This window comes from Bacillus sp. SD088, assembly GCF_017355205.1.
In the GTDB taxonomy this organism is placed as follows: Bacteria; Bacillota; Bacilli; order Bacillales; family Bacillaceae_C; genus Lederbergia.
Genome location: NZ_JADIJK010000004.1, coordinates 1 through 115,343, shown reverse-complemented (window position 1 = coordinate 115,343; position 115,343 = coordinate 1). Strand labels below are relative to the sequence as shown.

Genomic DNA, 115,343 nt, shown 5'->3' with positions numbered 1-115,343 from the left:
TTCATTTCGCTACCCTACTAAATGAATTGAAATATCTCCCGCAAAATATCAAACCATTTCAAAGAGTCATTACTCAGTTTTTTAAAAAAATTAAGATAAAGCAATTTGAATGGCGGACCACGATCGGACTTGGAGATGCTGCGGAGACAGGGACGGCTTCAGGGGCAATTTGGTCACTAAAAGGCACGGTTTTCTCATGGGCAAGAAATTACCTTTCTTTTGCTAAAAAGCCACTTATAGATGTACACCCCGATTATCAACGCATGACATTGGAGACAACCTGCCAATGTATGATGCAGATAAAAGTGGGAAATGCTATATGGACAGCCTATAAAATAGCTAGAGAATGGAAAAAACATAAAAAACGATCATTTTCACAGAGTGAAAAAGACAGGAGGACAATCAATGTCTGAACATCCAATTGAAGCTTTAATGACAACAGCCATGGAAAATCTGAAAGACATGATTGATGTGAATACCATTATAGGGGAACCTGTGGAAACCCCGGATGGTGGAGTGATTTTGACAGTTTCAAAAGTTGGTTTTGGCTTTGCAATGGGCGGAAGTGAATTTAAGGGAGGATCATCGGGAGGCTCTTCCGATGAAGAAGCAAGCGATCGTTCTCAATTACCATTTGGCGGTGGAAGCGGCGGGGGTGTATCGATTACACCAATTGCCTTTTTAGTTGTTAATAAGCATGGGGTCAATATGCTTCATCTGGAACAAAATACGCACTTATTGGAAAAAATGATTGATTGCGCTCCAGAAGCCATCGAAAAAATTCAAAAGATGATCAAGAAAAAGAATCAGCAGAATAATGACCATAACGGTCATGTTGAATTTGATATTTAGAATTAAGAAAAGCGCAAGCGCCTTGCTCAGCCCCGACAAGCAAATGTTCTGAGACAATAAAAGTCCGGTTTTGACTTATCGTAGGAAGAAGCTGAAAGTTTGCTAGTCGTTGGGCGCTGGAGCTGGATGTCAAGCTGCAAAAATAAACAGTTATCCACAAGCCAAGAATTTTATAGTTTCCTTAACAACAACAAAAGCGCAAGGCGCCTGCCTATCGGCGACAAGCAAATGTTCTGAGCCAAAGAAAGGCGCTTTTTGCCTTTCATTGGCTCAGGTTATTTGACCTCGAGCCGATGGCGCCTGGAGCTAGATCAAGCATTAGCCAAAATTTATACTTTTTTACCTTTTCAAAAAAAAGAGTGCCTCTTCATGAAAAGTTTAACATCATGAACAGGCACTTTTTGGTTTTATAGCCATAACCGAGATAAGCAGGAGCTTGCGTTTTTGTTCAAGCAATCATTAAGGAATTACCCTTTTTAGATAGATTTGTCGAGTGATGGCATAATAAATGGCCTGAAAAAGATAATAGACCGCGATCGCGATGAAGCCTTCTTTCCAAATCCCTTCCGCTCCTAAAGTGAGACTAGCACTTACATAAACGAAAACCGTGTGCAAAGAACCAACGAGGACCGGTAAGAAGAATAGAATGGCAATCTGAATGGAGGCCATTTTCCTCATTTCCACTTGTGTAAAACCAAGCTTTTTTAAGGCGATATACGATTTTCGCTCTTCCTCCATTTCTGTATACAGCTTGAAATAAATCAGACTGCTCGTAGTCAGAAAAAATAAACAAGCAATAAAGAGGCCAATTAATAATAAGAGGGTACTCCATTTATTGATTTCAAGATAATCGCTAAATCCATCCAACAGCATGACTGAATCATTAGCTGTTCTGTTAGATTGAATGTACTTTAGTAAATCAGGTGCATGGGCAAGATTGGCGAAATAATAATCGTGAAGAACCAACTGCTCGTTCCTATCCATACTTGCCTGTAAGTCCGTAAAAAGCGATTGATCAACCACTAGTAAATAAGGTGGCTGATAACCTCCTCCTCGAATGATTGTCACCGCAAAAAGATTTGCTTGAAGCTCTAATTGAAGCGGATCCAGATTAGCGAATTTCATCTCTACTTGATTTCCCGTGAATTTGGTGGCTCCCCACTCTTTTCCTTCAAATGGTTCAAATGGCGAAATAAAAACCGTTTTCCCTGCTTCTACATCTACAGCTTGTGCGGAACGTTGTATAGGTTTAATTCGGCGGTTGTAATCTTGATCAGATATGATCCAAGCCGTTTTTTCCTGCTGATTGATCAGAATGGATGTGGGCAACACAACGGTTTGTTCATATGCTTTGATATTAACCTGGTGCTTTTCAGCAAAAGCTTTTATCTTTTCTTCGGAAAAGAGAGAACTATCCTCTGTTTCCACACCTTTTTGAATCACCATAAGATCCTGGGGACCGCGAATTCCCACATCTGAGTATTGGGTAAACCAAAATAATAAGCCCATGCTAGACATGGCAATCGCACTAAGAATCGCCGCCACGCTCAATATTCTGGCATTATCCTTCATTTTAAAAATTAATGCACTAATTGTTGTCATATTTATATTTTTCCAGAAAAGCGGTGAATTTCGTAATCTTTGTAAAATGGCCGTTGTTCCCTGCATAAAAAGCAAATATGTCCCAGTAATGACAAGTAATAAAATTGGAATCATCGAAAAGAACAAGATGAATAAGTTTGAAAAGGCAGCGATTAAATAGCCAACAAGCAGAAGTACTACACTTAAGAACGTAAGCTTAGGTGAATAGATAGGCGGTTCTTTCGGTAATTTCTCCGCGTTAATAAGATGAATGATTTCACTTTTGTGAATCTCTCTTAACCCAATTAGCGTTACCCCTTCAAATAAAAAAAGGAAGAGACACAATGTTATGATAATCGCCAACGGAGGGACTGAAAATAATAAAGGTTCACCTTGTTGTAAAATCACATTGACAAACATGAAAAAAAGCCTTGACAATAAGATCCCAGTAAGGATGCCGATTATGATCGAAAGAAAGGAAATCGCTGTAAATTCAACAAAGGCCAGCCTAGCGATTTTTTTGTTGGTAAGACCGACCATCTTTAGCAAACCAAATTCCTTTTTTCGTGATTTCATCATGGCAGTATAAGAATAGACCGTAAAAAAAATGGTAAAAAAGATGATGGCTACATTACAACTTATAAATAAAACATAGATAATTGGATGGATGCCTTGATTAGCCAAATTTGGATGTAAGACAAATGCTAGAAACAAATAGAAAATAAATACTGTAAAGATGTTGCTAAGGATAAAAGATGCATAGGATTGCAAATTCCTTCGTAAATTTTTATATAGAAGTTGGCGGAAGGTCATCTTCATGTCCTCCCATCAATGATAATACATCGAGAATTTTTTGAAAAAAAGCTTGTCTTTGCCCACTGTGATAAATTTCCGTATACGGCTTTCCATCACGGATGAACACAACACGTTTGCAATAACTAGCAGCAAAGGGATCATGGGTGACCATGAGAATCGTACGACTTTGTTCTTGATTCAATTGCTGCAGGGAATCCATTAAGCTTTTAGCCGCTTTGGAATCAAGGTTTCCAGTCGGTTGGAGACGCATAATCTCCATACGTTCTTCGTAATACCCCCTTAACCTTGGCTAATAAAACTTCTAAATGAAAGGGCTTTGTAATATAATCATCGCCCCCATTTTCTATGGCAAAAACCTAAATCCATCTCCCCAGAACGTGCAGTTAAAAAGATAATCGGGACATGGGAGATACTGCGAATTTGCCTACACCAATAAAAACCATCAAAAGAGGGGAGATGGATATCCAAGATAACAAGATCTGGCCGATATTGGACAAACTCCTCTTTTATTGAGTCAAATTCCTCAGCAATTTGAACAGCATAGCCATATTTTTGCAAATAACGGCCAACAAGACCGGCCATCCTTGCATCATCCTCTACAATATATATTTGATACATTTTTTCAACCTCCAACAAGACATATGACTATTGTACAATAGAAACGCCATACTCGTGAGTGGGCATTTCTATATTCTTTTGGAGGTATTAATTGGTTTTTTTGATAGGAAAGACCTGCCAATAGGTGATATTTCTCCAAATCCATTCCAAAGGTCCAAAGCGGAACTTTTTCAACCAAAGCTGACTAAGGAATAGCTGCAGGATAAAGATGGCAATGGATATAAAGAGACCGGCAAAGGGATATACCTTTCCATATAGTCCAAGTCCGTAATGATAAAATATCGGAGTGCCGATAATGGATTGAAAAATATAATTTGAAAAAGCCGTTTTCCCAACTGCAGCAAAGGGAAGAAAGAAGCGCTTCGTCCTCTTGAATTGTGTCATACGAACCAAGGAAATCAGATAAAAGAGCATCAGCAAGGGAGCACCAATTAATAAAAGTCCTTCTTGATCCCAGACATGAAAGAGAATATTGCAAGGTAGTCCTACCACAAGCCCGAAGAACCAAAGGATCGATAATGTTTTCCGATGTTGCTGAGGGTGATGCAATATTTTTGCTTTCGCAAAGGCAGCCCCAAGTAAAAATAGGCTAAAATAAGGTAAATTGGAAAAAATATAAAGAATTGGATTAAGCGAAAGCATCCCATTCATTGACATATACATAAAACGATCATGGATTCTTTGTGTTGCGATATCTTTAAAGGTTCCATGTGCATAAATATCAAGCGCTTGTTCGGCCTCAGCTGTCATCTCAGCATTATATTGGCTTTGCCATTCCTGCATCCCCTCCTGTGCAGGTGAAAAGGATGATAAAAGTAAAGGTAAACTAAACAAGCAGTAGAGGACAATCGCCCAAATAAATAACGTTTTTGCTTTACGTTTTCGAAATAAAAATAACAATAAACCAAGTAGGGCATAATCCGTTAAGATGTCACCATCCCAAATGAAAAAGGCATGAATCGTGCCAAATAACAATAAGGCGAATAGGCGGCGCATATATTTACGACTAAATTTTTCTCCTTTTTGCAGAGAACGTTCAAACATGATTACCATGCCAAAGCCAAATAGAAAAGAGAACATCATGATAAATTTCATCTGCACAAATATATCAAGGAATGTGCGGATTCCATGATCCAGTGCTCCCCAAGAGCTGGTGAAAAAATTCTCACTCGCTAACTGACCTAAATATAAGTCAGGATAACTGAAATGTGCCATATTGACGAGCAGAATCCCAAAAATCGCGATCCCTCGTATCACATCAATATGGACAAGGCGTTCTTGCCCTAAAATTGGTTGAATCGTTTGTTTCAATGTGATCTTCCTCCTTTTTGAAAACATTCCTTTAAGCAAAATCATAAAGAAAAAAATAAGAGAGAAAAATGGATATAGGTGACAAATAGAAGGAACGATCTTACAAAATTGAAAGGTGTATCACTTGCAACATTGGAAATAATAGTCAATGATAGTGTTATACCTAGCTTAAGGAGGAATTATTTATGGCAGCGATTACGTTTAAAGACACACCTATGACATTGGTGGGAAGTGAGGTCAAGGTTGGCGATCAAGCCCCAGATTTCACAGTGCTTGCCAATGATTTATCTGAAGTGAAACTCAGTGATTTTGCTGGACAAGTTCGCTTGATCAGTGTTGTTCCCTCTGTTGATACAGGGGTGTGTGCGGCACAAACGAGGCGTTTTAATGAAGAGTTAGCGAAGCTCGACAATGTTCAGGTTCTAACTGTTTCTGCGGATCTTCCATTCGCACAAGCACGTTGGGCAGCTGAAAATAATCTGGGTGGCGCTAAAATTTACTCAGATCACCGTGATCTTTCTTTTGGAGAAGCATATGGAGTGGTGATGAAAGAATTGCGCCTTCTTGCACGCAGCGTGTTTATTATTGATAGCAATGATAAAGTAGTCTACACAGAATATGTCAGCGAGGGCACCAACCACCCTGATTATGATTCTGCGCTAGATGCGGCGAATGCAGCGAAATAAAGGATAGAAGAAACTCCGGGGAAACCCGGAGTTTTTTACTTATAAATATATAGTCTAACTCCCTTTAGAAAAATACTCCTGGATAGGAAAACCTTCGCATAATGTTGAATATTAAGTGGAGTAACGTGAGTTTTTTGATTTTACAAGGAGGAGATACTGTGGGGAAATCGGTTATTCGCTTTGGCTTGATTACGGATGTACACTATGATTTGATGTACCGGGCAAATGATAGATTGGAAGCCTTTATCAAAAGGGCTAATGATGAACAAGTGGATTTCATTATTCAACTGGGGGATTTTTGTTTTCCAAAACCGGAAAACAAAGAGTTTCTTCAAACTTGGGAGAAGTTTAAAGGGAAAAAGTATCATGTGCTTGGAAACCATGATATGGACCATTGTGATAAAAAAACAATCATGAATTTCCTGGGTATGGAACATAACTATTATTCGTTTGATCATGGTGATTACCATTTCGTCGTTCTTGATGCAAACTATTTAAATCTTGATGGTCAATACATTGATTACTCATATGGTAATTATTTTAAATATCGAGAAGAGGCGAAAAACAATATTACGGATGAACAGTACCAGTGGTTGAAGCAAGATTTGGCCTCAACTACAAAGCCTACTATGATCTTTAGTCATCAAAGTCTTGAGAATCCTTATATCGGAGTTAAAAGCAGTGATACCCTTCACAGACTTTTTAAAGACATAAATGAAGTAGCTGGGTGTAAAAAGGTATTCGCGTGCATGAATGGCCATGATCATTTGGATGGAGTCAAAGTCATTGAAGATATATACTTTATTCATATGAATAGCAGTTCTTATGTTTGGCTGGGAGCTGAGTATAATACCACTTCTTATACAGAGGAGATAAGAGATGAATTTCCAATTTTAAAACATTCTGTACCATACCAAGATCCACTTTATGCCATCATTACCTTGAGACCCAATGAATTGATAATAGAAGGAAAAGAAAGTGAGTTTGTTGAACCTGCGCCATTTGCATGTGGCCATAGTAATGTCTCGGCAGGACATGTTTTGGTCCCCAAAATATCAGATCGAAGATTAAAGTATTAAAAAAGTAGACTTAATTGGCAGAGTGGAAAGTCAAGAGGAATACAAGCTAGACTAAGGTTTGCTGCTAAAACACCTTGTTCTTTGAAGATGGGAGCAACGACATCAAACAAAGAAGAGGTGTTTTTTCCTGTCTATCATGATCAATCTATTGTCCGAATTATTCTGTCAGTTCCCTAGCTCAAGGCAGATGCTTCTGTCCTTCCTGTATGGCTAAACTGAAAGAAAAGGGATACAAAGAATCCCCTTTCATATGTTAAATATTTCACAAAAGTTCGAACTTCTTTAAATCCGTACTTTTTCCTTGTTTCCAAACCTTGTGAAAGCTAAACTAGAGATAAAGAATAGATCCATGTATAGAATGGTGAATATCTGCCAGAAACTATTACGTAGCATGATAGGGATGCATGGATGGGAGGTTTTATTTTGACTACTTCTTCAACTGAAAAGCTTTTTACCATCTTTGATCAATCATCAACGATTTTGCAAGATGAACTAGCTTGTACTTATTTAGAGGCGTTAGCTGAAACAGGTGATAATATATTCCAGGATAAAATTCTGCAGGAAGGCTTAAGTGAACTTAACAACAAAAGGTTGCAGAAAGAATATGCGGAGTTGAACCTTGTTTCTTATACATCTGAAGAAATTCGCAGAGCGTATCAATTAGCGATTTTAAAGGGCATGAAAGGCACAACTCAAACTAATCATCAAATGACACCTGATTCGATTGGTTTATTGATCGGTTATTTAATACAAAAGTTTATAAGCGATCGACAGCAATTATCCATCTTAGATCCTGCTGTTGGGACAGGTAACTTACTGTCCACGGTTTTAAATATGTATGAGCAAATTCCTACGATCGAATCGTTTGGTGTAGAGGTCGATGAAATTTTGATTCGCTTAGCTTACATTGGAGCCAACTTACAAAGACAGCAAACAGAATTTTTTCATCAGGATGCCTTGGCACCCCTATTCATAGACCCTGTAGATCTTGTGGTGGGTGATCTACCTGTTGGATATTACCCAAATGATATGCAAGCCTCCGAATATGAGTTGAAGTCAGCAAAAGGGCATGCCTATGCTCATCATTTATTTATTGAACAAGGCTTGCGGCATACAAAACCGGGAGGATATCTTTTTTTTCTCATCCCGAATGGATTATTTGAGTCAGAACAGGCAGAAAAACTGCAAAATTATTTAAAAGATACAGCTTATATACAAGCTGTTTTACAGTTGCCTTTTTCGATTTTTAAAAATGATCAAGCAGCGAAAAGCATATTTATTCTGCAAAAGAAAAGTCCGGAAACCAAAGCACCAAAAGAAGTTTTATTAGCATCCCTTCCAAGCCTTTCGAAAAAAGAAGCGGTTGATAAAATGCTTTGGAAAATGGAAAAATGGTTCAAGGATAATAAATAAAGAAAAGCGAAGGCGCCTGTTTAGTGACGTACAAACTTTTTAGGGGCCTGACGAGATAAAGGAAACACCATGAGCTTGAAAAGCGAATGGATGTTGACTTATCGTAGGAAGGCACCGAAAGTTTGCTAGTCGCTAGGCGCTGAAGCTAGACAGAGAAAAGCGGAGGCGCCTGTCCAGGTGTTCTGCACAAGACGAAGATATGATTAATACAAAGGATGCTGATGATATATGGCTAAAATTTTTGCGGTTAACGCGGGAAGCTCATCTTTGAAATTTCAACTTTTTGATATGCCAGAAGAAAAGGTCATCACAAAAGGATTGATTGAGCGTATTGGATTAAAGGATTCTGTGTTTACAATGAATGTAGGAACAGAGCGACATAAAGAAACACAGGATATTGCGAATCATGAAGAGGCAGTTGCCTTATTATTAGATCGATTAATTTCTCTTGGTGTGATACAGTCCCTTAATGAGATAGAGGGGGTGGGGCATCGGGTCGTACATGGTGGCGAAGTATTTAGCGATTCGTCCTTAATTGATCAAGATACATTGAAAAAAATTGAAGATTTATCTGAACTAGCACCACTTCACAATCCTGCTAATGCAACAGGGATAAAGGAATTCCAAAAGGCATTACCCAATGTACCTCAAGTAGCTGTCTTTGATACAGCTTTTCACCAAACCATGCCAGAGAATTCATTTTTGTATAGCCTCCCTTACGATTATTATAAGGAATATGGGATCCGAAAATATGGTTTCCATGGAACATCGCATAAATATGTCTCAGAAAGAGCTGCTGAATTATTAGAACGGCCTTTGAGTCAAATAAGACTGATCTCTTGTCACCTTGGAAATGGAGCAAGCATTGCCGCAATTAAAGGTGGTAAATCTTTAGATACATCAATGGGCTTTACTCCACTTGCAGGTGTTACAATGGGAACTCGGTCAGGAAATATTGACCCAGCTCTTATCCCATATGTAATGGAAAAAACAGGAAAGACAGCTGATGAAGTAATTGATGTTCTGAATAAGAAATCTGGCATGTTAGGTGTATCAGGTTTTTCCAGTGATTTACGCGATATTGAATTAGAGGCGAACAATGGAAATCATCGAGCGGAATTGGCATTAGATATTTTTGCGGATCGTATCCATAAATATCTAGGTTCTTATGCTGCAAGAATGTCCGGAGTAGACGCGATCATCTTTACAGCTGGTATCGGGGAAAATAGTGCGACGATTCGTGCGAAGGTTTTAAATGGCCTTGAATTTATGGGCGTATATTGGGATCCTAATTTAAATAATGTTAGAGGACAAGAGTTATTTGTGAATTATCCTCATTCTCCTGTAAAAGTCATTGTCATCCCAACCAATGAGGAAATTATGATTGCCAAGGATGTTGTACGTCTTTCATAAGAAACAAGGTGCCCGTCTATCGGCGACAAGCAAACTAAGAAGGGCATTTTTCCCTTCATAGGTTTCAGGTTATTTCGTGGAACATCGGCTAAGGTCGCCATGTCCTGTGGCAATGCCGATGGCTCCTGGAGCTAGATCCAGCATTAGTCATAATTCTATACCTTTCTATTTCAAAAAAAACTCTAAAAAAATTGAGGTGTTATAAATGCATGTAAGTAAGAGAGAGGAGCATCTATGGGAAGAACTTCATGAATGGCGTCAAAGTTTTTTTGAATATGAGGCAACGGATTTAGAGAACACGTACGATCAATGGCTTGATAAAGCATTTTCTTTACTACCGGAAAATGTACAAGATCAGTTTTTTTCTAAAGTGGATGACTGGCTTTTTCAATTAAATGCACTGCTTAGCGGAACAACACTGCAACAAGAGGCTGCAGAGCGCATTTTAGCAGTAGCGAGATCAATGGATGAGCCGATTCATTCGATGGAAGACATGAAAAGAATGCCAGTCGATCAATTAACCTTCCTAGCTGAACAACAAGCTAGTAAACATCGACTTTATTCCTTATTTCAGGGTGGAGTAACTGGTTCTGGACAAACTTTGGCTATGACAAGTGATTTTGTGGCGATGCTAGTGATCAACTTACGTGCTGTCCAGCTAACAGCCATGTCGTTTGGATACGAGGTTCAATCACCAAAGGGGCTATTAGAAACTTTGAAAGTATTCAATGTTGCCACGATGCCAGAACGAATGAAGATGTTTGGCTGGGAAGATTTAATGGAAGACCTTCAAAAGGATGATCAACAATTCTATTATGAGATACCTGATCGAATGACAGAACCTATTTGGATTGATGAACCATTAAAACAATTTGTAAAAACGGCCTTTATTTTGCTGTTTTCTAAACGAAAAATATCGGGTGTTCCGCTTATCTCCATCATGATTGGCGCTGGGGTTAATTATCAAACGACGAGGAAGATTACTCGATTTGCGATCAAGTACTATCAGTATAAACACTTGTATGAGAAGCATCATGGTAGTCTATAACATGAGCTTTCCTGCTTAAACAATATAGCTAGAAATGTTGAAAAGGCGTCTAGGTGATCTGACTGGACGTTTTTTTCTTGCTTTTAAATGATTTTTTATACATTTTTATGAATAACTATTGAAAAACATAGATCCATATGATAATATCCATAATAACAAATGATTAAAAATAAACTTTTATGTATAAGTATACAATGTATTCAGGAGGGTTTTTTTATGAAAAAGAAAGTCGTTATGGCTTATTCCGGTGGTTTAGATACCTCTGTTGCGATTAAATGGTTTTTGGATCAAGGTTATGATGTTGTGGCTTGTTGTTTAGATATTGGAGAAGGAAAGGATTTAGCTTTCATCCAATCTAAGGCTTTGGATATGGGAGCATCAAAAAGCATTGTGATTGATGCAAAAGAAGAATTTGCGAATGAGTATGCTCTACTAGCTCTGCAAGCACATGCCATGTATGAACAAAAATATCCACTTGTCTCAGCACTATCCAGACCTCTAATTGCCAAGAAACTTGTTGAAGTAGCAGAACAAGAAAAGGCGGATGCTGTAGCACATGGTTGCACAGGCAAAGGGAATGACCAAGTGCGTTTTGAAGTGTCGATTAAAGCGTTGAATCCGAATCTTGAAGTGCTTGCTCCTGTGAGAGATTGGAGCTGGTCTCGTGAAGAGGAAATTGAATATGCAAAAGAAAAAGGAGTACCTATTCCAATTGATTTAGACAGTCCTTTTTCCATTGATCAAAATTTGTGGGGAAGAAGCAATGAATGTGGAGTGCTAGAAGATCCATGGGCGGCACCTCCAGCAAATGCGTACGATTTAACAGCTGAATTAGAAGATACTCCGGATCAACCAGATGTGATAGAAATTGAATTTGTCGATGGTGTACCAGTTTCCTTAGATGGAAAGAAATATCCGTTAAGTGAACTTATTTTAACCCTAAATAAATTGGCTGGTAAACACGGTGTTGGCAGAATCGACCATGTGGAAAATAGATTAGTAGGGATTAAATCACGTGAGATTTACGAATGTCCTGGGGCAGTTACTCTGCTAACAGCACACAAGGAATTGGAAGATCTGACGCTTGTAAAAGAATTAGCGCATTTTAAGCCTAATATTGAAAAGAAGTTAACGGAAATGATTTATGAAGGTTTATGGTTCTCACCATTAAAACCTGCATTAGAAGCCTTCCTTAAAGAATCACAAAAATTTGTTAATGGGATTGCGAGAGTCAAGCTATTTAAAGGTCATGCAATTGTAGAAGGACGTAAATCCGCAAACTCTCTATACAATGAGAAATTAGCTACCTATACAGCTGACGATGAATTTGATCAATCAGCCTCAGTTGGTTTTATCAAGCTTTGGGGTCTGCCTACAGAAGTACACAGCATGATCCAGAATAAGAATAAGGTGAAAGCATGAAAAAAGCATGGGGTGGACGATTTTCAAAATCCCCTGAACAATGGATCGAGGAGTTTGGTGCCTCGATCTCATTTGATCAGGAGCTTGTTTTTGAAGACTTAGAAGGAAGCATTGCTCACGTCAGAATGTTAGGAAAAACGAATATTATTCCTCAAGAAGATAGTGAGAAAATTGTTCAAGGGCTTTTAACGTTACAGGAAAAAGCGAGTGCAGGTGAATTAGTCTATTCTGTTTCAGAAGAGGATATCCATCTTAATCTTGAAAAAATGCTTACGGAGGAAATTGGCCCAGTTGGCGGAAAGTTACATACGGGTAGAAGCCGTAATGATCAAGTTGCGACAGATATGCATTTGTATTTGAAAAAGCAAGTACTGGTGATTATAGACCATATTAAGGAACTGCAATCGGCTTTATTTGCACAAGCGGAAAAAAATGTGGAAACCATCTTCCCAGGATATACACATTTACAAAGAGCGCAACCTGTTTCCTTTGCTCATCATCTTCTCGCTTATTTTTGGATGCTAGAGCGCGATTATGAACGGTTTCAGGAAAGTTTAAAGCGGATTGATGTGTCCCCACTTGGAGCAAGTGCACTAGCAGGTACAACATTTCCGATTGATCGTCATTTTACAGCAGAACAGTTAGGGTTTTCTGATGTATACGAGAACAGCATGGATGCTGTCAGCGATCGCGATTTTATCGTTGAATTTCTAAGTAATGCTTCTTTAACAATTACCCATCTTTCGCGTTTGGCTGAAGAATTTATTCTCTGGTCAAGCAAGGAATTTGATTTTATTGAATTGGATGACACGTATGCGACAGGTAGTAGTATTATGCCCCAGAAGAAAAACCCGGATATGGCTGAGCTGATTCGCGGTAAATCTGGCAGAGTGATTGGTCATTTGATGGGAATGCTGACGACATTGAAGGGACTCCCGCTTACTTATAATAAAGATATGCAAGAGGATAAAGAAGGCATGCTTGATACCGTTCATACAATGATTGGGTCATTGAAAATCTTTGCAGGAATGGTGCGAACGATGACAGTCAAAACCGATGTCATGGAGACTTCTGTCCATCAAGATTTTTCTAATGCAACAGAGCTTGCTGATTATTTAGCGTCTAAAGGAATTCCTTTCCGTGAAGCACATGAAATAGTAGGGAAGTTAGTTCTGAGCTGTATTCAGAAGGGATGCTATTTATTAGACCTATCATTAGAGGAGTTGCAGGATGCATGTGCACAAATTGAGCAAGATATCTATGTCATCCTCTCACCTAAAAAGGCGGTAGAACGAAGAAATTCATATGGTGGGACTGGGTTTAACCAAGTACGTCATCAATTAGAAAAAGCACAAGCAAAATTGGAAAAGAGCTAATCTAAAAGGGATTAGCTCTTTTATCTTGCGGTTATACTTCTTTTTCCACTTCTTCTTCTGTGCGAACGACCAATACATCACATGTGGCTGAACGTGTAATATGTTCGGAAACACTGCCGATTAAAAGACGTTCGACAGCATTAAGGCCGGTTGCTCCGCAAATAATTAAGTCAGCCCCTATTTCTTTTGCTATTTTTTTCGGGATTACGGTTTTAGGAGATCCATACTCAATGATTGTGTCAATATTTTCGAGTCCAAGCTTCATTGCTTCTTCTTTATAACCTGATAACAGATTTTCGGCATATTTTCCAGCGCGGTCGGCCATTGTTCCGTTATAGGCATCAATTGCTACATATGCCCTTGTATCAATCACATGAACAAGTGTTAAACGGGCTTGGTTACGCTTTGAGATTTGTACAGCTTTTTTGAAGGCGCATTCTGCTGATTTTGAACCATCGACAGCAACTATGATATTCGAATATTGAAGAGTCATTCTCATTGCCTCCTTTTTCTTTATTATAACATTTTATCTCTTGTATATCTTCTAATTCCCCAACAAATAATAGACAAAACCTAAAAAGGCTACTTGGTTTATTTATCCCGCACTAACGAGTAGTAATCCCCCATGTAGAGAATACGGAGAAGCATAAGTGGGGATTCACTGCCTTAATCTAGGAAATTTACGGTTTCTGCTTGCGTGAGTCAACATCGATTCACATTTTGGGCTCAACGTGTTTCCTTTTTCACAGGCCAACAGGATGTTGTGATCTTAGTCTTTGGTCATCTTAAATCAGTGGGTATGAGGAAACAGAATAAGTTCGCGATGACAATCGCCACTTCTACACTAGCACATCCTTTGCAGCGAAAAATCCCACTGATTGAAGTTTCACTTTATGCAAAAAATGGTTAAAAAAAGCTGTCAAGTTAGGTCTAGAATGATATGATAAAATGTGTAGACTTCAACGGGAGGCATTGTAAATGAGAATTGGAATACCGAAAGAATTAATTAATCATGAAAATCGAGTCGCTATGACGCCAGCAGGTGTGGTTACACTTACTGCAGCTGGGCATGAAGTACATATTGAGAAAAGTGCTGGAGAAGGATCGGGATTTTCCGATCAAGCCTATTCTGAAGTTGGTGCGCGTATTGTTGATACAGCAGAAGAGGCATGGGCACAAGAATTGGTTTTGAAAGTCAAAGCACCGATTGAAGAGGAGTTTAGCTTTTTACGAGAAGACTTGATCTTATTTACCTATCTTCATTTAGCTAATGAAAAAGCATTAACAGATCATTTACTTGCTAAAAAGACTACCTCAATTGCTTATGAAACAGTTCAACTTCCAAACCGCTCTTTGCCACTTTTAACGCCGATGAGCGAAGTGGCTGGTAGAATGTCTGTTCAAATTGGTGCACAGTTTTTAGAGAAAAACTATGGAGGACAAGGAATACTTCTATCAGGAGTACCTGGTGTGAAACGTGGAAAGGTGACAATCATTGGTGGTGGAATTGTAGGAACGAATGCAGCGAAAATTGCTATTGGTTTTGGTGCTGAAGTGACAATTATTGATCTCAACGCCAATCGTCTTCGCGAATTGGAAGATATTTTTGGAAGACAGGTAACGACATTGGTCTCCAACCCGTTTAATATTGGGGAAGCAGTCAAAGATTCCGATCTTGTCGTAGGAGCGGTATTAATCCCAGGAGCTAAAGCGCCTAAGCTTGTAACTGAAGAGATGATTAAAACAATGAAACCTGGTGCAGTTGTTATTGATATTGCGATCGACCAAGGTGGAGTTTTTGAAACAAGTGATCGTGTCACCACACATGATAACCCAACCTATGTTAAACATGATGTTGTGCATTATGCAGTGGCAAATATGCCTGGGGCTGTTCCAAGAACTTCTACGATTGCCCTAACGAATGCGACCATTCCATATGCTTTACAAATTGCGAACAAAGGGTTCCAACAAGCTTGTCAAGAAGATGAAGCATTAAAGCAAGGCTTGAACACTTTGAAAGGCCATATCACGCATCAAGGCGTAGCAAAAGCCTTCCAATATAACCATGTAGATGCAAATACTTTATTATCATAGGAAATGGAGCTAATAACCATGAATAGCGGTTGTTAGCTCTTTTTTCGCGAGAATTCAGCCAAAGAGACTTGTGGCCGTCCCCGAAAGCATCAAGACACACCAAAACGGGGGAGAGCGAAGCGGTTGGCCGTCCCCGAAGCATCAAAACATTTCAAAAAGGGGGAGAGCGAAGAGGTTGGCCGTCCCCGAAAGCATCAAAACATTTCAAAAAGGGGGAGAGCGAAGAGGTTGGCCGTCCCCGAAAGCATCAAAACATTTCAAAAAGGGGGAGAGCGAAGCGCCTGGCCGTCCCCGAAAGCAGAAAAAACACCCCAAAAGAGGGGTGTGACCATTCATTTCGTTGGGCGTAGCTCATTCTATCCCTATATACATAATTTCCTAAACGATCTGTAAGGTTTTAGGATACTTGGTTAACGTTTTTGCCCCATTCTTTGTTACTAATAGATCGTCCTCTATTCGAACACCAGCAATATTTGGAACGTAAATACCTGGTTCAATGGTAAATACGATACCTTCAGTCATACGAAGAGGGTTTGTTGCAGTAATAGAAGGATATTCATGAATGCTGATACCTAGTCCATGACCAAGACGATGTGGAAAATACTCACCGTATCCAGCATCAGCAATATAATCCCTTGCAATCTTGTCTAATTGTTTCGCCAGTATACCAGGTTTCACTGCATTAACGGCAGCTTCTTGTGCTTCCAGTACGGTGTGATAGATTTTCTCCTGCTCAGCAGAAACCTCACCGAATGCAACAGTTCTTGTAATATCAGAACAATAGCCTTCATAGACTACCCCTAAATCGAAAAGGACAAGATCGCCTTTTTTGATTTTCGTCATCCCCGGTGTACCGTGGGGAGATGCTGCATTGGCTCCAGTTAACACCATTGTGTCAAAGGACATGCCGGAAACGCCTTTTTTCTTTACTTCATACTCAATCGCTGCGATGATATCTAATTCTGTTTTCCCCTCTGCAATTTCACTGACACCAACGTTAACAGCGAAGTCAGCTAATTCGCATGCTTTCTGAATGTATTCCAATTCTTGTTCGGTTTTCAACATTCTGAGCTCGTTCAAAATTGGCTCCGCATCTTGCAATAGGCTACCAGGAAAACGCGTAGTTAGCTCTTCATAGCGGCTAACAATTAAATGGTTTTTTTCAACAGCCCATTGATGGATGTTAGAAATTCTTGCTTTTACCGCTTGCTCAATAAAATCCCATGGTTGATCTGTATCTTGATAACCAATTACTTCGTGCTCCCATCCGGCAGCTCGAGCATCCGATTTTTCCATTGCTGGACAGACGATAAATGGTTCCTTTTCCTGAAAGACAACTAAACCTAATAAACGTTCATGCGGTTCACTACGGAATCCTGTTAAATAAAAAATATTATCTGGAGACGTAATGAATGCAGCCTCTATATTTTCTTTGTTTAACCATGTTGAAAGTTTCTTCAATCGATCCAACTTAGTTCATCTCCTAAAAAAGCTTTTCTAAAAAAATGTTATCAGTTTTTAAGGAATAAAGAAAGAAACATGCAGGAAATTCGGGAAAAAAATCGAAATGAATTAGAGAGACAGAATTATGTATAGGAGTGGTAAATATGAAAATCTCATATCATGGTCATTCCATTATCAAGATCGTTACAGATGGAAAAACAATTTTATTTGACCCTTTTATAACAGGAAATGAATTAACCGATTTAAAAGTGGAAAATGAACAGCCTGACGCAATTATTCTCACCCATGGACATAATGACCATGTTGGAGACACTGAAGCAATTGCGAACAAGAGTAATTCCTTAATTATTGCCCCTAATGAACTTGCTGTGTACCTTGGTTGGCAAGGGCTTAATACACATGGTATGAATATTGGTGGTGCTTATCAATTTGATTTTGGACAAGTGAAATATACGAAAGCTTTTCATAGTTCGGCAATTACGACAGATGACCAGCAGATTATTTATATGGGAATGCCTGCGGGTGTTTTGTTTACAGCAGAAGGTAAAACAGTCTATCATGCTGGAGATACGGGGCTATTCTCGGATATGAAACTAATCGGGGAGCGTCATTCAATCGACATCGCCTTTTTACCAATCGGAGACAATTTTACGATGGGACCTGAAGATGCGGCTGAGGCGGCAAAATATATTGGTGCGAAAATGGTTGTACCAGTACATTATGATACATTCCCGCCCATTCGGCAAAATCCACAAAAATTTATTGATTTATTAGACGAAGGTATACACGGAAAAATTATGAAGCCTGGTGATTCTTTAGAGTTTTAAGTGCGTGTTCAAGAAGGAGGATAAGAAGGAAGAAATTCGCAGTGTTATTTTTACCGGACTTTTTGAACATCTCTTTAAATATGAAAAATACTGGCGTCCCCTTTCTGATCAAGAGAGGCATGAGCATTTCTGATTCCCTCCTCGCATACAATAACAAAAAGGTGCTGGGAGGGAATTAGTTTGAAACGATATCGCTATTTGCTTTGTTTATTGCTGTGTGCTGCCATGATTTATTTTGCGCTTCCAAGATTGTCACCAACGGATTCAGGGGTGGGGGGCGCATTCACCATTGCTTGGCTTGTGTTTGCATTTTTGGTTTTAGCAGGAAATTTAACCGCTCTTTTATTTAATCACAATTTTGGTAACACTCCGGCCAATGAACCGGGACAGAATCATAAAAAAGGGAGAATTCGTGCTCGATCATGACAGAAAATTGTCGATCGTTACTTTACCCGTTATAATAAGAGATAGCAAAAAGAACGGGAAAAGAAAAGGGTGAAGAATTTGGCAACCAAACATGAGCAAATTATTCGCCATATTGATAGTCTTCCTGTAGGGGAAAAAATATCAGTTCGGCAAATCGCTAAAGAACTGAAGGTCAGTGAAGGAACAGCCTATCGAGCGATTAAAGATGCAGAAAACAAAGGATATGTCAGTACCATTGAAAGAGTGGGTACGATTCGTATTGAACGAAAGAAAAAAGAAAATATTGAAAAACTGACCTACGTTGAGGTCGTTAATATTATTGATGGACAAGTGCTTGGGGGAAAAGCTGGCCTCTATAAAACATTAACAAAATTTGTTATTGGCGCAATGGAAATGGAGGCCATAAAGAGATATACGGGTCCAGGTAATCTTCTAATTGTGGGTAATCGGATAGAAGTGCATGAATTTGCATTACGTGCTGGGGCAGCCGTTTTAATTACAGGTGGTTTTGATACAAGCGAAGAAGTAAAACGGTTAGCGGATGACTTGAAGCTTCCCATCCTCTCAACAAGTTATGATACTTTTACGGTTGCAACGATGATCAATCGAGCAATCTATGATCAATTGATAAAAAAAGAAATTACTCTAGTGGATGATATTTTAACACAGGTTGAAGAATCAGCCACGATGAATGTGAAAGCCACAGTTGCGGATTGGTATGCAAAAAAGCAGGAGACCAATCATAGTCGCTTTCCTGTTCTAGATTCAATGAATAGAGTTGTGGGCATTGTGACAGGAAAGGATGTCATTGGACAAGATGAATCTCTTGGTTTAGATAAAATAATGACCCGCAATCCATTAACGGTTGGCCGGAATGTTAGTGTTGCTTCTGTTGCCCATATGATGATTTGGGAAGGGATAGAAATGCTTCCCGTTGTAGATGATCAAAAGCGTTTTGCAGGGATTATTAGTAGACAAGATGTATTAAAAGCTTTGCAAATGATACAAAAGCAGCCCCATGTTGGAGAAACCATTGATGATACGATCACAAAACAATTCTCGGCAGGTGAATATGCAGGGAGAGAGGCTTTTGACTTCGAAGTGACTCCACAAATGACAAATCAATTAGGAACAATCTCTTATGGTGTATTTACCACGATTATGACAGAGGCCGTTACAAGGATCTTTAGACAGCGAAAAAAGGGAGAACTTGCAGTTGAGAACTTAACCATTTATTATTTAAAACCAGCTCAAATGGATAGTGTATTAACGATTGTCCCCAATATTCTTGAGGTGGGGCGAAAGTTTGGAAAAGTAGACGTAGAGGTCTTTAATGGAGAAGAGCTGATAGGGAAAGCATTGATGATGTGTAAGCTGATAGAGAAGTAGAGGAGTATTGGATGAAACCCGCAATACTTCTGCGTTTCATCCAATACTCTAATCACTTAGATGCGTTTTCTGCTTCTTTTATGGCATAGGGTACATGATAACGATAAGATTTGAAACCTGCCCACGCGCTCGCGATTCCAAGAATGATGAAGAGGGTGCCGATAATATAAGTTAGGATTGTTTGAAATAAAAACAATTGATTGATCCCAAAAAATGCAACAAAAATACCAAGCGCCATACTCGATTTCCCATTAAGTAATTTTTTCTCCATAGGCAAGCGACTGCGTACATATTTGATTTTATAAAAAACATAAAAAGCCAATGATAACACAATGATAAAGACTAAAATAGGCATAAAGATAGGTCCTCCATTTTATATTATTATCTTTTAATTGTAACCTAAATCACAAGGAAGACAATTGAAAACTATTTGAACAATAGAAAGAGGTTTAGCGAATGAAGCAACAAATACTAGATGCGATTAAGCAATATGAAACGATTATTATCCATCGTCATGTCCGCCCTGATCCTGATGCATATGGGTCGCAAGGGGGGCTGGCAGAGATCTTAAAAGCTTCCTTTCCGGAAAAAAAGGTATTCGTAACAGGAAAGCATGAAGTAGAATTAGATTACTTATTTGTTCCAGATTCCGTAACGGAGGACCAATATCAGGGAGCACTTGTGATTGTCTGTGATACGGCTAATCAAGAAAGAGTTTGTGATAATCGTTATACCTTAGGGAACAAGCTTATCAAAATTGATCATCATCCAAATGAAGATCCGTATGGTGATCCTTGCTGGGTTGATACGACTGCTTCCTCAACGAGTGAACTCATTTATGAATTTTATCTATATGGAAAAGAGCAAGGGTTAAAAATGACCGACGAGGCGGCGAGGTTACTATTTTCGGGGATTGTTGGTGATACAGGACGTTTTCAGTTTCCAAGTACAACAAAACGAACATTTCAATATGCGAGTGAGTTAATCGAATATGAATTTGACCGAACTGAGCTATTTAATCATATGTATGAGCTGGAACCAAAAATGATCAAGCTTCAAGGCTATGTGTATGAACATTATGAAATGAATGAGGACGGAGCGGCAATTGTCAAATTAACGCAGTCCGCGTTAAAAGAATTTAACACAACCGCTTCCGAAGCTTCCATACTTGTAGGTTCTTTGGGAAATATAAAAGGGATCAAGGCCTGGTGTTTTCTAATTGAGGAGGAAAAAGAAATTCGCGTCCGTTTACGCTCGAAAAAACCTGTGATTAATACGATTGCGAGAAAATACGGGGGTGGAGGGCACCCGCTAGCAGCTGGGGCTTCCGTTTCTTCATGGGAAGAAGCAGAATTAGTTAAAAAAGATATACAGAAAGCATGCCGTTAAGGACTTAAAAATAAGCTTGGAAGGTTAGCGTGATAGGCAGGCGCTTGCGCTTTTCTTTATTAACTCGCTAACCTTAGTTCTACTTCGAGATGAATGGTTGTGTAATAGTGAATTTCGCGTATAACAAATTCATATTTTTTACCGTTAATCTTAACGATTTTATTTTCGATTGTTTTTTCAATCATTTCTTTGTTTTTATAGACGGTTGCTAGATCCTTCGCTAGTAAGGAGCGTAAGTCATCTTGGATCGCTTCTTGAACAGTGTGAATACTTTGACTGTCTTTAATATCATATTTTTCGTAATTGGTTAGCTCCACTTCTATTTTTTGTATGGTTAACATTTCTTCGTTTTTTTCATTTAGTTCTTTATAATCATCCTGCCATATTTTAATATCACTTTGCAGTTCGTGAATTTTATTTGCCTGCTCTTGCAAAATCACACTATTTCTTTCTTGCATCACTCCAAACATAAAAAGAAAGATGACCCAGCTTATACATCCACCAACAGCCATTCCTGCAAATAGTCGTTGCCAATTGCTATTTCGATATAAGGGCGGAATTCTCATGTGATATGCTCCTGAGTGAGCCAAGCAATGATCAGGGCAGCTGATTTTGCTCCACCCATTGCCGAAATAATAAGTAAGAATTGCTTGAACAAATCCTTTGTTCCTCCATCTAGAAATCCTTTTTCAAAGCTATAGACTGTATCAAATGTGCCGCCAATCGCGGCAACAATTGCCCAAATTCTAATTTGGCTGGAAATATTTTGGATCTGAGTGAGTAAAGGCTCGCCCGTAACAAAGGCTGCCATACTGCCAATTAAGGATCCACCTATGACAACGCCAAAGGCAATAAAGTAACTGTTAAAAAACGCAGGAAAAAAAGCCTCGTTCATGTTAACATCTCCCAAAAGACATTTTACTTATTAGTGAAAAGGAGGATATAAAGGATCAAATCGGCTAAAAGCACTGACATCAATACTAGTACATCCTGTACGTCGAAAGTTCCAGGCGGACTTGCGCATGGTGTGCTGAATTCGACGTTCGATACAGGACGTGTTGCTACTTAGTCGAAGCTCCTTTATCTCGCAACGACATTTTTACCGTGGCGATTGTTGTCACGAATTTAGGCCAACAGGACATTGCTCAGAACAGCATTGCGCCAGGACGGAGCGAACTTAGCTGTTCATCCACTTGATCCTTATTTTTTGAACATCCTCTATTACAATATATGGGACAAACATGAAATAAATGTATGAAAAACAAATAGTCGATAAATATGTTCGCTCACAATGATTTCATTTTTTATCAAGCTCGTTCATAATAGTAGTTAGAATAACGGAAAGGGTGGAATCCATGAGTTTTGCCCACTTGCAAATATCAACCTCTTATAGTTTACTTTCAAGTACAATCTCTATTTCAAAGCTCATTGAAAAAGCAAAAAAACTCGAATACACTGCACTGGCCTTAACAGATTGCAATGTGTTATATGGTGTATTGCCTTTTTACAAAGCTTGTGAAAAGGCGGGAATAAAGCCGATCATTGGAATGACAGCCACTTATAGGAAAGAGGAGAATGGCCCAGTCTATCAGCTGATTCTTCTTGCTCAAAATGATAAAGGATATAAAAATCTTTTGAAAATCTCTACCATTATCAAAACTGGAGTTGGAGAAACGATCCTATGGAGCGAGTTACTTGCTTATACAGAAGGCTTATTTGCGATCTCTCCAGGTAAAAAAGGAGAGATCGAGCAATTGCTTCTTAATTCTCAGGAAAATGAAGCGGCAGAGATAGCAAAGGAATATACAAAAGTATTTGCCAATAATCAGTTTTACCTTTCCGTTCAAAATCATCATGAAGTGGTGGAAAAAGAATTAACGGAGAAGATTTTACATTTAGCAACCCAATTAAACATTTCAATTGTTGCAACGAATAATGTGCAATATTTAGAGCCCGAAGAGGCTTTTGCTCAAGAATGTCTAGTAGCGATCCGGGACGGTGTGCAGATCACCTTACCAGAAGAGGAGGTAAGGAAAGAGTATTATTTTAAAAGCAAACAGGAAATGCAAGAACTATTCCCAGATTTACCAGAGTCGATCGATACTATTGCACAAATTGTTGAGGCATGTAATGTGGAGATTGAAACCGATCAGGAACTCCTGCCCAAATACCCACTTCCAGAGGGAGAAAATGCTGCCAACTTCTTGAAACAAAAGTGTGAGCTTGGGTTAGAAGAAAGACATATTCCATCAGATCAACAATATCAAGAAAGATTAGATTATGAATTAAGCACCATTGAGCGGATGGGCTTTCAAGACTATTTCTTAATTGTCTGGGATTTTATGAAATATGCGAGAGACCATGGCATTCTAACAGGACCAGGGAGAGGATCAGCGGCTGGGTCGCTTGTTGCCTATTTATTAGGCATTACAGATGCGGATCCGATCAAACACCAGTTGCTTTTTGAACGATTTTTAAACCCTGAGCGAGTCAGCATGCCGGATATTGATATTGATTTTCCAGACCATCGCCGTGATGAAGTGATCGAGTACGTGATGAAGAAGTATGGCCGCAACCATGTTGCGCAAATCATCACTTTTGGAACATTTGCTGCAAAGGCTGCGATGCGGGATACAGCAAGAGTATTCGGGCTAAGTTCTTCAGAATTAGAGGAACTTTCGAAGCTGATCCCTTCTCGTTTAGGCATGTCTTTAAAGCAAGCTTTGCAGGAATCAGAGGGCTTACAGAAATTCATCCAACAAACGGAACGGAATCGCTTGTTATTTGAAACAGCGCTTATACTGGAAGGATTACCGCGGCATACATCAACACATGCTGCAGGTGTCATCATTTCAGAGCAACCATTGACAGAGCTTATTCCTTTACAGGGGGGAGAGACAGGGACCTATTTAACGCAATTTCCCATGGGGGATTTGGAGGAAATCGGGTTATTAAAAATGGATTTTCTCGGCTTGCGCAATCTTACCTTATTGGAACAAATAATGAGAAATGTTGAAAAAAGTAGTGGGAGGAAATTAGCGCTAAACCAGATTCCTTTTGCAGATGAAGAGACTTTTAATTTATTGAAGAAGGGGGATACATCTGGAATCTTTCAATTAGAATCAGATGGAATGAGGAAGGCTTTACGCGAACTGGAGCCAACAGAGTTCGAAGATATTGTTGCTGTTAATGCTTTATTCAGACCTGGCCCTATGGAAAATATTCCAGAATATATTGCTTGTAAACATGGAAAAAAACCAGTGCACTATCCACATCCAGATTTGCAGCCAATTTTAGAGCTTACCTATGGAGTAATAGTCTACCAAGAACAAATTATGCAAATTGCGGCCACAATGGCTGGTTTTTCATTAGGGGAAGCGGACTTGTTACGACGAGCTGTTAGTAAGAAAAAGAAAGCTGATTTGGATCGAGAGAGAATGCATTTTGTTCAGGGAGCATTGAAAAAAGGACATAATGAACAAACAGCTAATCAGATCTATGATTTGATTGTACGGTTTGCCAATTACGGATTTAATCGAAGTCATGCTGTCGCGTATAGTTATATTGCTTGGCAATTGGCTTATTTAAAAGCGCATTTTCCTACAGAATTTATGGCCGCACTTTTGACGTCTGTTATTGGGAATGATCATAAAGTAGCAAAATATATCCATGAAGCGAAACAATTGGGGATTAAAGTATTGCCGCCATCTATTAATGCGAGCCAGTATCCTTTTATCGCGAATGCCGAGGGGATTCGATTCAGTTTTGGAGCCATTAAAGGCATTGGCGTTGCAGCATTACGGGAGATTACCCTCCAAAGGAAAAACGGACCATACCGAGATTTATTTGATTTCTGTATGAGGGTATCGCCAAAAGCTGTTAATCGTAAAGTGTTAGAAGGACTTGTCTATGCAGGAGCATTAGATGAATTTGGCTATGACCGAGGAACCTTACTGGCTACTTTATATGTGGCCCTAGAACATGCGGAACTGATGCGTCCTTCCACAGGAACAGATTTATTTGCTAGTGATGACATCTTTCGTATTCAACCTAAATATGTGGAAGTTGAGCCCCTTGAAATGGCGGATAAACTTTTTTATGAAAAATACTATTTAGGCTTGTATATTTCAGATCATCCTACTAGCATTTATCAAGAGCAATTTGCGGCAGCACAAGTTGCCTCACTTCTTCAAATACAACCTGGAGTAAAGAATGTATCAGTAGGTGTGTATATAATGAGCGTCAAAAAAATCAGGACTAAAAAAGGCGATTTAATGGCTTTTGTGAAAATGAGTGATCCATCGGGTGAGTTGGAAGGTGTCATATTTCCAGACGCTTTTCGCAAATATGAAGCACTTTGCCAAGAAGGAGAAGTCGTACTGGTGACGGGCCATTCTGAGCAAAGAGGGGATCATGTCCAAATGATCATCCAACAACTTCAAAATCCTAAAACTTTAAAGGAATTAGTTACGCAAAAAAGGGCAACTTTATATATAAAGATACCAAGGGACTTACACCAAGGCGATAACTTATATAAACTTAGAGTAATTCTGCAAAAATTTCCAGGGGATACGACTGTTGTGCTCCATTATGAAAAGACAAGGAAAACAATAAAATTAGGAAGTAAAGATAGGGTGGCCCCTTCTGCCTCTTGTCTTTTTGAATTAAAACAGTTAGTAGGAAATGAAAATATTGTCCTTCAATAATCTCGCTTACCAATCTAAAAGGAACGGATGGAGCTTTTTGTCGAATCCAAGCATGTGCGGAAATAGCTTTTTCAAAGAATAGAAATATGGTATATTTGTTGAGAAGCTTTTGTGGCCAGACACTTCGATTATGGATAAATGTCAATAAAAATGCGTGTTCAAAAGAGGATAAAAAGGACCAAGAAGTTCGAGGCGGCGAAGACTTCGAGCAGTGGAATGTATGGGTGTATATACATGGGCAGCGGAGAAGCAAGCCAACGAACTACTACAGGATGTGGTGACTTCGACGTCGACACAGGACGTGTCGGTACTTAGTCGAAGATCATTAATCTCGCAGTGTCATTTTTACCGGACTTTTTGAACATCCTCTAAAAAGTGCGTGTTCAAAAGGAGCGAGTCTTATTGTCATTACGTGAAGAAGCATTGCATATGCACAAACTCCACAAAGGAAAATTGGAATCTAAATCAAAGGTTGAAGTCAAAAATGCTAAGGATTTGAGCTTAGCTTATTCACCTGGTGTTGCTGAGCCTTGTAAAGTGATTTATGAGAAGCCGGAAATGCAATATGATTATACAATGAAGGGGAATATGGTTGGAGTCGTTACAAATGGCACAGCCGTACTTGGACTTGGAAATATTGGTCCAGAAGCAGCCTTACCAGTCATGGAAGGCAAGGCAGTATTATTTAAAAGCTTTGCGGGTGTAGACGCCTTTCCTATTTGTTTAAAAACAACAGATGTTGAGGAAATGATTCAAACTGTAAAGCTGCTAGAGCCAAATTTTGGCGGAATTAATTTAGAGGACATTGCTGCACCCGAATGTTTTACCATTGAAAATCGGCTGAAAAGGGAAACGAGTATTCCGGTATTTCATGATGACCAACACGGTACGGCTATTGTCACGGTGGCTGGATTGGTCAATGCTCTCAAGCTCACGAATCGGAAAATGAATACGATTAAAGTGGTTCTAAATGGTGCAGGGGCAGCAGGTATTGCCATTATAAAACTGCTTTCGAGTTATGGTGTGCGTGATGTGATCATGTGTGACTCAAAAGGAGCGATTTATGAAGGGCGCCAAGAAGGAATGAATGCGGTCAAGGAGGAAGTGGCGAAATATACTAATCTTCATAAGCTAAATGGAAAACTTGCTGATGTTATAAAAAATACAGATGTTTTTATTGGTGTATCTGTAGCGGGTGCCTTAACGAGTGAGATGATCCAATCAATGAATGAAAATCCGATTATATTTGCCATGGCCAATCCTGACCCTGAAATTATGCCACCCGAAGCAAAAGCTGCGGGGGCGATGGTGATCGGAACGGGTCGTTCGGATTTTCCAAATCAAGTGAACAATGTATTAGCTTTTCCTGGGATTTTTAGAGGCGCATTAGATGTAAGAGCCACACACATCAATGAAGAAATGAAACAGGCGGCTGTTCAAGCAATTGCTAATCTTATTTCGGATGAAAAAAGATCAACAGACTATATTATCCCTGATCCTTTTGATCCATGTGTTGCTCCAAATGTTGCTGCTGCGGTAGCAGAAGCAGCTATGGAAACCGGCGTTGCACGTATAAAAGTCAATCCTGATGACGTGCGGGAAAAGACAAAACAGCTCGCTATAATTGGAAAAGAATGAGTGAAATAGACGGATGAATATGGAGAACGAGCAAGCGAAAGTGTATAGCGAGAAGCCCTAAGAGTACTAGAGCTCTTGGGGTCAATTGAACACGTAGAGGTGAAGGCACCTTTTTATCTGATTTAAAAAATCATCTGCTCATTCAATTACTGGAATGTTCATATTAGAAGATCTATCGTGCGAAGTGGATCTTAAAAAATGAACGATAACAAAGTGTTCGCTCTTTATCGGACAAGTCAGGTATTATAGCTTTGCGTGATCATATTATCTAACAGGGCCAGTGGAAGTGGCACAAGGTTTGAGGCTGTAATCATCGGTTGTGATTTAGAGTTTTGGAAGTACTGAATAGTTGTTCCACTAAGACAAAGCAACCAGATAAAATGGTCGATCAAACATGTATAAAGACATTATTGACTGAAAAAAATAGAGAATCGCATAGCCAATTTTAAAAAATGATGAAAAACTATATCTGGCAAAATGTGAAAGCCGATTGGGGGAGAGCCATTTGCTTAAGGACTTTTTTTCTAAACCGAAAAAAAGGAAATATGCGGCAGTGCCATCAGAAACTGCAAAAACTGATGTTCCTGAAGGCATTATGACAAAATGCCCGGAATGCAAAAAAATAATGTATACGAAAGACTTAAGAAAAAATTTAAAAGTATGTTTACATTGTGATCATCATTTACGAATGACAAGCTATGAACGTGTTGAAAGTTTGTTAGATGAAGGAAGCTTTCAAGAATTTAAGGAACATATAACAACAGGAAATCCATTAGAATTTCCTGGGTATGTAGAAAAAGTTGAGAAGGATATGAAGAAGACAGATCTTGATGAAGCTGTGTTAACCGGGACGGGAACAATGAACGACCAGCAGGTTGTGATCGCGGTTATGGATTCTCATTTCCGAATGGGGAGCATGGGCTCTGTAGTGGGAGAGAAAATTACGAGAGCCATTGAAAAAGCAGGAGAAATGCAAGTACCTTTTTTAATTTTTACAGCTTCAGGTGGAGCAAGAATGCAAGAAGGGATCTTATCACTCATGCAAATGGCAAAAACCAGCTCTGCGTTAAAAATGTTTAGTGAACATGGTGGGTTAATTGTATCAGTTATGACTCATCCAACAACTGGCGGAGTCTCGGCTAGCTTTGCTTCATTAGGTGACTTTAATTTCGCAGAGCCAGGTGCGTTGATTGGCTTCGCAGGCCGTCGAGTTATTGAACAAACAATCCGTGAAGATTTACCTGATGATTTCCAAACTGCGGAATTCCTATTAGACCATGGTCAGTTGGATGGCGTCATTCATCGACGTGATTTAAAAGAAAAATTAATAAAGATATTAGACATTCATCAGCAAGAAGGTGAACAAGTATGGTAAAGGAGACTGGATTTGATAAACCAGTTTTGGAACTTCGAAAAAAAATCGCGGAGCTGCGAGAGTTTACGAAAGACTCAGATGTAGATTTAACGGAAGAAATTGATAAATTAGAAAAACGTTTGGAAAAGCTAGAAAATGAGGTCTATGAAAATTTGTCCCCATGGGACCGTGTTCAAATTGCCCGGAACTCGAATCGCCCGACAACCTTGGACTATATTGAATATCTTTTCACTGATTTTATAGAATTACATGGTGATCGAGCTTTCGGAGATGACAAAGCCATTGTTGGTGGAATTGCAAAATACAACGGACTTCCTGTGACGGTTATAGGCCACCAACGTGGGCGGGATACGAAGGAAAACATATACAGGAATTTCGGGATGCCCCATCCAGAAGGATTTCGTAAGGCTTTACGGCTAATGAAACAAGCAGAGAAATTTGGTCGCCCGATTATTTGTTTTGTAGACACAAAAGGGGCTTATCCAGGAAAGGCTGCTGAAGAAAGAGGCCAAAGTGAGGCGATTGCTCGTAATTTATTTGAAATGGCAGGGATCACGGTGCCAATTATTTGTCTTGTAACAGGTGAAGGCGGTAGTGGCGGGGCTTTGGGCCTAGGTGTAGGAAATCGAATCTTTATGCTAGAAAACTCCGTATATTCCGTTATTTCTCCAGAAGGAGCAGCAAGTATTTTATGGAAAGATGCTTCTTTATCGCAAAAGGCAGCAGAAGCGATGAAAATAACAGCATCCGACTTACTTAATTTTAATATTATTGATGAAGTTATTCCGGAAGTAAAAGGTGGAGCACACAAAGACGTAGAACGCCAAGCGCAATTTATTGATCCTATTTTATATCAAGCATTGAAGGAATTAACCGCACTTAGCTCAGAAGAACGAGTCAAAGCGCGTTATAATAAATTTAGACAAATGGGCAAGTTCATAGAAGAAATAAAATTTGAAAAAAGTCCAATATAATTTAAAGTACAGACTGTTCCAGTAAAATGCTGAATTTTTATCCCGGTGCAACCCGTCCGTAAGTCCCTTACTTCAAGGTAATGAGACTTCAAAGAAGTCTAAGTGGAGGATAACGGACGCTAACACCTCGATAAGTCTCTCGTTTTATATATGGTATGTGGGGAAAATACAGATACTATATATAGATGTGGAGAAAAGACTCAGTATACAATGGGGCAGTTTTTCCTATTTATAATGCTGAAAGATTTGAGAATCCGACAATAAAGTGGTATTTTTAATGTTGAAGGTAAAATAATACGAGATCGAGTTTGAAGAACTCTACGTGTTGGAATTTAGTTGTTACACAAAAGTGAGCCTTAATAAAAGCACTGAATGATGGGAGAATGGATGTCTTACATAACCATATGATTGTAATGAATAGGAGTGACGAACATGAAAAAAATTGGTGTATTAACAAGTGGCGGAGACGCCCCTGGCATGAATGCGGCGATTAGGGCAGTTGTAAGAAAGGCTATTTTTCATGGTTTAGAGCCTTACGCGATTGAACAAGGTTACAGCGGTTTGATAAACGGAAATATTAAAAAACTAGCATTGGGTTCTGTTGGAGATATCATTCAGCGTGGCGGTACCATTCTCCGATCTGCACGCTGTGACGAATTTAAAACGAAAGAAGGGCAATTAAAAGGTGTCGAACAATTAAAGAAGTTTGAACTTGATGGCCTCATTGTTATCGGCGGCGATGGTTCATACAGAGGTGCAAAGGCCTTAACAGAGCATGGATTTCCATGCGTAGGTGTCCCAGCAACGATTGATAATGATATTCCTGGTACGAGCCTTACAATTGGCTTTGATACGGCTTTAAACACAGTTTTAAGCGCCATCGACAATATTCGAGATACAGCTTCATCCCATGAGCGAACATTTATTATTGAAGTAATGGGGCGTGGAGCGGGTGATATCGCTCTATATTCTGGATTAGCTGGTGGGGCAGAAACCATTATTATTCCTGAGGAAGATTTTGATATGGATGATATTTGTGATCGACTTCATAAAGGGCAAGAACGTGGGAAAAAGCACTCCATCATTATTGTGGCAGAAGGCGTCATGAGTGGAACAGAATTTGGAGAAAAATTAAAAGCGAGCATCGATATTGAAACGCGTGTTTCAGTATTGGGCCATATTCAACGGGGTGGAACACCAACAGGCTATGACCGCGTATTGGCGAGTCGACTTGGAGCAAGAGCTGTTGAATTATTGATAGAAGGGAGAGGTGGAAGAGCGGTAGGGATCGAGCAGGATAAAATTATCGATAACGATATTTTAAGTATTCTGGATGAGCCGCATGCCTTCCATGAAGATCTTTATAAGCTATCCAAAGAATTATCGATTTAAGTAGGCAATATTTTAGGAGGAAAGAAAGATGAAGAAGACAAAAATAGTTTGTACAATTGGACCGGCAAGTGAAAATAAGGATACTTTATATGATTTAATTCAAGCTGGTATGAATGTAGCACGTTTAAATTTTTCCCATGGTGATCATGAGGAACATTTGAATCGAATTGTGAATATTCGTGAGTCTGCTAAAAAGGCTGGCAAAAATGTAGGTATTTTATTAGATACGAAGGGTCCTGAAATTCGCACTCATAATATGAAAGATGGAGCGATTGAATTAATTCAAGGTTCAACAGTCGCTGTTTCAATGAAAGAAGTCCTAGGAACAGAGGAGGTATTTTCATTATCTTATCCTGGATTAATAAACGATGTTCATATTGGGTCTACTATTTTGTTGGATGATGGCTTAATTGGCTTAGAAGTAATAGAGATTCACAAAGAAAATGATGAAATAATTACAAAAGTGATGAATAGCGGAACACTTAAAAATAAAAAAGGTGTAAACGTGCCTGGTGTCTCTGTGAATTTGCCTGGGATTACCGAGAAAGACGCAAGAGATATTTTGTTCGGTATTGAACAAGGAATTGACTTTATCGCAGCCTCTTTCGTAAGAAGAGCTTCTGATATTATTGAAATTCGTCAATTGTTAGAAGAAAATGGTGGAGACTATATCCATATTGTCCCTAAGATTGAGAATCAAGAGGGTGTAGATAATATTGATGAAATTCTTGCAGTATCTGACGGTCTAATGGTTGCACGTGGGGATTTAGGTGTAGAAATTCCGACTGAAGCTGTTCCACTCGTGCAAAAATCGTTAATCCGTAAATGTAATGAAGCTGGAAAGCCAGTTATTACTGCGACTCAAATGCTTGATTCTATGCAACGTAACCCAAGACCAACGAGAGCGGAAGCCAGTGATGTAGCCAATGCGATTTTAGATGGATCAGATGCAGTTATGTTATCAGGAGAAACGGCAGCTGGTTCTTACCCAGTAGAAGCTGTGCAAACAATGAGCAATATTGCAGAATCAACAGAAAAAGCAATGAATCACAAAGAAATTCTTAATTATTTGAGCAAAAATAGTGAAGTGAATATGACGGATGCCATTTGCCAATCGGTGGCACATACAGCTATTAATTTGGATGTGAGTGCCATTGTGACACCGACAGAAAGTGGCCATACTGCGCGGATGATTTCGAAGTATCGCCCTAAGGTTCCAATCATTGCGATTACACATGAGGAAACGATTGTTCGCAGATTGATGCTTCAGTGGGGAGTATATCCGCAAATGGGACAAAAAGTAACGACTACGGATGAAATGTTAGAAGGTGCCGTTACAGAAACCTTAAATTCCGGTTTGGTTAAACACGGTGACTTAATCCTTATTACAGGTGGAGTTCCAGTAGGTGAAACGGGTGCAACCAACTTAATGAAGCTACATGTTTTAGGAGATGTACTTGCTAAAGGCCAAGGGATCGGTAGAAAAACAGCTTTTGGTAAAGCATTTGTGGCAAGAAATGCGGACGAGGCAACAGAGAAAGTGACGCAAGGAAGTGTAATGGTTTCGATTGGTACAGATCGAGATATGGTTCCGGCTCTAGAACAATGTTCTGCATTGATCACAGAGGAAGGCGGCTTAACAAGTCATGCTGCCGTTGTCGGGCTTAACTTGGGAATTCCAGTGATTGTAGGAGTAGAAAATGCAACGAAGCTATTAAAAGATGGTCAAGAAATTACGGTGGATGCAACAAGAGGCGTTATCTATAATGGACATGCTAGTGTCCTTTAAAAGTTTGTTCAGAAAAGCCCAACAAAAATGACACATCGAATTTCTGGTTGGTTTGCTTTTCCGGTATCATGTATTAGGAAAAGATCTTCTACTAAAACTGCCCACTGCCTGTGCTGTGGACAACGTAGAAGTCAGCACAACACGTGCCTGGGCTGCCTTGAACTTTCGACGTACATACAAAAAGATGTACTAGTATCGATGTTGCTGACAAGACGTCAGCGTAGCCTCGACTTGGTCCTTTTTATCAGACTTTTTGAAGACACACTTTAATAAACAAAGAAAAAGTCGGTTTTTTTTCCGGCTTTTTTCTTTGCTTGATGTACTATAAAATCCTGGTTTGCGGATTTTTTTGCAGAGGGCAGAATTTTCCTTATAAAATAAGCTCCATCCTAGTTGATAAAGACTTGGATATGTTACGATAATAGATATAGAAAACGTTGGGATGTGGACAAGATGAGACAATGGGTACTTCTGTTTATCTTCTTGTCAGCACTAGAAATTGGTGTATTTATGCTGGCAGGCAAATGGATGGGGATAATGCCCACGGTGCTGTTAATCATCGTTACAGGCATGGTGGGTGTATATTTAACAAAGAAACAAGGCGTCAATGTTCTTTATCAACTACAGAGTCAAATTCAAAATCGTCAGCCTCCAGGAATCGCCATGTTAGATGGTGTTTGCGTGTTAATCGGAGGAATTCTTCTTATTTGTCCTGGTTTTATTACAGATCTTTTGGGACTGCTGCTTTTAATTCCTTTTACACGTAAGTTTATTCGGCCTTCAATGATTAAAATGATCAAAAACTGGGTGAATCGCAAACAGCTATATATTTATCGTTGAAAAAGAGCCTTAATAAAATAAGGCTCTTTTTCAAATGATAAGAAGATATAAAGTTGGCCAGTATTTGGAGCTTGTTCCTGCCTCTAACCTTTATTCTCTTGTGTCAGCAGCTCCATATTTAATATAAGTCCAAATGTCTTTAAACACATTAGCTTTATATAGAGTTGTAAGGAATACTAACATAACCGGACCGAGTATGAGCCCAATGAATCCAATTAATTTAAAACCAACGAATAAGGCGATTAAGGTAGCGAGGGGGTTCATCCCGATACTTGACGAGAGTATTTTTGGCTCCATTAATTGCCTCTGTACAACGACAACGGTATATAGGATCCCCAGCCCTAAGGCCAATCCATAATTTCCCATAATAATTTCATAGATAATCCAAGGAACAAAGACGGTCCCAGTACCGAGATAAGGCAAAATATCAAAAATCCCTGCTATTAAAGCGATTGTAATGGCGTATTTAACACGTAAAATCAGCAATCCTACCAATACAATAACCAAAGTAATTGAAATAAGGGTACATTGTGCTTTTACAAATCCGAACAACGCTTTCCTTAAATCTGCCAAAACTCTATTACTACTGTATTTGATCTTTTTAGGAATGACTTTTTTTGACAAATTTAATAGCTTTTCTTGATCTTTACTAATGAAGAATGTAGCGAGAACAGAAAAAACAAGGACTGTAGCAGCATTCGGAATCCACGAGACCAAAGCTGGTAATTTTAAAAAGAAGTTTTGTAAAAAATTTGTGGCAGTTTCTGTGATTTTGCTCCCAGTTTGACTAATACTGTCCATAATGGTTCCTTGTTGTCCGCTATCTAGATTATCGAAAGTATTGGCCAATCTTTCGTAAAAAGGAATAATTTGACTAGCAAACAAATTTTGAATATATTCAATTAATGTTCGTGTATGTTCTGGTACTACGGTAGATAAATAATTAGCACCATCCACAATTTCAGCGATTAGTAGTGTAATTAACCCCGCAAAGATAGAAATTAATAGAAGCAAGGAAGTGATTACCGCGAGGGCTCGAGGGAATCTCCCTTTTTTTTCAAGAAAATAGACCGCTGGACTAATGATCAAGGCGATGATAATGGCAATAATAAAAGGGTATGTTAGCTTAGCGATAAAATAAAGTGCAACAAATGATGTAACGGCAATGAAAATGACAATAAAAAAACGAATGAGTTTGAAAACATTTTCACGTTTCATTGGACACCTCATATTTTAATTTTCAAGTAAAGGATTCTTTCAGCTATCATAACATGATTCAATAAGTTGAAACATTAAATATAAACAATAAAGGAAGGTATATATGTTCAGTCATCCATTAATATTTATGATTATGTTGTTAGTAATAGGCTTTATAGCTAAGAATAATTCACTTATTCTTGCCGCAGCTGTACTCATTATTTTAAGGTTAATTGGGACAGATGAAAAGATTTTTGCTGTCTTACAAACGAAAGGCATTAACTGGGGAGTCACCATTATTACGATTGCCGTTCTTGCTCCGATAGCCAGTGGCCAAATCGGCTTCAAGGAGCTGGGAGAGGCTGTAAAATCTCCGTATGCTTGGATTGCCTTTGGCGCTGGTATGGCCGTCGCTATAATTGCCAAATATGGTATTCAGCTTTTATCAACAGATCCTCATATTACGACAGCACTCGTAATTGGTACAATTTTTGCTGTGGCTGTTTTTAAGGGGATAGCCGTGGGACCACTGATTGGAGCCGGTATTGCCTATATGGTAATGAAAATTTTTGACTTCATAAAGTAAATATAAACTGATTCCTCTATAAGCGTTTCCATTTCCAAAATAGGAATTTTTAGTTATAATAACAAATGGACGGAAAATCTATATTCTCTTTAATGGACAAGAACGAATTTTAGTCTATAATTGAATAGGGATTGATATGTTGACAAAGTTTGTGAAGTTCTTGATGAATTTCGGCAGACTATCGCTATTTTTGTGTGCTGAAAATCAGTTTAAAAATAAAGGAGATGTTACTTTTATGACAGCAACACGTGGATTGGAAGGAATTGTAGCAACTACATCTTCCGTAAGTTCAATCATCGATGACACTCTTACATATGTTGGTTATAATATTGATGAATTGACGAAAAATGCCAGTTTTGAAGAGATCATTTATCTTTTATGGCATTTGGAATTGCCAAATAAACAGCAATTAGAAGAGTTGAAACAACAATTAGCTGATAATATGGAAATTCCACAAGAAATCATTGATAGTTTTAAAACATACCCAATTGAAAATGTGCACCCAATGGCAGTACTTCGTACAGCTGTTTCTACTTTAGGAATATTTGATGATGAAGCAGATGTTATGGAGAAAGAGGCGAACTTCCGTAAGGCAATCCGCCTACAAGCAAAAATGCCTACACTTGTGGCAGCTTTTGCACGGATTCGTAATGGTGAAGAGCCGGTTGCACCTAAAAAAGAGTATAGCCTTGCTGAAAACTTCCTTTATATGTTAAATGGCAAAGAGCCAAGTGACGTTGAAGTAGAAGCAATGGATAAGGCTTTAATTCTCCATGCAGATCATGAATTAAATGCCTCGACTTTCACTGCTCGTGTTTGTGTTGCAACATTGTCAGATATGTATTCTGGCGTGACAGCCGCTATCGGTGCTCTTAAAGGTCCTCTACATGGTGGTGCGAACGAACAGGTTATGAAAATGCTTACAGAAGTAGGGGCTGTGGATAAGGCCGAAGAATATATTTTAAACAAATTGGCAAACAAAGAAAAAATCATGGGATTCGGTCATCGTGTATATCAAAAAGGCGACCCACGTGCGAAGCATTTACGGGAAATGTCTCGAAAGCTAACTGAAATTACTGGTGAGCCAAAGTGGTATGAAATTTCTGAGAAAGTTCGTGAAGTACTAACATCGAAGAAACCTTTACCACCTAATGTGGATTTTTATTCTGCGTCTGTTTACCATAGTCTTAAAATTGACCATGATTTATTTACACCGATTTTTGCCGTATCTCGTGTGTCGGGATGGATTGCCCATATTCTTGAACAATATGAAAATAACAGATTGATTCGTCCGCGTGCAGAATACACAGGACCAGGAATGCGTACATTCAAACCGCTTGAAGATCGTTAAGGATCTAGAGAATTCTTTTAATATCTGGTAGAATAAACATTCGAAAACATAATGGAGGGAACTTAAATGGCAGAAAAAATTACAGTTGAAAACGGTGTTCTACATACACCAGATCATCCAGTTATACCTTTTATTGAAGGGGATGGAACAGGTCCAGATATTTGGGCGGCAGCGAAAAGAGTCTTAGATGCAGCTGTAGAAAAAGCCTATGCTGGTAACAAAAAGATTGAATGGAAAGAAGTGTATGCAGGAGAAAAAGCATTCAATAAATTTGGTGAATGGCTACCTAATGAAACACTTGAAACCATTCGTGAATATTTAATTGCAATTAAAGGTCCTTTAACAACACCAATTGGTGGAGGCTTCCGTTCTTTGAACGTAGCGCTTCGTCAAGAGCTTGATTTGTTTGTTTGCCTTCGTCCTGTACGTTATTTCGAAGGTGTACCTTCACCTGTTAAGCGTCCAGAAGATTGTGATATGGTCATTTTCCGTGAAAATACTGAAGATATTTATGCAGGAATTGAGTATAAAGAGGGAACAGATGAAGTGAAGAAGCTAATCGATTTCCTTCAAAATGAAATGGGCGTAAACAAAATTCGCTTTCCAGAAACTTCAGGAATTGGTATTAAACCAGTTTCTGTTGAAGGAACTGAGCGTTTAGTACGTTCCGCGATTAATTATGCAATCAATGAAGGACGTAAATCAGTTACGCTTGTTCATAAAGGAAACATTATGAAATTTACGGAAGGTGCTTTTAAGAATTGGGGCTATGAGCTTGCTGAAAGAGAATTCGGTGATCAAGTATTTACTTGGAATCAGTATGACCAAATTAAGGAAGAACAAGGTACTGATGCGGCGAATAAAGCACAAGCTGATGCAGAAGCAGCCGGGAAAATTATCATTAAAGATTCCATTGCGGATATTTTCCTACAACAAATTCTAACTCGTCCGAAAGAATTTGATGTTGTCGCAACCATGAACCTTAATGGAGATTATGTTTCTGATGCGCTTGCTGCGCAAGTAGGTGGAATTGGTATTGCACCTGGTGCAAACATTAACTATGAAACTGGACATGCCATTTTTGAAGCAACACATGGTACAGCTCCTAAATATGCAGGCTTGGATAAAGTAAATCCATCATCTGTATTGCTTTCTGGTGTATTAATGCTAGAACATCTAGGCTGGAATGAAGCGGCTGATCTGATTACTAAATCAGTAGAAAAAACAATTGCATCGAAAGTTGTTACTTATGACTTTGCTCGTCTTATGGATGGGGCAACAGAAGTAAAGACTTCGGAATTTGCAACAGCTCTTATTGAACAAATGTAAGAGAATATGCAGTCTTGGCGAGCGACCCGCACCCTGCGTGGCGCTCGCTTTCAAGTATTCTTTTCTAGCTGTGGTTATATATTAATTATGAAAGAAGGGGATTTTGATATGACACTGAGACGTACAAAGATATCTGTAATCGGTAGTGGTTTTACAGGAGCCACAACAGCTTTTTTATTAGCACAGAAAGAGCTGGGGGATGTGGTACTAGTTGATATCCCACAAATGGAAAAGCCGACAAAGGGGAAGGCGTTAGATATGCTAGAAGCTAGCCCTGTTCAAGGATTTGATGCCAATATTATTGGAACATCAAATTATGAAGATACAAAGGATTCTGACGTTGTGGTGATTACGGCAGGAGTTGCGCGTAAACCAGGTATGAGCCGAGATGATCTTGTACAAACAAATCAAAAGGTCATGAAGAGTGTCACAAGTGAAATCGTCAAATACTCTCCTAATTGTCATATTATTGTTTTAACCAACCCTGTAGATGCCATGACATATACTGTTTTCCAAGCATCTGGATTTCCAAAAAACCGTGTGATTGGACAGTCAGGTGTATTGGATACAGCACGATTCCGCACATTTATTGCCCAAGAATTAAATGTATCTGTGAAGGATGTTACAGGATTTGTTCTTGGAGGACATGGGGACGATATGGTACCGCTTGTTCGCTATTCTTATGCTGGCGGGATCCCTCTTGAAACGCTACTCCCTAAAGATCGACTCGATGCTATTGTAGAACGGACGAGAAAGGGCGGCGGAGAAATTGTCAATCTACTAGGAAATGGAAGTGCTTACTATGCACCTGCCGCCTCCTTGGTTGAAATGGTTGAAGCAATTGTAAAGGATCAACGTCGTGTCCTCCCAGCAATTGCTTATTTGGAGGGAGAATATGATTTTAACGGGATTTATCTAGGCGTTCCAACGATCCTTGGGAAAGATGGAATTGAAAAAGTGATTGAACTAGATTTAAAGGAAGATGAGAAAAAAGCGTTGGAAACCTCCGCTTCTTCTGTTCGTGAAGTAATGAAGGTGTTACAATAAAGTAAGACTTTATGCAACGAAGACCTTCTGGCAATTCATTTGAATAAAAGCGAAGGCGCTTGCATTTAGATGAATGGCTACAAAGTCAAAAGCTAGAGGCTCGTTTGCTAATTTACTCGATAAGCATTCTAGTGTAAGTTATTTTACCAAGATCATAAGAGCTGTCCTATCTATCATGTATTTGCATGAAAAGGACAGCTTTCTTTGAAGGGCAATCTACATAATTAGCTAATTCCCAGCGGCGCTCATTCTATGCCGGTCTATGTTAGGACCATATTCTCAATTCATTGGAGGTGCATAAATTGTTCTTAGGTAAAAATCGAAAACTTGGACGGAACCTAGAGGAAATATCGGTTGGTGAAAAGCTTGTATTAACAGAAAAGATGGAAGATAAGGATTTGTTGTTATATCTTGGCTTAACAAATGATGCCAATCCGCTTTTTATTCAACATGACTACGCTTCTCAAACAGAATTTAAAAAGCCGATTGTACCAACAATTATGCTAACAGGAATGATCACCTCTGCGATCTCTAAATATTTGCCTGGACCAGGAGCTCATATTTTAAGTCAGAATCTTGAATTTCTAAAACCTGTTTATCACTACGAAACGATTGAATTTTTATTTGAAATCGTTGATGTGGATAAGGATAGGCATATGCTTACTGTACAGGTAAAGGTCATGAATGAAGAGGAGCAAGTTGTACTCGAAGGAACTTTGCGTGTTCAACCTCCTAGTGCGCTTCAAACGGAAAAATGAATCATTTGCGTAACTTAGGACCTAGAGCTTTCTCTGGGTTTTTTTGACGTCTAGGAAAGGATAAAATTGTCGCTTATGGATAACTAGCATGATGTTGGGTTCGACGCTCAGCTCCAGCGCCCAGCGACTAGTAAACTTTCAGCTTTTGCTTGCGTAAGTCAACATCGGCTCATGCTTCGCCCGCCGTGTTTCCTAACATCCTGTTGGCCTCCGACGAGCAAAGGTTCTGAGCCAAGAAAGTCCGGTTTTGACTTTTATTGGCTCAGGTTATAAGCAGAACATCGGCTAAGGCCGCCACTTCCGCATGTCTACGCCGATGTCGTATACGTAGAGAGTTCTACACACCAAAAATCCAGGAAAAACGGAGGAAAGCGGTGCGTAGGTCGGCGCGAACTTAGTCTTTCTTCCTAGTCCAAGGCGCCCCGCGCTTTTCTTATTCTGAAAAGAAAGACCATTTTTATGAAACTAAATGCTCTCTTATTCGTATAAAGAATGAAAGCTAAAGAGAAGGGAAAGGGTATGATGAGTTTAAAGAGGGGTTTTACTTTAATAGGGATGATTTTGGCTGTTATCATATTAGCACTTGTTATTTTAACATCCTGGTACACAGTGGATGAATCTGACCAAGCTGTAATCGTTACTTTTGGAAAGGCAGATCAAACCAATACGGAGCCAGGATTACATTTTAAACTTCCGTGGCCGATACAAAATGTAGAAAAGTTGGCTCGGGAAACGAAAAAATTGGATTTTGGCTATAAAGATGCTGATGGAGACAAGAATGAAACGAAGATGATTACAGGGGATGAAAATATTGTCCTGGCTGATCTTGTTGTGCAGTGGAAAATTACAGAGCCAGAGAAATATTTATTTAACGCAGCAAATCCAGAGGAAATTCTCTATGACGCTACGTCTGCTGCTTTACGAAGTATTATTGGAAGTTCAAAAATTGATGATGCACTTACGACTGGAAAAGCGGAAATTGAAGGGGATGTCCGCGATTTACTTACAAACTTGCTAGATAAATACGATATTGGTATTTCCATTTTAGCAGTAAATTTAAAAGATGTTGAATTACCGAATGAAGAGGTTCGGAGCGCCTTTACCGCTGTTACAGATGCAAGGGAAACAATGAATACGAAAATAAATGAAGCGAAAAAATATGAAAATAAGCGAACAAATGAGGCAAACGGTGAAAAAGCGGCAATTAACTCCAAAGCAGAAGGAGAGAAGGCTGCTAGGATTGAAGCAGCTAAAGGGAGTGTAGCTGTGTTTGACTCCCTCTATGAACAGTATAAATCCAATCCAGATATCACGCGTGAGAGGCTAACAATTGAAACGCTTGAACAAGTTTTACCAGAAGCAGAAATATATATTATGAATGATGATGGAAATACGCTAAAGTATTTGCCACTTCGTTCTATGGAAAAAGAAGAGGAGAAGCCAGTTAAAACGGATGAGAATCAGCAAGAAGAAAACCAATCAGACGAATCAAATGACAAAGATAAAGGAGGAGAATCTTCACAATGAGTAAAAATGTTGTCGATATGGATGAGCGTCGCTCTGTTGAGCAAGAATGGCGTAAGTATACAAAAATAGGAATGTTTTTCATTGGATTGATTATTCTCCTTGTTTTGTTATTTACAAGTGTTTTTATCGTGCGTGAAGGTGAGTACAAGGTTATCAGGCAATTTCAAGAAGTTATTCGTGTTGAAACAGAACCAGGATTGGCTTTTAAAATTCCATTCTTACAAACTGTTTCCGCTTTACCTAAATATCAGATGACCTATGATGTTTCACAAGCAGAAATTAATACAAAAGATAAAAAACGGATCATTATTGATAATTATGCCGTATGGAAAATTGATGATCCACAAAAAATGATTTCTAATGCTCGTACCGTTGAAAATGCGGAATCACGAATGGAGGAGTTTATTTATTCAGTAGTACGGACTGAATTGGGGCAATTAGATTATGATGAGATTATTAATGATGAGAAATCCTCTCGTGGAAGTTTAAATGATCGGATTACGGAACGAGTAAATGAACTTTTGTCCCGTGATGAGTATGGGGTCAACGTCGTAGATGTTCGTACAAAAAGAACGGATCTTCCAGCGGAAAATGAAAATTCTGTGTATACACGGATGGTCTCGGAAAGAGAATCAACAGCTCAGGAGTATTTATCTAGAGGAGATGCTCAGAAAAATGAAATTATGGCAGAGACAGACCGGAAAGTAAGAGAATTGCTTTCAAAATCTGAAGCCGAGGCTGAAGTAATACGAGCAGAAGGCGAAGGAGAAGCTGCCAAAATTTTTAATAAATCTTTTTCAAAAGATCCTGAATTTTATAATCTTTATCGTACATTGGAATCTTATAAGAAAACGATTGGGGAAGATACCGTTATTATCCTACCATCTGATTCGCCATACGCCCGTTTGTTAATGGGTTATACGGATAAAGAGTAAATAGACAAAGAAAAGACTAATCCAGCTTGTTGATCAGGACTATGGTCTCCTGCTTGGCGTTCAGAGTGAACCTCGTATGATACATCATATGAGGTTTCTTTTTTGATCGGAGAAATGGAAAGAATCTACTATAGCACTTCTTTTTCTTTTTTATCTCGCTTCATGTAGAATAGAATTAAAATTGGACGAACCTGCTCCAACGGAGGTTACCGAAATGAAGAAAAAATTGATGTTAATTGACGGAAACAGTATTGCTTATCGAGCTTTTTTTGCCTTACCGCTGTTAAACAATGACAAAGGCGTTCATACAAATGCGATCTATGGATTTACAACGATGTTAATGAAAGTATTGGCAGAACAAAAGCCTACCCATATACTAGTCGCTTTTGATGCTGGTAAAACGACATTCCGACACTCTACTTTTACAGAATATAAGGGAGGGAGGCAAAAAACTCCACCAGAATTATCGGAGCAGTTCCCTTTTTTGCGTAATTTGCTTGATGCTTATGGGATTAAACGTTATGAATTAGAAAACTATGAAGCAGATGATATTATTGGCACTTTAGCAACGAAAGCGGAACAAGAGAATTTTGACGTACTTGTCATTTCAGGCGATAAGGATCTCACGCAACTAAGTACTGAGAAGACGACCGTTGCCATCACTAAAAAAGGCATTACGGATATTGAAGCTTACACACCTGAGCATATAAATGAAAAATACGGTCTCCAGCCAGATCAAATTATCGATATGAAAGGATTAATGGGCGATCAATCCGATAATATTCCTGGTGTACCAGGTGTGGGGGAGAAAACAGCCATAAAACTTTTAAAGGAATTCCATACGCTGGAAAATCTTCTTGAACATATTGATCAAGTTAGTGGGAAAAAATTAAAAGAAAAGCTAACAGAACATAGGGATCAAGCTGTTATGAGTAAGGAACTCGCAACGATTATGAAGGAAGCCCCGATTGAGGTTGTGATTGATGAGTTACTTTATGAAGGCTACGAGCCAGAAAAACTGATCACGCTTTTTAAAGAATTAGGTTTTCACTCATTGCTTGATAAGGTAGAAGGCGGGGAAGCGATCGAGGAAGAGGAACTAGAAGATATTCCCTATGAGATCGTTGATTCAATTACAGAAGATCTATTCAAGGATGAAAGTTCGTTATATGTAGAAATTTTGGATGATAATTATCATACTGGAAAGATTATTGGTTTTGGCCTTGCTCATCAAAACGGTCATTATTTTATCCCTACTGAGCTTGCCCTACAATCAGAAGATTTTAAGAAGTGGGCTAGTGATGAGTCTAAGAAAAAAAGAGTGTACGATGGAAAACGTTCGATTGTCTCATTGAAATGGCATGGCATTGATTTAAATGGTATTGATTTTGATTTAATGCTTGTCTCCTATTTATTGAATCCTTCCGAATCATCCGTTGATTTCGCAGGTGTAGCCAGACGTCATCACTATACAGATGTTCAAACAGATGAGGCAGTTTTTGGAAAAGGTGCAAAAAGGAAAATTCCGGAGGAGTCAATATTAGCCGAGCATCTTGCTCGTAAAGCAGCAGCGATTGATGCTTTATACACACACTGCTTAAAAGAGCTAGAGGAAAACCAACAAACTGATCTGTTTTATGATTTGGAATTACCTCTTTCCATTATTTTAGCGGCGATGGAATATACAGGCGTAAAGGTGGATACAGCTCGAATACAAGAAATGCAATTAGAGCTTGCAGAACGGTTAAAAGAAATAGAAGCGCGCATTTATACCCTTGCAGGGAATGAATTTAATATTAATTCACCTAAACAATTAGGGGTGGTGTTATTCGAGAAATTAGGTCTTCCCATTTTAAAGAAAACAAAAACCGGCTACTCCACTTCAGCAGATGTATTAGAAAAGCTGGAACAATCGCATGAAATTATTCCAGAGATCCTTCATTATCGTCAACTTGGAAAATTGCAGTCTACTTATATCGAGGGATTATTAAAGGTGATTCATAAAGACACGCATAGGGTGCATACGAGATTTAACCAAGCCTTAACATCTACGGGTAGATTAAGTTCAACAGATCCGAACCTGCAAAACATCCCGATTCGTTTAGAAGAGGGGAGAAAGATTAGACAAGCTTTCATTCCTTCGGAGAAAGATTGGGTGATTTTTGCTGCTGATTATTCACAAATCGAATTACGAGTTCTGGCAGATATTGCTCAAGATCAAGGCCTTCAAGAAGCCTTCCAACATGATATGGATATTCATACAAAGACAGCCATGGATGTTTTCCATGTAACAGCAGATGAAGTGGATGGGAATATGAGAAGACAGGCGAAAGCAGTAAATTTTGGCATCGTCTATGGAATTAGTGATTATGGCTTGTCACAAAATCTAGGTATAACAAGGAAAGAAGCCGGAAAATTTATTGATCGTTATTTAGAGAGCTTTTCCGGCGTTAAACAATATATGGAGGATATTGTGCAAGAAGCGCGAGAAAACGGCTTTGTTTCTACCCTTCTTCATCGTAGGCGCTATATTCCAGAAATCACTAGTCGTAATTTTAACATCAGAAGCTTCGCTGAAAGAACAGCGATGAACACCCCGATTCAGGGAAGTGCCGCTGACATCATTAAAAAAGCGATGATCGAAATGGCAGCTCGTTTGAAAAAAGAACAATTACAAACAAAATTATTGTTACAAGTCCATGATGAATTAATCTTTGAAGCACCAAAAGATGAAATTAATAAGTTAAAAGAAATTGTACCAGAAGTAATGGAACAGGCACTAGCCCTATCCGTTCCATTAAAAGTGGAATATGCCTATGGACCCACATGGTTTGATGCAAAATAGAAAAGCGCAAGGCGTTTGCTAGGGGCGACAAGCAAATGTTCTGAAACGGAAGAAGGGTGCATTTTCCCTTCGGCCGTTTCAGGTTATTGGATGGAACATCGGCTAAAATCGAACATCCTGTTGCAACGCCGATGGGCTCGCAGGATGCGAGCCTCTCGCCCTAACGCCTGTAGCTAGACAAAAAGAAAATCGTAAGGCGTTCAAAGGGGAAGAAGGGCGTTTTTCCCTACGGCGAATGTCTGTAGTTACTAGTTGAGAAAAAGAGGGAGAGAGTAATATGCCCGAATTGCCAGAGGTTGAATCTGTACGAAGGTCATTAAACGAATTGGTGGCAGGGAAAAAAATAAAAAATGTCACCATTCGTTGGCCTAAAATCATTAAACATCCATTAGAAATCGAACAATTCCAAGATGCTTTAGGGGGACAGCTTATACACAATGTAGAGAGGAAAGGAAAGTTTTTAATCTTTCAATTGGATGATTATTCACTTGTCTCACATTTGCGAATGGAAGGGAATTATAGCTTGCATCAGCATGAGGAGGAACCTGATAAACATACGCACATCCTCTTTTATTTTATGGATGGATCTTGCCTTTTTTATCGAGATGTCCGTAAATTTGGCACCATGCACTTATTCTCAAAAGGAACGGAAAATGATCAATTACCCCTTTCAAAATTGGGGCCAGAACCTTTTGCAGATGAATGCACATTAGAATATTTATTGAGGAAATTAAGCAAAACAGATCGTTCCATTAAAGCTGTTTTACTTGATCAAACCATTGTCTCAGGTTTGGGTAATATTTATGTAGATGAAGTCCTTATTCGTTCGCAAATTCATCCTGAGCGTATCTCGAAAACGTTATCGAAGCAAGAGGCTTTGATGCTTTTAAATGAAATGAATGCTACTTTATTAGAGTCTATTAAGGCTGGTGGAAGCTCTGTTCATTCATATATGAACTCCCATGGGCTTAGTGGTTCGTATCAAGAAAAATTAAAGGTGTATGGAAAAAATGGTAAACCATGTCCTTTTTGTGGAACCGAAATTGAGAAAGTGAAGGTAGCAGGACGAGGAACTCATTTTTGTCCGCAATGTCAGCAGATAGGATAATCTGTGGCAGACAAAAATTTGATTAGCCTAAGAGATAAAATCTAAGTGAGCACTTGATCGATAAAAAATAGGTAACTATTTAAAATCGTTTAACCATCCACGCTTTCTTCTCATATACTGATGTAGTCACTGCTGATATGGGAAGGTGTGAAGTTATGGGCTTTTCATTATCACTTCTGCTACTTGCGATTGCTATTAGTCTTGATAGTTTTAGTACAGGAGTAGCCTATGGATTACGCAAAATGCGTATTCCGTATAAATCACTATTGATCATCGCTCTTTGTACGGCAATATCCCTGCTTATTGCCATGTTTGCGGGAAGTATCATTGTGCAAGTCCTATCACCAACAGTCGCAAACCGGATTGGTGGAATTATTTTAATTATGATTGGTGCCTGGGTGATATTCCAATTTTTTCGAACAGAGAAAGGTCCACATGAACAAGTAGAAAAGCTAGTAGTGAACTGGGAAATCAAATCATTAGGCATCGTCATCCATATCCTGAAGAAACCAACCAGGGCAGATTTTGATTTATCTGGGACGATCACCGGTATTGAGGCTTTGCTTTTGGGAGCTGCCTTATCTTTGGATGCGTTTGGAGCGGGAATTGGAGCTGCCATGCTAGGATATTCTCCTTGGACGCTTGCTGGTTCTGCAGCGCTTATGAGTGCTATTTTTCTTAAAACAGGCCTGCAAATTGGCAATATCTTCTCTAAGACCAACTGGATCCAGCATTTTGCTTTTATGCCAGGTGTTTTATTGATTTTGATCGGTATATTAAAAATCTAGAGTATGATTTGAAAGAGGCGAGTATTTTCATGATGGTCGGTTTAACCGGTGGAATTGCAAGTGGAAAAAGTACAGTTTCACAAATGTTCAAAGAAAAAGATTTTGTAATTATTGATGCAGATATTGCTTCAAGGAAGGTCGTCGAACCAGAACAACCTGCATATCGAGAAATTGTGCAGGTTTTTGGAGAGTCGATTCTTTTGCCAAATCAATGGTTGGATCGGGCGAAACTAGGTTCAATCATCTTTTCTGATGAGGCAAAACGGCAAACATTAAATTCAATTGTCCACCCAGCAGTCCGAGAACAAATGGAGAGTTGGAAAAATGAAGCATTGGCAGCCGGAAAACAGACGATTATTCATGATATTCCGTTACTATTTGAAAACAAATTAACCCATCTCGTGGAAAAAACTGTTGTTGTGTTTGTTGAAGAACAAGTACAATTAGCAAGATTGATGGAGAGAAATAAGTTATCTGAATCTGAAGCAAATGCACGAATTTCCTCGCAAATGTCACTTCGTGAAAAAGCAAAATTAGCTGATGCTGTGATTGATAACAATGGAGAAATAGCTGAAACAAAATCACAAATAGAGGAACTTATTAAGAAATGGGATCTTCATCCATAGGAACTCAGATCCTTTTCGGAATCAATAGCGTGTCAAAAAAAGAAGCATCCAAAAGTTCATTGACCTTTAGATGCTTCTTCTTTTTGTAAGAGAACTCACATTTTGTTATTTAGGCTCGAATTAAGGTATAATGATAAAATAGAATATATTGATTTGAACGGAGCTGGTATCATGAAATGCCCGTCCTGCAAGCATAATGGAACTCGAGTGGTCGATTCAAGGCCGGTTGATGATGTAAGGGCAATTAGAAGAAGAAGAGAATGTGAGAAATGTTCTTTTCGTTTTACAACATTTGAAAGGGTAGAAGAAACACCACTGATTGTTGTAAAGAAAGAGGGAATTCGAGAAGAATTTAGTCGGGAAAAAATTTTAAGAGGCCTGATTCGTGCCTGCGAAAAAAGGCCAGTTTCACTAGATCAACTTGAACAAATTACGCATGAAATTGAGAGAGAAATTCGTGCACTTGGACAAGCAGAGGTGAACTCAGAGCTCATTGGAGAAAGAGTCATGGATAAATTATCGAAAACAGATGAGGTCGCCTACGTACGATTTGCCTCTGTTTATCGACAATTTAAAGATATCAATGTTTTCTTAGATGAACTGAAGGATTTAATAAAAAAAGATTGATGAGAGTGTGTTCGTTTTGAAGTCATATTGGAGTGAAATTCAGCCAATCGATGCTTTTGTTGTGAAAATGAACGGTGTGTTGCATCCCCAAGACCAAAAGATTATTGAATCTTTATATCAACCGCTTATTGGTCCGGTTAGCACATCCCTATACTTTACTTTATGGAATAGAGTGCAAGAAAATCGACTTTGGTCTGAACAGTTCAATCATTATCATCTGATGAATTTCCTTGACCTAAATTTGGATGAAATTTTTCAAGCCCGTTTAAAGCTAGAAGGAATTGGTTTAGTAAAAACATATGTAAAAACAGAAGCTGATACTCGTTCTTATTTATATGATTTACAACCACCCTTATCTGCTGAAGGTTTCTTTACAGATGGAATGTTAAATATATACTTATATCAAAAAATAGGGAAATCACAATTTTTGAAACTAAAACAGTTATTTATTGATGAAAAAGTAGACTTGAGTGGGTATCAAGAATGGACTCGTTCTTTTCAGGATGTTTTTTCATCTTTAGGCTCTGAAGCTCTAACGGATCAGGAGGCCCATTCAGCTAGCCAACCGGGTGAACAACAAGAATTTTTTCACCGTCAAGAACCTACCCTTATTAAAATTGCTGGGGAACAGTTTAACTTTGAGGTGCTGTTTTCCGGTTTATCAGAAATTATGGTTCCTAGACGAGTCTTTACTCAGGAAACAAAAGAGGCTATTTCCAAATTAGCCTTTTTATACGCCATCGATGCCGTTAATATGAAAAATATTGTATTAGCGAGTTTGGATGGAGACCAAACGATTGATATAGAAGAGTTACGCAAAGCGGCACGAGATTGGTATCAATTAGAACATGATCATCAGTTGCCACAAATGGTGGATCGTGTGCAACCTGTATATGCTAGGAATGTGGTGGAGCCAAAAACAAAGGAAGAACAATTGATCTCCTATTTAGAGACGATTTCACCACGGCAATTTTTAATTGATTTAGCGGATGGGGGAGAGCCGTCCTTATCGGATTTACAAGCTGTAGAGGATGTTTTATTTCATCAGAAGCTTCCACCTGGCGTTATCAATGTTTTAATTCATTATGTGATGTTAAAAACGGATATGAAGCTGTCCAAAAGTTATTTAACAAAAATAGCCTCACACTGGTCTCGTAAGAAAATTAAAACGGTCAAGGAAGCCATGGATCTAGCAAAAAATGAACATCGTCAATACCAAGAGTGGGCGAATGATCGTAAAACAACAACGCAAAAGAGAAATAAGCCAATACGAACGGAAAGATTACCTGATTGGTTTGTAGAACCACAAGAAGTTGAAAATGTTGTTTTTGATGAGGAGCAGGAAGAGAAACGGAAACGTTTAGAGGCCATTCAACAGAAATACCGCCAGCATGGAGGTGATCAAAGTGGAACGAATTAATAGAACATTAGGGAAGCTATCTCGGTCTCCTAATTTTCAAGAAAGATATGATCAATTAAAAATGGAGGTCTTATCGGATTCGGATGTGCAAGCTTTTTTGCAGAAGCATCAAGAGGAGATGAATGACCAGATCATTGAACAAGGATTAATGAAACTCCATGAATATGTGTCACAGACAAAAAAATGTGCGAACTGTTCCGGACTGAATCACTGCCGAAATATTATGCCAGGCTATGAACCTGTACTCACATACGAAAATAAAAAAATTGATCTTTTTTATCGTCCATGTCCAACAAAAGTATTAGAGGATGAGCGACGAAAAACAGAGAGACTGATTAAAAGTATTTACGTTCCCAAGGAAATATTACAGGCAAACTTTGCTGATTTTACCCTAGATGACCCTAGCAGAATTGATGCATTTGAATTTGCGGAACAATTTGCTTCTGCCTATCAACCAGGCATAAAAATGCAGGGCTTGTATTTATATGGGAGTTTCGGGGTCGGAAAATCCTTCTTATTAGGTGCAATTGCCAATCAACTTGCACAAAAGGAAATTTCTTCTCTGATTGTCTACGTACCTGAGTTTTTCAGAGAAATGAAGCAATCATTAGGTGACCATTCTATGAATGAAAAATTAGAAGTGGTAAAAAAAGCTCCAATTTTGATGTTGGATGATATTGGGGCTGAGTCGATGACAAGCTGGACAAGGGATGAAATATTAGGATCCATTCTCCAATTTCGCATGCACGAACAATTGCCCACTTTTTTTAGTTCTAATTTTAACTTCCTTGATTTGCAACATCATTTGACCTATTCCCAGCGTGGAGAAGAAGAAAAGATCAAAGCGGCACGAATAATGGAAAGAATTAAATACCTAGCCTCACCGATTAAATTAACGGGTTCCAATCGGAGGCATCATTAAACACCTGCTTTCCAGTAGGTGTTTTTTATTGGTTTCTAGAGTTTGCTTGAAATTTCTGTCATTTTATTAGAAGAAAGGTCTTTTCTAAAATTTTATGGTCTAGTCCTACCGAAACTTCATATATATGTACCAATGCGGAGTAAAGGGGGAGCAGGCTTGGAATTAATGTTCAAATCCATTAAAGAGGCAATCCGCTTAAAGTCTTTTTTAGCTACAAATGGCTTGCAGGATTCCTTTCAGGAAAAACGAGGCCGTTTTATATATTCATTTCAATCAATTGACACAAACAAGGATCAATACGTATCTGCTCTTATTCAATATATCCAAACTGTGAAAAGAAATGAATGGCTAGATCAAGTTCTTCAGAAGAAGTACAAGTACGAGAGTGAGAATGAACGGCACGATATGATTGAAATTGTGTCCGAAATGTTCGAGGGGAAGAGAAAGGAACTTACAGCATTAATAGGAGTGGTCAAGGAAGAAGCTTTGCTTCGTGCAGCTGTGGTCGATTTATTGGACTTTAAGGGAGCCGTCGCATTCGATTCTTTTTTGAGATTTCGATTAAGGGAATATTTTAAGCAGGTCACAGCGTATTTAGGGATTGCTATTGATGAATATAAAATGGAACAGGATTATCAAGTTTTTGTACAAACCTTAAGGGATTATTTACATGGCCGCCATACAAGGCAATCCATTATCCATCTAATTTTAGACCGACCTGAAACCTTTTATGATCAGCATTTGAAAAAAATGAAGCAAGAGGAGATCCAAGGATTACTGGATCCTAGACTTTTATCAAACCACCCTGTTTATGTGGATTCTGCTGTGATTGCACCACTTCTTTCGATGGCGCCTAATAAAGTATTCTTATATACAAAGGATGAGGACCAGCCATTAGTTCGAACTTTAAAAAATATCTTTGAAGAAAGAATGACGATATTCTCTACGAATTATTTCTATGATTTATCCGAAGCATATACTGAGCACTCTTGATTTTCTTGCAAATTGTAGCTATAATAGCTACATAATTAAATGAGGACATGTAATGAGAAGGACATGAGCGTTTCGTCACGGTATCCAGAGAGGAAAGATAAAGCTGAGAGCTTTCCAACACGAGCGAAATCCTTACCACCTTTGAACTCCAATCATGAAAAATTGTTAGTATTGATTGGCGGAAAAATTCCGTTAAATAGAATCCAAAGTCATAAGCGATCATGCTTTATGAAAACTAGGGTGGAACCACGTGTTTGAAACTCGTCCCTTTGCCAGGGGCGGGTTTTTTTTTTTTTCCTAAGTTAAGAAGTATTTGGTTCTAACTCCAGCGCCTAGCCTTTTTCACCTCTAATTAAATGTCCTCAATGAAAGATAAAAAAGGAGTGCAGTCAGTATGTCGGATCAATTGAAAATTACGTTTCCTGATGGTTCTGTGAAGGAGTTTCCGAAGCTCACAACAACCGAAGATATTGCCGCATCCATAAGTCCAAGCCTAAAAAAGAAGGCTCTTGCCGGCAAATGGAATGGAGCATTAATCGATTTCAGAACTCCAATTGAACAGGATGGTTCAATCGAAATTATTACACCTGAAAGCCCAGAGGCATTAGAAATATTACGCCATAGTACAGCGCATCTTATGGCCCAAGCAGTAAAACGCCTGTACCCAGATACTAAATTTGGTGTAGGACCAGTCATTGAAGATGGCTTTTACTATGATATGGATTTGGACCATGCGATCACCCCTGATGATCTTCCTGTTATCGAAAAAGAAATGAAAAAGATTATTAGTGAAAATATTGAAGTTGTTCGTAAGGAAGTTTCTCGTGCAGAGGCAAAAGAGATCTTTGCGAACGATGAATACAAACAAGAGTTAATTGACGCAATTCCTGAAGATGAAAAAGTCACAGTCTATGAGCAAGGGGATTTTATTGATCTTTGCCGTGGAGTTCATGTTCCATCTACAGGTAAAATCAAGGAATTTCAATTGCTAAGTATTGCGGGAGCGTATTGGCGTGGAAATAGTGACAATAAAATGCTTCAGCGTGTGTATGGAACGGCCTTTTTCAAAAAGGATGATTTAAAGCAATACTTAAAATTCCGCGAAGAGGCAAAAGAACGCGATCACCGTAAAATCGGGAAAGAACTAAGTCTCTTTACGAATTCACAAAAAGTTGGACAAGGTCTCCCACTTTGGTTACCAAAAGGGGCAACCATTCGTCGCATTATTGAGCGATATATTGTCGATAAAGAAGTTTCCTTAGGCTATGATCATGTATACACACCTGTATTGGGAAGTGTGGACCTTTATAAAACAAGTGGTCACTTAGATCATTATCATGATGATATGTTCCCGATTATGGATATGGATAATGAACAGCTTGTTCTTCGTCCGATGAACTGTCCACACCATATGATGGTGTATAAAAATGATATTCACAGTTACCGAGAATTACCGATTCGCATTGCTGAGCTAGGAACAATGCATCGTTATGAAATGTCAGGTGCTTTGTCTGGCTTACAGCGTGTTCGAGGAATGACTTTGAATGATGCCCATATCTTTGTTCGTCCTGATCAGATTAAAGAGGAATTTATCCGTGTTGTCCAACTGATTGAAGAGGTTTATAAGGATTTCGATTTAACAGATTATAGTTTCCGTTTGTCTTATCGAGATCCTGAAGATAAGGAAAAATATTTTGATGATGATGAAATGTGGACAAAGGCGCAGAGCATGCTGAAAGAAGCGATGGACGAGCTAGGTGTTGACTATTATGAAGCCGATGGAGAAGCTGCTTTCTATGGTCCGAAACTAGATGTTCAAGTAAAAACCGCACTTGGAAAAGAAGAGACACTTTCAACCGTACAATTGGATTTCTTGTTACCTGAGAAATTTGATCTAACCTATGTTGGAGAAGACGGAAAGCAACATCGTCCTGTTGTCATCCACCGTGGGGTCGTGTCGACTATGGAGCGTTTTGTTGCTTTCTTAATCGAAGAATATAAAGGTGCATTCCCTACATGGCTTGCTCCCGTTCAGGTGACTGTGATTCCTGTTTCACCTGAAGCGCATTTTGATTATGCGAAACAAGTGGTTGATGAACTAAAGAAATCAGGTTTGCGTGTGGAGATGGATGAACGTGATGAAAAAATGGGATATAAGATTCGTGAAGCGCAAATGAAGAAAATCCCTTATATGCTCGTTGTCGGAGAAAATGAAATTAAAGAACAGGCTGTGAATGTAAGAAAATATGGTGAAAAGAAATCTGAAACCATTCCATTTGAAACGTTCTTAGCTGCATTGAAGGAAGAAGTCGATATTATTTAAGGAAAGTGTGGGTGCTTAGCGCCCATACTTTTTATGGGTATTTTATGACTTAATTATAATCCGCCTTATGGATAATAGGAGGGTTGACAATGGCACGTGTGTTATTTATCAATGTTGGATCGGAATGGCATATCAATCCTACCATCGGTGTTGTACAAGAGCACATTTCACGCGGTGAAGAGGTGGTGTACTTTTGTATAGAAGCTTTTCGGGAGCGTATGGAAAATATCGGGGCATCTGTTCGAACCTTTGATGATCAAGAATTTATTAAAGCTTTTGTTTCGGGAGGCCGAAACTATGAACTGGAAAGAATCAATGGTCTCCTACTGACAGCAGATATAGTTATCCCCTCTGTTCTTGAACAGATCAAGGGGGAAAATTTTGATTATCTCATTCATGATTCTATGTTTGGTTGCGGCCGTTTACTAGCCCAGATTTTAAAGCTTCCTGCAATCTGTTCATGTTCTTCCTTTGCGGAGACAGAGACATCTTTATATAAAATGTTGGAGCAAGCCTCTAGAGCGCTTCCTTCAGAAGTCATTCATGCAGCTAACGAATGTTTTCAAAGCTTGAAAGCAGAAGTAGAGGAAAAGTATGGAATAGAAATCAATTCACCTTATGAGGTGTTCTGTAACCCTGCACCGTTAACCATTGTGTATACGGCAAAGGAGCTTCAACCTGAGTTTCAGCAATTTAATCAAACTTATCAATTCGTTGGACCGTCCATCTCCAAACGTGCGACTCAAGAAAACTTTAGTATTAGTGGAGTTGAGGGTAAGAACTTGATTTACATATCTCTCGGTACTGTATTTAATCAAGCGGTCGATTTCTACAAGCTCTGTATTGAATCTCTTGGGAATACTGACTATACTGTCATCATGTCAATTGGGGATAAAACCTCGATCTCGGATTTAGGTGAAATTCCTGCAAACTTTATTGTAAAAGACTATGTTCCTCAAAATGAGGTACTACAGCACAGTAAATTGTTTATAACCCATGGCGGAATGAACAGCACTAATGAAGCTCTCTACTATGGCGTGCCGCTCCTTGTCATTCCGCAAAGCGCGGATCAACCGGCCATTGCCAGGCAAGTCATGCAAATTGGAGCAGGAATCCAAATGTCAATGCAAGGCTTGACTGCCACACAGCTATGTGAAGCAGTTGATCAGGTATTGAACTCCGTATCTATTCGGAATGCAACTGTGAAAATTTCAGAGTCCTTCCGGCAGTCAGGCGGATATTCTCGTGCGGTTGATGAGATTTTTAAATTTGTGAAAAGGTAAGTTACAACTCGAATTCTTTTGAAGAATTGAAGATGCCGGGAAAAAAGCGCAAGGCCTAGATGTAAGAAGAGAGGATAAGTTCGAGCCGTCCTGTCGCTTCGTCTGCACTAAGTACGTCCTGTACGTCGCAGCGCCGATGGACTCCCAGCCTTACGGGGCTAGGCGCTGGAACTGGATGTCAAATCGAAACGTAAACAGTTATCCACAAGTGACAATTTTATAAATTCCTAAGCTGGGGAAAAAGTGTTTCACCAATTGCATATAAACCAAAACTGCTCCGGAAATATACTTCATTTTCCATGGACGAGTGTCAAGTGCACTGGACCCAAAATTGGACACTCATTTCCTCCGATAAGGTGATGAGTTCGTCTTCAGAGTATAGCATTTTAGTTATGTCCCGACTTCTTTATATTGTGAATGAATTTGAAAGAATATCCATTGAAAATCGTCCATAACATGCTATAATAACATTATTCGACAACATTATAGTACACTCATATAAATCACAGGGATACGGCCTGGAAGTTTCTACCGATTTACCATAAATAAATCGACTATGGGTGCAAAGTTTGAAAGAAAACGTAAGCCGCTAGGCATGTTTTCTTTTTCCTTTTGAGTTGTGAAAACTCGAAGGCTTTGCTCCCATTTATCATTGGGATGCTAGGTCTTCGAGTTTTTTGCTTGATCTATTTGTTGTAAATAATGAAAGGGGCCATCATAGTGCAGGCATTAAAACATAAAATTAAATCAGAAGGAAAAGTACTATCAGATAGCGTATTAAAAGTAGATTCTTTTTTAAATCATCAAATTGATCCACAGCTTATGAAAGAAATTGGACAGGAATTTGCAGACCTTTTTCATGATGAAGGGATTACCAAAATTATCACAATTGAGTCTTCTGGTATTGCTCCTGCGACGATGGCTGGTTTGATTATGGATATACCAGTTGTGTTTGCTCGTAAACGGAAATCTTTAACCCTATCTAAAAATCTTTATTCCGCAAATGTGTATTCTTTTACAAAAAAAGAATCAACTGAAATTTCCGTTTCAGGGGATTTTATTCAACCACATGATGTTGTTCTAATTATTGATGACTTTCTAGCGAATGGACAAGCTGTTCTTGGCTTGGTTGACATTATTGAACAAGCAGGGGCACGTCTTTCAGGTGTTGGGATTGTGATTGAAAAGGGTTTTCAAACAGGTGGAGAGCTTCTTCGTAAACAAGGCATTCGTGTTGAATCACTCGCGATTATATCTTCTTTAGAAAATGGAAAAGTCGACTTTACGAAGGAGGAGCGGGCCTAAATGAAGGATGCATTAAAGTCGACAACACTAGGTATTCAGCATTTGTTAGCTATGTATGCAGGAGCAATTATTGTTCCCTTAACGATTGGGAAGGCTTTGCAATTCACTCCTTCGCAACTAACGTATTTAGTATCCATAGATATTTTAATGTGCGGAATCGCCACGATCTTGCAACTATTTAGCAATCGATTTACAGGGATTGGGCTTCCCGTTGTGCTCGGCTGTACATTTACAGCGGTTGGTCCGATTATTGCGATTGGTGGACAATATGGTGTATCAGCAATTTATGGATCTATTATTGCTTCAGGTGTCATTATCGTTATTATTGGCGGGTTCTTTGGGAAACTTGTCAAATTCTTCCCACCAGTGGTGACAGGTTCAGTCGTCACAATCATTGGAATTACACTCATCCCCGTAGCTATTCAAAATATGGGAGGTGGACAAGGAGCAGCTGATTTTGGCTCACCTGCTAATCTCTCCCTTGCTTTTGGTACCTTGCTTTTCATTATCCTGCTCTATCGTTTTTCTACTGGTTTTATCCGAGCAATTTCTATCTTATTAGGACTAGGGATAGGAACGATTGCAGCGATCATCATGGGAAAAGTAAGCTTTGCACCTGTTGGCGATGCATCTGTTTTTCACATGGTTCAACCCTTTTACTTCGGTTATCCTACTTTTGAATGGTCTGCCATTTTGACGATGACATTAGTGGCGATGGTGTCTCTTGTGGAATCATCAGGTGTTTACTTTGCATTAAGTGATATTTGCGAACGGAAGCTAACAGAAAAAGACTTAGCAAAAGGATATCGAGCTGAAGGATTAGCTTCAGTGATTGGCGGGCTTTTTAATGCATTTCCTTACACAACATTTTCGCAAAACGTGGGTTTAATTCAAATGTCAGGGGTTCGCTCCAAAAAAGTAATCGTCATTACAGCGGGTATGCTAATTGGATTGGGCTTTTTACCTAAGCTTGCTGCTGTAACAACGATTATCCCTGATTCAGTTTTAGGCGGGGCGATGATTGCAATGTTTGGAATGGTCGTATCACAAGGGATTAAAATGCTTAGCAAAATCATTTCCGATTCTCAAGAAAACTCAATGATTATTGCTTGTTCAGTTGGAATTGGACTTGGCGTTACAGTCGCTCCTGATCTATTCGAAGCCTTACCAACTGGTTTACAAATCATAACAAGTAATGGTATTGTAGCGGGGAGTTTAACTTCTATTATTTTAAACATTCTCTTTAATATGTTACCAGCAAGAAAGAAATCAGTAAGTGTTACATCGAAACAAAGTGCATAAGGATAAAAACCGACAGTTTTCATATACACTGTCGGTTTTTAACTCTAGAGAATTTTTAGTATGGATCTGCCTCATGACTATCTTCCATTGTCTCCTTTGAGACCTTTTCAGCATCTTGGGTGCCGAGTGGATTTCCGTCATGCTTTTTCTTCATATTCTCCAAACCTTCCCTTAATCTACGACCATATTCCTTGTCTGCCTCCTCAGCCAAGGCAATCATTTTGTCTTGAATACGTTGATCACAGCCTGAAAGATCATTCACAAGATTATGGATTAATTCATCTTTCTCCCAATCTTCAAACATCTGATAGGTTTCTCCAGCTTGTTTTGTGTTATTAGGACGATCAATTGGCTCTCTCACAAGTTTGCCTTTTACCTCAGGAGTGTGTTCTTTGCCTAGTTGTTTTGCTTCTTCTAATCCTCCTAAAATAGATGGCTCATAATTAATATGCGAATTTTTCCCTGGTGCGCGTTCTGCTTCATAACGCATCTGTCCACCTTCTTGGTTCGTAGCCACCCGTTTTTTGGCTGCATTAATCGGCAACTGTAAATAGTTGGCGCCCACTCGATATCGTTGCGTATCTGAATAAGAGAATGTTCGACCTTGTAACATTTTATCATCGGAAAAATCGAGACCATCAACAAGGACCCCTGTCCCAAATGCAGCTTGTTCAACTTCTGTAAAGTAATCTTCAGGGTTTTTGTTTAGAATCATTTTTCCAACGGGAATCCAAGGGAATTGATCATTAGGCCACAATTTTGTATCATCCAATGGATCAAAGTCTAATTCCGGATGCTCATCATCACTCATAATTTGTACAAACAATTCCCATTCCGGATAATCTCCTTGTTCAATCGCATCGTATAAGTCCTGCGTGGCATGATTAAAATTCTTCGCTTGAATTTCTTCCGCTTCTTTTTGCGTGAGATTTTTAATGCCTTGTTTAGGTTCCCAGTGGTATTTGACTAGTACGGCCACTCCTTTACTGTTGACCCACCTATACGTATTGACTCCAGAGCCTTGCATTTGCCGATAATTTGCTGGAATGCCCCATGGCGAGTAAATAAATGTGACCATGTGAAAAGTTTCCGGAGAATTTGAGCAAAAGTCAAAGAAACGCTGACTATCTTGAATATTGGTAATAGGATCAGGTTTAAAAGCGTGAATCATATCAGGGAACTTAATTGCATCCCGAATAAAGAAAATTTTAATATTGTTTCCAACTAGATCCCAATTTCCATCCTCTGTATAAAATTTAACGGCAAAACCGCGTGGATCACGTAACGTTTCAGGAGAATGCCCTCCGTGGATCACGGTTGAAAAGCGTACGAATACTGGCGTTCGTTTCCCTTTCTCTTGAAAAAGCTTAGCGCGGGTATATTTCGAAATCGGTTCATCACCCGCTGATCCGTAGGCTTCAAAGTAGCCATGTGCTCCAGCCCCACGGCCATGTACAACACGCTCAGGGATTCGCTCACGATCAAAATGACTAATTTTCTCAATAAAATCATAGTTCTCTAATGTAGCTGGGCCGCGATTTCCAACCGTTCGAATATCTTGGTTATTCGTGACAGGGTGTCCTTGGCGATTGGTTAGTGTTTTTTTATTCTCGATATTGGTTTCATGATTGTCTCGTTCCTTATCCATCTAATCCCCATCCTTTTCTAGTTATATTATAAGTTCTATGGATAATGTTCCCGAAAGGAATGAAAATAGCCTTGTTTTTTTGTAGTGAAAAAGAGATTTATAATATAAGGGACATATGAGAGGAGAAATACAATATTATCTACCGTTTAGTTGCGATGAAAAAACCGACAGTTTTCATGTACATTGTCGGCTTTTTTATAATAAGAAATATCCTGTCCTGCAAAATCCTCATAACGGAAAAACATACTATGTTTTAAAGATCTCGTTATCTGATACGGAAAACATCCGAATAAGATTTCGGTCCACAGTAAAAATCAATGATTGACAAATAATGATGTTGGGGTTATTTTGAGATTACCGACAATAAATGTAAACACTTACATATAAAAACAATAAGGGTGTACAAACCTTTATGTTATGATATCGGTAAAAATTTCATGCAAAGATCACAGAATTATAGGGGGGATGAGGACAGGAGATAAGGAAGACAAAAAGAAGATCAATCTTCAGTTAATTCGTGTTTCAGTAAAGTCATTAAATATGTTTGTATTTCTATTTTAGTTTTTTGATAACGCTTACCAATTGTTTGAATGGCTTAATAGGTCAAAAGGGGAGAGATATAAATGAAACATAGGCGTTTTATATTTTTAATATTCTGTATAGCATTTCTTTTAGCAGCTTGCTCCGATAAAAATTCTTCTACTTCAGCTCATGGAGATGATGCCGAAGATTCAAAAGAAAAAGATGAGACTGTTGAGATGCAGTTCTCAGATGAAGAAGTTACGGTGCGCGTGGCTACTCCTTGGGGAGAAGACTATTTTATGAATCGAATTGGGGAATATGCTGAAAAACAGTTACCACATATTACAATAGAGCATATAGATTGGGATGGAAGTGTAGAAAATTTAGAGGAGCTTTATGCTGGAGGTACAACTCCTGATGTTTTTTTGGCGTTTACAGGACAACAACCTTTAGAGAAGCTAGATTCAGTTTTCCCACTGGATGATATGTTGGAGTCTTATGGCATCGATTTATCTCATCTGCAACCATTAGTTTTAGAAGAAATTCGCTCAAGGGATAAAGAACGACGTCTTATTGGTATCCCACAGGAAACTGGAGTTCTTGGGCTTTACTACAATAAAGAAGTATTCGATCTGTTTGGAAAAGAATATCCAAATCCGGACGAGAGTATGAGTTGGGATGAAGTGATGGATCTTTCAGCTAGTTTAACTGGAGAACGAAATGGAAACGTTTATTGTGGATTAGATATGGATTTACTGGAAATGGCCCCATTATGGGAGTTATCAGCAAATATGACAGATTCTGAAACAGGTGACGTCTTGTTGACAAGTGATCCTAAATTTACTCAATATATGAAATTAATGGAACGATTTTATAATATTCAAGGAAATCAAGCGGAAGAATGTAGTTTTGGAGGAAAAACAACAGCGATGAAAATTGATTGGCATGGATTACTAGCCCAATGGGGAGGAGGAAATGTAGAAGACGTAGAAAAAGAGGTTGAATACTTAGAACCCATTGATATTGCACCAATTCCAACATGGCCTGATGCACCGGAAATTGGCCCTTCTCCAAGAGGAATCCATCCTTGGGTTATAAACAATCATAGTGATCAAAAGGAAGCAGCGTTACAATTTATTTTAGCTGGAGCAACAGAAGATTATCAATTACAGCTCTCACGTATAGGGACACCTTCTGCTTTGAATACGGCAGAGTCTATTGAAGAATTTGGGGCTGAAAATGATTTTCTACCAGGAAAAAATATTGAAGCTTTATTCCATACTACACCAGCAGAGCCACCTGAGTTTAAAAGCATTTGGGATCAGTTTGTCACATTTGACTTTGAAAAGTACCAAGAATCTGGTGTAGATATCAACGAGTTTCTAAGGATTACGGAGGAAGAGTCTGTGATTAAAATAAAAGAGGAGATGGATAGTCAGGAGGATTAAATATTTCGAATGTAGATGAATACCATCAAAAAAGTTGTTGTAATTAAACGAGAAAAACATTAGATAGCCTGGACCCAATTCAAACCAAATAGCTGATGGGCGAGTAGGGAATATAGGAAAAGAGGCTGGGACAAAACTAAAAAATCGAACTCTAAAACCGAACAATGTATTACCTTAGCGGAGGAAATATACGTAGACTCCAGCGGGAGGAAAGGCATCGGTGAGATCCCGGAGTGCGTAGCACGAGGAAGCTCACCAGCAGCCCGTGGAAAGCGAAGTATATTTCCGGAGCAGGGATATACATCATACTAGCTCGTTTTTTCTTTGGTGAGAACACTTTTGTCCCAGCCTCTTCAAATTTAATAATGGATTTCTTCTGTGACTTCCTCGATTATTGCTGCCATGTGGCAATTGTTGCATTTGCACTTTGATAGAGATAATCGTATGCATGATCTGAGAGATTCTTCTTTTGATGAGCTAGCAATTCTTTAAAGCCTTCCATATGTTTAATGATCTTTTTATTGTCTTGTTTCTTTTCAAATTGGGAAACAGCAGTCAAGTGAAGAGATAAAGCATGTGCTGTATGCTCATTTGTAATTTCTCCTTCTAGCCAATATTCATCTACAAGGTCAACTAAATTTTGTAGTATTGGATCATAGTGTGTCTTCAACCAATCTACTGTCCCCATTTTCACTTTGTCAACACCAGCATACTCGGTAACGATCGGCTCCACGCTATTTAATGGAAGAACATTGTAGGCATAAGGTAACGTCTCTTCATAATTATATTCGAACATGAATGGATCGGTTGGTGGATTCTCTTTATCCATATTTTCAACTCCAACAATATGAGAAGACCACGCCCAATTTCCAATTGTTGCTTTATCATACCAATTAAATCCTTTTGTAAAAAGGTTCTCACCATTATTATCCCAACTGCTGCCTGTATATGTTCCATCTTTATTGGTTATCCTCGAGTTCACAATTAGATTATGATTATATGCTTCCCGAAATAATGTACTCCAAGGCGCATTCATGTTTTCCGTATCCATCCCTTGAATTTCAGCTCCTGTGATTGGCTCATAAATATCATTAAATACTGATGTATCTGCCGCAATAGAGGCACCATTGCGTGCATTGAGAGCTCGGGAGAGATTATCTGTTCCATACTTTGCAATTGCCTCGACATTATCTAGTACCTTATGATGAGTGGAGTTATCTATAAGTATATTGTATAGATGACCCGAGCCTTGACGAATCATTGGTACCCGCTGACCGATATTATGATAACGAGAATAGGCGATTGTCAAACGAATTCTTTGATTCCCATCTTTAATTTCCACACCATTACTTCCAACATAATTCATATAATCCTTATCCCCTGAGCCATTTAAATGACTTTTACTATGATAAGCTGCATAAGCCATAATCTGTTCTATGGTTGCTCCAGCGTTTCGCATATTATAATAAACACTATCTGAATCAAGTTGATTGGAAGTATATTTTTCCTCCATAAAATGAATAGATTGGTAAATCCCACTATCCTCAGGTGGATTCTCACTAGCTTCCAAGCCAAATTCATTCCATGAAAGTGTTACATTAGTTGAACCATTCTTAAGATCAATCAAACCATCTGCTGCAATAGAAAAACGGCAATGGTCGATCCAGACGTTATTAGCTCCATTTATTTTGAAGAAGGACCAGCCAGCTTCTTTATGCTCTCCAGTATCATCCCATTGCCACATTCCATCAAAATTCAGGTTTCTAAAAACAAGATCATTGCTAGATCTTTGTAATTTAATCTCAACATGACTGATTGTTCTTCCGCTATTTGAAAATATTGTTAATCCCTCGACGTTATCAATATTTAACTGGGAAACACCAGAAGCTTCTAGTAACGGATTTGTATATCCATTCATTGGTTCTGAATACTTGCTGATAAAGCTATACTTCTTTTGCTCCTCTGAATTTAGATTTAATGCTTTCCATCCTAAGTTCAGATCTTCCAAGACTTTAATCACTTTTACATCCCCGTTACTTGCATCCGCAACAGCCTGCAGGAAATCCTTCCCTGTTCTTACCTCGCGATAATAAGAGGTTCCTAAGTAACGACTTCGGTCGTTCACTCCTAATGAGGCAAACCCAGTTACAGACAGAAAATGATTGTTATAATCCATCACCGTTCTTGTAGTATTTGGGATGGCATCAATCATAGCCGCTTTCATTTTTAGATTCCCATCCAAAATAATCGATGAAGTAATGAGCGACAAAGAAAATATTAAAATAATCATTGTTTTAAGCTGCATCATCTTTTCTCCTTTTGTTTTATTTGATATTTGGAAATCAAATTACGTGTCTTTAACCATAATGACCATTCAAAATAAATCCCTCCTTTTGCTTATTTAAATTGGGAAACGCTTACATTTGTATTTTTACAGATCATTCCCAAAATATAAATTCAAAAACTAGACAAAACTGTTTAAAAAATAGTTTTCTTCCAATTAATGTAATTAATAAATTTTAAATCTAAAGAAAGGAGTACCTTCAATAATGTCGAATAAAGTAAATATAAAAGACTATGCAAAATTTGGGACTACCCACATACTAAATTATGATCAGGGGCGGAATGTCAGTGAACTTCTAACTCGACAGGATCTGGCAATTTGATGAAAGGTTAAAATAAGGAGGCATGTTAAAAATCAGCCGTATTTTTAATTATTTTAATACGATTAAAAATAAAATCTTCTCGATCACTTTATTATTACTTTTTCTCTTTACGATAACAACATTCCTATTATTTCATTATTTTTCTAAAATGTATGAGGAACGCATCTATGCAGAGTCAGCTGAAAGCCTTCTTTTGTGGTCCACAGTATTGGATAAAGAGTTTGAAAAAGTTGAAAAGCTATCCTTTCAAATTAGCACTGATAATTTTATTCAAACGTATTTGCAAACGATTAAGTCCGATCAACTTGATTATCAAATCTATAAAACAAGAATGTTACTAACGGAACGTTTAGTTGCTTTTGCTAATATGGAACGGTATATTACCTCGGTTCAAATAACTGATCTCGTTTCCGAGCATTATATTGGTGGCTATGATCCCGAGTTTAATGGAGATTTTCAAAAATATAAGGATATTTATCAATCCAAAGGGGCTAGTGTTTGGGCAAGTCTAGAGCAGAATAAATTATTGTCAGCTAGACAAATTCGGAGAATGAAGAATGTGAGTCTTGATCATCTTGGTTATCTTGGAATCACCATTGATATGAATAGTTTGCTTAAGCAAGTTTTGAAGGAACCTCGTGATAGAAGCATTATGATAGCAAAGGAAAATGATATTCTTTATATGGATGAAAACTTTGAAAGCGCTATATTAGGTGTGGTAAATTACGAATCTGGTTTAGAGCGGGGCTATCAAATTAGTGAAATAGAAGGAAGAAAGTATTTTATCACTTTTCAAACATCCGATTATTCCCATCTTACCTATTATAATATTCTTCCCTATGACAACATTGCTGAAAAGACGAAAGTTATGACCCATTTAATGATTATTTTTATTATATTGATGATTTTATTGACCATTTATGTGAGTAGAAGATCAGCAAAGGCTATCTCAAAACCAATAGAAGCATTAACGGAAAAAATGAAACAAGTTCAGAATGGTCGATTTGAAGATGTATCTTTTGAAAATGAAGATTTTCAAAAAGATGAAATTGGACAAATGCAAAAAAACTTCAAGTTGATGCTTGAGAAGATTAATGAGCTTATAAAGGAAAATTATCAAAAGCAATTAATCATAAAAGAGACACAATACAAAGCGCTACAAGCCCAGATTAACCCACATTTTTTATATAACACATTAGATTCTATTAATTGGCTTGCAAGAGTGAACAAAATGGAAAAGATATCAAACCTAGCTGAGGCATTAGGTAATATGATGCGCAATATTATTAGTAAAAAGGCTCCTCTCATTACAATTGAGGAAGAATTTGATATTATCCATCATTATATTACGATCCAGAAATATCGTTATGAAAATAGGCTGCATTTTTCTGTTCAGAACATAGAGGAGATAAAAAAAACTAGTATTCCTAAACTAACGGTTCAGCCGATTGTGGAAAATGCCATTCAACATGGATTAGAAGAGATCGTTTCCACTTGTGAGATTGAAATTTTTCATGAAATCAGAGAGAAGCAACTGTGTATTATTGTATCTGATAATGGCCCTGGAATGGAAAAGAAAACGATTCAAGCTATTTTCGAAGGAAGGAATAAGTCAAAAAGCACAGGAATTGGCCTGCATAATATTAATGAACGAATTAAATTAATGTTTGGCGATGAATATGGTATCCATATTGAAAGTAAAAAAGGAGCAGGAACGAGAGTCATCGTCAAGTTACCTTTTAAGACGAGGTGAAAGATTTGTATAAAGTTTTATTAGTAGATGATGAAATAAACATATTACAGGGGATTGCTCTGCTAGTTAATTGGGAGAAATGCGGGACTAAGCTTGTGGCAGAGGCACACCATGGGAAAATGGCACTTAACTATGTGGAAAGAGAAGTTCCTGATATCGTTATTACAGATATTAAAATGCCTGGAATGAATGGGATTGAGTTGATTGAGAAAATACATACCTCTTATCCTCAAGTAAAATTTATTATTTTATCTGGCTATGATGAATTCGAATTTGCAAAGACAGCGATGGCATACGGGGTAAAGCATTATCTATTAAAGCCTAGCAATGAATTGAAAATAGAGCAAGCTCTACTTAAAGTAGTCGAAGAAGTAGATGAACAAAACCGTACAAAGCAATTCATCTCTTCGATGGATCAGAAACTAAAAAAGATGATTCCGGGAGCAAAAGAGCAATTCTTAAATGAATATATTACCAATAAGGATTATGGTGTACAGGATTGGGCACAACTCGAAAGGATTTTTGAGATTGATTTTTCTTCTTCACTGAGATTGTTTGTTTTTATGATTGAACATGAAAGTAATTATGAATATATATATGCCTTAAAGAAAATGATCTTAACGGAAATGAAAAAGGATCGAAGTGTAGTACTGGATACTTTGATTGATGAGAGAATTGTTATTTTAGCAAGAGATAATAATGTTGATTATTTTATAGAGACGATCAAAAGAGTACAAAAAATGTTTTATCAAACTTTTCAATTGTCGTTTCTAGTAGCGATAAGTGGTTCAGGAAATCAACATGAAATACGAAATTTATATGAGGAAGCTTTAGAGAATTTATCCGAACGATTTTACTTAGATAATGGAAGTATCATTACAAAAAAGCGTTGGAATTCTCAAGGGACTAATGAAAGTAGTGGTCATTATAATCATCAACATTTAATTCATGTCATTCGTAATGGAGATTTGAAGGGAATTCACAAGTACTTAGAGAACTTTTTTGCACATTTAAAAAAGAACGGTTATAGCGAGAAGGATGTAAAAACTCATAGTTTGGATTTGTTAATGTCGACTATTAGGCAAGCAAGTAAAGATCATAAAAAATTATTATTGAAACAGATGATACAATTTGTAGAATTACCAACATTTGAACAGGTAAAAGGATTTATTGTGACTGTTGCAGAAGATGTAGCTAAGCTTCACTATACAGATACGAAGAAGATTCAAAGTCATGTTATAAGGCAGGTAATTGAATATGTGGACAAATATGTAGATGATGAAGAACTTTCTATAACGAAAATTGCAAATACCGTTGTATATATGAATCCAGATTATCTTGGAAAGTTATTTAAAAAGGAAGTAGGAGAGAGTTTTTCTAATTTCTTAATTGAACAGCGTATTAAAAAAGCGATTGAATTACTGGAGCAATCAAAGGAAATGAAGATGTTTGAGATAGCAGAATTTGTTGGCTTTGGTAGAAATCCTCGTTATTTTAGTCAAGTATTTAAAAAACACACAGGATTTACACCAACTGAATATAAAATGCACTATGGACTTATCAATCAGGAGTGAGGGCGAAAATCCAACTTTCTTCTTTTGATAAGTCTATTTTTTATACATCAATGTCTGTTTATTTTATTTTTTCAAATGGCGAAATATTCTATAGTATTTATATAGTAAACGCTTTCAAAAGAAAATTTTAGAGGGGGAAAAGCATGAAAAAGTATTGGCTATTCTTATTAACAGTTGTGTTTATCGCAATGATGGCAGCATGTTCAGGAGGGACAGAGAAAGGTTCATCTAATGCGAGCGGAGGTGATGATAATAAAGAAGGACAGGGGGAACAGACAGGTGATGATGAGCAAGTGACATTACGAATGTCTTGGTGGGGTTCCCAAGGTCGCCATGATATGACATTAAAAATTATAGAGCTATATGAGGAACAGAATCCTAATGTGAAAATTGAACCGGAATTTACCGGATTTGATGGATATTTTGAAAGAATGGCTGCACAGGCGGCAGGAAATAATCTTCCAGATATTATGCAACAAAACTTTGGAGAATATTTAAATCTTTATGCAGAGCAGGGATTATTAACAGATATTAATCCATTTCTGGAGGATGGCACGATCAATTTAGATGGCGTAAGTGACGTTGTCTTAGAATCAGGAATGAAGGAGGGAAAACTTTTAGGAATTCCTACGGGAACGAACGCTTTTACAGCTCTTTATGATCCTGCCATGATGGAAGAGGCTGGAGTAGAAATGAGCGATGATTGGACATGGGAGGACTTTGAAAATATTGTGAAAACAGTGAAAGATAAAACGGGCCAGTATGGCGCGAAACTTCCGGAAGTAAAGAATGTTTTTGAATTCTATGTTAGAGAGCAAGGGTATAAATTGTTCAATGATGATGGGACTGGATTGGGTTATGAGGATGACCAGATTTTAGTTGATTATTTTAATCGGAACTTAAAGCTTTATGAAGAAGGAGCTCTACCAGGCTATGATGAAACACAGCAAGTACAAGGGCCAGAAGATGAACTTATTGTTCACGGGAAGGCCGCAATCGACTGGAGATGGTCAAACCAAGTTGGGGTTGTAACAGATGCGGCAGGTAGAGAGCTAAAATTAAACTTGATGCCTGGAGAGAATAATAGAAAGGGAATGTTTTTAAAGCCAGCAATGTTATGGTCGATTGCCGAAAACTCCGATAAAAAAGAAGAAGCTGCGAAATTTATCGATTTTTTTACTAATACAATAGAAGTCTTTGATATTGGTGGGACAGATCGTGGTATTCCGATTAAAGAAGAGATTCGAAATGAGATGGTTTCTAATTTAGAAGAAGTAGATAAAAAAGTTTTTGATTATATTGAATTTGTCACAGAGAACAGTTCACCAATTGATTCGAATTTTCCAGCTGAAGCCTCTGAAGTCATTAACGAATTACAAAATATTGATGAGATGGTGATGTATAAAAAACTATCACCTGAAGAAGGAGCAGCAGAATTTAGAAAAGAAGCTGAGTCCATATTGAATCGTTAATTATAAAACTTGTTAATGGAGCGGTCTTCTTTGTATTCGGACTGCCAACGGGTGGGGGATCTCCCCCACTTAGATTTCTTTTAAGTCTTATAGTTTTAAAGTGAAGTAACGGACGATTGCGCCGGGGAAAAGCTGGCTATTTTATCTCAATATTGAAACATTTAAAGATCGCTAAGGGGGAGGATGGCAGATGCCAATAAAAAATGCAGATATAACTTCCAAAATGTCTTTAAAAATATCAAACAGAAGAAAGTTAAAAACAGATTATGAAGAAGGTATGGGGTATCTATTTATTTCTCCTTTTATTATCGGATTAATTGGTTTAACACTTTTTCCTATTTTATATTCCTTGTACTTGTCATTTACTGATTATACGATGGGTGGCCAAGCAAATTGGATTGGCATTCAAAATTATGAGCGAATGCTTACTGGCGACAAAACATGGAAAGAGTCTATAAAAGTAACCTTTCTATACGCGGGTGCTGCTGTACCTATACGACTTGTTTTTGCCCTATTTGTGGCAGTTGTATTAAATAAGGTAGTAGAAGCTGTTGGTCTATATCGTACTCTTCTTTACTTACCATCAGTCGTCGGAGGAAGTATTGGAATATCTATTATGTGGAGACAATTATTTGGTAATGATGGAGCACTTAACTCGATTTTAGCTATGATTGGTCTTCCAACACATTCATGGTTAGGTGACCCTGATACGGCAATTTGGACACTTGTTGCTTTATATGGTTGGCAGTTTGGTTCATCGATGCTTATTTTCCTTGCAGGACTGAGGAATATTCCACAAACCTATTATGAAGCATCAAGTGTAGATGGTGCCAGACCTTGGCAGCAGTTTATCAAAATTACAATTCCGTTATTAACGCCAGTTATTTTGTTTAACACAGTGATGCAGACGATTCAAGGGTTTATGGCTTTTACGCCAAGTTTTATCGTGACAAACGGTGGACCTATGAACAGCACGCTATTATATGTTTTGTACATGTATCGCAGAGCTTTTGAATTTTTTGATATGGGCTATGCCTCCGCTATGGCTTGGTTCATGCTGATTATAATTGCTTTCTTTACTGCACTTATATTCAAAAGTTCAGATAAATGGGTACATTATGGTGATTAAAGAGAAAGGAGTTTAATAATGGAGATCAGAACAAAAAAGAGGAATAATAAAATACTTCTACATGTAGGGCTTATTATTTTTACTGCGGTAATGTTATATCCACTTGCATGGATGTCCATGAGTTCTTTTAAAGAAAGCTCAACTGTCTTCATTAATGCCCATAAGCTTATTCCAACAGAATGGGATTTCAGCAATTTTAAAGAGGGATGGAAAGGATTTGGTGGGATTACCTTTACGACTTTCTTTAAAAACTCATTTATTATTACCTTTGTGGCCACAATTGGCAGCATTATTTCCTCTACATTTATTGCATATGGCTTCGCGAGAATTAAGTTTACGGGTAAAAAATTCTGGTTTGTATTAATGATGCTTACCTTAATGCTTCCTTATGAAATGGTTATGATCCCTCAATATATTATGTTTAATCGTTTTGGTTGGGTAGATACATATCTTCCACTAATTTTACCCACTTTTTTAGGAGTACCTTTTTTTATCTTTTTAATCATGCAATTTATTAGAACGATTCCAACTGAGTTAGATCAAGCAGCTAGAATTGATGGATGTAACACAATTTCCATTTTCTTTAGGATCATCGTTCCATTGGTTGTTCCAGCAATGATGACAGCAGCGATCTTTTCATTCTATTGGCGTTGGGATGATTTTATGGGACCGTTACTCTATCTGGTGACTCCAGAAAAGTATCCTGTTTCCTTGGCGTTAAAGCTCTTTTCTGATCCAAATGCTGTAACAAACTGGGGGGCAATGTTTGCAATGACAACAGTTAGTCTGTTACCAGTCTTTATTATCTTTTTCATATTTCAAAAATATATTGTAGAAGGAATTAGTACAAGTGGGTTGAAATCATAATGAACTTTCTTCTAAACTTGAAAATTCTAAGGAAAATGAGCTAAGAACAAGTGGAATAAACAGCTGTTGTCGAAAAACGACTTCTCAAAGATAGCAAGGGTATCTAAATGCTAAATCAAGCTTCTTTTCACTTTAGTAAAGTTATCTGTAAGAAGGAGATAGAGAGAATGCAAATGAATCGGTTATTACTCGGTATTAATAATATTTGCAAATGGATTACTTATTTTTTCTATTTAAATTTATTATGGTTAGGGTTTTGTCTTTTAGGTGGTATTATGCTAGGGATTTTCCCAAGCACAGTTTCTCTCTACACAATTGCTAGAAAGGCAGCCTTAGGAGAGGAAGAAATTCCACTTGTCAAAACATTTTGGCATGTATACCGTACAGAATTCCTACGTGCCAATGGGCTGGGCTATTCATTACTGTTCATCGGTGGTCTAATCACCTTTAATTTGTTCTTTTTCAGAAATGTTGAGGGTACCAGTAATTTTTTTATGAGTTTCTTGATGCTGATCATAATGGTTGTTTTCATTATGCTTATTCTTTATATTTTCCCGGTTTATGTCCATTACAAATTGAACATACTACAATACTTGCGTCAGGCTGTACTCATTGCCTTTTTACAACCCGTAAATCTGATCATCATGTTGATTACTTGTGCAGCAACTTATTATTTCTTTGTATACCTGCCAGGCTTTATTCCGCTTTTCGGAATAAGCATACTTTGCCATTTAAATATGTGGCTTGCCTATCAAGGTTTTCAAGCTATTGAGCGTGTCGCTGAAAAGAGGAAAATCGCCCAAACAGCCTTATAGTTATTGGCTACGAACTTTTACTTTTGATGTTTTTGCTATGAATCTATGGTTATCACGAACATGCATTTCTTTTCGAGGAATAAGTAATGATCATTTCGAATATACTGTTCAGATAGTTTATTGCCTAAGGAGAAAATAAAACACATTTTTATGATATAATGAGGATTATTGAACAACTTAATAGGAGGCCTATATCCCTCCAATGAATCTCTTGTCCTATAAAAAAAGATAAGAGTTTCATTAGAATATTAACAACGTTGTTATTGGATGGAAGATGTTATAGAAGAAAGGGTGAATAAATATTTTTTCCATAATCGAAAAATAGAGGGTGTTACTATTAGTACTTCGAAGAAAAATAAGCTTACATACAATCATTTAAGTGCGTTTTTTATTCCCTTGGCACTTTCATCCAGCTTAACCTCTCTTACTCATATTATTATTAATGGGACATTGAGTAGAGGGGAAAATGCGACCTTTATTATTGCTTGTTATGCTGTTGCATTTTCATTATTTGGGATTATTGAACGTCCGATTATTAGTCTGCGGCAAACGAGCTCAGCACTTGTGAAAAATCCAAATTCCTTTAGAACGATCACGATTCTTTTCTTACAGGTTACGGGGATTATTGTGGCAATCAGTTTATTGATTAGCTATACAAAACTAGGAGATTGGTTATTTATATACTTTTTTAATGCAAGTGAAGATATGGTTTATACAATCTCACAAACCTTTAAAGTGATTACTTTAGTCGTGATTTTTTCGGGAATTCGCGGGATTTATCAGGGATTTATGATCAATCAGCTAGAAACAAAATGGATTACGATCGGCGTCGTACTTCGCTTGATTGCCATGTTCGTTGTTGCTTATTTATTTATAATTACAGACCGTGTTACGAGCATGGTGGGGGCACTGATTTTTTTAGTTGGGATGCTAATAGAAATGGTTATTAGTGTCTGGAGAGGGCAACGGATCCTTAACAGACAAAAAGACAATAAAGAACCCTCTGTTGGGAAGAAGGAAATGCTGGGATTTTACACACCACTTGTTTTCTTTTTTGTCATACAGACACTACTCATTCCAATTGTGTACGCCTTTTTAGCGAAAACAAATAATATTGAAGCGGGAATTGCTTCATTTGCGTTGGCTTATAGTATCTGTCAATTGGTTTTAAGTTTTTTCATGTTTACGCATCAAATTGTTTTGCAATTTTACGATGAAAATAAAGAAAAAGTGCTTCGTTTTATGATTATCATTAGCCTGATTCCGACTGTATTATTGGGGATATTATGTGTAACCAAAGCGGGACCATGGTTTATGAAGGTAATAATGGGAGCGGATCCCTCCCTATCCAACATGACGATTATCGTGCTTACTTTTTTTCTTTTCCGTGCGTTGTTATTTCCTTGGGTTGATTTTTTAAATGGTTATTTAATGCTTAAAAAGAGGACGAAGAAGATGTTGATTGGACAGATCGCCAATTTGGTTACAGTTGTTCTTTGCCTGATTATTTTTGTAGTCTTTTTTCCACAATGGAATGGCATCATCGGCGCAGCTTCCATCTCTATTGGTGAACTGACAGGTTTGGCGGTAGTTCTATACAATGTTATACGAGTAAGTAAGGAACCTGCCCTTTTTAAAACAAAGGAAAATGAGATTTCGGAATATACCTAATATGAGAAAAAGCTTGGGTATATTTCGAGATGGGGTAATTGAAAACGCTAACAATAATAGTATAATAGTATTTTTAGGGAATAATAGCAAAAGGTGGCCATTGCGCGCGCCTATATTCGTGATGCGAAATTACTCATTTTAGATGAACCAACAGCTTCTCTTGATCCGCAGGCAGAGGTGGAGGTCTATAAACAATTTAAGGATATTTCTCAAGACAAAACAACGATTTTTATTTCGCATCGATTAGGAATATGTAAGCTAGTCGATCGGATTATTGTATTGCATAATGGCGGCATCACCGAACAAGGGACCCATGAAGAGCTCATACAAGCAAATGGGCACTATGCTAATATGTATCGACTTCAGGCACAGTGGTATACGTAGGATCAAGGAGGAATATGGAATGCTGGATTTTCTTAGATTGGATGAAGTACATCTAGTGGTTTTGGAGGAATGGTTTAAGGATGAAGAGGTATTGCATCGATTAGGTGGTACCTTGCCGTTAAACAATTGGTTTCAATACGTACAAAAAAGCCCTTATTACTGGGCATGGCTTGTCCAAGAACAAGATAGGCCTGTCGGGGCAATATGGATGGAAATGGACATTAATTTCCAACTTCAATAGCCTTATTAACCCATCCGCAATTGAGAAATAAGAGATATGGCACGAAAATGTTACAAACATTACTTCAAAGGCCGGAGCTATCACTAGCACAAAAAAATGAAGTGGGAATTGAACCTGATAATCTCGCAAGTCTAAGCTGTTTCAAACATGTTGGCTTTAAAGAAGAAGGTTTTGATGCTGATGGGTTTATGATTTTGACATTAGAACTTTAAATTCATATTAAGGATAGTGAGGTTAGAAGGAGCTTACAATCGATCAACTTGAGAAAACCTTTTAGCTGAAAGGGGGCATGTCCGATATGTATAAAGCGATTATTTTTGATTTAGACAATACTCTCCTTAATTATTCTACGAGTGAATGGGAATCCATGCAAAATACTGTAAAAGGACACGAAGTTAGCCAAAGTGAGACGTTTGCCTGGGAGCAATTTTGGAGCAGCTTTCAAAAGATCAATATGCGTTATTGGAGCGAGCGGAATAAAGCGGGCCATCATATATTAGAAGTACTTGAATATTCTTTTAGAGATACTTTAAAAGAATTAGAATTAGACTATTCTGTATCACGAATATTAGCGAATCGGTATTGGGAGTTGTTTTGTCACACCTGTCATTTTGAGGAGTATGCACAAGATCTTTTAGCCGATTTACATGAGAAGTATAGGCTTGCGATAATCTCAAATGGAATCGGAGAAGCGCAAAGAAGTCGACTTAAAGCAGGGGGAATCGATCATTATTTTGATAAATTAATCATCTCGGATGAGGTCGGCTATTGGAAACCAGATAAGAAAATTTTTCAAACAGCTCTTGATCAACTAAATATCGATCACAAGGAGGCTTTATTCATTGGTGACTCCTTGCATGATGATTATAATGGTTCAGTAAATGCTAAGATTGATTTTTGCTTTTATAACCCTAAAAAACTCTCGTTGGAAAAGGAAATGCGTCCATCCTTTACGATCAAACATTTGCAAGAGGTGAAAGATATTTTAGTAAGAAGATAATTATGAGGAGAGTGAGCGGAATGAATTATGAAAGAGGCGGTGTTGTTTTCATTGGTTGTATCATCCTAGGTGTTGGCTTAGGACTATTATTTGACAAAACAGGTGCCGGTTCAATGATTGGTCTGGGCGTCGGTTTCATCGCTATGGGTTTTTTGCGGAGTAAAAAATAGGAGGGGTAGAGTTGACTTATGTGCCACCGAAACAAACGATTTCGACGTCAGCGTATGTTACAAATGAAAAGGGCGAGGTTTTACTCGTACGAACTCACTGGCGTTCAGATACATGGGAAATGCCAGGTGGCAATGTTGAAGTGGGAGAGCCATTAGATGAAGCTGTTTGTCGAGAGTTTTATGAAGAGACGGGTGTAACAATTCGCCCAATTGGTATTACTGGACTATATTTTAATCAAACGAAAGCTACATTGGGTGTAGTCTTTAAAGGGGAGTATGTGACTGGAGAGATCAAGATTCAACCTGAAGAGATTCTTGAAGCTCGTTACATAGCAATCAACGAAGAAAATATTGATCAATATATTACCCGTCTACAGCAAAGATCCCGAACTCTTGATGCAATGGAGGCAACAAGTTTTGTACCATATGAGACATGGGAATTGAAGCCAGATTATCAATTGAAGACAAGATTGGCTGGGAAGGAAAAGATATAAAATGACGAACGATTTTTACTGTGATGAAGTGTTAAGTGGGAATACACAAGTGGAGAAAGTCTATGAAACAGAGAATGTCTTAGCCTATTATCATACAAGGCCTTTTTATCAGGTCCATATTGTTGCGATTCCTAAAAAGCATATTCCTTCACTTACGAAGCTAGATGATGATGATTTATTAGTGGAGTTATTAAATATTGTAAAAAAGGTTGCGAGGAAACTGGAAATGGAGCATGGAGCTTGTCGCGTTATTACGAATCTTGGTGCTTATCAAGATTCGAAACACTTACACTGGCATATTGTATCAGGGGAAAAGATCCAAGCATAGCAGAGGAGGAGAAGGATGGCAGGCTACGATGCATTTGCAAAGACGTATGATGATATCATTCGTAAGGGTTCGCCTATCAATGAGCTAAGCTTTCAATTCATCTTAAAGCATATTGAGGAAATTAAGGGTCAAAAAATTTGTGATCTGGGATGTGGACAAGGAGAGTTGAGCTATCGATTGTTGCAAAATGGCGGGCATGTCACTGGTATTGATATTAGCCAAGAATTATTGGAAATCGCGCAACTTTATCCAAATGCGGATGCGATCGACTGGGTTGAGGATGATGCACAGGAGTTAAGGGAGATTCCAGAAAATGATTATGATTTAGTTGTGTCGAGTTTAATGCTGATGGATCTACCAGATTTTCAAAAAGCGTTCCGATCGGCTTATCGGATTCTAAAAACTCGAGGCAAGATGATTTGGGTCATTACACATCCATGCTTTCAGTCTCCCAATAGTGAAACTACAGAAAATGGCATAAGGGTTATAAAAAGTTATTCAGAACAATGGTGGAAATCAAATGGGGTAGGAACGATCCGAGGGACATTAGGTGCCTACCATCGTCCTTTAGAAAACTATATCAACTATTTTATCTCATCAGGATTTCGTTTGCTTTCTATCAAGGAATTAACGATTGCAAAAGAGGTTCCTTTAGAAGGGCTGCAACGATCACATTATGAGATTCCTCCTTTAATTGGAGTAATAGGGGAGAAGGAGTAAGAGTGGAAAATATTGCGGCTGATGCAGAATTAGGCTAATTAAGCATGTGGATCAGTAAATAATCTTGTCTTGGTAATTTTCGTTAACTTTTCTTGCTCATTGTCCCTATCCGTAAAATTTTGCTACAATATACATATAGAATACGGATAAAGACAGGAGTGTCAGCTTGCCGAAATTACGAAATATTCTTCTATTAGCAATTATTGTTTTAGGGTTTTGGCATTTTTATGGAGAAACCCTAAAAGTATCTGGTGTGCCAGGTGTCTTCGGGAAAATGCAAGCAGATTTTTATTCGATAAAGGAACATCCGAAAGTAAATAAAACAATTGAGTCCCTTCAGTCTCAGGTCCAAGATTTATTCAAATCGTCCTCACCAGAGGAACGACAGGAACCTGAACAGAAGTCGGTCGAAAAGCCAAAATTGGAAGAACCCCTGGAACAAACATTTTCCATTCATAATATTGAGATCGGACATGAACGGTCAGAAGTGGAAAAGCAAATTGGTTCCCCGCAACGTTTTACTAGAAATGAATATGGCGTTGATTGGGTGGCTTATCATCAACAGTATCAAAACTTTTTGATGGTGGCTTATGATGAGAATGATCGAGTAGCTGGGTTATATACAAATCAAGACTTAATTTCCTCATCTATCGGAGTACAATATGGAACGGCTAGGGAGACGGTTCTAGCTAAACAGCACGACCCATTAGAATATATTCGAAAAGGCTGGGTTTCCTATCAAATCAATGCAAATGATGAATATGACCTTTTCTTAATTGGAGACCAATATGCTACAATTTTTTATGATAAGCAAGAGGAGAATACAGTAACAGCTGTTCTGGTTCTGAATGAAAACCTTGAGGAGAAGAAAGAACAGATTTATGGCGAACCAAGTAATGAACTCAAAGAAGGATTTGAATATCAATTATTTGACTTAACCAATGCTGCAAGAGTGAAAAATGATCTTCCTATTCTTGATTGGGATGAAGAAGTGATGAAAACAGCACGCGGGCATAGTACAGATATGGCCGAAAACAGTTATTTTAATCACACGAATCTTGAAGGGGAATCACCATTTGACCGGATGACAGCAGATGATATTATATATCAAATGGCTGGAGAAAATATTGCAATGGGACAATTTAGCAGCATTTTCGCCCATGAAGGATTAATGAATTCACCTGGTCATCGAAAAAATATTCTGCAAAAGGATTTTAGAGCATTAGGAGTTGGAGTTGATTTTAATGAAGAGGGACAACCCTATTTTACTGAGAACTTTTTAACTCCATAGAATAGAGATAAGACCGCTTGTGGGTTTCATTTGCTTGCGGTCTTATTTAAAAGAGCAGCGTCTATGTGAGACCGATACAACACAGCCGTTTGCTCTTAGTAATCAATCCCATGTATACAGTGATCATAAGTCCATTGGATTATTCTTTCATCGTTATTTGTTTCGTAGAACTCTGTTAATAATTGATTCCAATTTTCCAGTTGTTCTTCGCTAATATTGACTATTCCGACTCCGCTCAACATCATGATTGTATTAGCGGATACAATGGCCGTACGTTTATTTCCATCCCAAAACAGCTGAGCTCTCATAGCATAATACATATATTTTAATGCTTTGTAGGTCCACGACGTTTCACTATGTAAGATGTTTTGGATTGTAGATACGACCTTAGATTCAATAGGAATGGCAGGAATATAGTCTACTCCATGTATTCCTACCTGACCCGTGCGCAAAACACCCCATTCAAGTGACTCATTATAAGAAATAAAACTGTTTATTTTACAAGCGATTGACAAATCAAACTTTTCGTCATTAGACAGTTTTAATACATATTGATAGGCATTTTTCAGATTGAGGATGACTTGTATGTCATCCATACTAATGCCACTTACACTCATACCTTCAACAATGGTCTTTGTTTGTGGAAACGTAGTGCTAACTTTTTCTAACCGTGAAGTGGAATGGATTAGAGCAACAATGCTTTTTTTTAATAAAAATCTTGATTCCCGATCGTTGAGATTGTACTTATCTTTATAAAACATTCATCCTGCTCCTTTCAATAAGATGCAATTATTAGCCAATTACCATCTTTTATCTATGCTCTTTACAATTATACCATTTCTTTGTCCATTATCTCTCCCTACCCATTATATATAATGAGACGAGCTAGAAAAAGGTTGTTTCAATCTTAACCTAATGAACGATATATTTATTTCTTTTTCCACGATTAAAAAATCTCTGTTATATTTTGTTCACTGTTATAATTGTTGTTATAATTTTCTCAAAAGAATTCATTATGGGTGAGTTTATGAAAAATAGATACGAGAACTTAAATAATGTAACGAATACGAAGTCGTTTAGAGATATGATGAAGTGGACAAAAGAACGACGCAGCAAGCAAAAGGATTTATCTGTAAATATTGAGCAATGTCCACATAAACAAGTTAAAAAAATCCAGAAAAATAGAGGCAGGACATCCTATACATGGATTGGCCATTCTACGTTTCTCATTCAGTTAAATGGACTGAATATTTTAACAGATCCTGTCTGGGCAAAACGGATGGGGTTACAAAAAAGATTGACAGAGCCAGGAATTCCCCTTGCGGATCTAGCTGAAATTGATGTAGTCGTGATTTCTCATGGACATTATGATCACTTGGATTTTCCTACACTGAAAAAGTTGAAAGGGGATCCACAATATATCGTACCTGTAGGGTTAAAATCAATATTTTTACGAAAGGGATACCGGCATGTTATGGAGATGAGCTGGTGGGAAAGTATAGAATGTAAAGGGCTTACGATTGATTTTGTCCCGGCCCAGCACTGGACTCGCAGAACGCTCACAGATATAAATACGTCCCATTGGGGTGGGTTTATTTTTCAAAGTGATGAGGAAACGATGTATTTTGTTGGAGATACAGGCTATTTCTCCGGCTTTAAAGAGATTGGAGAACGATTTAAGATTGATACCGTGTTTATGCCTATTGGGGCTTATGAGCCGGAGTGGTTTATGAAAGATTCCCATATTAATCCGGAAGATAGTGTTAAAGCATTTCTTGAGCTACAAGCAAAAACGTTTGTGCCGATGCACTATGGCGCGTATCGACTGGCGGATGACACCGGCCCAGAGGCATTGGAGCGCTTGTACCGGGAATGGGAAAAACGACAGTTGCCTGAGGAGAAATTACGGGTCTTATTCTTAGGTGAAACAGTTTATATAAAATAGCTTTATAGATTAATGGTATTAGCTTGCTGAGCAATAAAAGAAGGGAGAACAAGCGTGGCTGAAAATTATTTGTATCATGTCGTTACCGAAAAACCTATGAAGTCTGGACAAATCATAATTTTTGATTATAACCATCGCAATGGCGTTTATCATCGGGTTATGGCTTGTAAAAAAATATTAGATGGTGATAAGCCTATTGATAAAGATTCGGAATTTATAAATTCCAATTTGGAATACTGGACTGTTAGAACATACAGAGAATTAGCGTTGGAAAAGGTTAGGGAGGAAAACTATCCAAACTATCCTTCTAGAATGTCGTGTTTATATACCTCAAAAACTTTAGCGGATGCAGAAATGTGGGCTAACTCATTTATCAATAGTGGCAGAAAAGTTTATCAAATCGTTAAACTACGAACAAATGGCAGGGTGTTTGATGGTGACGCGTATAATGTCTTTGATGGAACTGATAGTGCTGAAGAAAATGAAAGAAATGCAGATTACTACTGGAGTAATAAACCTAATAAACTAGGTAAAGAGCTACTGGTTGAAACGTTAATAGATGGCAAGATAGAGGTTGTAGAAATAGTAAAGGAATTTTCTTTATCTTGAACACCCAAGGAAGATTTAGAGCAACTTTTCCTAAAAATCAATTGGCAGGTTAATTTTGTGATCTTCTAGAATAGTAATAGAGTAAGGACAAAGAAGGGTGGAGAGATAATGGAAATGCCAACACATATTGTTGCAGCCGGTGGAATTGTGGAAGATGATCAAGGGAATATTCTGCTTGTTAAAACACATCATGGTGGATGGGTGTATCCAGGTGGACAAGTGGAAGTGGGAGAAAATGTGATCGATGCGGTGACGAGGGAAGTAAAGGAAGAAAGTGGGATCGACATCATTGTTTCGCACTTAATGGGGGTTTATTCTAACACAGGTACACATAAATGGTATGACGGTATCACAGATGTCCCAACAAAGGTAATGTTCGATTTTATCTGCAAGCCAGTAGGAGGAGAATTAGCAACCTCAGAGGAAACTTCGGATAGTCGTTGGGTAGCGAAGGAGCATGTTTTAGATATGGTCGATGCACCAGCCATTCGAACTCGTTTCCAAGCCTACTTGGATTTTGATGGGACCGTTCAGTATATGGACTATGTCACGAAACCAGAGTTTGAATTGAAGGTGAAAAGGGATATTTAGAACAAAAGGGAGGGGAATGAATGATCCGATATCCGTTTTTGCAAAATAAAGCTGCGATTGGGGTAACAGCCCCTTCATCAGGGGTGCGAATGAAACTTCATCCCATTGTAAAACAGGCATGTCAACGTTTAGAGCAGAGGGGATTTACGGTGAAATGTGGTGAGACCGTTTGGACCCAACATAAGGCCAGATCAGCTTCGGCCGAAGAGCGGGCTGCAGAATTGAAGCAAATGTTGCAGGATGAGTCGATCGATTTACTTATACCACCTTGGGGTGGAGAATTATTAATAGAAATCTTAGAATATATCGATTTTGAACAACCTCCAAATAAATGGATTTTAGGTTATTCCGACATTAGCCTTTTATTATTGGCGATAACATTGACAAGTGGGATGGCCACTGCACATGGTACGAACTTACTGGATTTACGTGGAGAATATTCGGATGAGACAACAGCCATGTGGGAAAAGGTGTTAGCTACAAAGGCTGGAGAAAGTGTTGTGCAGTATTCCTCTTCGAAATATCAAAAGGAATGGCAGCATGATCGGCCCTCTCCCTGTGTTTACCATCTAACGGAGCAAACCATTTGGAAAACGATTTCCTACCCTCCTAACACTATGATCAAAGGTCGCTTATTAGGCGGATGTATCGATGTGATTCGACATTTAATTGGTACACCCTATGGAGATGTACAAAGATTTAGAGAACAGTTTCTTGCTGGTGATCCTCTAGTATGGTATCTCGAAAATTGCGAGTTATCAACGGTAGATTTAAGGAGATCGCTGATCCAAATGAAATTAGCCGGTTGGTTTGAGGGGAGTGCCGGTATTTTATTTGGACGAAGCTCCGCCAATCAAGCGGTGGAAAACTATACAGTAGAGGATGTTTATCAAGAACTCGCAAATGAGCTAGATATTCCCATTATTTATGATATTGATTGCGGTCATGTTCCTCCGCAAATAACATTTATAAATGGTGCTTATGCGGAAGTAAGGATAGAAAATGGGCAGGGAATGATTCAACAACACTTTTTACCCTAATTTATTTAAGCAAAGAGAGGAGGGAGGCAGTCATGAATAAAATTCCTAATTCATTAGAGAAAATCATCAAGGGCTATACATGTCACCAAGAAACCAGTGGTCATTCAGAAGCAAGTACCTTTTTATTAAAAAAGGAGAATCACTCACTTTACTTGAAAACACAGGCAGCTAATGCCATTGAACCATTACAAATTGAGCAAGAGAAGATGGAATGGCTGCAAGGAAAATTGGAAGTGCCAAAGCTACTCTATTATTGTCAGGATGAAAAGCGAGAATATTTATTAATGACAGAAATCAAAGGCAGCGATGCATCTGACTCCGCACATATAGCCAATCTTCCGCTCGTAATCAAGCGATTGGCTCATGGGTTAAGAGAGATACATAGTATTTGTGTAGAACATTGTCCTTTTCAACGTACCTTAGATGTGACGATAAAGGAAGCGCAAGTCAGAGTAGAAAAAAATCTCGTTGATACCGAAGATTTTGATGAAGAACGAAAAGGAAAAAATGCGGAGGAGCTTTTTCAAGAATTGCTTGAAAAACGCCCTAAAAAAGAGGATCTTGTCTTTACTCATGGAGATTATTGTCTGCCGAATATTATTCTTCAGAACAATGAAGTGAGTGGCTTTATTGACCTGGGAAGCGCAGGCATATCTGATCGTTATCAGGATATCGCTTTAGCTGTTCGAAGTATTGCTCGTAATTTTGGTGAGCAATACATCTCCCTCTTTTTGAAAGAATATGGCTTAGAGCAAGTAGATCAAGAAAAAATATATTTTTATCAGCTATTGGATGAGTTCTTTTAGATAACCCATATGTAAGGGGAATGAAGAAAAGTCCTTTTGCAATCTACTATTCCGAAATGGGGGAAGAAAGTTGAATGATACAAATGAGCCCTCATTCGTTATCTTTTCTACAGCGCATATTGCAGCTGTTATAGTCGGTTTTATAATCGTTTATATTCTATTTGTAACGAGAAAAAAATGGGATGGTTTTAAGACATTAGAGAAAATTTTTTCTTTATCCTTGTTGATCATGGAGTTACTTTACCAAATCTGGATGTGGAAAACAGAGCGGTGGGATATGAGTTATTCTCTGCCATTAGAATTATGTAGTATTAGCCTGATCATCGCAATTGTGCTTTTATGGACAGACAACAGACATTTATATAATTTCGTTTTCTATGCTGGAATGGGCGGTGCTCTTCAAGCGATCATAACACCAGATTTAGAACTTGGTTTCCCGCATTTTCGCTATTTTCATTTCTTTTATACTCATTTTGGTATTATTCTTACAGCTTGCTATTTTACTTGGATCAAAGGGTATCGCCCGACGTTCAAAGGGCTCCTAAAAACGATGCTGATCTTAAACCTGCTTTTACCGATTGTGTTAATTGTGAACCGATTATCCGGCGGGAACTATATGTTTCTAAGGGATAAACCTACTGGAGGTAGTCTTTTGGATTATTTGGGACCTTATCCATGGTATCTCTTAATGTTAGAGTTCGTAGCCTTTATAATCTTTTTATTACTTTGGCTGATGTTTCGCAAAGGAAATGAGAAGAAGTATTACCAGGTTAAGAGATAAAAAGTTAACTTTGTGGGAGTAAGTTGAATTGATTGAAGTAGGGGGAGAGTCTATGGTTACACCGTCACGTCCAAATCCAGAGACGGCGGCTCAACTTGTCATTGAAAAACATTTTCCGAATTGTCAAGCCGCACTATTGGCAGGAAGTGTAGTGCGGGGGGAGGGAACATCCACATCTGACCTAGATATTGTAATTTTTGATCAGGTACTTCCAGCCTCCTATCGCGAATCTTTTATCGATTTTGGTTGGTATATTGAATGTTTTGTTCATAATTTTTCTTCCTATAAAGAGTTTTTTGAGAGCGATCGAGCTCAAGCGAAACCTAGTATGCCCAAAATGGTATCAGAAGGGATTATCATAAGGGACGCAAATATTGTAAACATGGTTAAACAAGAAGCAAATGAATTATTGCAAAAAGGACCAGATAAATGGTCAAGTGAAGCGATCGATATGAAGAGATACTTTTTAACTGATGTGTTGGATGATTTTAAGGGGTGTTCTAAAAGAGGAGAAGCCATTTTTCTTGCCAATACACTTGCGGAATTATCGATAGAGTTCATCCTACGAATAAATCGGCAATGGATCGGCTCATCGAAATGGACGATTCGAGCATTGAAAAACTATGATGAGAAGCTTGCAAAAGATTTCATAGGGGCTCTTGAAGAGTTTTATCAGAAAAATGAAAAGGAAAAAATCATTCAGTTTGTAGAGGAAGCCATAGAACCTTATGGTGGCTTGTTATTTGATGGATTTTCTATGGGGAAGGATAAATGTTAAAACGAAAGTATGGTGACCGTGCTGGTTGGAAACGAATCCTCGCTCGAGAGTTCTGCAAATCAGCCGAGATAGAGGAGGAAGTGTAGAGCCTGATTATGGTTGCACAGGGGGTATTAGATGCTGTCAAGTGGTTAAATATTCTCAAATAAAGCGCTGATTTGAAGGGGGAAATTGCCGAATTAGCAGCTATAGAATCAACTGCTAATGATTATATTGATTGGACAAGTAGTGGATTTTTTGCAATTAGGTTCTTTTATGAACTATATCAAAATAAACGATCAAAAAAAGAAGCATTTGAGGTAGCTAGAGGTACGGATTCTGAAAGGATTCTGAAACGATGCTTTATGAATGGTTTGAGTGATTTTAATAGTGGATATTAAGAAATGTTTATTATTAATCAGTGGAGGAATACAGCTGTAGTTGATTGATCCAACCAATGTTTAACTTGTAACTCTCCACTGATTAAGTTGCTCCTGTTCGGCTAGTGATTCGTGAAATAAGTTTTACGTAGTTTTCCGATCTTCTACATCAAGCTTGGATCCATCATCAAAAGTAATTTCAATTTCGAATTTTTCATATTCATTGTCCAAATCGAATGCATCTAAAATTTGTTCAATTGTCTCTTGATCACTACTATCCTTCGTCAGAGTTAGTTTCTCTGCTTTTGAATAGATGCTATCAAATGCTTCTTTGCCATTTAGGAATTCATTGTTAATTTCATCTTCTACTTTAGCTTCAATTGGTTGATTTTTGTCTTGTTCAATTTCTGCTTCATATTCTTGATCATGACCATAAGAAACCTCGACTTCTATTTCAGAAAAATCCAGTTTGTCCATTTGTGTTTTCATTTCCTCTTGGTCATTTGAATTTCCAGTCTCTTCATTATCTTTCGAATCGTTTCCTGTTCCAGTTTCATTATTTGGACTTACGTCTTCTTGGGTGTTGTTTTGCGCTGAGTCGATGTCATTCGTATTCCCATTTCCACATGCAGCTAAGAAGCACATTAGGACAAAAGAAGAAAAAACAAGTAGGGTACGTTTCATCATTTATCCTCCTTATATTTGTATATACTTTTGGACGACACTTTTATTTGAGATCCTCAATATCTAATTTACTACCGTCTTTAAAAGACATTTCCAATTCAAATTTGCTATAATCCGAATCAAGGTCAAAACGGTCGAGTATTCCTTGGATTGTTTCTTCATCATCCATACTGGCATTTAGTTCAATATCTTTTAATTGTGTATGCAATGCCGCAAAAGCTTCCATCCCTTTGTAAATAACGTTTTTAACTGTATCTTTCATTTCGGCTTTATAATCCCCATTATCGCTTTTCAGTTTATATTCGTAATCGATTTCCTCGTTGGGACCATATTTTACTTCGAGTTCAAATTTAGTGAAATTAAGGTCTTGCATCATTTCAGCTGCATCTTGATCATTCTGTACCTGTCCTTCATGAGATTTATTTCCGCTATCTTCTATTTGAATCGTATCTGGTGTTTTTTCCCGATCTTGGTTATCGCTTGGTACAACTTGTTCTTTCGGATGATTGTCGACTGAGGGATCATTTGAACAAGCGGTTAGCCCCAATAATAAGCCAGCTCCTATTACAGATATAGACCATCTGTTCATTTTCTTAAACCTCCTATGCTAATTTATCTCAAATAACCAGGCAGTAATCCCTCCGTAAGGCTTGGGAAACTGCTCAAAGAGCCTGATTTGTATCAAATAACAATTAATGAGGATGAAGTTCTTACACTAATTGAAGTTTCATTTATAAGTTTTACCGATATAGGTGAAATTAAACATTTTAAGGCTAGATAGGATAAAATAGTTTTAAAAAAGGTTTGCCTTATTTCCTTTTATTTGTTATAATTATTTCTTGTGTAAGAGGCAATGATTGACATAATTATGTTCATGTGATATTATTTATAACGAAATTGAATACTTGTTGATGGAAGAAGGAGCTGCCCGCTTCTCGCCTGATCGACGCTATATGTTGTTGGCAGGTTATAGATCTGAAATTTATCATTCATTAAATATCTTTTTGAATGTAAAGCGGGTGCCTTGTGCCCGCTTTTTTTATTGTTCATTTTTTACAGTGATAGCTTAATGATGAGTAAAGCGTCCGCGCTTATCTTTTTCCAAACAGATGTATTCCGAAAATATCTTGGAGGTGGCTAACTATTAGCAAAGATATGTTGTTAAATGAAGGCATTCGTGCCCGTGAACTTCGTCTAATTGATCATCAGGGTAATCAACTTGGAGTCAAATCCCGTAATGAAGCATTGGAAATGGCTACTCGTGTAAATCTTGATCTTGTTCTTGTTGCCCCAAATGCTAAACCACCAGTAGCCAGAATCATGGACTATGGAAAATTCCGCTTTGAGCAACAAAAAAAGGAAAAAGAAGCACGTAAAAATCAAAAAGTGATCAATGTGAAGGAAGTTCGATTAAGTCCAACCATTGAAGACCATGATTTCAATACGAAGCTTCGGAACGGACGTAAGTTCCTGGAAAAAGGGGACAAAGTAAAAGCTTCGATCCGCTTTAGAGGACGTGCCATTACACATAAGGAAATTGGTCAACGTGTATTGAATAAATTTGCTGATGAGTGCAGTGATTTAGCAACCGTTGAATCGAAACCGAAGATGGATGGTCGTAGTATGTTCTTGGTGTTGGCACCAAAAACCGAAAAGTAAAGTTTTGAGGAGGAAAAACCCTATGCCAAAAATGAAAACTCACCGTGGCGCAGCAAAGCGTTTTAAGAAAACAGGTAGTGGTAAACTGAAACGTTCCCATGCTTATACAAGCCATATGTTCGCTCATAAATCTCAAAAACAAAAACGTAAACTACGTAAATCTACCATTGTCTCAAAAGGTGATTTTAAAAGAATTCGTCACTTACTTGACAATCTGAAATAAACCGGAACCAATAGGAGGGAATCAATATGCCACGTGTTAAAGGCGGTACAGTTACGCGCAGACGTCGCAAGAAAGTTTTAAAATTAGCAAAAGGTTATTATGGTTCAAAACATAGACTATTTAAAGTAGCAAATCAACAAGTAATGAAATCTTATATGTACGCTTATCGTGATCGTCGTAATAAAAAGCGTGATTTCCGTAAGCTTTGGATCACTCGTATTAACGCGGCTGCTCGTATGAACGGTCTTTCTTATAGCCGTTTAATGCATGGCTTGAAATTGGCTGGCATCGAAGTAAACCGAAAAATGCTTGCTGACTTAGCTGTATCTGACGAAAATGCATTTGCGGAACTAGCAAACAAAGCAAAAGCCGCTTTATAATTAGAAAAGCGGAAGCGCCCGTATAGCGACGTACAAACTTTTTAAGCTTCTGACGAGATAAAGGAAACACAGCGAAGCATGAGCTGATGTTGACTTATCATAGGAGGAGGCTGAAAGTTTGCTAGTCGCTGGGCGCTGCAGCTGGACAAAGAAAAGCGGAAGCGCCCGTATAGCGACGTACATTCGCTAGTAACTGGAACTAGAAAAACAAGAGAAACATGTAAGACTTTTATAGCCATTCTCCATCATTTGCGGAGAATGGCTTTTGATTTAGAAGGTGGAGGAATATGTTTAAATTAATCGTGGGAATATATATTATCGTCATAAATTTATGGGGATTTTTTATTATGAAGCTTGATAAAAGAAGGGCACAAAAAAGAGAATGGCGTGTTAGTGAAAAAAACTTATGGTTAATCGCTATTATAGGCGGGGCTTTGGGGACAACGCTCGGCATGTGGTCCTTCCGTCATAAAACCAAGCATTTTGTTTTTAAATATGGTTTTCCGATATTAGCTATCCTCGACTGCATTCTTTTTTATTTGATGCTTGACCGCCTGTCATAACGAATTTTTCTCTCCCATAGACTATTAGTAAGAAGGCGGGGGATCAAATTGAATGAACAATTAGTGATCATGCTGACATTTGTGCAAGGAACAGGTACATTAGCTCCTATCATCTTCATTTTTTTCCATGTGATTCGTCAATTTATTTTTATACCCGTTATCATGGTGTGTATGGTAGGTGGAATATTATTTGGAAGTGTATTAGGAACGGTTTTTTCTATGACCGGTTTACTTATTTTATCGGCCTTATTTTATTTCTGTATTCGAAAAATGCCCAGTACCTATGAAAAACTGTTGAAGATTAAAAATAAATGGTTTGGTCGCTATGCTAAGATGACGGTGGGACAAATCGCGATACTCCGATTGATTCCCTTTTTTCATTATCATTTATTAAATCTTTGTCTGTTAGAGAGAAGGCCCGACTTTAAAGGTTTTATGAGAGGAGCCTTTGCAACAAATCTTCCATTGGCTTTTTTTTACACTGTATTTGGTGAGTTTATCACTCATTTTACGCCAACGATTAGTGTCATTATTTTATTGGCTTTGCTCGCATTGGTGTATATTTTACGAGAAAAAATGTCAACTGTTGCTTGGAATGAATTTTTTTCGAAACAACAAAAGACAAAAAATGTTTGCTCGTAAGAGAAACATGGACGAAGAGGGAAGGGTCTACGGAAAAAATCGTAAATTGATTTTTTCCGTAGACCCTTAAGGAATTAGCTATGTGCATGGAGGTTATTGTTTGTTTTTCTCCATAAGCTCTTTAATCGGACTTTTCCAATCGATTGTGCTATCTGGGTAACGTAGTTCTATTTCATGTTCGATAAATCGAAAGTCTTCATACGATAGCCCTTGTAGCAAGTCGGTGTTTCGCGGCCAGACGAATATAGAAACTACTTCGAAGGAACGATCGGTAGTACCGAGATATTTTTCACCTTCAAACATGACACCTTTCAATGTAATGAGGAAATTTTTTCTAGTATTGTCAGGTACGTCATAGAAAAAGTACTTTTTTTGTTCATGTGCGGTTTCAAGTTTACGTTTAGGATCTAATATAAATTTAATGATTTTATAAATCAGGTAGATAATAAGGGCGAAAATCACGATCCTTAGCAGAATAAACATGACGCAACCTCCAATCGGTTAATCTAATATGGCTATACGAATGAGTATTTAAAAAGTTTCATTATTTGTTATAATTTTTTTAGGAGGGATTCTACAATGAAAATGAAAGAATGGTTTGAAATGCAACGACAATTAGATCAATACATTGAAGAGGAGCATGGTTTACAAGATCGGTCTTTATTTGATGAAAAGATCTTAGCCTTACTAGTGGAAATAGGCGAGTTAGCAAATGAAACAAGATGTTTTAAATTTTGGAGTAAAAAACCAGCTTCAGATAGTGAAGTGATTTTGGAGGAATATGTAGATGGCATCCATTTTATTCTTTCCTTAGGGTTAGAATTAGGCTTTGCTGAAAACTCCTTTTCCGTTGTCTCTTCTGAAGGGAATGAAGATTTAGTAACAAGCTTTTTAAAGGTTTACAATCAAGTTGGTGAGCTAAGACAATCACGTTCACTCGATGATTTTGAAGAATTATTACGTCAATATTTTATTTTAGGACAATCTCTTGGATTTACAATTGATGATACCCAGCAAGCTTATAAAGAGAAAAATGAGGTGAATTATAAACGCCAGGAAGAGGGGTATTAGTAGCTGATGTTCAAAAAGTCCGGTAAAAATGACACTGTGAATTTCTTCGTTGGCTTGTTTCTCCGTTGCTCATGTATTTTAAAAGCATACATTCCGCTGCTCGAAACTACGCCGCCTTGAACTTTCGACGTACAGGATGTACTAGTGTCGGCGTTGCTGACAGGACGTCAGCGCTTTTAGCCGATCTGGTCCTTTTTATCCTCCTTTTTGAACACTCATTAGTAGCATTCCAACTTTCTTTTTTATTATAATGTAAATAGTTTCAAATTTGTGAAGGAGGGATCAATTTGACAAAGTTAGATGAGACGTTGACGATGTTAAAGGACTTAACGGATGCTAAGGGAATCCCAGGGAATGAAAAAGAGCCAAGAGAAGTGATGAAGCAATACATAACTCCTTATGCAGATGAAGTGGAGTCCGATGGATTAGGCAGTTTAATCGCAAAAAAATCGGGAGCGGAGAATGGGCCGAAAATTATGATATCTGGCCATTTAGATGAAGTTGGTTTTATGATTACACAAATCGATGAAAAAGGATTTCTGCGTTTTCAAACTGTAGGTGGCTGGTGGTCACAAGTCATGCTTGCGCAGCGTGTGACAATTGTTACCTCAAAAGGTGATATTACTGGAGTCATCGGGTCAAAGCCACCTCATATATTACCAGCAGAAGCACGGAAAAAACCAGTTGATATTAAAGATATGTTTATTGATATTGGTGCTTCTAATAAAGAGGAAGCAGTCGAATGGGGCGTCCGGCCAGGTGATATGGTGGTTCCATACTTTGAGTTTACTGTGATGAATAATGAAAAAATGCTTCTTGCTAAGGCTTGGGATAATCGAATTGGCTGTGCGATTGCGATCGATGTACTAAAAAATCTCCAGGATGTGGACCATCAAAATATCGTCTATGGGGTAGGAACTGTTCAAGAAGAAGTAGGGTTACGCGGTGCTAAAACAGCGGCCAATAAAATTCAGCCAGATATCGCGATTGCGGTTGATGTTGGGATTGCTGGAGATACACCGGGAATCTCGGAAAAAGAAGCACAATCAAAGATGGGAGATGGACCGCAAATTATTCTTTATGATGCTTCAATGGTTTCCCATAAAGGTCTTCGTGAATTGATTACAGGTGTAGCAGATGAATTAAATATTCCTTATCAATTTGATGCGATTCCAGGTGGTGGAACAGATGCTGGTTCGATTCATCTAGCTGCAGAAGGGGCTCCTTCCATAGCGATGACGATTGCTACTCGGTATATCCATTCCCACGCGGGTATTCTTCACCGCGATGATTTTGAAAATGCTGTGAAGCTGATTACAGAAGTGATCAAGCGTTTGGATCGAGATACGGTTGATAAAATTACGTATGAATAAGAAAAACCCGCACTAGCGGGTTTTTTTCTCGTGGCTTAGGAAATTATAAAATTGTGGCTTGTGGATAAGTTGTAATTTTGGGTTTCTCGTCTAGCTCCAGCGCCCAGCGACTAGCAAACTTTCAGCTTCTTCCTACGATAAGTCAACATCGGCTCATTCTTCGCCGTGTATCCTTTATCTCGTCAGAAGCTTAAAAAGTTTGTACGTCTCTAAACAGGCGCTTGCGCTTTTGTTCTTGTTAAGGAAACTATAAAATTGTCGCTTGTGGATAACTGTTTGCGTTGCGGTTTGACATCCAGCTCCAGCGCCTAGCCCCTCGAGGTCAAATAACCCTGAACCTATGAAGGGAAAAAGCCCCTTCCTAGGTTCAGGAACATTTGCTTGTCGGGGCTGATCAAGGCGCTTGCGCTTTTGTTCACATAAAGTTAAGGATTAGTTTTGATCGTAAATCCATGCTCTTTTGACCATTCGGCATAATAAATTTCCTTGCAATTACTAAAGCCCTCTTTTTTTAAGTGCTCCATTAACCACTTTTTATCTTTTTTAATGGAAGTAAGGGTTTTTTCTTTTATTTTTCCTTCGTCAATTAGTAAATGGGATAAGGTAGCTTTACTTGGATGAAGATTTAACATTTTTGCTGTTACAGGAGATTGGTCTTCATTTGTCATGACACTTAATTGACCATTTGTCTCTAAGATCGCATATTTCAATTCTTTTATGGAAAACACTCCTTGCTGACGGAGCATAGTCCTGAGTTGTTCAGATTCTAATTTATTTTTTCTAAGTGCTTTAACATTTAGTTCGCCATCATTCACGATAATAGAGGGTTCTCCTTTGATGATTGGTTTTAGCTTATCAAATTTTCGGACAATCATTTCAATAATGAAAATAAGGATAGCCCATAAGATAATCGTGTAAAGGACTTCCCAGACGCTGACCTTTTTATCATAAACAGATTCCTCTAGGAAGCCACCAATGACTAATAAATAAACAAAATCAAATGGAGTGAATTGAGACAATTCTTTTTTTCCTAAAAGACGAATGATCAGCAATAAGATCACTAATCCACAAATAACCTTTAATGTGATACTTGTATCCATAACGGTTCCTCCTGTGTTGAAGACCTATTTAAAAAGGAATTACCCGTTTTAGTTGGTTTTCAATCAGGTGAGAGGACCTGTTTTTTGACAAATGAAAAACCTGAACCCTATTAAGAGAATTTCACCCCCTAGGATCCAGGTCAACATCCGTTTGATCGATGTTATTTTAACCCTTGTTCTAATGTTTCAAGCATCATATTCTGCTCTTGAGTATCGGCATTTTCCCAAATAACTTCAAATAGTACTCCTAGCCCTGGCAACATTTTCTCTTCTCCACGTTGAATCGCATCGACAATTGTGTCTTTTAATTGAGCTTGATCATTATTTGAAACATTATGAAGAACTGCTTTACGTAAGTTTAAATCCATGGTTATAGCTCCTTTTATTAGATATTGATGTTTAGTTTTTCTCAAATGAGCTGTAATATGTATAATGAACAAAGAAACCTTGGAAAGGCTTGAAAGCGATGGAATATATACAGTCGACAAAAAATGAAAAAGTAAAGTTGTGGAAAAAATTACTTTTGAAGAAATTTCGCGATCAAACAGGGACTTATTTGATTGAAGGTGAACATTTAGTTCAGGAAGCATCCAAAACCAATGAGATTGTTGAAGTGATTATTCAAGAGGGGAAAGAATTTGCCCATGAATGGAAAACGGATGATCAAAAAATTCCGGTTGTTTTAATTTCAAAAGAAGTAAGTGAACAAATTTCCGATACAAAGGCCCCTCAAGGGATATTTGCTGTATGCAAAAAAAGAATTACAAAAGCTGACTTTACTAAACATTCCCGTTTCCTTTTAATGGATGGTGTGCAAGATCCTGGAAATATTGGCACGATCATCCGGACGGCAGATGCAGTGGGTGTAGATGTGGTGATTCTCGGAGAGGGTACTGGAGATCTTTATAATCCGAAAGTGATTCGTTCGACACAGGGTAGTCATTTCCATCTTACAATTGAGTCCGGAAATTTGCTGGAGTGGTTAAAGCAGGTACAGCAAAACGAAGTTCCGGTTTATGGCACAGCATTAGAAAAAGCAGTGAACTTTCAAACAGTAGCACCAACAGAATCTTTTGCTCTTGTTGTTGGAAATGAAGGAGCAGGTGTTTCAAAAGAAATTCTGGAAAAAACGGATAAAAATTTATATATTCCAATTTATGGCCACAGTGAATCGCTCAATGTTTCCATTGCTACTGGCATTTTGTTATACCATTTAAGAAAATAGGTTTGAATTCATAAAGGGAAACAGCTATAATGTGATTATCTAAATAAGCGAAAGACGTCGACGGAGAAAAGTAATTTGGCGGAAGCAAGCAGGAAGAAAATGCCTTGACTGAAAGCATTTTTTGCTAAAACCAAATGAAGTTCACCTCCCGAGTCGGTATCAGGACCGTTTTATAACGTTTAAAAAGTTGCCATTTCTTTTTGAACAACATTACGTAAAGATACATCGGCATTGCCGTTATCAGAATGAAGTGAACATGCTTAGCATGTTTATAAGGGTGGTACCGCGACGACAAACCTCGTCCCTTTTTTAGGGATGAGGTTTTTTTATTGTTTTAGCTGCAGGCGCCATCGGTGTTGCGACGTACAGATTGTACCCGAAGCGGCAGGATGTGAACTTTGCCGATGTTCTGCTTAATAACCTGGGAAAATGAAAGGCAAATAACGACTTTCTTTGTCCTAGAACAATTACATGTTAGCGGGAGCCTTGCGCTTTTCTTATTGCTTAGGAAACTATAAAAATGTCGCTTGTGGATAACTGTTTACATTGCGGTTGGTGTCTAGCTCCAGGCGCCATCGGCTCGAGGTCAAATAACCTGAGCCAATGAAAGGCAAAGAACGCCTTTCATTGTCTCAGAACATTTGCTTGTCGCCGATAGGCGGGCGCCTTACGCTTTTCTTGTTTTAGAAAAAATCAAAGGAGGATTTGCAAAGTGAGAGAAAGGTTACAAGAACTGAAAGCTGAAGCACTAGAAAAAATTAAAAGTTCATCCAATTTAAAAGAACTTAATGACCTTCGTGTATCGTATCTTGGAAAAAAGGGCCCAATTACAGAGGTTTTACGCGGAATGGGTAAATTATCGGCTGAAGAGCGGCCGAAAATTGGCGCTTTAGCGAACACGATTAGAGAAAATATATCAGAAGTGATTACAGAAAAACGAAATGACTTAGAAAAGGCTACCGTACAAAAAAAGTTGGAAGCTGAAACAATTGATGTCACATTGCCTGGGAGACCTGCCAAAACCGGTAGCCGCCATCCATTAACCAAAATCATTGAGGAAATTGAGGATTTGTTTATCGGCATGGGGTATCAAGTAGCAGAAGGTCCAGAAGTGGAAAAAGATTATTATAATTTTGAGGCACTTAATTTACCAAAGGGGCATCCGGCTCGAGATATGCAGGATACTTTCTATATCACAGAAGAAGTACTGATGCGGACACAGACATCACCAGTTCAAGCACGTACGATGGAAAAACACAATGGAAAAGGACCAATCAAAATTATTTGCCCTGGTAAAGTGTATCGGCGAGATAATGATGATGCAACCCATTCCCATCAGTTTACCCAAATCGAAGGGCTTGTTGTAAATGAGAATATCACAATGGCGGATTTAAAGGGAACACTAGATGTTTTTGCTAAGAAAATGTTTGGTGCAGATCGTGAAATACGTCTTCGGCCTAGCTTCTTTCCTTTCACAGAACCATCAGTAGAAATGGATATTTCCTGCAAAATCTGTGGGGGCTCTGGCTGCCGAATTTGTAAACAAACGGGTTGGATTGAAATATTAGGGGCCGGAATGGTTCATCCGAATGTTCTTCGAATGTCTGGCTTTGATCCGGAAAAATATACCGGCTTCGCCTTTGGAATGGGTCCTGAACGGATTGCGATGCTGAAATATGGCATTGATGATATTCGGCATTTCTATACAAATGATGTTCGTTTCTTACAACAATTTTCGGTGCAAGAATAAGGGTAGGAGGATAAAAACATGCTAGTTTCTTATAAATGGCTGCAGGAATATGTCGATCTTGCAGGAGTATCCGCAACTGAATTAGCGGAAAAAATTACGAGAAGTGGAATTGAAGTAGATGGTGTGGAACAAAAAAGTGCAGGCGTAAAAAATGTTGTTGTTGGCCATGTACTTGAATGCGAAAAACATCCAGAAGCGGATAAATTAAATAAATGCACAGTAGATGTAGGTGAAGAGGAACCCGTTCAAATTATTTGTGGAGCTCCTAATGTTGCAAAAGGTCAGAAAGTAGCTGTTGCGAAGGTGGGGGCTGTTCTTCCAGGTAATTTTAAAATTAAAAAAGCGAAATTGCGAGGCGAAGTGTCAAATGGCATGATCTGTTCTCTGCAAGAATTAGGGATAGAAGGAAAGTTAGTTTCTAAGGATTTTGCAGAGGGAATCTTTGTATTTTCTGATGAGGTAGAAGTCGGAGCAGATGCCTTAGCACTACTGAACTTAGATGATAAGGTGTTAGAACTTGATCTTACTCCGAATCGTGCAGATGCGCTTAGTATGCTAGGGGTCGCCTATGAAACAGCCGCCATCCTTGCTCGGGAAATTGCATTACCAGAAACAGAGGTAGAGCACTCCTCAGAAAAGGCAGAAGATTATATTTCGGTTAAGGTTGAGGCAAGCGAGGGAAACCCCCTATATACAGCCAAGGTGATTCGTAATGTGAAAATCGGCCCTTCTCCATTATGGATGCAAACACGTCTTATGTCTGCGGGCATTCGTCCCCATAATAATGTTGTCGATATTACCAATTATATTTTATTAGAATATGGTCAGCCGCTCCATGCTTTTGATTATGATAAATTGGGTTCGAAAGAGGTCGTTGTTAGATTCGCTCAAGAAGGAGAAAAATTAGTGACACTTGATGGTGTGGAACGAACGCTTACAAGTGAGCAGATGGTGATTACGAATGGATCTGTTCCTATTGCTTTAGCAGGAGTCATGGGTGGGGAGGACTCAGAAGTAAGTAATGAAACGACGACTGTTTTGCTTGAATCAGCTTATTTTACCGGCGCACCGGTTCGAGCAACTTCTAAACATCATGGCCTAAGAAGTGAAGCTAGTACCCGATATGAAAAAGGTGTGGATCCTACTCGCGTTCGTCCAGCAGCGGAAAGAGCTGCTAAGTTAATGGCAGAACTTGCAGGAGGAGACGTGTTAGAAGGACGAATGGAAGATGATCATTTAACGATTAAACCTGTCACGCTTGCGATCACATTGGAAAAAATAAATCGCGTCCTAGGAACGGAGATTACCGAGTCTGAGGTCATATCAATTTTCAAGAGATTGCAGTTTGCGGCTTCAGTCGAAAATGGTATTTTTACGGTGACTGCACCACCTCGACGTGGTGATATTTCGATTGAAGAAGATTTAATTGAAGAAGTGGCCCGTCTTTATGGCTATGATCTCTTACCAAAGACTTTGCCGAAAGGCGCTGCTACTTCTGGTGGATTAACGAAAGGACAGGAAAAACGCCGATCAGCCAGGGATTTCCTTGAGGGGGCGGGGCTTTATCAAACAATCACCTATTCTTTAACTTCTGAAGAAAAATCCGCTCAGTTTGCGCTTGAAACACGAAAGCCTGTGAAACTCGCGATGCCAATGAGTGAAGAGCATAGTTGTTTACGAATGAGTATTATTCCGCAATTAGTAGATTCTCTCTCCTACAATATTGCTCGGCAACGGGAAACAGTTGCTTTTTATGAAATAGGATCGATTTTTCTAGATAATGGTCAGAATGAACAACCTGATGAACAGGAGCATATTGCAGGTGCATTAACTGGTTTATGGGTAGAAAATGCTTGGCAAGGTGAAAAGAAACCAGTTGATTTTTATGTAGCGAAAGGAATTTTAGAAGGTCTTTTTGAGAGAATGGGTCTAGCGGGCAAGGTGGAATGGCGTGCAGCGAAAATAGATGGAATGCATCCGGGAAGAACCGCGGAAATGCTCCTTGGCGGTAAAGTGATCGGTTTCGTTGGGGAACTACATCCAACAATGGAAAACGCATGGGATCTAAAAGACACGTATGTATTTGAAATTAAAGCTGAACCGATCTTCCACTATGAATTACCGGAATTAAAATATGTAACAATCCCTAAATTCCCGTCGATTTCAAGAGATATTGCGCTTGTTGTCGATACGCCTGTGACAGCTGGAACATTGGAGAAAATCATCCATGAAGCAGGTGGAAAACTCCTGAAATCGATCAAAGTGTTTGATCTATATGAAGGAGAGCATATGAGTAAAGGGAAAAAATCAATTGCTTTCTCATTAACTTATGCGGATCCTGAAAGAACTTTAACAGATGAAGAAGTAGTGAAAGCACATGAAAAAGTATTAAGAGCAGTAAAAGATAAAGTGGGAGCAGAACTTAGAGGGTAGAATCTCACTGCAATAAAAAAGGTAGAAACGACTCGGCTATCGAGTGATTTCTACCTTTTTTTGCATCTAGACTTTCGCAATTTTTCTCGCTTTATTTGTGTTGGCAAAGTGCATTTTCGTAAACTCATTAAGCGCCTCTAAACCATGGGATTTGATCAAACAAGCGGCATCCTGGTCTACTTTAGGACCCGCTCCTTTTGTCAGCTTAAAACCCGCTTTTTGACTTAATTGATCCATGGCCTTTAAGAAAGCGTAACGTGCTAAAATGGAGGCAGCCGCAACGGAAAGATGAATACTTTCTGCTTTCGTACTAAAATAAACATTCTCACGACAAATCTCTGCTACCCCCTGTAGATGGCGATAGTAGATCGGAGCTTCGGCAAATTGATCGATCAGAATCGCATCTGGTTTTTCAGGTTCTATTTTTTTTAGTACAGAATTCAAGGCTTTATTATGTAATCTAGCTGTGATCTTCCCTTGTGTCATACCGGAAGACTGAAGTTGATTATATTTTTCATTTGGTAATGTTAAAAGACTATAGGGCAAGAACGTTAATAAATCCTTGGCAATCCTGACAATTTCTGTATCTGTAAGATTTTTGGAATCTTGCACACCTAATTCTTTGACCATAGAGATTTGCTCTTCTTTCACATACGCTGCCACAACAGTCATGGGTCCAAAAAAGTCACCTTTTCCAACCTCATCAGAGCCAATCACAGATAAAGAAGAAATATTGGCTGGCAGAGGATTACCGGATGATTTCTTTTTAGACGGAACTGTTTTCTTTTTTGGAAGTGCCCCTCCCCATTGCTTGGCTTCTGTTTCATTCTCGGCTCCTTGGAACATGACTTTTCCAGAGCGGTAGGCGGTAATGGTACAACCTTGCTTTTTAGCAGAAAAGACACTGCCAGGCGGATTGTTTGCTTTTAAATATTGATTGTAATAATTCTTCATCTTTTCCATTTCAGATGGGGTTACCTGAATTACTGTATTCGCCAACCGATCACTTCCTAATTTTAGAATATCGACAAGAAATATATGGTAAGTTCTAATTTAGTTTAACACAAAGAAATGTGAAAATAGAAGAATGGGGATGAGAATGATAGTGGACAGGCAAAAAGGTTATAGAGAAATCACTGCCAAACCAGAAATTGTTCTTCTCCAGGTGGCTTGTATTTTTTCTTATTCCCATCTGTTTTCATTCATGATATGATATGTTGTAGGATTTTTTATCGAAATGAGGGGAAAGAAATGTCTGATCAAGAGAAAATAAGAGTTTCTGTTGTAATTCATGGAAAACAATATACCATCACAGGAACAGAATCCCCAGATCATATGAAGGACGTTGCAGAAATTGTCGATGAAAAAATGAATGAAATCAACTCGATTAATCCTAATTTGAATACAGAGACTTTAGCAGTACTAACGGCAGTCAATTCAGTTCATGAATATATGAAATTGCAAGAGGAGTATGAACGAATACTGCAAGAACTTAATCGTATAAAGGAATGACCAATTATGTTAGATTTGGCTTTAATCGTGTTTTTAATAGCAGGTTTTATTATAGGAGTAAAGAGAGGTTTCATTTTACAATTAATTCATATGATCGGCTTTGTTGTTTCTTTCATAGTAGCCTATTTGTATTATGATACAATTGCTCCAAAATTAAGACTTTGGATCCCGTATCCTGATTTTGGTTCGGATAATGGTTTTAGTATGTTTTTAGATGGCTCTAATTTCGACGAAGCTTTTTATCGGGCGATTGCGTTTGTAATTATTTTCATTGCGACAAGAATCGTGTTAGGCATCATTGGGTCTGCCTTAGACATTGTTGCTAGTTTGCCCATAATTAAATGGCTAAATATTACAGCAGGTGGCGTTTTAGGGATAATTGAGATGTATTTATTGATATTTATCCTCCTGTACATTGCCGCATTAGTTCCAATGGCTTTTATTCAAAACTCCCTAGAGGGTTCTGCCTTATCTGAACTAATTTTAAAGCATACACCTTATTTTTCGGCTGAAATCAAAAAATGGTGGCTTGACTTTGTGCAGAGTTAGAATATGCAAACATGATAAGAAAAACATGTTTATAATGGGTGCTCTGTTAACTTCTCTTTTTGCAAGGGAAGTTTTTCTTTTTACAAGCATTTTGATAGAATATGTTAAGGAAGAATGTTGAGTGGTTGGTGATAAATATGAAAATAAATAAAAAAGATATAATTCGTTTACTTGAGCAGATTGCTATATATATGGAATTAAAAGGAGAGAATCCTTTTAAAATTTCGGCTTTTCGGAAGGCAGCGTTTGCATTGGAAGCAGATGACCGCAGTCTCACTGAAATCACCAGTTTCTCAGAGTTGTCTGGAATTGGAAAAGGAACAGAAGCTGTAATAGAAGAATATATATCACTAGGGTATTCTACTGTTTTATCACAATTGCAGGCAGAAGTTCCAAAAGGGTTAATCCCTCTTTTACAGTTGCCAGGACTTGGCGGAAAAAAGATTTCGCGACTATATCAAGAACTGGGCGTTATCGATATCGAATCTTTACAAGCAGTTTGTGAAGATAATCAAGTTGCGGCTTTAAAAGGGTTTGGAAAAAAGTCCCAAGAGAGAATCTTAGAATCGATTGCAGAGGTGGGCAGTCAACCTGACCGGCTACCGATTGCTTATATGCTCCCCATTACAGAAAGCATTGAACACTATTTACAGGGAGTGCAGGAAGTTGTTGAGTTTTCCCGTGCGGGTAGCTTGCGCCGAATGAGAGAAACAATAAAAGATCTAGATTTTGTTATAGCGACTGAGGACAGTCAAGCTGTGAAGGCAGCGCTGTTAACAATGCCAGGTGTGCAAGATGCAACAGCTAGTGGTGATACGAAGATCACGGTTATTTTATCGGGACAATACAAAGTTTCTGTTGATTTTCGAATTGTACAACCAAGGGAGTTTGCTTCTGCATTGCATCATTTTACTGGTTCAAAGGATCATAATATCCGGATGCGCCACCGCGCAAAAGAGCAGAATGAAAAAATTAGTGAATACGGAGTAGAGAATACGGAGACGGGGGAAGTCCAGACTTTTTCTTCAGAAGCCGAGCTCTATCATCATTTTCAATTGCCTTTCATTCCTCCTGAGATTAGAGAGGATGGCAAGGAGATAGATGAGTATCATTCGGATGCTGCATTTATTGAACTTGACGATATAAAAGGTGATCTACACATGCATACGACTTGGTCAGATGGCGCCTACTCGATAGAAGAGATGGTCGAGGCATGTCGAAGAAAAGGCTATCAGTATATGGCCATCACAGATCACTCCGAGTTTCTTAAAGTGGCAAATGGCCTTACAGCTGATCGATTAAGGAGCCAAATGGAGGAAATTCGAAACATAAATGAGAAGTATAATGATATTATGATTTTAAATGGGATAGAAATGGATATATTGCCAGATGGAAGTCTAAATTATCAAGATGATTTATTAGCAGAGTTAGATTTGGTTATTGCCTCTATTCATTCGAGCTTTTCGCAGCCACAAGATAAAATCATGGAACGACTCAAAAATGCAATGGAAAATCCATACGTTGATATCATCGCTCATCCGACAGGACGCTTGATTGGAAGACGGGATGGCTATGATGTGGATATGTCGTTGTTGATCGAGCTTGCGAAACAAACGAATACAGCACTTGAATTAAATGCCAATCCAGCACGTCTTGATCTATCTGCCGCCAACATTCGCATGGCACATAAAGCAGGGGTCAAAATAGCGATTAATACAGATGCCCACAATAAAGAAAATCTTGAATATATGAAGGTAGGGATATCGTCTGCTCGGAAAGGTTGGCTTCCAGCTTCTTCTGTCCTAAATGCATTGTCACAAGAGGATTTGCTACAATTTTTAAGAAGAAATAAGTAGAGTGAAAAGTAAAGGGGAGTCATGCTCCATGAATAAAAAGATATTAAAGACATTAGAATTTGATAAAATTTTAACACAATTAGAAGATCATGCATCCTCTGTGCTGGGAGTAGAAAGAGTAAGAGATTTGCGTCCGATCAGCTCCTTTGAAGAGGTTGTTCAAAGGCAAGCAGAGACAGATGAGGCCGTCCATGTTCTTCGCTTAAAAGGCCATGCTCCTTTAGACGGGATTTTTAATATTAAGCCACATGTAAAAAGATCAGTGATCGGCGGTGTGCTTAATCCTTTAGAGTTGATGCATATTGCAAGTACGGTTCATGCTTCTCGAGCTATGAAACATTTTATTGAGGAATTGCTTGAAAATGAGGTGGAAATTCCGATTTTAGCAGAAAAAGCTGAACGGATTATTCCTTTAAGCGAACTAGAAAAAATGATAAAAAATGCAGTTGATGAAGCTGGGGAAATACTTGATTCCGCAAGTCAAACTTTAAGAAGTTTACGCCAACAGTTACGGAGAACTGAGGGAAGTATCCGAGGAAAATTAGAAGGTTTTACCCGCGGTCAAAATGCGCAGAAAATGCTGTCTGATGCGATTGTGACCATTAGAAATGATCGTTATGTGATTCCGGTAAAACAGGAATATCGCTCTCATTATGGCGGGATTGTCCATGATCAATCAGCTTCAGGGCAAACCTTATTTATTGAACCACAGGCCGTTGTGGATCTAAATAACTCACTAAAAGAGCTACAGTTAAAGGAAAGACAAGAAATCGAGAAAATCCTTGTTCAGTTATCAGGTCATGTCGCGGAAGTGGCGGAAGGGTTACAACAAATTGTTCAAGTATTGAGTGATTTAGATTTTATATTCGCGAAAGCCCGATTTGGAAAAGATATAAAAGCGACAAAACCAGTGATTAACCAAAAGGGAATGATCCGATTATTTCAAGCTCGCCATCCCTTATTAAAGATAGAGGAAGCTGTGGCAAACGATATTGAATTTGGCGGCGAATATACGACAATGGTCATTACTGGACCCAACACCGGCGGTAAAACGATCACACTTAAAACAGTGGGGCTACTAACACTAATGGCGCAAGCAGGTCTGCCTATCCCGACCGCAGAAGGCTCGGAAATCGCTGTATTTGCAGAGGTATTTGCTGATATTGGGGATGAGCAATCCATTGAGCAAAGTCTTAGTACGTTTTCATCGCATATGGTGAATATTGTCGATATTTTACAAAAAGTAGAACATGATTGTCTTGTTTTATTTGATGAGTTAGGTGCAGGAACAGATCCACAAGAAGGTGCTGCGCTGGCTATTTCCATTCTTGATGAAGTCTATCAACGTGGCGCCCATGTAATAGCTACGACTCACTATCCAGAGCTAAAGGCGTATGGATACAATCGACCAGGTGCAATCAACGCGAGTGTGGAGTTTGATGTTGAAACATTGCGGCCGACTTACAGATTATTGATCGGTGTTCCTGGACGAAGTAATGCTTTTGAAATATCCAGACGTTTAGGCCTCTCAGAAGGAACGATTCAAAATGCAAAAACATTAATAAATGCAGAAAGCAATGAAGTGGAAAATATGATTGCTTCCTTAGAGAAGAGTCGTCATGATGCAGAAGAAGATTATAAACAAGCACATGAATATTTAAAAGCTACAGAAAAGCTTCACCAAGATATGCAAAAGCAAATGATCGAGTTTTATGAAAGAAAACAAGAAATGTATGAGCGTGCTGAAAATAAAGCAGCGAATGTGGTTGAGAAAGCAAAGGCAGAAGCTGAAGAGGTCATGAAAGAATTAAGACAGCTTCGCTTACAGAGTGCGAGCCAAGTAAAGGAACATGAATTGATTGAAGCAAGACATCGATTAGAGAACGCCTTGCCTTCAATGAATGCCCAAGCAGGAAAGGGACGTAAGAAAAAGAAAACTGTTGAATTGCAGCGGGGAGACGAAGTGAAAGTAACGAGTCTTGGACAAAAAGGGCATTTGATTGAAAAAGTGGCAGACAAAGAATGGAACGTACAAATAGGGATTATGAAAATGAAAGTACAAGAGAACGATTTAGAGTTTGTCCAAACTGAGCAAAAGAAAGAAACAAAGCCAATGGCTACTATAAAAGGCCGAGATCATCATGTTGGTTTGGAATTGGATTTGCGCGGTGAACGAATGGAAGATGCTTTACTCAAAGTAGAGAAATATATTGATGATGCTTTATTGGCTAGCTATCCACGTGTATCCATCATCCACGGAAAAGGAACAGGAGCTTTACGGAAAGGAATTACCGATTATTTGAAACAACTTCGCTCCGTGAAACGTATACGATTGGGAGAAGCAGGTGAAGGAGGAAGTGGTGTGACAGTAGTCGAGTTCAAATAGTTTTTCCAGATTAACTGGCAGTTAGTCCCCTGACCTTAAAAGCGTGAGACGAAGGGGGACGAATGTTCTAGCATAATATTTACAGTATCTTGTAAGAAATATGGAAGGCAGTGCTTGAAGCGTAACTGGTTCCGGTCATAGATCAGGCAATTGCGGTTTCTGTAAGGAGGGGATGGATGGATGGCGACTTCATTTTGGGAAAATTCGGTAGTGCAAACAGCAGGCTATTACACGGTCTCTGTTCTTTGTATGGTCCTATTCTTGTTTATATTTGAAATCGTAACAAAGTATAAAAATTGGGAAGAAATTAAGAATGGAAATATTTCCGTTGCGATGGCGACTGGAGGAAAGATCTTCGGGATCGCCAATATTTTTAGGCATTCGATTCTTCATCATGACACATTATTTGTGATGATCGGTTGGGGAGTTTTTGGCTTCTTTTTATTGTTAACAGGTTATTTTATTTTTGAATTTTTAACACCGAAATTTCAAATCGATGTAGAGATTGAAAATGACAATCGATCAGTCGGCTTTATTTCGATGGTCATCTCGATTGGGCTTTCCTACATTATTGGTGCAAACATTCAATAAAGGGTGGGGTTAATTAGGTGGAGAAATTGGCTAAGGTGCTGTTAGTGATAGGCGCGATCTTCTTCATACTTGGCGTTATCTATATTGTTCGTCTATAAAGTGGAACTTCAATCAGTGGGTATCACTTTCCGTTAATGCGGGATAGAAGCGTGTCTCAAAGTACTAAGAATTACTTTGAGACACGCTTTTTTCTTAAAAGATAAGAAAGTATAAATTTTGGCTAATGCTTGATCCAGCTCCAGCGCCCAGCGATTAGCAAACTTTCGGTGCCTTCCTACGATAAGTCAACATCAGCTCGCCTTATCAGGCTCACTGTGTTTCCTTTATCTCGTCAGGCCCCTAAAAAGTTTGTACGTCGCTAAACGGGCGCTTGCGCTTTTCTTAAAAGATAATCATTTGTACGTTAGGCTGCAATATACTATACTGAAGGAAGATTTGTACGAAGGGCAACAGGGTCAGAAAGACGTTGCGGCGTAGAGGATGTACGAATCAGATGAAACGACAGGGCGTCGCGAACTTAGCTTTTCTTCCTATTGGAGGTTGGTTAAAGTTTCATTGAAAAAACAGGAGGGGTTGTATGGAAAGTAGGCCTTGGTTGAAAATGTACCCTAAATCCATCCCAACAAAACTGAAATATGAACCAAGAACAGTGCAATCATATTTAATCGATACAGCCAGAAATTTTCCCAAGAAAGTCGCTATTCATTTTATGGGAAAGGAAATGACGTATCAGGAATTATATGAAAGTGTTCTTAAAATGGCCAATTACCTGAAAGAAATAGGTGTAAAGAAAGGCGATCGAATTGCCATTATGTTACCGAACTGTCCACAATACGTAATTAGCTATTATGCAAGTCTATTGACAGGTGCAGTTGTTGTCCAAACGAACCCGCTCTACAAAGAACGCGAAATTGAATACCAAATGAAGGACTCCGGTGCAAGGATCATCATCGCTCTTGATATTTTATATCCGCGCATTTCCAAGGTAATCAAACAAACGAAGCTTGAACACATCGTTGTAACCGCTATCAGTGACTATCTACCATTCCCAAAAAACCTTATCTATCCGTTTATCCAGAAAAAAGATACAGGAATTTCCATTCAATTGAATCATGAGGGGAATACACATCTGTTCAACAAAGTGCTAGAAGATGGCTCATTCGCAGAGATTGAACTCGATTTTGATTGTGAAAATGATTTAGCACTTCTCCAATACACAGGTGGAACAACTGGATATCCAAAAGGAGTCATGCTGACTCATAAGAATTTAATCGCCAATGCCACAGCTTGTCAAGCTTGGATATATAAAGCGAAACCAGCTGAAGAAACCATCCTTGGTGTTCTGCCTTTTTTTCATGTTTATGGGATGACAACCGTACTAATTTTATCGATCATGCAAGCGTATAAAATGGTTTTGTTACCGAAATTTGATGTGAAAACAACACTTAAAACAATTCATAAGCAGAAGCCAACAATTTTTCCGGGAGCGCCAACAATCTATATTGGCTTACTAAATGATTCAGATCGTCATAAATATGATCTTTCTTCGATAGAAGCTTGTATAAGTGGGTCTGCGCCGCTTCCAGTTGAAGTTCAACAGAAATTTGAAGAAGTTACTGGCGGAAGGCTAGTGGAGGGATACGGATTAACAGAGTCTTCGCCTGTTACCCATGCCAATTTTATCTGGGGGCAGGAAAATGTGAAGGGGAGTATTGGTGTTCCATGGCCAGATACCGATGCTAAGATTGTTTCAGCGGAAACGGGAGAAGAGGCTCTATATGGACAAATTGGAGAAATTGCGGTCAAAGGGCCCCAAGTTATGAAAGGATATTGGAACCGCCCGGAAGATACTGCGGAAACGTTGAAGGATGGTTGGCTATTGACAGGAGATATGGGATATATGAATAAAGACGGCTATTTTTTCGTCGTTGATCGTAAAAAAGACATGATTATTGCAGGTGGATATAATATTTATCCGAGGGAAATTGAAGAGGTTTTATATGAGCATCCAGCGATCCAAGAACTCGTTGTAGCGGGTATACCTGACCCATACAGAGGGGAGACAGTAAAAGCTTATGTGGTTTTAAAGGAAGGAGCAACAGTAACTGAGGAAGAATTAGATGAATATGCAAAAAAATTTATCGCGACTTACAAAGTACCAAAGATCTATGAATTCCGTAAAGAGTTACCTAAAACAGCCGTCGGGAAAATCTTACGTAGGAGCTTAATAGAGGAGGAAAGAAAAAAGGTACAGTAGGAGGAGAAATGTAGATAAAGCCGCATAAAGAGAGTCAGCATCTGGCTCTCTTGTAGTGTTTAAGGCCTAAGTTGGCGTATGATACGATTTGACAGAATGTGAGCCAGTTACTATTATAGGAATATGAATGAATAATCATTCATTTAACTATTAGAAAAGGTGAAGACATTGAAAAGAAATAAACCGAAATATAAACAGATCATTGATGCAGCTGTAACGGTCATTGCAGAAAACGGCTATCATCAATCACAAGTTTCTAAGATTGCAAAACAAGCGGGAGTAGCGGACGGAACAATTTATCTTTATTTTGAAAATAAGGAGGATATATTGATTTCCGTTTTCCGTGAAAAAATGGGATTATTCATTGAAAAGATGGAAGAAGCGATCCAATCTAAAGAGACAGCTTCTGAAAAATTATTTGTGCTTATCGAAAATCATTTCAATATTTTATCGAATGATCGCCATCTTGCTACTGTTACTCAACTAGAATTAAGACAATCCAATAAGGCATTAAGAAAAAGAATAAATGAAGTGCTGAAAGACTATTTGCGGATAATTGATCATATTATTTGCCATGGGCAAGAAAACCAAGAGTTTGCTAGTCAGCAAAATTTAAGGCTTGTAAGACAAATGATTTTTGGCACGATGGATGAAACCGTGACGACATGGGTGATGAATGAGCAAAAATATGATCTTGTTTCACTTGCACCTCAAGTCCATGAATTATTATTGCAGGGTTGTAAGCAACATTAAGAAATCAATGAGCGCGATATGAACATTATATTGGATAAGTAGAATTCTTTCACTCTTATTTTCTCTTAATTTTTCAAGCGGATCTACACTTCCGTTACGATAAAAAAGGAGGCCGAAGTAGACATGAATATCTTTGTCTTATTAAAAAGAACGTTTGATACGGAAGAAAGACTTACAATTTCAGAAGGCCGAATTATGGAAGATGATGCTGAATTCATTATTAACCCTTATGATGAATATGCCATCGAAGAGGCGATTCGAGTAAGAGATGCGCATGGTGGAGAAGTAAACATTGTGACTGTAGGAGATGAGGACGCTGAAAAGCAATTAAGAACAGCCCTCGCAATGGGAGCTGATCGGGCCACCCTTATTAATATTGCGGATGATTTAGAAGAGACAGATGCTTTTTCAATCAGTACAATCGTTGGAGAATTTTTAAAGGACAAAGAGGTAGATCTAATATTAGCTGGAAATGTGGCGATTGATGGCGGCTCAGGTCAGATTGGTCCTCGTGTAGCTGATATTTTGGATATCCCCTATATCACGACGATTACGAAGTTAACGATAGAAGGCGAAAATGTTACGGTGACAAAAGATGTAGAAGGGGACTCAGAAATCATTGAGACTAAGTTGCCTTTACTAGTTACGGCCCAACAAGGCTTAAATGATCCGCGCTATCCGTCCCTACCAGGGATAATGAAAGCGAAAAAGAAACCTTTGGATGAGCTAGAATTAGATGATTTAGATTTGGAAGAAGCAGATGTACAAATGAAAACGGAAACAATTGAAATATTTTTGCCACCGAAAAAAGATGAGGGACGAATTTTACAAGGGGAGCTGAAAGACCAAGTGAAGGAGCTTGGAACATTATTAACAAAAGTATTATAAAAGCTGGGAGGGAGTAAACTTGGGAAAAAAAGTTTTCGTATTAGCTGAATTACGAGAAGGGGTCTTGCGCAATGTCTCCTTTGAAGCGCTTGCTGCGGGAAAACTGGTTGCAGAAGGTGAAGAGATTATTGCGCTGCTGATAGGAGACTCTGTGCAGGCCTATAGTCAAGAACTTATTGCTCATGGGGCAGACCGAGTCATTACCATTGAAAGTGATCTATTAAAACAGTATACTGCTGACGGATATTCCCAATCCTTACTTACAGCGATAGAAAAGGAACAGCCAGATGCTTTAATTATGGGTCACACAGCATTAGGAAAAGATCTTTCCCCAAAAATTGCAAACAGGCTAAGTGTCGGGCTTATTTCAGATATTACCGCGATTGAGAAGGTTGATGACCAATGGACTTTCATCCGACCTATTTATTCTGGGAAGGCATTTGAAAGGAAAAATCTGGTAGAGGATTTTCTCTTTTTTACGATTCGCCCAAATAATATTGAGGCAATTGAAAAAGATGATAATCGTACGGGGGCGGTAACAGCAATTGATGTAGAAGTGATAAATCTAAGGATGACAATCAAAGAAGTCATTAGAAAAGCGAGTGAAGGGGTGGACCTGTCAGAAGCAAAAGTTGTTGTGGCAGGAGGGCGTGGTGTCAAAAGTGCGGATGGGTTCAAACCATTACAAGAATTGGCCAATGTTCTTGGCGGAGCTGTAGGAGCCTCTCGTGGGGCATGTGATGCCGATTACTGTGATTACTCCCTGCAAATTGGCCAGACGGGAAAGGTTGTCACACCTGATTTATATATAGCATGTGGAATTTCTGGTGCAATTCAACATTTAGCTGGGATGTCCAACTCAAAGGTAATTGTGGCCATCAATAAAGACCCCGAGGCTAATATCTTCCAAGTGGCAGATTACGGCATTGTCGGAGATTTATTTGAAGTAGTTCCCCTTCTCACCGAAGAATTCCAAAAAATAAAGGCGGCTAATGGAAGTTAGAACAAATTCAAATTAGGCTTTCTAAAAGAAGATGTGAACAACTTTAGCCGGCTGGGTGTTTTTATTCATATATTAAAGAGAAAAAGTATGAAGCAAAAAATTCGCAAGTACATCTTTCTAATGATATACTGACTTTAAGTTTTGAATGTATAAGGAGGGTGTATGAAATGGCTATTTCGCATGTAACAGATGAAAACTTTGCCTCCGAAATTAGCGAAGGCGTAGTATTGGTTGATTTTTGGGCACCATGGTGTGGCCCATGTAAAATGATTGCTCCTGTATTGGAAGAATTGGATGGCGAACTTGATGGGAAAGTAAGGATTGTCAAACTCAATGTAGATGATAATCAAGAAACTGCGGGTAAATATGGTGTCATGAGTATTCCAACAATGCTTGTTTTTAAAGATGGAGAAGAAGTAGATAAAACAGTAGGCTTCCAACCTAAAGAGGCATTGGAAGAATTTTTAAATAAACATATTTAATCAAAAAAAGTCCGGGCCCAGTGTCCGGATTTTTTACCGTTTAGGAAATTATAAAATTGTAGCTTGTGGATAAGTTATGATTTTGAGCTTCGTTGTCTAGCTCCAGGCGCCATCGGCTCGAGGTCAAATAACCTGAGCCACTGAAAGGCAAAGAACGCCTTTCTTTGTCTCAGAACATTTGCTTGTCGCCGATAGGCGGGCGCCTTGCGCTTTTCTTGATCGGAGAGAGAGGAGGACAGGGGATGAATGATCATATTAAAAATAAATTAGAGCTTCTCCCAGACCAACCTGGTTGTTATTTAATGAAAGATCGGCAAGGCACCATCATCTATGTTGGAAAAGCGAAAGTTTTAAAAAATCGAGTGCGATCTTATTTCACAGGCTCGCATGATACAAAAACGCAGCGTCTTGTGAATGAGATTGAAGATTTTGAGTATATTATGACCGCTTCTAATATCGAAGCTTTAATTTTAGAAATGAATTTGATTAAGAAACATGATCCAAAATATAATATCATGTTGAAGGATGATAAAAGCTATCCTTATATTAAAATAACAAATGAACGGCACCCCCGCCTCATTATTACTCGTAAAGTAAAAAAAGATAAAGGGAAATATTTCGGTCCCTACCCCAATGCACAAGCTGCAAATGAAACAAAGAAATTGCTTGATCGCCTTTATCCTTTGCGAAAATGTCAAAGCCTACCTGATCGAGTGTGTTTATATTATCACCTTGGGCAATGCTTAGCACCTTGTGTAAATGACGTCGCACAGGAGATGTATAAAAACATAACGAGTGAGATTACTAAATTTTTAAATGGTGGTTATAAAGAAATAAAGACCGATTTGCAACAAAAAATGGAAGAGGCAGCGGAAAAATTAGAATTTGAACGAGCAAAAGAGTATCGTGATCAAATTTCTAGTATCGAGGCCACAATCGAGAAACAAACCATGATGTCAGCTGATTTTATCAATCGAGATGTGTTTGGGTATACGATTGATAAAGGCTGGATGTGTGTCCAAGTGTTCTTTGTGAGACAAGGGAAACTGATTGAACGGGATGTCTCCATTTTCCCTATTTATGGTGAGCAGGAAGAAGAATTCCTTACTTTTATGGGGCAATTTTATTCTCAGCCTAATCACTTTAAACCTAGGGAGATTTTGATTCCGGAAAATGCTGATCGAGAATTAGCTGAACAGCTCCTGAACGTAAAGGTGTTACAGCCGAAAAAAGGACAGAAGAAGGAGCTTGTAAATCTTGCAACGAAAAATGCCCATATGGCGCTAAATGAGAAATTTTCTCTTATTGAAAAAGATGAGGAGCGAACTGTTCTTGCAATTGAAAAGCTTGGGGAAGCAATGGGCATTTATACTCCCTTCAGGATCGAATCCTTTGATAACTCCAATATACAAGGGACTTCTCCTGTATCTGCCCTCGTTGTTTTTATTAACGGAAAACCGGCGAAAAAAGAATATCGTAAATATAAAATTAAAACCGTGCAAGGACCAGATGATTATGAATCAATGCGAGAAGTTGTAAAGAGAAGATATACGAGAGTCCTGCGTGAAGGATTGCCTTTGCCGGATCTTATATTAATTGATGGGGGCAAGGGACAGATTGAGGCGGTAAGAGATATTTTGGAAAATGAATTAAATGTTGATATTCCTATTGCTGGACTTGCCAAAGATGATAAGCATCGAACTTCCCAGTTACTATACGGAGATCCTCTAGAGGTTATTCCATTAGGAAGAAATTCACAAGAATTTTATTTATTACAAAGAATTCAAGATGAGGTGCACCGTTTCGCGATTACATTCCATCGCCAATTACGTGGGAAATCTGCTTTCCAATCGGTATTGGATGAGGTAGAGGGGATTGGTCCAGAAAGGAAAAAACGACTGCATCGTCATTTTGGCTCACTAAAAAAAATGAAAGAAGCGAGTGTAGAGGAATTTATTCAAATTGGCTTACCATCTAAAACAGCAGCATTATTAAAAGAAAGTTTGCAAAATCAAGTTGAAAAGAAAGAATAGTAGTGCTATACTAGAGGAAATTTTAAAAAGAAGATAGAGGTGCAGATCTTTAAGAGTAAGAGCTTGGAGAAGTACGGTCTTCCTAGAAGAGTTCTGAAAGGAAAGATTTGCCGAAGTGGAAAAATAACCGTTATTTTTTCTGCTGGTTCTACGTTTAAGAAATGTAGGATTGTCAAAATGGTGAAAACTATTTTGGAGAGCTATCCCATGTTGTGATCTGAAGTTTTGATAAGAAGTCAAATTCACAAGCAATGAGGATAATCGCTCATTGCTTTTTTATGTGGAAAAATAGGCATTATAGACTTACGATTTTTATTGCTTCGATCAAGGGTGCCCATGGAGAAAGGAAGATTGGTTAATGGAGACAATTGTGATTAAATTTGGTGGCTCTTCATTGAGCACGACAGACAAAATTAAAAATGCTGCGAATCGAATTATTGAGATTCGCAAACAAGGGAAAAATGTTGTAGCCGTTGTGTCAGCAATGGGAAAAACAACGGATCAATTACTTTCACTTGCAGAGCAGATTACAGATAAACCAGCTCAACGGGAAATGGACATGCTTCTTACGACGGGTGAACAGGTATCTATTTCGCTTCTAACGATGGCATTAACGAGTAAAGGAGTCGAAGCCATTTCCTTAACAGGCTGGCAAGCTGGCATTGTGACCGAAAATATCCATTCAAACGCTAGGATTTTGGATGTTAAAGCAACCATGCTGCAAAAACGCCTGGATGAAGGCAAGGTAGTGGTAGCAGCTGGGTTTCAAGGGGTAACCGAGGAAGGCGAAATCACAACTTTAGGTAGAGGGGGATCAGACACAACAGCGGTTGCTATTGCAGCGTCAATAGGTGCTGAACGTTGTTTGATTTGTACAGATGTAACAGGTGTTTATACATCAGATCCGCGCTTTGTCCCAAATGCTCGCAAGCTATCTTCTATTTCATATGATGAAATGCTTGAACTGGCAAATCTTGGAGCAGGTGTTTTGCATCCACGAGCTGTTGAATTTGCGAAAAATTATGGCGTAGCACTTGAGGTTCGATCAAGTACTGAAAACGAAGAAGGTACGGTAATTGAGGAGGAAGTATCAATGGAGCAAAATTTGATTGTACGTGGTGTGGCATTTGAAAAAGGTATGACAAGATTGACCATTTTAGGATTGAGTAACGAATTAAATGGATTATCCTCTATTTTTACTGTTTTGGCTGATCATCAAATCGATGTGGATATTATCATTCAAAGTCAAACAGATACGAATAAAACAAACCTATCTTTTTCGATTAAAACGAAGGATTTAGAAAATGCGATCGAAGTATTGGAGCAACATAAACAAGTTATTGGTTATGAAGGTTTGGAACATGAGGCTGGGTTGGCAAAAGTCTCGATTGTTGGCTCAGGAATGGTATCGAACCCAGGGGTTGCAGCCCAAATGTTCCAAATTCTTGCTAAAAATCAAATTCAAGTAAAAATGGTTAGTACCTCTGAAATTAAAATTTCTGTTGTGGTGAGTGAAGGGCAAATGGAACGTGCCGCCCAAACATTGCATGAAGAATATGATTTGGGTGTTACTCCAGCGGAAGCGACAAATTAAAAGAACAATTAAACATCGTATTTAATTAGGATGCCAATTGGGCCAAACATATAGCCCCAAATCAAGAAAGCTGCCTTGATTTGGGGCATACTCTTGTTACAAACGTATGAAGGTGATCATACCATAATAGAATGATTTTTCTTATGTAAACAATGAAATTAACAATCTATGAAGGCATTAATTTTGAACAGGATCTTTTGAATCCCATCGCACAATAAAAAGCACTTTCTTTTTTTTCCTTGCAATTTCTTCATATGCTTCCGTAACTAGATTTTTTTGTGATTGGATTTGCTCTGCGATAAATCCGGCTTCCAAGCGGAACGAAGGCTCATCTTGCATAAGCAATCGTCTTTCAACAATTTCACCAGTAAGTTCCAGCTTCATTTCTTTTTTATTTTGTTCGACTAATTCTAATTGCCCCCATGCAGCTTCTTGAAAAAAAGAAAAAATTTCTTCATTTGAAAGCAATGGGAATGTTCTAGCTATATGTTTGCCAACCCAATAAGATATTTCATTGGTATCTTTTCCAAGCATCTCAGGAATTAAAATATCTCGAAGCAATTCATAAGCAAACAAAGGGACAAATTCTTCCGTTTTTGCGTCTTTTTGAAAAGTTTGTGTTGATGAAGGTTTCACTGTCCTATCTCCCTCTTTTCTTCCCTCTTATTATATACAAAAAGTAATCGATTTTGAAAAAATATGCAAAAAAAATGAAAAATAATCAATAAAATACTAGCTTAGTGGATCACTAGCTTCCGTTGCGGTTTGACATCCAGCTCCAGCGCCCAGCGACTAGCAAACTTTCAGCTTCTTCCTAACGATAAGTCAACATCGGCTCATGCTTCGCCGTGTTTCCTTTATCTGTCAGAAGCTTAAAAAGTTTGTACGTCGCTAAACGGGCGCTTGCGCTTTTGTTCTTGTTAAGGAAACTATCACTAGCGTTGCATTAAATTTCCAGCCAAAAGTCAAGAGGGAATAACTATGCCAAAATTATGAATAATGGCAATTGTCACTATAAAAATCCATAAAAAAACCTTATAGTTA

The 115,343-nt window shown here is 38.4% G+C and carries 106 protein-coding genes, 1 pseudogene, 2 riboswitches and 2 other annotated features (1 of these 111 running past the window's edge); of the genes and pseudogenes, 87 read left to right on the top strand and 20 right to left on the bottom strand.

Annotated elements, in window-relative coordinates:
• Together IPU53_RS04745 and ytfJ are read left to right on the top strand one after the other, a co-directional pair.
• A protein-coding gene (locus tag IPU53_RS04745) for a DUF2953 domain-containing protein (RefSeq protein WP_207448389.1) crosses the window boundary here: on the top strand, window positions 1–413 show its 3' portion. It extends 226 nt beyond the left edge of the window; 413 of the gene's 639 nt are visible here — the last part of the coding sequence; its start codon lies beyond the left edge, outside the window; it ends in the stop codon at window positions 411–413.
• Complete coding sequence (gene ytfJ, locus IPU53_RS04740; protein ID WP_207448387.1) at window positions 406–852, top strand: GerW family sporulation protein; 447 nt, start codon at window positions 406–408, stop codon at window positions 850–852. Before IPU53_RS04745 ends, ytfJ begins: the two co-directional genes overlap by 8 nt.
• Before the next feature lie 459 nt (window positions 853–1,311).
• Here the strand turns inward: ytfJ and IPU53_RS04735 are convergent, their stop codons facing one another.
• The 4 genes and pseudogenes from IPU53_RS04735 to IPU53_RS04720 all read right to left on the bottom strand — a co-directional run bounded on the left by IPU53_RS04735 (window position 1,312) and on the right by IPU53_RS04720 (window position 5,178).
• Complete coding sequence (locus tag IPU53_RS04735) at window positions 1,312–3,246, bottom strand: FtsX-like permease family protein (RefSeq protein ID WP_207448380.1); 1,935 nt, start codon at window positions 3,244–3,246, stop codon at window positions 1,312–1,314.
• Window positions 3,221–3,508 (bottom strand): hypothetical protein, encoded by a 288-nt coding sequence (locus tag IPU53_RS04730; RefSeq protein WP_207448378.1) that lies wholly within the window; start codon window positions 3,506–3,508, stop codon window positions 3,221–3,223. The genes IPU53_RS04735 and IPU53_RS04730 overlap by 26 nt, the downstream gene beginning before the upstream one ends.
• Window positions 3,495–3,867, bottom strand: a pseudogene (locus IPU53_RS04725) (response regulator transcription factor); the annotation flags it as partial. The gene IPU53_RS04730 and the pseudogene IPU53_RS04725, both read right to left, overlap by 14 nt.
• A gap of 87 nt (window positions 3,868–3,954) precedes the next feature.
• Complete coding sequence (locus IPU53_RS04720) at window positions 3,955–5,178, bottom strand: DUF418 domain-containing protein (RefSeq protein WP_242698074.1); 1,224 nt, start codon at window positions 5,176–5,178, stop codon at window positions 3,955–3,957.
• Between the two features lie 185 nt (window positions 5,179–5,363).
• On the opposite strand from IPU53_RS04720, the gene tpx reads away from it, so the two are divergent.
• The 7 genes from tpx to argH all read left to right on the top strand — a co-directional run bounded on the left by tpx (window position 5,364) and on the right by argH (window position 13,615).
• Window positions 5,364–5,864, top strand: a complete 501-nt coding sequence (gene tpx, locus IPU53_RS04715; protein ID WP_207448374.1) for a thiol peroxidase — start codon at window positions 5,364–5,366, stop codon at window positions 5,862–5,864.
• A 158-nt stretch (window positions 5,865–6,022) separates the two neighbouring features.
• On the top strand, window positions 6,023–6,943 hold the full coding sequence (locus IPU53_RS04710) for a metallophosphoesterase family protein (protein WP_207448372.1): 921 nt from the start codon (window positions 6,023–6,025) through the stop codon (window positions 6,941–6,943).
• 423 nt (window positions 6,944–7,366) lie between these two features.
• On the top strand, window positions 7,367–8,356 hold the full coding sequence (locus IPU53_RS04705) for a class I SAM-dependent methyltransferase (protein WP_396019900.1): 990 nt from the start codon (window positions 7,367–7,369) through the stop codon (window positions 8,354–8,356).
• A gap of 228 nt (window positions 8,357–8,584) precedes the next feature.
• Complete coding sequence (locus IPU53_RS04700) at window positions 8,585–9,769, top strand: acetate kinase (protein WP_207448368.1); 1,185 nt, start codon at window positions 8,585–8,587, stop codon at window positions 9,767–9,769.
• Window positions 9,770–9,974: 205 nt separating this feature from the next.
• A complete protein-coding gene (locus IPU53_RS04695; RefSeq protein ID WP_207448366.1) occupies window positions 9,975–10,817 on the top strand; it encodes an EcsC family protein in 843 nt (280 codons plus the stop codon).
• Window positions 10,818–11,033: 216 nt separating this feature from the next.
• A complete protein-coding gene (locus tag IPU53_RS04690; RefSeq protein ID WP_207448364.1) occupies window positions 11,034–12,239 on the top strand; it encodes an argininosuccinate synthase in 1,206 nt (401 codons plus the stop codon).
• Window positions 12,236–13,615, top strand: coding sequence for an argininosuccinate lyase (gene argH / locus IPU53_RS04685; RefSeq protein ID WP_207448362.1), 1,380 nt, complete (start codon window positions 12,236–12,238; stop codon window positions 13,613–13,615). Before IPU53_RS04690 ends, argH begins: the two co-directional genes overlap by 4 nt.
• Window positions 13,616–13,646: 31 nt before the next feature.
• On the opposite strand, the gene IPU53_RS04680 is transcribed toward argH, so the two are convergent.
• Window positions 13,647–14,108: a universal stress protein gene (locus tag IPU53_RS04680; RefSeq protein ID WP_207448360.1), complete on the bottom strand. Its 462-nt coding sequence runs from the start codon at window positions 14,106–14,108 to the stop codon at window positions 13,647–13,649.
• Window positions 14,109–14,312: 204 nt separating this feature from the next.
• On the opposite strand from IPU53_RS04680, the gene IPU53_RS04675 reads away from it, so the two are divergent.
• Together IPU53_RS04675 and ald are read left to right on the top strand one after the other, a co-directional pair.
• Window positions 14,313–14,525, top strand: coding sequence for a hypothetical protein (locus tag IPU53_RS04675; RefSeq protein WP_207448358.1), 213 nt, complete (start codon window positions 14,313–14,315; stop codon window positions 14,523–14,525).
• Window positions 14,526–14,593: 68 nt separating this feature from the next.
• Window positions 14,594–15,709, top strand: a complete 1,116-nt coding sequence (ald, locus tag IPU53_RS04670) for an alanine dehydrogenase (RefSeq protein WP_207448356.1) — start codon at window positions 14,594–14,596, stop codon at window positions 15,707–15,709.
• 378 nt (window positions 15,710–16,087) lie between these two features.
• Here ald and IPU53_RS04665 read toward each other — a convergent pair whose 3' ends face one another.
• Window positions 16,088–17,179, bottom strand: coding sequence for a M24 family metallopeptidase (locus IPU53_RS04665; RefSeq protein ID WP_207448354.1), 1,092 nt, complete (start codon window positions 17,177–17,179; stop codon window positions 16,088–16,090).
• A gap of 137 nt (window positions 17,180–17,316) precedes the next feature.
• Here IPU53_RS04665 and IPU53_RS04660 point away from each other — a divergent pair, with 137 nt between their 5' ends.
• The 3 genes from IPU53_RS04660 to IPU53_RS04650 all read left to right on the top strand — a co-directional run bounded on the left by IPU53_RS04660 (window position 17,317) and on the right by IPU53_RS04650 (window position 19,815).
• Window positions 17,317–18,000, top strand: a complete 684-nt coding sequence (locus IPU53_RS04660; protein WP_207448352.1) for a metal-dependent hydrolase — start codon at window positions 17,317–17,319, stop codon at window positions 17,998–18,000.
• Between the two features lie 180 nt (window positions 18,001–18,180).
• Complete coding sequence (locus IPU53_RS04655; protein ID WP_207448350.1) at window positions 18,181–18,426, top strand: hypothetical protein; 246 nt, start codon at window positions 18,181–18,183, stop codon at window positions 18,424–18,426.
• A gap of 78 nt (window positions 18,427–18,504) precedes the next feature.
• Window positions 18,505–19,815 carry a DRTGG domain-containing protein gene (locus IPU53_RS04650; protein WP_207448348.1) on the top strand — a complete coding sequence of 437 codons (1,311 nt, stop codon included), beginning with the start codon at window positions 18,505–18,507 and terminating at the stop codon, window positions 19,813–19,815.
• A gap of 52 nt (window positions 19,816–19,867) precedes the next feature.
• On the opposite strand, the gene IPU53_RS04645 is transcribed toward IPU53_RS04650, so the two are convergent.
• Window positions 19,868–20,170: a YtpI family protein gene (locus IPU53_RS04645; RefSeq protein ID WP_207448334.1), complete on the bottom strand. Its 303-nt coding sequence runs from the start codon at window positions 20,168–20,170 to the stop codon at window positions 19,868–19,870.
• A 101-nt stretch (window positions 20,171–20,271) separates the two neighbouring features.
• On the opposite strand from IPU53_RS04645, the gene IPU53_RS04640 reads away from it, so the two are divergent.
• Window positions 20,272–21,204 (top strand): DHH family phosphoesterase, encoded by a 933-nt coding sequence (locus IPU53_RS04640; RefSeq protein ID WP_207448332.1) that lies wholly within the window; start codon window positions 20,272–20,274, stop codon window positions 21,202–21,204.
• Window positions 21,205–21,263: 59 nt separating this feature from the next.
• Here IPU53_RS04640 and ytrI read toward each other — a convergent pair whose 3' ends face one another.
• Window positions 21,264–21,770 carry a sporulation membrane protein YtrI gene (gene ytrI, locus IPU53_RS04635; RefSeq protein ID WP_207448330.1) on the bottom strand — a complete coding sequence of 169 codons (507 nt, stop codon included), beginning with the start codon at window positions 21,768–21,770 and terminating at the stop codon, window positions 21,264–21,266.
• On the bottom strand, window positions 21,767–22,099 hold the full coding sequence (locus IPU53_RS04630) for a YtrH family sporulation protein (protein WP_207448328.1): 333 nt from the start codon (window positions 22,097–22,099) through the stop codon (window positions 21,767–21,769). The genes ytrI and IPU53_RS04630 overlap by 4 nt, the downstream gene beginning before the upstream one ends.
• 460 nt (window positions 22,100–22,559) lie before the next feature.
• On the opposite strand from IPU53_RS04630, the gene dnaE reads away from it, so the two are divergent.
• The 7 genes from dnaE (at window position 22,560) to IPU53_RS04595 (ending at window position 33,918) form a co-directional block, all read left to right on the top strand.
• Window positions 22,560–25,910, top strand: coding sequence for a DNA polymerase III subunit alpha (gene dnaE / locus IPU53_RS04625; RefSeq protein ID WP_207448326.1), 3,351 nt, complete (start codon window positions 22,560–22,562; stop codon window positions 25,908–25,910).
• 402 nt (window positions 25,911–26,312) lie between these two features.
• Window positions 26,313–27,548, top strand: coding sequence for an NAD(P)-dependent malic enzyme (locus IPU53_RS04620; RefSeq protein WP_207448324.1), 1,236 nt, complete (start codon window positions 26,313–26,315; stop codon window positions 27,546–27,548).
• Between the two features lie 505 nt (window positions 27,549–28,053).
• Entirely contained in the window at window positions 28,054–28,923 is an 870-nt protein-coding gene (accD, locus tag IPU53_RS04615; RefSeq protein WP_207448322.1) for an acetyl-CoA carboxylase, carboxyltransferase subunit beta, read from the top strand.
• Window positions 28,917–29,897 (top strand): acetyl-CoA carboxylase carboxyl transferase subunit alpha, encoded by a 981-nt coding sequence (gene accA / locus IPU53_RS04610; protein ID WP_207448320.1) that lies wholly within the window; start codon window positions 28,917–28,919, stop codon window positions 29,895–29,897. The genes accD and accA overlap by 7 nt, the downstream gene beginning before the upstream one ends.
• A gap of 432 nt (window positions 29,898–30,329) precedes the next feature.
• Window positions 30,330–31,289: a 6-phosphofructokinase gene (gene pfkA / locus IPU53_RS04605; RefSeq protein ID WP_207448311.1), complete on the top strand. Its 960-nt coding sequence runs from the start codon at window positions 30,330–30,332 to the stop codon at window positions 31,287–31,289.
• Between the two features lie 28 nt (window positions 31,290–31,317).
• Window positions 31,318–33,078 carry a pyruvate kinase gene (gene pyk / locus IPU53_RS04600; protein WP_207448309.1) on the top strand — a complete coding sequence of 587 codons (1,761 nt, stop codon included), beginning with the start codon at window positions 31,318–31,320 and terminating at the stop codon, window positions 33,076–33,078.
• Window positions 33,079–33,531: 453 nt separating this feature from the next.
• Window positions 33,532–33,918, top strand: coding sequence for an FxsA family protein (locus IPU53_RS04595; RefSeq protein WP_207448307.1), 387 nt, complete (start codon window positions 33,532–33,534; stop codon window positions 33,916–33,918).
• Between the two features lie 90 nt (window positions 33,919–34,008).
• Here the strand turns inward: IPU53_RS04595 and ytvI are convergent, their stop codons facing one another.
• Complete coding sequence (gene ytvI / locus IPU53_RS04590) at window positions 34,009–35,136, bottom strand: sporulation integral membrane protein YtvI (protein ID WP_207448305.1); 1,128 nt, start codon at window positions 35,134–35,136, stop codon at window positions 34,009–34,011.
• Window positions 35,137–35,239: 103 nt separating this feature from the next.
• Here ytvI and IPU53_RS04585 point away from each other — a divergent pair, with 103 nt between their 5' ends.
• The 19 genes from IPU53_RS04585 (at window position 35,240) to IPU53_RS04495 (ending at window position 58,190) form a co-directional block, all read left to right on the top strand.
• On the top strand, window positions 35,240–35,701 hold the full coding sequence (locus IPU53_RS04585) for a DUF441 domain-containing protein (protein ID WP_207448303.1): 462 nt from the start codon (window positions 35,240–35,242) through the stop codon (window positions 35,699–35,701).
• Window positions 35,702–35,936: 235 nt separating this feature from the next.
• Window positions 35,937–37,052 carry a citrate synthase gene (citZ, locus tag IPU53_RS04580; RefSeq protein WP_207448301.1) on the top strand — a complete coding sequence of 372 codons (1,116 nt, stop codon included), beginning with the start codon at window positions 35,937–35,939 and terminating at the stop codon, window positions 37,050–37,052.
• 66 nt (window positions 37,053–37,118) lie between these two features.
• Entirely contained in the window at window positions 37,119–38,381 is a 1,263-nt protein-coding gene (gene icd, locus IPU53_RS04575; protein WP_207448299.1) for an NADP-dependent isocitrate dehydrogenase, read from the top strand.
• A gap of 108 nt (window positions 38,382–38,489) precedes the next feature.
• Window positions 38,490–39,428, top strand: a complete 939-nt coding sequence (gene mdh, locus IPU53_RS04570) for a malate dehydrogenase (RefSeq protein ID WP_207448297.1) — start codon at window positions 38,490–38,492, stop codon at window positions 39,426–39,428.
• 302 nt (window positions 39,429–39,730) lie between these two features.
• Window positions 39,731–40,186 (top strand): MaoC/PaaZ C-terminal domain-containing protein, encoded by a 456-nt coding sequence (locus IPU53_RS04565; RefSeq protein ID WP_207448295.1) that lies wholly within the window; start codon window positions 39,731–39,733, stop codon window positions 40,184–40,186.
• Between the two features lie 519 nt (window positions 40,187–40,705).
• Window positions 40,706–41,713, top strand: a complete 1,008-nt coding sequence (hflK, locus tag IPU53_RS04560; protein ID WP_207448293.1) for an FtsH protease activity modulator HflK — start codon at window positions 40,706–40,708, stop codon at window positions 41,711–41,713.
• Window positions 41,710–42,648: a protease modulator HflC gene (gene hflC / locus IPU53_RS04555; RefSeq protein ID WP_207448291.1), complete on the top strand. Its 939-nt coding sequence runs from the start codon at window positions 41,710–41,712 to the stop codon at window positions 42,646–42,648. The genes hflK and hflC overlap by 4 nt, the downstream gene beginning before the upstream one ends.
• Before the next feature lie 214 nt (window positions 42,649–42,862).
• Window positions 42,863–45,493, top strand: coding sequence for a DNA polymerase I (gene polA / locus IPU53_RS04550; protein WP_207448289.1), 2,631 nt, complete (start codon window positions 42,863–42,865; stop codon window positions 45,491–45,493).
• A 277-nt stretch (window positions 45,494–45,770) separates the two neighbouring features.
• Window positions 45,771–46,601: a DNA-formamidopyrimidine glycosylase gene (gene mutM / locus IPU53_RS04545; protein WP_207448287.1), complete on the top strand. Its 831-nt coding sequence runs from the start codon at window positions 45,771–45,773 to the stop codon at window positions 46,599–46,601.
• Between the two features lie 155 nt (window positions 46,602–46,756).
• Window positions 46,757–47,389: a sporulation membrane protein YtaF gene (gene ytaF, locus IPU53_RS04540; protein WP_207448285.1), complete on the top strand. Its 633-nt coding sequence runs from the start codon at window positions 46,757–46,759 to the stop codon at window positions 47,387–47,389.
• 23 nt (window positions 47,390–47,412) lie between these two features.
• Window positions 47,413–48,015, top strand: a complete 603-nt coding sequence (gene coaE / locus IPU53_RS04535) for a dephospho-CoA kinase (protein ID WP_207448698.1) — start codon at window positions 47,413–47,415, stop codon at window positions 48,013–48,015.
• Between the two features lie 171 nt (window positions 48,016–48,186).
• Entirely contained in the window at window positions 48,187–48,642 is a 456-nt protein-coding gene (gene nrdR, locus IPU53_RS04530) for a transcriptional regulator NrdR (RefSeq protein WP_207448696.1), read from the top strand.
• Window positions 48,643–48,658: 16 nt separating this feature from the next.
• Complete coding sequence (locus tag IPU53_RS04525) at window positions 48,659–50,062, top strand: replication initiation and membrane attachment family protein (RefSeq protein ID WP_207448283.1); 1,404 nt, start codon at window positions 48,659–48,661, stop codon at window positions 50,060–50,062.
• The gene (gene dnaI, locus IPU53_RS04520; RefSeq protein WP_313886444.1) at window positions 50,049–50,984 is read left to right on the top strand and encodes a primosomal protein DnaI; all 936 of its coding nucleotides are present in this window, start codon (window positions 50,049–50,051) and stop codon (window positions 50,982–50,984) included. Before IPU53_RS04525 ends, dnaI begins: the two co-directional genes overlap by 14 nt.
• A gap of 165 nt (window positions 50,985–51,149) precedes the next feature.
• Entirely contained in the window at window positions 51,150–51,977 is an 828-nt protein-coding gene (locus IPU53_RS04515; protein ID WP_242698087.1) for a putative sporulation protein YtxC, read from the top strand.
• Window positions 51,978–52,371: 394 nt separating this feature from the next.
• Window positions 52,372–54,300 carry a threonine--tRNA ligase gene (gene thrS / locus IPU53_RS04510; protein ID WP_207448277.1) on the top strand — a complete coding sequence of 643 codons (1,929 nt, stop codon included), beginning with the start codon at window positions 52,372–52,374 and terminating at the stop codon, window positions 54,298–54,300.
• A gap of 89 nt (window positions 54,301–54,389) precedes the next feature.
• A complete protein-coding gene (locus tag IPU53_RS04505; protein WP_207448275.1) occupies window positions 54,390–55,583 on the top strand; it encodes a macrolide family glycosyltransferase in 1,194 nt (397 codons plus the stop codon).
• Between the two features lie 474 nt (window positions 55,584–56,057).
• Window positions 56,058–56,160, top strand: a riboswitch (purine riboswitch).
• Window positions 56,161–56,303: 143 nt separating this feature from the next.
• Entirely contained in the window at window positions 56,304–56,888 is a 585-nt protein-coding gene (locus IPU53_RS04500; RefSeq protein WP_207448273.1) for a xanthine phosphoribosyltransferase, read from the top strand.
• Window positions 56,889–58,190 carry a nucleobase:cation symporter-2 family protein gene (locus tag IPU53_RS04495; RefSeq protein WP_207448271.1) on the top strand — a complete coding sequence of 434 codons (1,302 nt, stop codon included), beginning with the start codon at window positions 56,889–56,891 and terminating at the stop codon, window positions 58,188–58,190.
• Window positions 58,191–58,245: 55 nt separating this feature from the next.
• Here the strand turns inward: IPU53_RS04495 and IPU53_RS04490 are convergent, their stop codons facing one another.
• Window positions 58,246–59,838 (bottom strand): catalase, encoded by a 1,593-nt coding sequence (locus IPU53_RS04490; RefSeq protein WP_207448269.1) that lies wholly within the window; start codon window positions 59,836–59,838, stop codon window positions 58,246–58,248.
• Window positions 59,839–60,461: 623 nt separating this feature from the next.
• Here IPU53_RS04490 and IPU53_RS04485 point away from each other — a divergent pair.
• Window positions 60,462–61,808, top strand: coding sequence for an ABC transporter substrate-binding protein (locus tag IPU53_RS04485; RefSeq protein WP_207448267.1), 1,347 nt, complete (start codon window positions 60,462–60,464; stop codon window positions 61,806–61,808).
• 391 nt (window positions 61,809–62,199) lie between these two features.
• On the opposite strand, the gene IPU53_RS04480 is transcribed toward IPU53_RS04485, so the two are convergent.
• On the bottom strand, window positions 62,200–64,116 hold the full coding sequence (locus tag IPU53_RS04480; protein ID WP_242698071.1) for an FIMAH domain-containing protein: 1,917 nt from the start codon (window positions 64,114–64,116) through the stop codon (window positions 62,200–62,202).
• 380 nt (window positions 64,117–64,496) lie between these two features.
• Here IPU53_RS04480 and IPU53_RS04475 point away from each other — a divergent pair, with 380 nt between their 5' ends.
• The 16 genes from IPU53_RS04475 (at window position 64,497) to IPU53_RS04400 (ending at window position 78,383) form a co-directional block, all read left to right on the top strand.
• Window positions 64,497–66,227, top strand: coding sequence for a sensor histidine kinase (locus IPU53_RS04475; protein WP_207448260.1), 1,731 nt, complete (start codon window positions 64,497–64,499; stop codon window positions 66,225–66,227).
• Between the two features lie 5 nt (window positions 66,228–66,232).
• The gene (locus IPU53_RS04470; RefSeq protein ID WP_207448258.1) at window positions 66,233–67,801 is read left to right on the top strand and encodes a response regulator; all 1,569 of its coding nucleotides are present in this window, start codon (window positions 66,233–66,235) and stop codon (window positions 67,799–67,801) included.
• Between the two features lie 143 nt (window positions 67,802–67,944).
• Window positions 67,945–69,273 carry an ABC transporter substrate-binding protein gene (locus IPU53_RS04465; RefSeq protein WP_207448256.1) on the top strand — a complete coding sequence of 443 codons (1,329 nt, stop codon included), beginning with the start codon at window positions 67,945–67,947 and terminating at the stop codon, window positions 69,271–69,273.
• 223 nt (window positions 69,274–69,496) lie between these two features.
• On the top strand, window positions 69,497–70,402 hold the full coding sequence (locus IPU53_RS04460; RefSeq protein ID WP_207448692.1) for a carbohydrate ABC transporter permease: 906 nt from the start codon (window positions 69,497–69,499) through the stop codon (window positions 70,400–70,402).
• An 18-nt stretch (window positions 70,403–70,420) separates the two neighbouring features.
• Complete coding sequence (locus IPU53_RS04455; protein ID WP_207448248.1) at window positions 70,421–71,269, top strand: carbohydrate ABC transporter permease; 849 nt, start codon at window positions 70,421–70,423, stop codon at window positions 71,267–71,269.
• A gap of 167 nt (window positions 71,270–71,436) precedes the next feature.
• Complete coding sequence (locus IPU53_RS04450) at window positions 71,437–72,084, top strand: YesL family protein (protein WP_207448246.1); 648 nt, start codon at window positions 71,437–71,439, stop codon at window positions 72,082–72,084.
• A 267-nt stretch (window positions 72,085–72,351) separates the two neighbouring features.
• The gene (locus tag IPU53_RS04445) at window positions 72,352–73,755 is read left to right on the top strand and encodes a multi antimicrobial extrusion protein MatE (RefSeq protein WP_207448244.1); all 1,404 of its coding nucleotides are present in this window, start codon (window positions 72,352–72,354) and stop codon (window positions 73,753–73,755) included.
• Window positions 73,756–73,848: 93 nt separating this feature from the next.
• Complete coding sequence (locus IPU53_RS04440; protein WP_207448242.1) at window positions 73,849–74,139, top strand: hypothetical protein; 291 nt, start codon at window positions 73,849–73,851, stop codon at window positions 74,137–74,139.
• Between the two features lie 19 nt (window positions 74,140–74,158).
• Window positions 74,159–74,380, top strand: a complete 222-nt coding sequence (locus tag IPU53_RS04435) for a hypothetical protein (RefSeq protein WP_207448240.1) — start codon at window positions 74,159–74,161, stop codon at window positions 74,378–74,380.
• The gene (locus IPU53_RS04430; protein WP_313886449.1) at window positions 74,377–74,592 is read left to right on the top strand and encodes a GNAT family N-acetyltransferase; all 216 of its coding nucleotides are present in this window, start codon (window positions 74,377–74,379) and stop codon (window positions 74,590–74,592) included. Before IPU53_RS04435 ends, IPU53_RS04430 begins: the two co-directional genes overlap by 4 nt.
• An 86-nt stretch (window positions 74,593–74,678) precedes the next feature.
• Window positions 74,679–75,380, top strand: coding sequence for a YjjG family noncanonical pyrimidine nucleotidase (locus tag IPU53_RS04425; RefSeq protein ID WP_242698069.1), 702 nt, complete (start codon window positions 74,679–74,681; stop codon window positions 75,378–75,380).
• A gap of 20 nt (window positions 75,381–75,400) precedes the next feature.
• Entirely contained in the window at window positions 75,401–75,550 is a 150-nt protein-coding gene (locus IPU53_RS04420; protein ID WP_207448235.1) for a hypothetical protein, read from the top strand.
• A gap of 11 nt (window positions 75,551–75,561) precedes the next feature.
• Complete coding sequence (locus tag IPU53_RS04415; protein ID WP_207448233.1) at window positions 75,562–76,044, top strand: NUDIX hydrolase; 483 nt, start codon at window positions 75,562–75,564, stop codon at window positions 76,042–76,044.
• A gap of 1 nt (window position 76,045) precedes the next feature.
• Window positions 76,046–76,372: an HIT domain-containing protein gene (locus tag IPU53_RS04410; protein WP_207448231.1), complete on the top strand. Its 327-nt coding sequence runs from the start codon at window positions 76,046–76,048 to the stop codon at window positions 76,370–76,372.
• A gap of 15 nt (window positions 76,373–76,387) precedes the next feature.
• Complete coding sequence (locus IPU53_RS04405) at window positions 76,388–77,092, top strand: class I SAM-dependent methyltransferase (RefSeq protein WP_207448229.1); 705 nt, start codon at window positions 76,388–76,390, stop codon at window positions 77,090–77,092.
• A gap of 166 nt (window positions 77,093–77,258) precedes the next feature.
• On the top strand, window positions 77,259–78,383 hold the full coding sequence (locus IPU53_RS04400; RefSeq protein ID WP_207448227.1) for a CAP domain-containing protein: 1,125 nt from the start codon (window positions 77,259–77,261) through the stop codon (window positions 78,381–78,383).
• 95 nt (window positions 78,384–78,478) lie between these two features.
• Here the strand turns inward: IPU53_RS04400 and IPU53_RS04395 are convergent, their stop codons facing one another.
• The gene (locus IPU53_RS04395; RefSeq protein WP_207448225.1) at window positions 78,479–79,144 is read right to left on the bottom strand and encodes a Fic family protein; all 666 of its coding nucleotides are present in this window, start codon (window positions 79,142–79,144) and stop codon (window positions 78,479–78,481) included.
• 266 nt (window positions 79,145–79,410) lie between these two features.
• On the opposite strand from IPU53_RS04395, the gene IPU53_RS04390 reads away from it, so the two are divergent.
• From IPU53_RS04390 to IPU53_RS04360, 7 genes are all read left to right on the top strand, one after another.
• A complete protein-coding gene (locus IPU53_RS04390; RefSeq protein ID WP_207448223.1) occupies window positions 79,411–80,328 on the top strand; it encodes an MBL fold metallo-hydrolase in 918 nt (305 codons plus the stop codon).
• 54 nt (window positions 80,329–80,382) lie between these two features.
• The gene (locus tag IPU53_RS04385; protein ID WP_207448221.1) at window positions 80,383–80,937 is read left to right on the top strand and encodes a DUF2441 domain-containing protein; all 555 of its coding nucleotides are present in this window, start codon (window positions 80,383–80,385) and stop codon (window positions 80,935–80,937) included.
• Window positions 80,938–81,045: 108 nt separating this feature from the next.
• The gene (locus IPU53_RS04380; protein WP_207448219.1) at window positions 81,046–81,528 is read left to right on the top strand and encodes an NUDIX hydrolase; all 483 of its coding nucleotides are present in this window, start codon (window positions 81,046–81,048) and stop codon (window positions 81,526–81,528) included.
• A 20-nt stretch (window positions 81,529–81,548) separates the two neighbouring features.
• Window positions 81,549–82,568 (top strand): S66 family peptidase, encoded by a 1,020-nt coding sequence (locus tag IPU53_RS04375; protein WP_207448217.1) that lies wholly within the window; start codon window positions 81,549–81,551, stop codon window positions 82,566–82,568.
• Between the two features lie 32 nt (window positions 82,569–82,600).
• A complete protein-coding gene (locus tag IPU53_RS04370; RefSeq protein WP_207448215.1) occupies window positions 82,601–83,374 on the top strand; it encodes an APH(3') family aminoglycoside O-phosphotransferase in 774 nt (257 codons plus the stop codon).
• A 70-nt stretch (window positions 83,375–83,444) separates the two neighbouring features.
• Window positions 83,445–84,155: a YwaF family protein gene (locus tag IPU53_RS04365; protein ID WP_207448213.1), complete on the top strand. Its 711-nt coding sequence runs from the start codon at window positions 83,445–83,447 to the stop codon at window positions 84,153–84,155.
• Window positions 84,156–84,207: 52 nt separating this feature from the next.
• Complete coding sequence (locus IPU53_RS04360) at window positions 84,208–84,933, top strand: nucleotidyltransferase domain-containing protein (RefSeq protein ID WP_207448211.1); 726 nt, start codon at window positions 84,208–84,210, stop codon at window positions 84,931–84,933.
• Between the two features lie 503 nt (window positions 84,934–85,436).
• On the opposite strand, the gene IPU53_RS04355 is transcribed toward IPU53_RS04360, so the two are convergent.
• Together IPU53_RS04355 and IPU53_RS04350 are read right to left on the bottom strand one after the other, a co-directional pair.
• The gene (locus tag IPU53_RS04355; protein WP_207448209.1) at window positions 85,437–85,979 is read right to left on the bottom strand and encodes a YusW family protein; all 543 of its coding nucleotides are present in this window, start codon (window positions 85,977–85,979) and stop codon (window positions 85,437–85,439) included.
• Window positions 85,980–86,019: 40 nt separating this feature from the next.
• The gene (locus IPU53_RS04350; protein WP_207448207.1) at window positions 86,020–86,565 is read right to left on the bottom strand and encodes a YusW family protein; all 546 of its coding nucleotides are present in this window, start codon (window positions 86,563–86,565) and stop codon (window positions 86,020–86,022) included.
• A gap of 320 nt (window positions 86,566–86,885) precedes the next feature.
• Window positions 86,886–87,024: a sequence feature (ribosomal protein L20 leader region), on the top strand.
• Between the two features lie 107 nt (window positions 87,025–87,131).
• Between IPU53_RS04350 and infC the strand changes: the two genes are divergently transcribed.
• From infC to IPU53_RS04325, 5 genes are all read left to right on the top strand, one after another.
• Window positions 87,132–87,635, top strand: coding sequence for a translation initiation factor IF-3 (gene infC / locus IPU53_RS04345; protein ID WP_207448205.1), 504 nt, complete (start codon window positions 87,132–87,134; stop codon window positions 87,633–87,635).
• 22 nt (window positions 87,636–87,657) lie between these two features.
• On the top strand, window positions 87,658–87,858 hold the full coding sequence (gene rpmI, locus IPU53_RS04340) for a 50S ribosomal protein L35 (RefSeq protein ID WP_207448203.1): 201 nt from the start codon (window positions 87,658–87,660) through the stop codon (window positions 87,856–87,858).
• Between the two features lie 26 nt (window positions 87,859–87,884).
• The gene (rplT, locus tag IPU53_RS04335; protein ID WP_057985116.1) at window positions 87,885–88,238 is read left to right on the top strand and encodes a 50S ribosomal protein L20; all 354 of its coding nucleotides are present in this window, start codon (window positions 87,885–87,887) and stop codon (window positions 88,236–88,238) included.
• A gap of 287 nt (window positions 88,239–88,525) precedes the next feature.
• Window positions 88,526–88,801 carry a DUF1294 domain-containing protein gene (locus IPU53_RS04330; protein ID WP_207448201.1) on the top strand — a complete coding sequence of 92 codons (276 nt, stop codon included), beginning with the start codon at window positions 88,526–88,528 and terminating at the stop codon, window positions 88,799–88,801.
• A gap of 48 nt (window positions 88,802–88,849) precedes the next feature.
• Window positions 88,850–89,443, top strand: a complete 594-nt coding sequence (locus IPU53_RS04325) for a TVP38/TMEM64 family protein (RefSeq protein WP_207448199.1) — start codon at window positions 88,850–88,852, stop codon at window positions 89,441–89,443.
• Window positions 89,444–89,536: 93 nt separating this feature from the next.
• Here IPU53_RS04325 and IPU53_RS04320 read toward each other — a convergent pair whose 3' ends face one another.
• Window positions 89,537–89,926 carry a sigma-w pathway protein ysdB gene (locus IPU53_RS04320; RefSeq protein ID WP_207448197.1) on the bottom strand — a complete coding sequence of 130 codons (390 nt, stop codon included), beginning with the start codon at window positions 89,924–89,926 and terminating at the stop codon, window positions 89,537–89,539.
• 96 nt (window positions 89,927–90,022) lie between these two features.
• On the opposite strand from IPU53_RS04320, the gene IPU53_RS04315 reads away from it, so the two are divergent.
• Both IPU53_RS04315 and IPU53_RS04310 read left to right on the top strand, forming a co-directional pair.
• Window positions 90,023–90,514, top strand: a complete 492-nt coding sequence (locus IPU53_RS04315; protein ID WP_207448195.1) for a dUTP diphosphatase — start codon at window positions 90,023–90,025, stop codon at window positions 90,512–90,514.
• A 287-nt stretch (window positions 90,515–90,801) separates the two neighbouring features.
• The gene (locus IPU53_RS04310; protein WP_207448193.1) at window positions 90,802–91,887 is read left to right on the top strand and encodes a M42 family metallopeptidase; all 1,086 of its coding nucleotides are present in this window, start codon (window positions 90,802–90,804) and stop codon (window positions 91,885–91,887) included.
• 425 nt (window positions 91,888–92,312) lie between these two features.
• Here IPU53_RS04310 and IPU53_RS04305 read toward each other — a convergent pair whose 3' ends face one another.
• Both IPU53_RS04305 and sspI read right to left on the bottom strand, forming a co-directional pair.
• The gene (locus tag IPU53_RS04305; protein ID WP_207448191.1) at window positions 92,313–92,987 is read right to left on the bottom strand and encodes a DUF421 domain-containing protein; all 675 of its coding nucleotides are present in this window, start codon (window positions 92,985–92,987) and stop codon (window positions 92,313–92,315) included.
• Window positions 92,988–93,148: 161 nt separating this feature from the next.
• Window positions 93,149–93,355, bottom strand: coding sequence for a small acid-soluble spore protein SspI (gene sspI, locus IPU53_RS04300; RefSeq protein ID WP_207448189.1), 207 nt, complete (start codon window positions 93,353–93,355; stop codon window positions 93,149–93,151).
• A 98-nt stretch (window positions 93,356–93,453) separates the two neighbouring features.
• On the opposite strand from sspI, the gene IPU53_RS04295 reads away from it, so the two are divergent.
• From IPU53_RS04295 to pheT, 3 genes are all read left to right on the top strand, one after another.
• Window positions 93,454–94,212, top strand: coding sequence for a TrmH family RNA methyltransferase (locus IPU53_RS04295; RefSeq protein WP_207448187.1), 759 nt, complete (start codon window positions 93,454–93,456; stop codon window positions 94,210–94,212).
• Window positions 94,213–94,260: 48 nt separating this feature from the next.
• Window positions 94,261–94,521: a binding site (T-box leader), on the top strand.
• Window positions 94,522–94,924: 403 nt separating this feature from the next.
• Entirely contained in the window at window positions 94,925–95,962 is a 1,038-nt protein-coding gene (pheS, locus tag IPU53_RS04290; protein WP_207448185.1) for a phenylalanine--tRNA ligase subunit alpha, read from the top strand.
• Between the two features lie 18 nt (window positions 95,963–95,980).
• Window positions 95,981–98,395 carry a phenylalanine--tRNA ligase subunit beta gene (gene pheT / locus IPU53_RS04285; protein ID WP_207448183.1) on the top strand — a complete coding sequence of 805 codons (2,415 nt, stop codon included), beginning with the start codon at window positions 95,981–95,983 and terminating at the stop codon, window positions 98,393–98,395.
• Between the two features lie 66 nt (window positions 98,396–98,461).
• On the opposite strand, the gene rnhC is transcribed toward pheT, so the two are convergent.
• Window positions 98,462–99,394 (bottom strand): ribonuclease HIII, encoded by a 933-nt coding sequence (gene rnhC / locus IPU53_RS04280; protein ID WP_207448181.1) that lies wholly within the window; start codon window positions 99,392–99,394, stop codon window positions 98,462–98,464.
• A gap of 252 nt (window positions 99,395–99,646) precedes the next feature.
• Here rnhC and zapA point away from each other — a divergent pair, with 252 nt between their 5' ends.
• The 12 genes from zapA to IPU53_RS04220 all read left to right on the top strand — a co-directional run bounded on the left by zapA (window position 99,647) and on the right by IPU53_RS04220 (window position 114,299).
• Window positions 99,647–99,907 carry a cell division protein ZapA gene (gene zapA / locus IPU53_RS04275; RefSeq protein WP_207448179.1) on the top strand — a complete coding sequence of 87 codons (261 nt, stop codon included), beginning with the start codon at window positions 99,647–99,649 and terminating at the stop codon, window positions 99,905–99,907.
• A 6-nt stretch (window positions 99,908–99,913) separates the two neighbouring features.
• Window positions 99,914–100,456, top strand: coding sequence for a CvpA family protein (locus IPU53_RS04270; protein ID WP_207448177.1), 543 nt, complete (start codon window positions 99,914–99,916; stop codon window positions 100,454–100,456).
• Between the two features lie 137 nt (window positions 100,457–100,593).
• Window positions 100,594–102,312, top strand: a complete 1,719-nt coding sequence (gene polX, locus IPU53_RS04265) for a DNA polymerase/3'-5' exonuclease PolX (RefSeq protein ID WP_207448175.1) — start codon at window positions 100,594–100,596, stop codon at window positions 102,310–102,312.
• Window positions 102,313–102,340: 28 nt separating this feature from the next.
• The gene (locus IPU53_RS04260) at window positions 102,341–104,698 is read left to right on the top strand and encodes an endonuclease MutS2 (protein WP_207448173.1); all 2,358 of its coding nucleotides are present in this window, start codon (window positions 102,341–102,343) and stop codon (window positions 104,696–104,698) included.
• 180 nt (window positions 104,699–104,878) lie between these two features.
• Window positions 104,879–105,289 carry a DUF350 domain-containing protein gene (locus IPU53_RS04255; RefSeq protein WP_207448171.1) on the top strand — a complete coding sequence of 137 codons (411 nt, stop codon included), beginning with the start codon at window positions 104,879–104,881 and terminating at the stop codon, window positions 105,287–105,289.
• Between the two features lie 577 nt (window positions 105,290–105,866).
• Window positions 105,867–107,546: a long-chain-fatty-acid--CoA ligase gene (locus IPU53_RS04250; protein ID WP_207448169.1), complete on the top strand. Its 1,680-nt coding sequence runs from the start codon at window positions 105,867–105,869 to the stop codon at window positions 107,544–107,546.
• 168 nt (window positions 107,547–107,714) lie between these two features.
• A complete protein-coding gene (locus tag IPU53_RS04245) occupies window positions 107,715–108,299 on the top strand; it encodes a TetR/AcrR family transcriptional regulator (protein ID WP_207448167.1) in 585 nt (194 codons plus the stop codon).
• A 123-nt stretch (window positions 108,300–108,422) separates the two neighbouring features.
• Entirely contained in the window at window positions 108,423–109,187 is a 765-nt protein-coding gene (locus IPU53_RS04240) for an electron transfer flavoprotein subunit beta/FixA family protein (RefSeq protein WP_207448165.1), read from the top strand.
• A gap of 19 nt (window positions 109,188–109,206) precedes the next feature.
• The gene (locus IPU53_RS04235; protein ID WP_207448163.1) at window positions 109,207–110,190 is read left to right on the top strand and encodes an electron transfer flavoprotein subunit alpha/FixB family protein; all 984 of its coding nucleotides are present in this window, start codon (window positions 109,207–109,209) and stop codon (window positions 110,188–110,190) included.
• 158 nt (window positions 110,191–110,348) lie between these two features.
• Entirely contained in the window at window positions 110,349–110,672 is a 324-nt protein-coding gene (trxA, locus tag IPU53_RS04230) for a thioredoxin (RefSeq protein ID WP_313886443.1), read from the top strand.
• Between the two features lie 242 nt (window positions 110,673–110,914).
• The gene (gene uvrC, locus IPU53_RS04225) at window positions 110,915–112,705 is read left to right on the top strand and encodes an excinuclease ABC subunit UvrC (protein ID WP_207448152.1); all 1,791 of its coding nucleotides are present in this window, start codon (window positions 110,915–110,917) and stop codon (window positions 112,703–112,705) included.
• 26 nt (window positions 112,706–112,731) lie between these two features.
• Window positions 112,732–112,916, top strand: a riboswitch (Lysine riboswitch).
• A gap of 147 nt (window positions 112,917–113,063) precedes the next feature.
• Window positions 113,064–114,299, top strand: coding sequence for an aspartate kinase (locus IPU53_RS04220; protein ID WP_207448150.1), 1,236 nt, complete (start codon window positions 113,064–113,066; stop codon window positions 114,297–114,299).
• 177 nt (window positions 114,300–114,476) lie between these two features.
• Here the strand turns inward: IPU53_RS04220 and IPU53_RS04215 are convergent, their stop codons facing one another.
• Window positions 114,477–114,935, bottom strand: a complete 459-nt coding sequence (locus IPU53_RS04215; protein WP_244852444.1) for a YslB family protein — start codon at window positions 114,933–114,935, stop codon at window positions 114,477–114,479.
• Window positions 114,936–115,343: the final 408 nt, after the last annotated feature.

Bases quoted from the DNA above. Each gene is read 5' to 3' on its own strand.
- polX (WP_207448175.1), top strand. From the start codon at position 100,594: ATGAAAATAAATAAAAAAGATATAATTCGTTTACTTGAGCAGATTGCT.
- IPU53_RS04515 (WP_242698087.1), top strand. From the start codon at position 51,150: ATGTTCAAATCCATTAAAGAGGCAATCCGCTTAAAGTCTTTTTTAGCT.
- IPU53_RS04455 (WP_207448248.1), top strand. From the start codon at position 70,421: ATGGAGATCAGAACAAAAAAGAGGAATAATAAAATACTTCTACATGTA.
- pyk (WP_207448309.1), top strand. From the start codon at position 31,318: ATGAAGAAGACAAAAATAGTTTGTACAATTGGACCGGCAAGTGAAAAT.
- IPU53_RS04505 (WP_207448275.1), top strand. From the start codon at position 54,390: ATGGCACGTGTGTTATTTATCAATGTTGGATCGGAATGGCATATCAAT.
- IPU53_RS04350 (WP_207448207.1), bottom strand. From the start codon at position 86,565: ATGAACAGATGGTCTATATCTGTAATAGGAGCTGGCTTATTATTGGGG.
- IPU53_RS04475 (WP_207448260.1), top strand. From the start codon at position 64,497: ATGTTAAAAATCAGCCGTATTTTTAATTATTTTAATACGATTAAAAAT.
- IPU53_RS04425 (WP_242698069.1), top strand. From the start codon at position 74,679: ATGTATAAAGCGATTATTTTTGATTTAGACAATACTCTCCTTAATTAT.
- IPU53_RS04240 (WP_207448165.1), top strand. From the start codon at position 108,423: ATGAATATCTTTGTCTTATTAAAAAGAACGTTTGATACGGAAGAAAGA.
- dnaE (WP_207448326.1), top strand. From the start codon at position 22,560: ATGAGTTTTGCCCACTTGCAAATATCAACCTCTTATAGTTTACTTTCA.
- icd (WP_207448299.1), top strand. From the start codon at position 37,119: ATGGCAGAAAAAATTACAGTTGAAAACGGTGTTCTACATACACCAGAT.
- pfkA (WP_207448311.1), top strand. From the start codon at position 30,330: ATGAAAAAAATTGGTGTATTAACAAGTGGCGGAGACGCCCCTGGCATG.
- IPU53_RS04405 (WP_207448229.1), top strand. From the start codon at position 76,388: ATGGCAGGCTACGATGCATTTGCAAAGACGTATGATGATATCATTCGT.
- IPU53_RS04495 (WP_207448271.1), top strand. From the start codon at position 56,889: ATGAAGGATGCATTAAAGTCGACAACACTAGGTATTCAGCATTTGTTA.
- polA (WP_207448289.1), top strand. From the start codon at position 42,863: ATGAAGAAAAAATTGATGTTAATTGACGGAAACAGTATTGCTTATCGA.
- IPU53_RS04660 (WP_207448352.1), top strand. From the start codon at position 17,317: ATGAAAATCTCATATCATGGTCATTCCATTATCAAGATCGTTACAGAT.
- pheT (WP_207448183.1), top strand. From the start codon at position 95,981: ATGCTAGTTTCTTATAAATGGCTGCAGGAATATGTCGATCTTGCAGGA.
- IPU53_RS04270 (WP_207448177.1), top strand. From the start codon at position 99,914: ATGTTAGATTTGGCTTTAATCGTGTTTTTAATAGCAGGTTTTATTATA.
- IPU53_RS04700 (WP_207448368.1), top strand. From the start codon at position 8,585: ATGGCTAAAATTTTTGCGGTTAACGCGGGAAGCTCATCTTTGAAATTT.
- rpmI (WP_207448203.1), top strand. From the start codon at position 87,658: ATGCCAAAAATGAAAACTCACCGTGGCGCAGCAAAGCGTTTTAAGAAA.
- IPU53_RS04585 (WP_207448303.1), top strand. From the start codon at position 35,240: ATGTTCAGTCATCCATTAATATTTATGATTATGTTGTTAGTAATAGGC.
- IPU53_RS04320 (WP_207448197.1), bottom strand. From the start codon at position 89,926: ATGTTTATTCTGCTAAGGATCGTGATTTTCGCCCTTATTATCTACCTG.
- accA (WP_207448320.1), top strand. From the start codon at position 28,917: ATGGTAAAGGAGACTGGATTTGATAAACCAGTTTTGGAACTTCGAAAA.
- citZ (WP_207448301.1), top strand. From the start codon at position 35,937: ATGACAGCAACACGTGGATTGGAAGGAATTGTAGCAACTACATCTTCC.
- sspI (WP_207448189.1), bottom strand. From the start codon at position 93,355: ATGGATTTAAACTTACGTAAAGCAGTTCTTCATAATGTTTCAAATAAT.
- IPU53_RS04370 (WP_207448215.1), top strand. From the start codon at position 82,601: ATGAATAAAATTCCTAATTCATTAGAGAAAATCATCAAGGGCTATACA.
- IPU53_RS04390 (WP_207448223.1), top strand. From the start codon at position 79,411: ATGAAAAATAGATACGAGAACTTAAATAATGTAACGAATACGAAGTCG.
- hflC (WP_207448291.1), top strand. From the start codon at position 41,710: ATGAGTAAAAATGTTGTCGATATGGATGAGCGTCGCTCTGTTGAGCAA.
- IPU53_RS04380 (WP_207448219.1), top strand. From the start codon at position 81,046: ATGGAAATGCCAACACATATTGTTGCAGCCGGTGGAATTGTGGAAGAT.
- IPU53_RS04220 (WP_207448150.1), top strand. From the start codon at position 113,064: ATGGAGACAATTGTGATTAAATTTGGTGGCTCTTCATTGAGCACGACA.
- ytaF (WP_207448285.1), top strand. From the start codon at position 46,757: ATGGGCTTTTCATTATCACTTCTGCTACTTGCGATTGCTATTAGTCTT.
- IPU53_RS04410 (WP_207448231.1), top strand. From the start codon at position 76,046: ATGACGAACGATTTTTACTGTGATGAAGTGTTAAGTGGGAATACACAA.
- IPU53_RS04255 (WP_207448171.1), top strand. From the start codon at position 104,879: ATGGCGACTTCATTTTGGGAAAATTCGGTAGTGCAAACAGCAGGCTAT.
- infC (WP_207448205.1), top strand. From the start codon at position 87,132: ATGTTGTTAAATGAAGGCATTCGTGCCCGTGAACTTCGTCTAATTGAT.
- thrS (WP_207448277.1), top strand. From the start codon at position 52,372: ATGTCGGATCAATTGAAAATTACGTTTCCTGATGGTTCTGTGAAGGAG.
- mutM (WP_207448287.1), top strand. From the start codon at position 45,771: ATGCCCGAATTGCCAGAGGTTGAATCTGTACGAAGGTCATTAAACGAA.
- IPU53_RS04295 (WP_207448187.1), top strand. From the start codon at position 93,454: ATGGAATATATACAGTCGACAAAAAATGAAAAAGTAAAGTTGTGGAAA.
- mdh (WP_207448297.1), top strand. From the start codon at position 38,490: ATGACACTGAGACGTACAAAGATATCTGTAATCGGTAGTGGTTTTACA.
- IPU53_RS04595 (WP_207448307.1), top strand. From the start codon at position 33,532: ATGAGACAATGGGTACTTCTGTTTATCTTCTTGTCAGCACTAGAAATT.
- IPU53_RS04305 (WP_207448191.1), bottom strand. From the start codon at position 92,987: ATGGATACAAGTATCACATTAAAGGTTATTTGTGGATTAGTGATCTTA.
- IPU53_RS04315 (WP_207448195.1), top strand. From the start codon at position 90,023: ATGAAAATGAAAGAATGGTTTGAAATGCAACGACAATTAGATCAATAC.
- ytvI (WP_207448305.1), bottom strand. From the start codon at position 35,136: ATGAAACGTGAAAATGTTTTCAAACTCATTCGTTTTTTTATTGTCATT.
- ytfJ (WP_207448387.1), top strand. From the start codon at position 406: ATGTCTGAACATCCAATTGAAGCTTTAATGACAACAGCCATGGAAAAT.
- IPU53_RS04485 (WP_207448267.1), top strand. From the start codon at position 60,462: ATGAAACATAGGCGTTTTATATTTTTAATATTCTGTATAGCATTTCTT.
- IPU53_RS04330 (WP_207448201.1), top strand. From the start codon at position 88,526: ATGTTTAAATTAATCGTGGGAATATATATTATCGTCATAAATTTATGG.
- zapA (WP_207448179.1), top strand. From the start codon at position 99,647: ATGTCTGATCAAGAGAAAATAAGAGTTTCTGTTGTAATTCATGGAAAA.
- IPU53_RS04640 (WP_207448332.1), top strand. From the start codon at position 20,272: ATGAAGCAACAAATACTAGATGCGATTAAGCAATATGAAACGATTATT.
- IPU53_RS04355 (WP_207448209.1), bottom strand. From the start codon at position 85,979: ATGATGAAACGTACCCTACTTGTTTTTTCTTCTTTTGTCCTAATGTGC.
- argH (WP_207448362.1), top strand. From the start codon at position 12,236: ATGAAAAAAGCATGGGGTGGACGATTTTCAAAATCCCCTGAACAATGG.
- hflK (WP_207448293.1), top strand. From the start codon at position 40,706: ATGATGAGTTTAAAGAGGGGTTTTACTTTAATAGGGATGATTTTGGCT.
- IPU53_RS04695 (WP_207448366.1), top strand. From the start codon at position 9,975: ATGCATGTAAGTAAGAGAGAGGAGCATCTATGGGAAGAACTTCATGAA.
- ald (WP_207448356.1), top strand. From the start codon at position 14,594: ATGAGAATTGGAATACCGAAAGAATTAATTAATCATGAAAATCGAGTC.
- uvrC (WP_207448152.1), top strand. From the start codon at position 110,915: ATGAATGATCATATTAAAAATAAATTAGAGCTTCTCCCAGACCAACCT.
- IPU53_RS04375 (WP_207448217.1), top strand. From the start codon at position 81,549: ATGATCCGATATCCGTTTTTGCAAAATAAAGCTGCGATTGGGGTAACA.
- IPU53_RS04630 (WP_207448328.1), bottom strand. From the start codon at position 22,099: ATGAACGAGGCTTTTTTTCCTGCGTTTTTTAACAGTTACTTTATTGCC.
- IPU53_RS04435 (WP_207448240.1), top strand. From the start codon at position 74,159: ATGCTGGATTTTCTTAGATTGGATGAAGTACATCTAGTGGTTTTGGAG.
- IPU53_RS04690 (WP_207448364.1), top strand. From the start codon at position 11,034: ATGAAAAAGAAAGTCGTTATGGCTTATTCCGGTGGTTTAGATACCTCT.
- IPU53_RS04395 (WP_207448225.1), bottom strand. From the start codon at position 79,144: ATGTTTTATAAAGATAAGTACAATCTCAACGATCGGGAATCAAGATTT.
- IPU53_RS04445 (WP_207448244.1), top strand. From the start codon at position 72,352: ATGGAAGATGTTATAGAAGAAAGGGTGAATAAATATTTTTTCCATAAT.
- IPU53_RS04360 (WP_207448211.1), top strand. From the start codon at position 84,208: ATGGTTACACCGTCACGTCCAAATCCAGAGACGGCGGCTCAACTTGTC.
- ytrI (WP_207448330.1), bottom strand. From the start codon at position 21,770: ATGAGAATTCCGCCCTTATATCGAAATAGCAATTGGCAACGACTATTT.
- IPU53_RS04260 (WP_207448173.1), top strand. From the start codon at position 102,341: ATGAATAAAAAGATATTAAAGACATTAGAATTTGATAAAATTTTAACA.
- IPU53_RS04645 (WP_207448334.1), bottom strand. From the start codon at position 20,170: ATGCCTATTTTAGTCTTTATCATTGTGTTATCATTGGCTTTTTATGTT.
- IPU53_RS04730 (WP_207448378.1), bottom strand. From the start codon at position 3,508: ATGGAGATTATGCGTCTCCAACCGACTGGAAACCTTGATTCCAAAGCG.
- IPU53_RS04450 (WP_207448246.1), top strand. From the start codon at position 71,437: ATGCAAATGAATCGGTTATTACTCGGTATTAATAATATTTGCAAATGG.
- IPU53_RS04465 (WP_207448256.1), top strand. From the start codon at position 67,945: ATGAAAAAGTATTGGCTATTCTTATTAACAGTTGTGTTTATCGCAATG.
- nrdR (WP_207448696.1), top strand. From the start codon at position 48,187: ATGAAATGCCCGTCCTGCAAGCATAATGGAACTCGAGTGGTCGATTCA.
- IPU53_RS04460 (WP_207448692.1), top strand. From the start codon at position 69,497: ATGTCTTTAAAAATATCAAACAGAAGAAAGTTAAAAACAGATTATGAA.
- IPU53_RS04735 (WP_207448380.1), bottom strand. From the start codon at position 3,246: ATGACCTTCCGCCAACTTCTATATAAAAATTTACGAAGGAATTTGCAA.
- IPU53_RS04680 (WP_207448360.1), bottom strand. From the start codon at position 14,108: ATGACTCTTCAATATTCGAATATCATAGTTGCTGTCGATGGTTCAAAA.
- IPU53_RS04250 (WP_207448169.1), top strand. From the start codon at position 105,867: ATGGAAAGTAGGCCTTGGTTGAAAATGTACCCTAAATCCATCCCAACA.
- IPU53_RS04420 (WP_207448235.1), top strand. From the start codon at position 75,401: ATGAATTATGAAAGAGGCGGTGTTGTTTTCATTGGTTGTATCATCCTA.
- rplT (WP_057985116.1), top strand. From the start codon at position 87,885: ATGCCACGTGTTAAAGGCGGTACAGTTACGCGCAGACGTCGCAAGAAA.
- IPU53_RS04480 (WP_242698071.1), bottom strand. From the start codon at position 64,116: ATGATGCAGCTTAAAACAATGATTATTTTAATATTTTCTTTGTCGCTC.
- IPU53_RS04490 (WP_207448269.1), bottom strand. From the start codon at position 59,838: ATGGATAAGGAACGAGACAATCATGAAACCAATATCGAGAATAAAAAA.
- tpx (WP_207448374.1), top strand. From the start codon at position 5,364: ATGGCAGCGATTACGTTTAAAGACACACCTATGACATTGGTGGGAAGT.